This window comes from Ancylobacter pratisalsi (assembly GCF_010669125.1).
Taxonomy (GTDB): domain Bacteria; phylum Pseudomonadota; class Alphaproteobacteria; order Rhizobiales; family Xanthobacteraceae; genus Ancylobacter; species Ancylobacter pratisalsi.
Map to the genome: position 1 here is coordinate 4,416,758 of NZ_CP048630.1, position 112,104 is coordinate 4,528,861.

General features: G+C 65.5%; 106 protein-coding genes, 5 tRNA genes, 1 pseudogene and 1 riboswitch (2 of these 113 only partly in view). Of the genes and pseudogenes, 33 read left to right on the forward strand and 79 right to left on the reverse strand.

The window, feature by feature from the left end; translation table 11 throughout:
* Both G3A50_RS20585 and G3A50_RS20590 read left to right on the forward strand, forming a co-directional pair.
* On the forward strand, positions 1–1,624 hold the 3' portion of the coding sequence (locus G3A50_RS20585; protein WP_163077933.1) for an extracellular solute-binding protein. It extends 77 nt beyond the left edge of the window; only the last 1,624 of its 1,701 coding nucleotides appear in the window; the start codon falls outside the window, past its left edge; it ends in the stop codon at positions 1,622–1,624.
* A gap of 205 nt (positions 1,625–1,829) precedes the next feature.
* Positions 1,830–2,144, forward strand: a complete 315-nt coding sequence (locus G3A50_RS20590; RefSeq protein WP_163076978.1) for a hypothetical protein — start codon at positions 1,830–1,832, stop codon at positions 2,142–2,144.
* Positions 2,145–2,349: 205 nt separating this feature from the next.
* On the opposite strand, the gene mfd is transcribed toward G3A50_RS20590, so the two are convergent.
* Complete coding sequence (gene mfd, locus G3A50_RS20595) at positions 2,350–5,865, reverse strand: transcription-repair coupling factor (RefSeq protein WP_163076979.1); 3,516 nt, start codon at positions 5,863–5,865, stop codon at positions 2,350–2,352.
* On the reverse strand, positions 5,862–6,158 hold the full coding sequence (locus G3A50_RS20600; RefSeq protein WP_163076980.1) for an FAD assembly factor SdhE: 297 nt from the start codon (positions 6,156–6,158) through the stop codon (positions 5,862–5,864). The genes mfd and G3A50_RS20600 overlap by 4 nt, the downstream gene beginning before the upstream one ends.
* Before the next feature lie 193 nt (positions 6,159–6,351).
* On the opposite strand from G3A50_RS20600, the gene recG reads away from it, so the two are divergent.
* The 3 genes from recG to mobA all read left to right on the forward strand — a co-directional run bounded on the left by recG (position 6,352) and on the right by mobA (position 9,504).
* A complete protein-coding gene (gene recG, locus G3A50_RS20605; protein WP_163076981.1) occupies positions 6,352–8,433 on the forward strand; it encodes an ATP-dependent DNA helicase RecG in 2,082 nt (693 codons plus the stop codon).
* 106 nt (positions 8,434–8,539) lie between these two features.
* Positions 8,540–8,881: a YbaN family protein gene (locus tag G3A50_RS20610; protein WP_246251942.1), complete on the forward strand. Its 342-nt coding sequence runs from the start codon at positions 8,540–8,542 to the stop codon at positions 8,879–8,881.
* Positions 8,878–9,504 carry a molybdenum cofactor guanylyltransferase MobA gene (gene mobA, locus G3A50_RS20615; RefSeq protein WP_163076983.1) on the forward strand — a complete coding sequence of 209 codons (627 nt, stop codon included), beginning with the start codon at positions 8,878–8,880 and terminating at the stop codon, positions 9,502–9,504. The genes G3A50_RS20610 and mobA overlap by 4 nt, the downstream gene beginning before the upstream one ends.
* Here the strand turns inward: mobA and mobB are convergent.
* A complete protein-coding gene (gene mobB / locus G3A50_RS20620; RefSeq protein WP_163076984.1) occupies positions 9,489–10,046 on the reverse strand; it encodes a molybdopterin-guanine dinucleotide biosynthesis protein B in 558 nt (185 codons plus the stop codon). The two genes, mobA and mobB, sit on opposite strands and share 16 nt — an antisense overlap.
* Positions 10,047–10,180: 134 nt before the next feature.
* On the opposite strand from mobB, the gene G3A50_RS20625 reads away from it, so the two are divergent.
* Entirely contained in the window at positions 10,181–10,459 is a 279-nt protein-coding gene (locus tag G3A50_RS20625; RefSeq protein WP_163076985.1) for a sulfurtransferase TusA family protein, read from the forward strand.
* On the opposite strand, the gene G3A50_RS20630 is transcribed toward G3A50_RS20625, so the two are convergent.
* On the reverse strand, positions 10,456–10,749 hold the full coding sequence (locus tag G3A50_RS20630; RefSeq protein WP_163076986.1) for a DUF2218 domain-containing protein: 294 nt from the start codon (positions 10,747–10,749) through the stop codon (positions 10,456–10,458). The two genes, G3A50_RS20625 and G3A50_RS20630, sit on opposite strands and share 4 nt — an antisense overlap.
* Before the next feature lie 86 nt (positions 10,750–10,835).
* On the opposite strand from G3A50_RS20630, the gene G3A50_RS20635 reads away from it, so the two are divergent.
* Together G3A50_RS20635 and G3A50_RS20640 are read left to right on the forward strand one after the other, a co-directional pair.
* Positions 10,836–11,480, forward strand: coding sequence for an alpha/beta hydrolase (locus tag G3A50_RS20635; RefSeq protein ID WP_246251948.1), 645 nt, complete (start codon positions 10,836–10,838; stop codon positions 11,478–11,480).
* Positions 11,481–11,572: 92 nt separating this feature from the next.
* Positions 11,573–13,105 carry an MFS transporter gene (locus G3A50_RS20640; RefSeq protein ID WP_163076988.1) on the forward strand — a complete coding sequence of 511 codons (1,533 nt, stop codon included), beginning with the start codon at positions 11,573–11,575 and terminating at the stop codon, positions 13,103–13,105.
* Here G3A50_RS20640 and G3A50_RS20645 read toward each other — a convergent pair.
* The 3 genes from G3A50_RS20645 to G3A50_RS20655 all read right to left on the reverse strand — a co-directional run bounded on the left by G3A50_RS20645 (position 13,074) and on the right by G3A50_RS20655 (position 15,882).
* A complete protein-coding gene (locus G3A50_RS20645) occupies positions 13,074–13,646 on the reverse strand; it encodes a cytochrome b (RefSeq protein ID WP_163076989.1) in 573 nt (190 codons plus the stop codon). The genes G3A50_RS20640 and G3A50_RS20645 overlap by 32 nt on opposite strands.
* On the reverse strand, positions 13,643–14,755 hold the full coding sequence (locus tag G3A50_RS20650; RefSeq protein ID WP_210255185.1) for a catalase family peroxidase: 1,113 nt from the start codon (positions 14,753–14,755) through the stop codon (positions 13,643–13,645). The genes G3A50_RS20645 and G3A50_RS20650 overlap by 4 nt, the downstream gene beginning before the upstream one ends.
* Positions 14,756–14,961: 206 nt before the next feature.
* Complete coding sequence (locus tag G3A50_RS20655; RefSeq protein WP_163077939.1) at positions 14,962–15,882, reverse strand: LysR family transcriptional regulator; 921 nt, start codon at positions 15,880–15,882, stop codon at positions 14,962–14,964.
* Between the two features lie 150 nt (positions 15,883–16,032).
* Between G3A50_RS20655 and G3A50_RS20660 the strand changes: the two genes are divergently transcribed.
* From G3A50_RS20660 to G3A50_RS20670, 3 genes are all read left to right on the forward strand, one after another.
* Entirely contained in the window at positions 16,033–16,851 is an 819-nt protein-coding gene (locus G3A50_RS20660; protein ID WP_163076990.1) for an alpha/beta hydrolase, read from the forward strand.
* A gap of 87 nt (positions 16,852–16,938) precedes the next feature.
* The gene (locus G3A50_RS20665) at positions 16,939–18,177 is read left to right on the forward strand and encodes an efflux RND transporter periplasmic adaptor subunit (protein WP_163077942.1); all 1,239 of its coding nucleotides are present in this window, start codon (positions 16,939–16,941) and stop codon (positions 18,175–18,177) included.
* A gap of 34 nt (positions 18,178–18,211) precedes the next feature.
* Positions 18,212–21,391, forward strand: a complete 3,180-nt coding sequence (locus G3A50_RS20670) for an efflux RND transporter permease subunit (RefSeq protein WP_163076991.1) — start codon at positions 18,212–18,214, stop codon at positions 21,389–21,391.
* Between the two features lie 61 nt (positions 21,392–21,452).
* Here the strand turns inward: G3A50_RS20670 and thiC are convergent, their stop codons facing one another.
* A complete protein-coding gene (gene thiC, locus G3A50_RS20675) occupies positions 21,453–23,273 on the reverse strand; it encodes a phosphomethylpyrimidine synthase ThiC (protein ID WP_163076992.1) in 1,821 nt (606 codons plus the stop codon).
* Between the two features lie 57 nt (positions 23,274–23,330).
* Positions 23,331–23,432, reverse strand: a riboswitch (TPP riboswitch).
* Between the two features lie 556 nt (positions 23,433–23,988).
* Positions 23,989–24,064: transfer RNA gene (locus tag G3A50_RS20680), tRNA-Lys, on the reverse strand.
* Between the two features lie 238 nt (positions 24,065–24,302).
* Here G3A50_RS20680 and wrbA point away from each other — a divergent pair.
* Positions 24,303–24,902: an NAD(P)H:quinone oxidoreductase gene (wrbA, locus tag G3A50_RS20685; protein WP_163076993.1), complete on the forward strand. Its 600-nt coding sequence runs from the start codon at positions 24,303–24,305 to the stop codon at positions 24,900–24,902.
* 62 nt (positions 24,903–24,964) lie between these two features.
* Here the strand turns inward: wrbA and tgt are convergent, their stop codons facing one another.
* The 7 genes from tgt to gyrA all read right to left on the reverse strand — a co-directional run bounded on the left by tgt (position 24,965) and on the right by gyrA (position 32,416).
* Positions 24,965–26,101: a tRNA guanosine(34) transglycosylase Tgt gene (tgt, locus tag G3A50_RS20690; protein WP_163076994.1), complete on the reverse strand. Its 1,137-nt coding sequence runs from the start codon at positions 26,099–26,101 to the stop codon at positions 24,965–24,967.
* Positions 26,098–27,183 carry a tRNA preQ1(34) S-adenosylmethionine ribosyltransferase-isomerase QueA gene (gene queA, locus G3A50_RS20695; protein WP_163076995.1) on the reverse strand — a complete coding sequence of 362 codons (1,086 nt, stop codon included), beginning with the start codon at positions 27,181–27,183 and terminating at the stop codon, positions 26,098–26,100. The genes tgt and queA overlap by 4 nt, the downstream gene beginning before the upstream one ends.
* A gap of 122 nt (positions 27,184–27,305) precedes the next feature.
* The gene (locus tag G3A50_RS20700) at positions 27,306–27,767 is read right to left on the reverse strand and encodes a peptidylprolyl isomerase (RefSeq protein WP_163076996.1); all 462 of its coding nucleotides are present in this window, start codon (positions 27,765–27,767) and stop codon (positions 27,306–27,308) included.
* A 45-nt stretch (positions 27,768–27,812) separates the two neighbouring features.
* Positions 27,813–28,364 carry a peptidylprolyl isomerase gene (locus tag G3A50_RS20705; protein WP_163076997.1) on the reverse strand — a complete coding sequence of 184 codons (552 nt, stop codon included), beginning with the start codon at positions 28,362–28,364 and terminating at the stop codon, positions 27,813–27,815.
* A gap of 41 nt (positions 28,365–28,405) precedes the next feature.
* Positions 28,406–28,906 carry a pantetheine-phosphate adenylyltransferase gene (gene coaD / locus G3A50_RS20710; protein WP_425483487.1) on the reverse strand — a complete coding sequence of 167 codons (501 nt, stop codon included), beginning with the start codon at positions 28,904–28,906 and terminating at the stop codon, positions 28,406–28,408.
* Between the two features lie 109 nt (positions 28,907–29,015).
* A complete protein-coding gene (locus tag G3A50_RS20715; protein WP_163076999.1) occupies positions 29,016–29,597 on the reverse strand; it encodes an LOG family protein in 582 nt (193 codons plus the stop codon).
* A 53-nt stretch (positions 29,598–29,650) separates the two neighbouring features.
* Positions 29,651–32,416 (reverse strand): DNA gyrase subunit A, encoded by a 2,766-nt coding sequence (gene gyrA, locus G3A50_RS20720; RefSeq protein ID WP_163077000.1) that lies wholly within the window; start codon positions 32,414–32,416, stop codon positions 29,651–29,653.
* Positions 32,417–32,780: 364 nt separating this feature from the next.
* Here gyrA and G3A50_RS20725 point away from each other — a divergent pair, with 364 nt between their 5' ends.
* Positions 32,781–33,407 (forward strand): MarC family protein, encoded by a 627-nt coding sequence (locus G3A50_RS20725; RefSeq protein WP_163077001.1) that lies wholly within the window; start codon positions 32,781–32,783, stop codon positions 33,405–33,407.
* A 54-nt stretch (positions 33,408–33,461) separates the two neighbouring features.
* Here the strand turns inward: G3A50_RS20725 and G3A50_RS20730 are convergent, their stop codons facing one another.
* Together G3A50_RS20730 and ssb are read right to left on the reverse strand one after the other, a co-directional pair.
* A complete protein-coding gene (locus tag G3A50_RS20730; RefSeq protein WP_163077002.1) occupies positions 33,462–33,860 on the reverse strand; it encodes a DUF2306 domain-containing protein in 399 nt (132 codons plus the stop codon).
* A gap of 88 nt (positions 33,861–33,948) precedes the next feature.
* On the reverse strand, positions 33,949–34,491 hold the full coding sequence (gene ssb, locus G3A50_RS20735) for a single-stranded DNA-binding protein (RefSeq protein ID WP_163077945.1): 543 nt from the start codon (positions 34,489–34,491) through the stop codon (positions 33,949–33,951).
* 288 nt (positions 34,492–34,779) lie between these two features.
* Here ssb and G3A50_RS22430 point away from each other — a divergent pair, with 288 nt between their 5' ends.
* Both G3A50_RS22430 and uvrA read left to right on the forward strand, forming a co-directional pair.
* Positions 34,780–34,947: a hypothetical protein gene (locus G3A50_RS22430; protein ID WP_170308654.1), complete on the forward strand. Its 168-nt coding sequence runs from the start codon at positions 34,780–34,782 to the stop codon at positions 34,945–34,947.
* Between the two features lie 185 nt (positions 34,948–35,132).
* Positions 35,133–38,039, forward strand: a complete 2,907-nt coding sequence (uvrA, locus tag G3A50_RS20740; RefSeq protein WP_163077003.1) for an excinuclease ABC subunit UvrA — start codon at positions 35,133–35,135, stop codon at positions 38,037–38,039.
* 17 nt (positions 38,040–38,056) lie between these two features.
* On the opposite strand, the gene G3A50_RS20745 is transcribed toward uvrA, so the two are convergent.
* A complete protein-coding gene (locus G3A50_RS20745; protein WP_246252525.1) occupies positions 38,057–39,064 on the reverse strand; it encodes a COX15/CtaA family protein in 1,008 nt (335 codons plus the stop codon).
* A gap of 244 nt (positions 39,065–39,308) precedes the next feature.
* On the opposite strand from G3A50_RS20745, the gene G3A50_RS20750 reads away from it, so the two are divergent.
* A complete protein-coding gene (locus G3A50_RS20750) occupies positions 39,309–39,551 on the forward strand; it encodes a DUF2842 domain-containing protein (protein WP_163077005.1) in 243 nt (80 codons plus the stop codon).
* Between the two features lie 19 nt (positions 39,552–39,570).
* Here the strand turns inward: G3A50_RS20750 and G3A50_RS20755 are convergent, their stop codons facing one another.
* From G3A50_RS20755 to G3A50_RS20765, 3 genes are all read right to left on the reverse strand, one after another.
* On the reverse strand, positions 39,571–40,968 hold the full coding sequence (locus G3A50_RS20755; RefSeq protein ID WP_246251951.1) for a tyrosine-protein kinase family protein: 1,398 nt from the start codon (positions 40,966–40,968) through the stop codon (positions 39,571–39,573).
* A gap of 276 nt (positions 40,969–41,244) precedes the next feature.
* Positions 41,245–41,322 (reverse strand) — tRNA-Pro (locus tag G3A50_RS20760).
* Between the two features lie 21 nt (positions 41,323–41,343).
* Positions 41,344–41,874 carry a GNAT family acetyltransferase gene (locus G3A50_RS20765; RefSeq protein ID WP_163077006.1) on the reverse strand — a complete coding sequence of 177 codons (531 nt, stop codon included), beginning with the start codon at positions 41,872–41,874 and terminating at the stop codon, positions 41,344–41,346.
* 158 nt (positions 41,875–42,032) lie between these two features.
* On the opposite strand from G3A50_RS20765, the gene G3A50_RS20770 reads away from it, so the two are divergent.
* Entirely contained in the window at positions 42,033–42,713 is a 681-nt protein-coding gene (locus G3A50_RS20770) for a nitroreductase family protein (protein WP_163077007.1), read from the forward strand.
* Here the strand turns inward: G3A50_RS20770 and amaB are convergent.
* Positions 42,683–44,230, reverse strand: a complete 1,548-nt coding sequence (gene amaB / locus G3A50_RS20775) for an L-piperidine-6-carboxylate dehydrogenase (protein ID WP_163077008.1) — start codon at positions 44,228–44,230, stop codon at positions 42,683–42,685. The two genes, G3A50_RS20770 and amaB, sit on opposite strands and share 31 nt — an antisense overlap.
* Positions 44,231–44,641: 411 nt before the next feature.
* Between amaB and G3A50_RS20780 the strand changes: the two genes are divergently transcribed.
* Positions 44,642–45,010: a septal ring lytic transglycosylase RlpA family protein gene (locus G3A50_RS20780; protein WP_163077009.1), complete on the forward strand. Its 369-nt coding sequence runs from the start codon at positions 44,642–44,644 to the stop codon at positions 45,008–45,010.
* 85 nt (positions 45,011–45,095) lie between these two features.
* Here G3A50_RS20780 and G3A50_RS23025 read toward each other — a convergent pair whose 3' ends face one another.
* From G3A50_RS23025 to G3A50_RS20810, 6 genes are all read right to left on the reverse strand, one after another.
* Positions 45,096–46,013, reverse strand: coding sequence for a MerR family transcriptional regulator (locus tag G3A50_RS23025; RefSeq protein WP_425483426.1), 918 nt, complete (start codon positions 46,011–46,013; stop codon positions 45,096–45,098).
* A 23-nt stretch (positions 46,014–46,036) separates the two neighbouring features.
* Positions 46,037–46,342 (reverse strand): integration host factor subunit alpha, encoded by a 306-nt coding sequence (locus G3A50_RS20790; RefSeq protein ID WP_163077011.1) that lies wholly within the window; start codon positions 46,340–46,342, stop codon positions 46,037–46,039.
* A 99-nt stretch (positions 46,343–46,441) separates the two neighbouring features.
* Complete coding sequence (locus G3A50_RS20795) at positions 46,442–47,413, reverse strand: beta-ketoacyl-ACP synthase III (RefSeq protein ID WP_163077012.1); 972 nt, start codon at positions 47,411–47,413, stop codon at positions 46,442–46,444.
* Positions 47,410–48,489, reverse strand: a complete 1,080-nt coding sequence (gene plsX, locus G3A50_RS20800) for a phosphate acyltransferase PlsX (protein WP_163077013.1) — start codon at positions 48,487–48,489, stop codon at positions 47,410–47,412. Before plsX ends, G3A50_RS20795 begins: the two co-directional genes overlap by 4 nt.
* A gap of 121 nt (positions 48,490–48,610) precedes the next feature.
* Positions 48,611–49,150, reverse strand: coding sequence for a YceD family protein (locus tag G3A50_RS20805; protein WP_163077014.1), 540 nt, complete (start codon positions 49,148–49,150; stop codon positions 48,611–48,613).
* Positions 49,147–49,710 (reverse strand): ubiquinol-cytochrome C chaperone family protein, encoded by a 564-nt coding sequence (locus G3A50_RS20810; RefSeq protein WP_163077015.1) that lies wholly within the window; start codon positions 49,708–49,710, stop codon positions 49,147–49,149. Before G3A50_RS20810 ends, G3A50_RS20805 begins: the two co-directional genes overlap by 4 nt.
* Before the next feature lie 233 nt (positions 49,711–49,943).
* Here G3A50_RS20810 and G3A50_RS20815 point away from each other — a divergent pair, with 233 nt between their 5' ends.
* Positions 49,944–50,525 (forward strand): outer membrane protein assembly factor BamE, encoded by a 582-nt coding sequence (locus tag G3A50_RS20815; protein WP_246251953.1) that lies wholly within the window; start codon positions 49,944–49,946, stop codon positions 50,523–50,525.
* 28 nt (positions 50,526–50,553) lie between these two features.
* Here the strand turns inward: G3A50_RS20815 and G3A50_RS20820 are convergent, their stop codons facing one another.
* The 10 genes from G3A50_RS20820 to G3A50_RS20865 form a co-directional block, all read right to left on the reverse strand.
* Complete coding sequence (locus G3A50_RS20820; protein ID WP_163077016.1) at positions 50,554–51,792, reverse strand: NAD(P)/FAD-dependent oxidoreductase; 1,239 nt, start codon at positions 51,790–51,792, stop codon at positions 50,554–50,556.
* A gap of 88 nt (positions 51,793–51,880) precedes the next feature.
* Positions 51,881–52,645: an ABC transporter substrate-binding protein gene (locus tag G3A50_RS20825; RefSeq protein ID WP_163077017.1), complete on the reverse strand. Its 765-nt coding sequence runs from the start codon at positions 52,643–52,645 to the stop codon at positions 51,881–51,883.
* 129 nt (positions 52,646–52,774) lie between these two features.
* Complete coding sequence (gene thiL, locus G3A50_RS20830; RefSeq protein WP_163077018.1) at positions 52,775–53,788, reverse strand: thiamine-phosphate kinase; 1,014 nt, start codon at positions 53,786–53,788, stop codon at positions 52,775–52,777.
* 9 nt (positions 53,789–53,797) lie between these two features.
* A complete protein-coding gene (gene nusB, locus G3A50_RS20835) occupies positions 53,798–54,292 on the reverse strand; it encodes a transcription antitermination factor NusB (protein WP_163077019.1) in 495 nt (164 codons plus the stop codon).
* Positions 54,293–54,298: 6 nt separating this feature from the next.
* Entirely contained in the window at positions 54,299–54,790 is a 492-nt protein-coding gene (ribH, locus tag G3A50_RS20840; RefSeq protein ID WP_163077020.1) for a 6,7-dimethyl-8-ribityllumazine synthase, read from the reverse strand.
* A 43-nt stretch (positions 54,791–54,833) separates the two neighbouring features.
* Positions 54,834–55,424 carry a riboflavin synthase gene (locus G3A50_RS20845; RefSeq protein WP_163077021.1) on the reverse strand — a complete coding sequence of 197 codons (591 nt, stop codon included), beginning with the start codon at positions 55,422–55,424 and terminating at the stop codon, positions 54,834–54,836.
* A 1-nt stretch (position 55,425) separates the two neighbouring features.
* Complete coding sequence (gene ribD / locus G3A50_RS20850) at positions 55,426–56,538, reverse strand: bifunctional diaminohydroxyphosphoribosylaminopyrimidine deaminase/5-amino-6-(5-phosphoribosylamino)uracil reductase RibD (RefSeq protein ID WP_246251957.1); 1,113 nt, start codon at positions 56,536–56,538, stop codon at positions 55,426–55,428.
* Positions 56,539–56,564: 26 nt separating this feature from the next.
* Positions 56,565–57,095: a transcriptional regulator NrdR gene (gene nrdR, locus G3A50_RS20855; protein WP_163077022.1), complete on the reverse strand. Its 531-nt coding sequence runs from the start codon at positions 57,093–57,095 to the stop codon at positions 56,565–56,567.
* A gap of 9 nt (positions 57,096–57,104) precedes the next feature.
* Complete coding sequence (gene glyA / locus G3A50_RS20860) at positions 57,105–58,412, reverse strand: serine hydroxymethyltransferase (RefSeq protein WP_163077023.1); 1,308 nt, start codon at positions 58,410–58,412, stop codon at positions 57,105–57,107.
* A 284-nt stretch (positions 58,413–58,696) separates the two neighbouring features.
* Entirely contained in the window at positions 58,697–59,593 is an 897-nt protein-coding gene (locus G3A50_RS20865; RefSeq protein WP_163077024.1) for a glyoxalase, read from the reverse strand.
* A 223-nt stretch (positions 59,594–59,816) separates the two neighbouring features.
* Here G3A50_RS20865 and G3A50_RS20870 point away from each other — a divergent pair, with 223 nt between their 5' ends.
* The gene (locus G3A50_RS20870; RefSeq protein WP_163077025.1) at positions 59,817–60,845 is read left to right on the forward strand and encodes a histone deacetylase family protein; all 1,029 of its coding nucleotides are present in this window, start codon (positions 59,817–59,819) and stop codon (positions 60,843–60,845) included.
* Between the two features lie 4 nt (positions 60,846–60,849).
* Here G3A50_RS20870 and G3A50_RS20875 read toward each other — a convergent pair whose 3' ends face one another.
* The 4 genes from G3A50_RS20875 to G3A50_RS20890 all read right to left on the reverse strand — a co-directional run bounded on the left by G3A50_RS20875 (position 60,850) and on the right by G3A50_RS20890 (position 64,350).
* Positions 60,850–61,995 carry a GGDEF domain-containing protein gene (locus G3A50_RS20875; RefSeq protein WP_163077026.1) on the reverse strand — a complete coding sequence of 382 codons (1,146 nt, stop codon included), beginning with the start codon at positions 61,993–61,995 and terminating at the stop codon, positions 60,850–60,852.
* Between the two features lie 114 nt (positions 61,996–62,109).
* Positions 62,110–62,634: a transcriptional regulator LdtR gene (ldtR, locus tag G3A50_RS20880; RefSeq protein ID WP_163077027.1), complete on the reverse strand. Its 525-nt coding sequence runs from the start codon at positions 62,632–62,634 to the stop codon at positions 62,110–62,112.
* A 197-nt stretch (positions 62,635–62,831) separates the two neighbouring features.
* On the reverse strand, positions 62,832–63,263 hold the full coding sequence (locus tag G3A50_RS20885) for a DUF6163 family protein (protein WP_163077028.1): 432 nt from the start codon (positions 63,261–63,263) through the stop codon (positions 62,832–62,834).
* A 25-nt stretch (positions 63,264–63,288) separates the two neighbouring features.
* Positions 63,289–64,350, reverse strand: coding sequence for an enoyl-CoA hydratase/isomerase family protein (locus G3A50_RS20890; RefSeq protein ID WP_343037822.1), 1,062 nt, complete (start codon positions 64,348–64,350; stop codon positions 63,289–63,291).
* Positions 64,351–64,632: 282 nt separating this feature from the next.
* Here G3A50_RS20890 and hemB point away from each other — a divergent pair, with 282 nt between their 5' ends.
* From hemB to G3A50_RS20915, 5 genes are all read left to right on the forward strand, one after another.
* A complete protein-coding gene (gene hemB, locus G3A50_RS20895; protein ID WP_163077030.1) occupies positions 64,633–65,694 on the forward strand; it encodes a porphobilinogen synthase in 1,062 nt (353 codons plus the stop codon).
* 19 nt (positions 65,695–65,713) lie between these two features.
* On the forward strand, positions 65,714–67,054 hold the full coding sequence (locus G3A50_RS20900; protein ID WP_163077031.1) for a branched-chain amino acid ABC transporter permease: 1,341 nt from the start codon (positions 65,714–65,716) through the stop codon (positions 67,052–67,054).
* Between the two features lie 8 nt (positions 67,055–67,062).
* Positions 67,063–68,289 carry a threonine ammonia-lyase gene (locus G3A50_RS20905; protein WP_163077032.1) on the forward strand — a complete coding sequence of 409 codons (1,227 nt, stop codon included), beginning with the start codon at positions 67,063–67,065 and terminating at the stop codon, positions 68,287–68,289.
* Between the two features lie 67 nt (positions 68,290–68,356).
* Entirely contained in the window at positions 68,357–68,872 is a 516-nt protein-coding gene (locus G3A50_RS20910; protein ID WP_163077033.1) for an RDD family protein, read from the forward strand.
* Between the two features lie 85 nt (positions 68,873–68,957).
* The gene (locus G3A50_RS20915; protein WP_163077034.1) at positions 68,958–69,710 is read left to right on the forward strand and encodes an arginyltransferase; all 753 of its coding nucleotides are present in this window, start codon (positions 68,958–68,960) and stop codon (positions 69,708–69,710) included.
* 6 nt (positions 69,711–69,716) lie between these two features.
* Here G3A50_RS20915 and parC read toward each other — a convergent pair whose 3' ends face one another.
* On the reverse strand, positions 69,717–71,951 hold the full coding sequence (gene parC, locus G3A50_RS20920) for a DNA topoisomerase IV subunit A (protein WP_163077035.1): 2,235 nt from the start codon (positions 71,949–71,951) through the stop codon (positions 69,717–69,719).
* A 329-nt stretch (positions 71,952–72,280) separates the two neighbouring features.
* On the opposite strand from parC, the gene G3A50_RS20925 reads away from it, so the two are divergent.
* Positions 72,281–72,574, forward strand: coding sequence for a hypothetical protein (locus G3A50_RS20925; protein ID WP_163077036.1), 294 nt, complete (start codon positions 72,281–72,283; stop codon positions 72,572–72,574).
* Here G3A50_RS20925 and recO read toward each other — a convergent pair.
* From recO to rpoZ, 10 genes are all read right to left on the reverse strand, one after another.
* Entirely contained in the window at positions 72,568–73,299 is a 732-nt protein-coding gene (recO, locus tag G3A50_RS20930) for a DNA repair protein RecO (protein ID WP_163077037.1), read from the reverse strand. The genes G3A50_RS20925 and recO overlap by 7 nt on opposite strands.
* A gap of 16 nt (positions 73,300–73,315) precedes the next feature.
* A complete protein-coding gene (gene era, locus G3A50_RS20935; protein ID WP_163077038.1) occupies positions 73,316–74,248 on the reverse strand; it encodes a GTPase Era in 933 nt (310 codons plus the stop codon).
* The gene (gene rnc / locus G3A50_RS20940) at positions 74,245–74,964 is read right to left on the reverse strand and encodes a ribonuclease III (RefSeq protein ID WP_163077956.1); all 720 of its coding nucleotides are present in this window, start codon (positions 74,962–74,964) and stop codon (positions 74,245–74,247) included. Before rnc ends, era begins: the two co-directional genes overlap by 4 nt.
* On the reverse strand, positions 74,961–75,716 hold the full coding sequence (gene lepB, locus G3A50_RS20945; RefSeq protein ID WP_163077039.1) for a signal peptidase I: 756 nt from the start codon (positions 75,714–75,716) through the stop codon (positions 74,961–74,963). The genes rnc and lepB overlap by 4 nt, the downstream gene beginning before the upstream one ends.
* Before the next feature lie 125 nt (positions 75,717–75,841).
* The gene (gene acpS, locus G3A50_RS20950) at positions 75,842–76,252 is read right to left on the reverse strand and encodes a holo-ACP synthase (RefSeq protein ID WP_163077040.1); all 411 of its coding nucleotides are present in this window, start codon (positions 76,250–76,252) and stop codon (positions 75,842–75,844) included.
* A 7-nt stretch (positions 76,253–76,259) separates the two neighbouring features.
* Complete coding sequence (locus G3A50_RS20955) at positions 76,260–77,030, reverse strand: pyridoxine 5'-phosphate synthase (RefSeq protein ID WP_163077041.1); 771 nt, start codon at positions 77,028–77,030, stop codon at positions 76,260–76,262.
* Positions 77,031–77,035: 5 nt separating this feature from the next.
* Positions 77,036–77,629 (reverse strand): orotate phosphoribosyltransferase, encoded by a 594-nt coding sequence (gene pyrE / locus G3A50_RS20960; protein WP_163077042.1) that lies wholly within the window; start codon positions 77,627–77,629, stop codon positions 77,036–77,038.
* Between the two features lie 100 nt (positions 77,630–77,729).
* A complete protein-coding gene (locus G3A50_RS20965) occupies positions 77,730–78,566 on the reverse strand; it encodes a transglutaminase-like domain-containing protein (protein ID WP_163077043.1) in 837 nt (278 codons plus the stop codon).
* A gap of 283 nt (positions 78,567–78,849) precedes the next feature.
* A complete protein-coding gene (locus tag G3A50_RS20970) occupies positions 78,850–81,057 on the reverse strand; it encodes a RelA/SpoT family protein (RefSeq protein ID WP_163077044.1) in 2,208 nt (735 codons plus the stop codon).
* Positions 81,058–81,210: 153 nt separating this feature from the next.
* The gene (gene rpoZ, locus G3A50_RS20975; protein ID WP_163077045.1) at positions 81,211–81,600 is read right to left on the reverse strand and encodes a DNA-directed RNA polymerase subunit omega; all 390 of its coding nucleotides are present in this window, start codon (positions 81,598–81,600) and stop codon (positions 81,211–81,213) included.
* A 256-nt stretch (positions 81,601–81,856) separates the two neighbouring features.
* On the opposite strand from rpoZ, the gene G3A50_RS20980 reads away from it, so the two are divergent.
* Entirely contained in the window at positions 81,857–82,471 is a 615-nt protein-coding gene (locus G3A50_RS20980) for a LabA-like NYN domain-containing protein (protein WP_163077046.1), read from the forward strand.
* Positions 82,472–82,479: 8 nt separating this feature from the next.
* Complete coding sequence (locus tag G3A50_RS20985; protein WP_163077047.1) at positions 82,480–83,148, forward strand: uracil-DNA glycosylase; 669 nt, start codon at positions 82,480–82,482, stop codon at positions 83,146–83,148.
* Positions 83,149–83,164: 16 nt separating this feature from the next.
* Here the strand turns inward: G3A50_RS20985 and epmA are convergent, their stop codons facing one another.
* A complete protein-coding gene (gene epmA / locus G3A50_RS20990; protein WP_163077048.1) occupies positions 83,165–84,208 on the reverse strand; it encodes an EF-P lysine aminoacylase EpmA in 1,044 nt (347 codons plus the stop codon).
* A gap of 149 nt (positions 84,209–84,357) precedes the next feature.
* Here epmA and efp point away from each other — a divergent pair, with 149 nt between their 5' ends.
* Positions 84,358–84,927, forward strand: a complete 570-nt coding sequence (gene efp / locus G3A50_RS20995) for an elongation factor P (RefSeq protein WP_163077049.1) — start codon at positions 84,358–84,360, stop codon at positions 84,925–84,927.
* A 68-nt stretch (positions 84,928–84,995) separates the two neighbouring features.
* Here the strand turns inward: efp and smpB are convergent, their stop codons facing one another.
* Both smpB and dapA read right to left on the reverse strand, forming a co-directional pair.
* On the reverse strand, positions 84,996–85,469 hold the full coding sequence (smpB, locus tag G3A50_RS21000) for an SsrA-binding protein SmpB (protein ID WP_163077050.1): 474 nt from the start codon (positions 85,467–85,469) through the stop codon (positions 84,996–84,998).
* A gap of 40 nt (positions 85,470–85,509) precedes the next feature.
* Positions 85,510–86,400 carry a 4-hydroxy-tetrahydrodipicolinate synthase gene (gene dapA, locus G3A50_RS21005; protein ID WP_210255187.1) on the reverse strand — a complete coding sequence of 297 codons (891 nt, stop codon included), beginning with the start codon at positions 86,398–86,400 and terminating at the stop codon, positions 85,510–85,512.
* A 370-nt stretch (positions 86,401–86,770) separates the two neighbouring features.
* Between dapA and G3A50_RS21010 the strand changes: the two genes are divergently transcribed.
* Positions 86,771–88,969, forward strand: a complete 2,199-nt coding sequence (locus G3A50_RS21010) for a lytic transglycosylase domain-containing protein (protein ID WP_163077052.1) — start codon at positions 86,771–86,773, stop codon at positions 88,967–88,969.
* Between the two features lie 274 nt (positions 88,970–89,243).
* Here the strand turns inward: G3A50_RS21010 and G3A50_RS21015 are convergent, their stop codons facing one another.
* The 11 genes and pseudogenes from G3A50_RS21015 to G3A50_RS21065 form a co-directional block, all read right to left on the reverse strand.
* Entirely contained in the window at positions 89,244–91,346 is a 2,103-nt protein-coding gene (locus tag G3A50_RS21015; protein WP_246251959.1) for an OmpA family protein, read from the reverse strand.
* A 106-nt stretch (positions 91,347–91,452) separates the two neighbouring features.
* Positions 91,453–92,712, reverse strand: a complete 1,260-nt coding sequence (locus tag G3A50_RS21020; RefSeq protein WP_163077053.1) for an aminopeptidase — start codon at positions 92,710–92,712, stop codon at positions 91,453–91,455.
* A 139-nt stretch (positions 92,713–92,851) separates the two neighbouring features.
* Entirely contained in the window at positions 92,852–93,523 is a 672-nt protein-coding gene (locus G3A50_RS21025; RefSeq protein WP_343037823.1) for a nucleoside 2-deoxyribosyltransferase, read from the reverse strand.
* A gap of 94 nt (positions 93,524–93,617) precedes the next feature.
* Positions 93,618–94,289, reverse strand: coding sequence for an SOS response-associated peptidase (locus tag G3A50_RS21030; RefSeq protein ID WP_163077055.1), 672 nt, complete (start codon positions 94,287–94,289; stop codon positions 93,618–93,620).
* A 375-nt stretch (positions 94,290–94,664) separates the two neighbouring features.
* Positions 94,665–94,883, reverse strand: a complete 219-nt coding sequence (locus tag G3A50_RS21035) for a hypothetical protein (protein WP_163077056.1) — start codon at positions 94,881–94,883, stop codon at positions 94,665–94,667.
* A 50-nt stretch (positions 94,884–94,933) separates the two neighbouring features.
* Positions 94,934–95,269 (reverse strand): annotated as a pseudogene (locus tag G3A50_RS21040) (integrase core domain-containing protein); the annotation flags it as partial.
* 356 nt (positions 95,270–95,625) lie between these two features.
* Positions 95,626–95,702: transfer RNA gene (locus G3A50_RS21045), tRNA-Arg, on the reverse strand.
* A 28-nt stretch (positions 95,703–95,730) separates the two neighbouring features.
* Positions 95,731–96,036 (reverse strand): ETC complex I subunit, encoded by a 306-nt coding sequence (locus tag G3A50_RS21050; protein WP_163077058.1) that lies wholly within the window; start codon positions 96,034–96,036, stop codon positions 95,731–95,733.
* Between the two features lie 52 nt (positions 96,037–96,088).
* A tRNA-Pro gene (locus G3A50_RS21055) sits at positions 96,089–96,165 on the reverse strand.
* A gap of 318 nt (positions 96,166–96,483) precedes the next feature.
* Entirely contained in the window at positions 96,484–96,963 is a 480-nt protein-coding gene (locus G3A50_RS21060) for a DUF192 domain-containing protein (protein WP_163077059.1), read from the reverse strand.
* Between the two features lie 28 nt (positions 96,964–96,991).
* The gene (locus G3A50_RS21065; protein WP_163077060.1) at positions 96,992–97,594 is read right to left on the reverse strand and encodes a cold-shock protein; all 603 of its coding nucleotides are present in this window, start codon (positions 97,592–97,594) and stop codon (positions 96,992–96,994) included.
* Positions 97,595–98,282: 688 nt separating this feature from the next.
* Here G3A50_RS21065 and G3A50_RS21070 point away from each other — a divergent pair.
* Both G3A50_RS21070 and G3A50_RS21075 read left to right on the forward strand, forming a co-directional pair.
* Positions 98,283–98,705: a VOC family protein gene (locus tag G3A50_RS21070; RefSeq protein WP_163077061.1), complete on the forward strand. Its 423-nt coding sequence runs from the start codon at positions 98,283–98,285 to the stop codon at positions 98,703–98,705.
* 215 nt (positions 98,706–98,920) lie between these two features.
* Positions 98,921–98,995, forward strand: a tRNA-Glu gene (locus tag G3A50_RS21075).
* A 134-nt stretch (positions 98,996–99,129) separates the two neighbouring features.
* On the opposite strand, the gene G3A50_RS21080 is transcribed toward G3A50_RS21075, so the two are convergent.
* The 5 genes from G3A50_RS21080 to G3A50_RS21100 all read right to left on the reverse strand — a co-directional run bounded on the left by G3A50_RS21080 (position 99,130) and on the right by G3A50_RS21100 (position 104,653).
* Positions 99,130–100,176, reverse strand: a complete 1,047-nt coding sequence (locus G3A50_RS21080; RefSeq protein WP_163077062.1) for a mechanosensitive ion channel family protein — start codon at positions 100,174–100,176, stop codon at positions 99,130–99,132.
* A gap of 122 nt (positions 100,177–100,298) precedes the next feature.
* Entirely contained in the window at positions 100,299–101,216 is a 918-nt protein-coding gene (locus tag G3A50_RS21085; protein ID WP_163077063.1) for an MBL fold metallo-hydrolase, read from the reverse strand.
* 113 nt (positions 101,217–101,329) lie between these two features.
* The gene (locus G3A50_RS21090) at positions 101,330–102,535 is read right to left on the reverse strand and encodes an NAD(P)/FAD-dependent oxidoreductase (protein ID WP_163077064.1); all 1,206 of its coding nucleotides are present in this window, start codon (positions 102,533–102,535) and stop codon (positions 101,330–101,332) included.
* Positions 102,536–102,641: 106 nt separating this feature from the next.
* Complete coding sequence (locus G3A50_RS21095; RefSeq protein WP_163077962.1) at positions 102,642–103,472, reverse strand: alpha/beta fold hydrolase; 831 nt, start codon at positions 103,470–103,472, stop codon at positions 102,642–102,644.
* A gap of 230 nt (positions 103,473–103,702) precedes the next feature.
* A complete protein-coding gene (locus G3A50_RS21100) occupies positions 103,703–104,653 on the reverse strand; it encodes a helix-turn-helix transcriptional regulator (RefSeq protein ID WP_163077065.1) in 951 nt (316 codons plus the stop codon).
* Between the two features lie 218 nt (positions 104,654–104,871).
* On the opposite strand from G3A50_RS21100, the gene G3A50_RS21105 reads away from it, so the two are divergent.
* Complete coding sequence (locus G3A50_RS21105) at positions 104,872–106,446, forward strand: winged helix-turn-helix domain-containing tetratricopeptide repeat protein (RefSeq protein WP_163077066.1); 1,575 nt, start codon at positions 104,872–104,874, stop codon at positions 106,444–106,446.
* 428 nt (positions 106,447–106,874) lie between these two features.
* On the opposite strand, the gene G3A50_RS21110 is transcribed toward G3A50_RS21105, so the two are convergent.
* From G3A50_RS21110 to G3A50_RS21135, 6 genes are all read right to left on the reverse strand, one after another.
* Positions 106,875–108,206 (reverse strand): amidase family protein, encoded by a 1,332-nt coding sequence (locus tag G3A50_RS21110; protein ID WP_163077067.1) that lies wholly within the window; start codon positions 108,204–108,206, stop codon positions 106,875–106,877.
* A 72-nt stretch (positions 108,207–108,278) separates the two neighbouring features.
* Positions 108,279–108,980 (reverse strand): RraA family protein, encoded by a 702-nt coding sequence (locus tag G3A50_RS21115; protein ID WP_163077068.1) that lies wholly within the window; start codon positions 108,978–108,980, stop codon positions 108,279–108,281.
* 18 nt (positions 108,981–108,998) lie between these two features.
* Positions 108,999–109,784: an SDR family oxidoreductase gene (locus G3A50_RS21120; protein WP_163077069.1), complete on the reverse strand. Its 786-nt coding sequence runs from the start codon at positions 109,782–109,784 to the stop codon at positions 108,999–109,001.
* Positions 109,785–109,796: 12 nt separating this feature from the next.
* Positions 109,797–110,627, reverse strand: coding sequence for an aspartate dehydrogenase (locus G3A50_RS21125; RefSeq protein WP_163077965.1), 831 nt, complete (start codon positions 110,625–110,627; stop codon positions 109,797–109,799).
* A 26-nt stretch (positions 110,628–110,653) separates the two neighbouring features.
* Positions 110,654–111,562 (reverse strand): polysaccharide deacetylase family protein, encoded by a 909-nt coding sequence (locus tag G3A50_RS21130; protein WP_163077070.1) that lies wholly within the window; start codon positions 111,560–111,562, stop codon positions 110,654–110,656.
* A gap of 17 nt (positions 111,563–111,579) precedes the next feature.
* On the reverse strand, positions 111,580–112,104 hold the 3' portion of the coding sequence (locus G3A50_RS21135) for a substrate-binding domain-containing protein (protein WP_163077071.1). The gene runs 429 nt beyond the window's last position; the window shows 525 of its 954 coding nt (coding positions 430–954); the start codon falls outside the window, past its right edge; it ends in the stop codon at positions 111,580–111,582.

The following is a 112,104-nucleotide window of genomic DNA, read 5'->3' on the forward strand; positions in this document are numbered from 1 at the left end:
GATGATTCAGGCGGCGGTCGGCACCTTCGACAGCCTGAACCCCTTCATCATTCGCGGCACGGCGCCTCCCTTCGTGCGCTGGAACATCATCGAGAGCCTGATGGCGCGCAGTCCCGATGAGGCCTTCACCTGCTACGGGCTGCTGGCGCGGAGCGTCACCACCGACGATGCGCGCTCTTTCGTCGCCTTCGAGATCGACCCCGCCGCGCGCTTTTCCGACGGCACGGCGGTGACGGCGGATGATGTGCTGTTTTCCTTCGAGCTGCTGCGCGCGAAGGGCCAGCCGAACCATCGCAGCTATTACGGCAAGGTGGCGCAGGCCGTGGTCACGGGCCCGCTTGAGATCCGCTTCGAGTTCGCGACCGTGGATCGCGAGCTGCCGCTGATCCTGGCGCTGATGCCGGTGCTGGCCCGCCATTCCATCGACGAGGCGCGCTTCGAGGAGACCAGCTTCACCGCGCCCCTCGGCAGCGGGCCCTACACCGTCGGCGAGGTCAAGCCGGGCGACACCGTGGTGCTCAAACGCCGCCCGGACTATTGGGGCCGCGACCTGCCGGTCAATCGCGGCAATTTCAATTTCGATGTGCTGCGCTACGATTTCTACCGCGACGTGAACAGCCAGTTCGAAGCCTTCAAGCGGGGGCTGTACGACATTCGCTTCGAGACCGATCCGGGCCGTTGGAAGACCGGCTACAACATTCCCGCCGTGCGGGAAGGACGGATCATCCGCGAGGATGTGGCGAACGGCCGGCCCAAACCCTATTCGGCGCTGGTCTTCAACATGCGCCGCGACATCTTCGCCGATGTGCGGGTACGTCAGGCGATGACCGAGCTGTTCGATTTCCCATGGATCAACGAGAATCTCTATTTCGGGCTCTACCGCCGCAATGGCAGCTTCTACGATGGGTCGGAGCTGTCCGCCCGCGGACGGCCCGCCGAGGCGCCCGAGCGCGCGCTTCTCGCCCCCTTCCCCGACGCCGTGCTGCCCGAGGTGATGGACGGCACGTGGGAGCCGCCCACCGCCGACGGCTCGGCGCGCGACCGCGGCAAGCTGCGCCGCGCGCTGGACCTGTTCAGCGCCGCGGGCTGGGAGCTTCAGGGCGGGACTCTCGTGGCGAAGGGCACCGGCAAGCGCTTCGCACCGGAGCTGATCGTTGGCACCAAGGATCAGGAGCGCCTCGCCCTCGCCTACCAGAACATGCTGCGCCGCGCCGGTATCACGCTCTCGATCCGGCTGGTCGACAATGTCCAGTTCGAGGCCCGCAAGCAGACCTATGACTACGACATGGTGCCCTATATCTGGGACCAGTCGCTTTCGCCAGGCAACGAGCAGGCGTTCTATTTCGGCTCGGCCGCGGCCGACGTGCCGGGCACCCGCAATTTCATGGGGCTGAAGAGCGCGGCGGCGGATGCGATGATCGAGGCGCTGCTCGCCGCCCGCGAGCGCCCCGAGTTCATTTCCGCCGTGCGTGCGCTCGATCGCGTGCTGATCTCGGCGCGGTTCTCTCTGCCGCTGTTCTACACCCCCACCCAGTGGATCGCGCGCTGGCGCCGGATCGCCCGGCCGGAGAACGTCGCGCTGGCCGGCACACTGGCAGAAAGCTGGTGGCAGGCCGACTTGTGAGGCGCCGGGCCTGTGAACGCGGGCGCAAATGCCGTAGGGTTAGAGGCGCACGGTCCGGGACCCTGCCGCCACACTCCGGGGATTCGTTGACCTTGATGGCATGAAGCGCTGGACAGGTGGCCCGGAAAGGGTTCCTTAGGTCCCATTGACCGTGGCACCGCCAGCCTTTCAGGCTGGGCCACACCGATCGTTTCGGAGTTCGATCATGCGTTACGTCGCGTTTCCCGTCCTCGCCCTTCTTCTGGGCGCGAGCCTTCCCGCGAACGCGCAGTCGACGATCACGGTGCGGCCGGGTCCGCAGCCCCAGCCCGGCGGCGGGCTCGAGATCAACATCCCGCCGGTCAACAACCCGAATTTTCTGGATTACGGGCCGCTCCCCGACCCGCGCGGCTCCGGCAAATCCAACGACTATATGAACCAGGCCGGCGGCAACAGCCCGATCGGCGGCGGGCCCGGCTCGGACTTCGATGCCGACATCCTGCCGGACAGCGACGGCGCCTATAACGGCCCGATCGACTGATCGCGGCCAAGGCCCCGCTTCCCCGCCCCTTCGCTCGCCGACACTAGCCGCCCGGCCGCGCCGCCGTCAGGCTCGTCATGCGGCGTCGCCTCTCGCGCCGTGCAACACGTTGCGGTGCCGGCACGTGGCGGTGCCTGCAGGTTGCGCCGGAAGCGCGGGGCGTATGCTGCCCCTCTCTCCCGCCACCCGTCTCACGCCGCACGTCTCACGCGGCTCTCGCGCCCTGCTCGGCGATCTTCGCCAGTTCCTTGAGGATCGCGGAGGCCCCGCGCAGGCGCGCCGTCGCGTCCGGCCAGTCTTCCGAGAACACCACCTTGCCGTCCGGGCGCATCTTCGCGATCACATGCGGCTTGCCGACATACTGGATGAAGCCGGCCGGATTCGGGAACCGCCCGTCGCGGAAGGTCAGCACCATGCCGCGCGGGCCGGCGTCGACCTTCTCGACATTGGCCCGCCGGCACAGCGCCTTGATGGCGACCAGCTTGAGCAGAAGTTCCACTTCCTCGGGCAGCGGGCCGAAACGGTCGACCAGCTCGGCGCCGACGGATTCGATCTCGGCGTCGGTCTCCAGATCCGCCAGCCGCCGGTAGAGGCTGAGCCGGACGTGCAGGTCGGCGACGTATTCTTCCGGGATCAGCACCGGCATGCCGATCGAAATCTGCGGCGACCACTTGTCGGCCACCGGCGCGGTGATGCCGGCCTTGAGGTTGGCGATCGCCTCCTCCAGCATCTCCTGATAAAGTTCGTAGCCGACTTCCTTGATGTGCCCGGACTGCTCGTCACCGAGCAGATTTCCCGCGCCGCGAATGTCCAGGTCGTGGCTCGCGAGCTGGAAGCCGGCGCCCAGCGTATCCAGCGACTGCAACACTTTCAGCCGGCGCTCGGCCTGCGCGGTCAGCGTCTTGTTGGCGGGCAGCGTGAAGATCGCATAGGCGCGCGTCTTGGAGCGGCCGACCCGCCCGCGCAGCTGGTAGAGCTGGGCGAGGCCGAACATGTCGGCGCGGTGGATGATCAGCGTGTTCGCGGTGGGAATGTCTAGGCCTGATTCGACGATGGTGGTGGAGAGCAGCACGTCGAACTGTCCGTCATAGAAGGCGGACATGATCTCCTCGAGCTGCGTCGCCGCCATCTGGCCGTGGGCCACGGCGACCCGCACCTCCGGCACTTCCTTGTCGAGGAACACCTTCACCTCGGAAAGGTCCTCGATGCGCGGGCACACATAGAAGCTCTGCCCGCCGCGATAGCGCTCGCGCAGCAGCGCCTCGCGCACGATCAACGGATCGAACGGGGTCACGAAACTGCGCACCACGAGGCGGTCCACCGGGGGCGAGGCGATGATCGACAGTTCGCGCACGCCGGTCATGGCAAGTTGCAGCGTGCGCGGAATCGGCGTCGCGGTCAGGGTCAGCACATGCACCTCGGCGCGCATCTGCTTCAGGCGTTCCTTGTGGCCGACGCCGAAATGCTGCTCCTCGTCGACGATCACGAGGCCCAGATCCTTGAACGAGATCGCCTTGCCCAGCAGCGCGTGGGTGCCGACCACGATGTCGACGGTGCCGTCGGCCAGCCCCTTCTTGGTGTCGGACATCTCCTTGCCGGTCACCAGCCGCGAGGCCTGGCGCACCACCACGGGAAGGCCCTTGAAGCGCTCGGAGAAGGTCTTGAAGTGCTGGCGCGCCAGCAGCGTGGTCGGCACCACCACCGCCACCTGCTTGCCGTTCAGCGCCACTGCGAAGGCGGCGCGCAGGGCGACCTCGGTCTTCCCGAACCCGACATCGCCGCACACCAGCCGGTCCATCGGGTGGCCGGAGCCGAGATCGTCGAACACCGCTTCGATGGCGGCTTCCTGGTCCTCGGTTTCCTCATAGGGGAAGCGGGCGCGGAATTCGTCATAGATGCCAGCCGCGGGCACCAGACGCGGCGCGTCCTTCAGGTGCCGCTCGGCCGCGATCTTGATCAGCTCGGCCGCCATCTCGCGGATGCGGCTCTTCATCCGCGCCTTGCGCGTCTGCCAGCCACCGCCACCCAGCCGGTCGAGCTGGGCCTCGGTGTCCTCGGAGCCGTAGCGCGACAGCAGTTCGAGATTTTCCACCGGCAGGAAGAGCTTGGAGCCTTCGGCATAATGGATTTCGAGGCAGTCATGGGGCGCGCCCATGGCCTCGATGGTCTTCAGCCCGATGAAGCGGCCGATGCCGTGGTCCACATGCACCACGAGATCGCCCGCCGTGAGCGAGCCCAGTTCCGCGATCACGTCCTGCGGGCGGCGCGCCTTGCGCTTGGGCCGCACCAGCCGGTCGCCGAGAATGTCCTGCTCGCCGATCACGACGAGGGCGTCGGTCTCGAAGCCGCTCTCGATGCCGAGCACACCGAGCGCGATGGTGCCCTTGGGCAGTGCCTCGGCGGTGTCGCGCGTGCCGACCGTCTGCATGCCCTTCAGGCCGTGATCGGCCAGCACCGTCGCCAGCCGGTCGCGCGAGCCGTCGGACCACGCCGCGAGAATGGTGCGCTTCTTCTTGGCGAGATCGCGCAGATAGTCCGCCGCGCTCTGGAAGACATTGCCTTCCGGGTCGGCCCGCTCGGGCGCGAAGGAACGCGCGGCATGGCCGTTGAGATCGACCACGTCCTTGGAATCGGGCAGGGCGAAGCCGGTTACCGCGATGTTCGCCGCCTCGGCGCGCGCGCGCTGCCATTCATCGGCGGTCAGGTACAGCCTTTCGGGCGGCAGCGGCTTGTAGGGGTTGGCGGTGCCGCCCTGCTCCAGCCCGTGGCGGCGGGCGTCGTAATAGTCGGCGATCTGTTCCAGCCGCGAATTCGCCGCCTCGTCGTCCTGCGCTTCGGTGACGATCGGCGCGCCGGGAGCGTAGTCGAACAGCGTGTCGAGCCCGTCATGGAGCAGCGGCAGCCAGTGCTCCATGCCGGGATAGCGCCGTCCCTCGCTGATCGCCTCATAGAGCAGGTCGCCGCGCTGGGCGGCGCCGAACTGGGCGACATAGGCCATGCGGAAGCGCCGCATGGTCTCGGTGGTGAGCTGGAACTCGCTCATCGGCACCAGATCGAGCGCGCGCATCTGCATCGCGGTGCGCTGGGTCTCGGGATCGAAGGAGCGGATCGTTTCCAGCGTGTCGCCGAAGAAGTCCAGCCGCACCGGCTGTTCCATGCCCGGCGGATAGAGGTCGATCAGGCCGCCACGCACGGCATATTCGCCGGTATCGCGCACGGTGGAGGTGCGCACGAAACCGTTCATCTCCGCCCAGGCGACGACATCGTCGAGCAGCAGCGCGTTGCCCGGCGCGGCCGAGAACGCCTGCGTGGCGACCATGGCCCGCCTGGGCACCCGCTGGAGTGCGGCGTTCACGGTGGTGAGGACGATGGTTCCGCCCTCGCGACCCTTCACCCGTGCCAGCCGCGCCAGCGTCGTCATGCGGCGCGCGATGATGGCGGCGTTGGGCGAGGCGCGGTCATAGGGAAGGCAGTCCCAGGCCGGGAACGGCAGAACCTCGACGCCCGGGGCGAAGAAGCCAAGCCCGCGCTCCATCTCCGCCATGCGCTCGGCGTCGCGGCAGATCACCATGAGCGTCGGCCACGGCGCATCGACCTTCGCCGCCAGCGCCCGCGCGAGGTCCGCGACCACGAGACCTTCCATGCCGGTCGGCACGTTGCACAGGGTGAGCGTGCGCCCCGGCGCGAGGCGGGACGTCAGATTCGGCAAGGAGGTCTTCATAGTTCGGGAACGCCCTCACCCGACAGATGGAACTGGCGGAAGCGATGAAACACGGGGGTGTCGAAGTCGGCCGGCGGGGTGCCGCTGGCAAGCCAGCCGAACAGGTCCGGGTCCTCGACCTCGATCAGCAGTTCGAAATCGATCACGTCGGCGTCCGACAGTTCGCCGATCAGCGCATCGGTAAAGCGGCCCATGAGCAGGTCCATTTCGCGCGTGCCGCGATGCCAGGCACGAAAGAGAATGCGGCGGCGGCGGGCATCAAGCCCTGCACTGGAACGCGTGGTCCCGGACATATCTGAACCCCTGTCTGCACGGGTACGGCACGAAAGGCGCTGTGTTTAGCGCGCCGCGGCCGCTCTGTCAGGTTCGCATATGGGTGCACGGGCGCATCCCTGCCCTGCCGGCACCGCGCATGGGTCGCCATCCCCCGGTCTGTGGCGTCCATGCGTTGCGCCGCGCGCGGGCTTCGTCCACTTTCGCCCCATCATGCGGCCGGACATTCTCAACCCCTATTTCGCGTCGATCACCGACCTGCCCGGCATCGGGCCCAAGCTGGCGCGCCCATTCGACCGGCTGCTGGGCCATGAGGGCGGCGCGCGGGTGCTGGACCTCCTGCTCCATCTGCCTTCCTCCACCATCGACCGGCGGGCGCGCCCGACCCTGTCGCAGGTCGAGCCCGATACGGTGGTCACGCTCAAGGTCCATATCGACCGCCATGCCCCGACCCCGCACGGCTCGCGCGCGCCCTACCGGGTCTATGCCCATGACGAGACGGGTGATCTCGTCATCACCTATTTCAAGGGAGAGCGCAGCTGGATGGAGCGCCTGCTGCCGGTGGGCGAGGACCGCTGGGTGTCCGGCACGGTCACGCTCTATGACGGCATTCCGCAGATGTCGCATCCCAACTGGGTGGTGGACGAGGCCGGCCTCGCGAAGATGCCGCAGATCGAGCCGGCCTATCCGCTGGTCGAAGGTCTCGGCCACGGCCATATCCGCCGCGCGGTGGATGCGGCGCTGGCCCGCACCGGTGAACTGCCGGAATGGAGCCATGAAGCGCGTGGCATCGGCTTCCATGCCGCGCTGGCGCAGGTCCACCAGCCGCGCGAGCCGCTCGACGCCGATCCGCTGGGCCCGGCGTGGAAGCGTCTGGCCTATGACGAACTTCTGGCCGGCCAGCTCGCACTTGCGCTGGTGCGGGCACGCACGGTGAAGGCGGTCGGCCGGCCGAGCGTGGGCGATGGCCGTCTCGCCGGGCGCATTCTCGCCGCGCTAGCGTTCCAGCTCACCGGCTCGCAGGTCGCAGCCCTGGCGGCGATCCGGGCCGACATGGCCTCCGGCGACCGCATGCTGCGCCTGCTTCAGGGCGATGTCGGCTCCGGCAAGACCGTGGTGGCGTTGCTCTCCGCCGCGACGGCGATCGAGGCCGGGCGGCAGGCCGCGCTGATGGCGCCGACCGAAATCCTCGCCCGCCAGCACATGAAGACCATCGAGCCGCTGGCCAACACCGCCGGCCTTCGCACCGCCCTGCTCACGGGCCGTGAGAAGGGCCGCGCCCGCAGCGCGATCCTCGCGGCGCTGGAGGCCGGTGAGATCGATCTAGTCATCGGTACCCATGCCCTGTTCCAGGAAGGCGTCGCCTTTCGCGATCTCGCGCTCGCCATCGTCGACGAGCAGCATCGCTTTGGTGTCCACCAGCGCCTCGCCCTCACCTCCAAGGGCGTGGCGGTCGACGTGCTGGTGATGACGGCGACGCCGATCCCGCGCACGCTGGTGCTGACCTATTTCGGCGACATGGAATCCAGCGAGCTTCGCGAAAAACCCGCCGGCCGGAAGCCGATCGACACCCGCGCGGTTTCCACCGAGCGCCTCGACGAGGTGGTGGCGAGCATCGGCCGCGCCTTGAGCGAGGGCCGGCGCGCCTACTGGATCTGCCCGACGGTGGAGGAATCGGAAAAGTCCGATCTCGCCGCCGCCGAGGCCCGGTTCGAGGACCTGCGCCAGCATTTCGGCGACCGTGTCGGGCTGGTCCACGGCAAGATGAAGGGCGCGCAGAAGGACGCCGCCATGGCGGCCTTTGCGACGGGAGAGACCCGGCTTCTGGTGGCGACGACGGTGGTGGAGGTCGGCGTCGACGTGCCCGAGGCCAGTATCATCGTCATCGAGCATGCCGAGCGCTTCGGCCTCGCCCAGCTACACCAGCTGCGCGGGCGCGTGGGGCGCGGCGATATCGCCTCCACCTGCCTGCTGCTGTACCGCCGCCCGCTCGGCGAGATCGCGCGCCAGCGGATCGAGGCACTGCGCTCCTCCGAGGACGGCTTCTTCCTCGCCGAGGAGGATCTGCGCCTGCGCGGGGAAGGCGATGTGCTGGGCACCCGGCAGAGCGGCTTCCCCGGTTTCAAGGTGGCGCGGCTCGACATTCACGGCGATCTGCTGACCAGGGCCCGCACCGAGGCGGCAGACATTGTCCGGAATGATTCTGATCTCACCGGGGAACGTGGAGCTGCGCTCAGGGTTTTGCTACACATCTTCGAGCGTGACGTGGCCGTGAAGTTGCTCAGCGCCGGTTGATTACTACATGAGCAGCAATGAACGACTTGCCCAAGCGGCTTTGATGCAACCTGTGGACGACAGAAGACCGGAAACATATTCCGCAACGTCACCCTTGCGCTGGGCGATGTTCGCGGCAGGGTGGGTGTGCGTCGGCGTCGGTATTGTCGGCATCATCCTGCCGGGCCTGCCGGGGACGGTGTTCCTGATCCTGGCGGCCTGGCTGTTTTCGCGTTCCTCCCCGCGTTTCGAGAGCTGGCTGCTGAGCCATCCGCGCCTTGGCCCCTCTGTGGTGGCCTGGCGGCAGAATGGCGCGGTGCCGCGCTGGGCGCAGTTCGTCGCCACCGGCAGCATGGCGGCGAGCTTCGGCGGCATGGCGCTCATCGGCGTGGCGCTGCCGGTGCTGGGGCTGGTCGGCGTGATTTTCGTCGCCGTCTCCGCCTATCTCCTCACCCGTCCCACCGCATGAGCACGCCGGCCGGGCTGATTCTCGCCGGCGGGTTGTCGCGCCGCATGGGCGGGGGCGACAAGGCGCTGAAGCCTCTGGCCGGTTCCAGCGTGCTCGCGCGGGTGGTGCGGCGCCTCGCCCCGCAGGTCGCGCCGCTGCTGCTCAACGCAAATGGCCCGGCGGAACGGTTCTGGCCCGATATCGGCACGGATGCCCTGCCCGTGGTGCCCGACACCGTGGCCGACCATCCCGGCCCGCTGGCCGGCATCCTCGCCGGGCTGGATCATCTCGCCGCCCGGCTGCCGGGCGCCACTCATCTTCTGACGGTGCCGACCGACTGCCCCTTCCTGCCGCACGACCTCGCTGCCCGCCTCATGGCCGCCGCCCAGCTCACCGGGGCGGCCTGCGCGGTGTCGGGCGGGCGGGTGCATGGCGTGGTTGGCGTATGGAGCGTCGCCTCGCGAGCGAACCTGCGCCGGCTGCTGGTCGTCGACGGCATGCGGCGGGTGGATGGCTGGATCGGGCAGGCGCGCGCTGAACGGGTCGAGTGGCCCGCCCTTCCCTATGACCCGTTCTTCAATGTGAATACGCCGGAAGACCTCGCCGAGGCCGAGCGCCTTCTCGCCCTCTATCCCACGGCCTGAGGCGCGCCGGCCCGCCAGGTCACGCTCGCCACCTCGGCGGCGTAGCGCTCCACCGCATTGGCGATGGCCTCGACATCGTCGAGGTCGATCACCGGCGGCGCGGCGTCCGGCAGCGCGGCATCGGTGGCGATGGCCACGACATGGGGATCCTGAGGGTGCAGGAACGGCTTGCCCACCTCGGCGCGATGGATCTCGATCTTGGGGTGGTGGTCGCGCTTGTAGCCCTCCACCAGCACGAAGTCGCAGGGCGCGAGATGGGACAGCAGCTCCGGCAGCTCGGGCTCGGCCGCCCCACGCAGTTCGTGCATCAGCGCCCAGCGGTTGGCGGAGGAAACCAGCACCTCGCTGGCGCCCACGAGACGGTGGGTGTGCGAATCCTTGCCCGGCTTGTCGACGTCGAATTCATGATGGGCATGTTTGATGGTGGAGACGCGGTAGCCGCGCGCCACCAGCACCGGAATCAGCCGCGCCAGCAGCGTGGTCTTGCCGGCACCGCTCCAGCCCGCGAACCCGATGACACGCATCGTTCCCTCCATCCTCATCGTCCGCCACATCGTCCTCACGCGCCACCAAGTCAAGCCGACCCGGGCCATGGCCCTATCGCGCGGTTCGATCGTCCCGGATTTCCCTTGCCGGAACCCGCGCCCCGGTCTAGGGCCCGGTGTGGAGAGACGCGATGGACGACAGCGCAAACAGCCGGGAAGACGGTGCCGATAACAGCGCGAACGCGCCGGTGCGGCTCGACCTAAAGGGCCTGAAGTGCCCCCTGCCCGCCCTGCACACCCGCCGCGCCCTGGAGCGCGCCGCCCCGGGCACGCGCCTCGTCGTCGAATGCACCGACCCGATGGCGGCGATCGACATCCCCCATCTGGTCAATCAGACCGGCAACGAGCTGGAAGGGCAGGAAACCAACGCGGTGCCACTGGTGTTCCGAATCCGCAAACGATTGATCTAGCTGGCGTCTTTCCAGTCGAACGGCAGCGGCGCCTCACGGAAGGCGAAGCGGTCCAGATGGCGGGAAACCACGCCCTTCATGCGCTCCAGGGTCTCCGTGTCGGGCGCCTCGATGCGCACCTCAAGCGCCTCCGGCCCCGCCGTCATCGTGGTCAACGCCTCATCCGGCAGCTTCACCGTGCCCTGTTCGGGGGTGAAGTCCACCTCCAGCTTGTGCGCCCAGTGCTTGCAGAGCTGCTGCAGGTAGCGGCTGCCATGGCGGGTCGGGATAAGGGCGTGCGTCGAGGCCACGATTTTCTCCTCCGTCGGCGTCGGGCGGCATGGACAAAAAGGCGTCCCGGCGGCCCAATGGCATAGAGTCCAATTTGGGGTGTTTGATGAAACCGTCGCGTCTCTACCTCGCCCTGGTGATGCTGGCGAGCCTGCTGGGCCTCGCCGCCGCCTCCGCCCAGACCTCGCCCCGCCCGCCTTGGGCCGCGCCGCCGGTAACGGCACAGAACGGTCAGGCGCTGCCCACCCGCGAGCAGACCCATGTCTACCTGCTGCGCGGCCTGTTCGGCGTGTTCTCGGAGGGCATGGACAGCCTTGCCAAGGAATTGATTTCAAAAGGATATACCTGCGAGATCTATGGCTGGGACGAGGCCGAGAAAGTGGTGGCCCACATCACCGGTCGCGCCGCCGCCGGCCATACCGGGCCCGTGGTGCTCATCGGGCATTCGCTTGGCGCCAACGCGGTGATTCAGGTCGCGACGGACGTAAATCAGCAGAGCATACCCATCTCGCTCGGCGTGACCTTCGACGCCACCGAACCACCACCGGTGCCGGAGAACGTCGCCATCTTCATCAACTTCTGGGCCAAGGACGGGTTCGGCAGGCCGGTTTCGGCGGTGCCGGGCTTTACCGGACAGCTTGAGAACTATGATCTCTCAGGCATTCCCGGCATCGATCACACCAGCATCGATGCCCGTGACCAGTTCCACCAGTTCATCATTGCCTCGCTGGAGAGCATGACGGCGAAGTAGCTCTCAAAAGCGTTCCAACGCACGCGCCCCCTCGCCGCCGCCCCGCCTATCGGCTATTCAGCCCGCCCGCCTTCTCGCGGGAAGGAGCGGATATGGACGCGGCAACGGCACGGATCAACGAAGCGGGGGATGCATCCCGCGCGAGCCTGCGCGACTGGGCGGCGCTGGCCGTTCTCGCGCTGCCGTGCATGGTCTACGCCATGGATCTCACGGTGCTGAACCTCGCCGTGCCGCACCTCGCGCTTGACCTCAAGCCGTCACCCGCCCAGTTGCTCTGGATCATCGACATTTATGGCTTCATGGTCGCCGGCACCTTGATGCTGATGGGCACGCTCGGGGACCGCATCGGCCGCCGGCGCCTCCTGCTCATAGGCGCCGCCGCCTTCGGGGCCGCCTCGATCCTGGCCGCCTTCGCCCGCAGCGCGGAGGAGCTGATCGCGACCCGTGCGCTGCTCGGCATCGCCGGGGCGACGCTTGCGCCCTCAACGCTTTCCATGGTGCGCAACATCTTCCGGAACGAGCGTGAGCGCACCTTCGCGATTGGAATCTGGATCGCCTGCTTTTCCTCGGGCGCGGCGCTGGGCCCGCTTGTCGGCGGTGTGATCCTGAGCTTTTTCTGGTGGGGCGCCGTATTTCTGGCGGCCGTGCCGGTGATGATCGGGCTGCTGCTGATCGGACCGATCCTGCTCCCGGAATTCCGGGACGCCAAGGCCGGGCGGCTCGACATCATCAGCGCGCTTCAGTGCCTCGCGGCCTCGCTCTCCGTGATCTACGCCATGAAGCACATCGCCGAGAGCGGCCTCGACCTGACGGCATTGGCTGTACTGGCTTTCGGGCTCGTGGTCGGTGCCTTCTTCATCGCCCGGCAGAAGCGGCTGGACGACCCAATGATCGACCTTGAGCTGTTCCGCCATCCCGGCATCGGCGCCGCGCTGGCGCTGAACGTGACGGCACTGTTCGGGGCGATGGGCATCTTCATCTTCATCTCGCAGTACCTTCAGCTGGTGCTGGGAATGAGCGCGATGGAAACGGGCCTGTGGACCGCGCCGTCGGGCCTGTGCTTCGCCCTTGGTTCGCTGGCCACGCCTTATCTCGTGCGCCGGTTCCGCGTTGTCGATGTGCTCAGCCTGACGTTGGCTCTCGCCGTGCTCGGCTTCCTGCTGCTGACGCAGGTGACACCGCAATCCTCGATGATGGTGATGCTGGCGGCAATCGTACTGTTCAGCTTCGGCCTTGCCCCGGTGGGCACCCTCTCCACCGATCTCATGATGCGCGTCGCCCCGCCCGAGCGCGCCGGCGCGGCATCCGGCATTTCCGAGGCGAGCTTCGAGTTCGGCGGCGCGCTCGGCATTGCGGTGCTGGGAAGCCTCGTCGCCGCAAGCTATCGGCTGACGATGGCCGAGGCCGATCTGTCCGGCCTTTCCGCCGAGGCGGCGGACCGGGCCCGGCTCTCGCTGGATGGCGCGGTGACGGCGGCGGCCTCCCTGTCGCCGGAGACCGCCGCCCGCCTGCTTGGCCTCGCCCACCAGGCCTATTCGATCGCCTTCGACCGCGCGGCACTGGCCTGCGTGGTCACGACCCTTATCGGTATGGTCATTGTCCGCCTGAGGCTGGGTCGGGTCTGAGCCTCCGCACCGATGCCATGGACTGGAATACGCCGTCCCGGAAGCCGATGGCGTGCATCAGCGCCGCGCCGATATGGGCAAGGATGAGCGCGAACAGCGTGAACGCCAGCACGGTGTGAGTGCTTCTGAGCACGGCAAACACCATGTCGTTCTGCGGCAGGATCGGGGGAAGCACCAGCCCACCATAGAGCACCACCGGGTAGCGTGCCGCCGAGAGCATGGCCCAGCCGATGAGAGGCACGGCGAACATCAGCCCGTAGAGCCCGATATGCGAGGCGTGGGCGGCAAACCGGAGCCAGACCGGCATTCCCGACGGCAAAGGCGGTGGAGGATTAAACTGCCGATTGATCAGGCGCCCGGCAGCAAGGATGAGGATCGCGATGCCGAGCGGACGATGCACCGATAGCAGCCAGTTATAGTTCGACAGCGAGGCTTCCATGCCGATGCCGATGAACAGCATGGCCAGTATCATCACGGCCATCAGCCAGTGCAGGAGGCGCGACAGCGCGGGAAAGACGGGAAGGCGCGAGGGGCGGCTCATTGCGGATTGCCTTCCTTGGCCGGAAACTGCACCTCGCTCGGCGTTTTCGCTTCGCCGGCGCGGCGGGTGAACGATACGGAATAGGCCGCTGAGCGGGCGCTCAGCAGAGGGTCGTCGGAGGGCGCGATGCCTGACGGCAGCACCAGCGGATCGAAGTTCACATCGCGGCAGTTGCCGGACGCCTCGGCGTCGATGTGGTCGACAGTGAGCGTGCCGAGATCGACCGTCTCGCGCCCCTCCGGCCAGGGCTGCGTCGCGTCATCCGTGGGATCGCCGGGCTGCGCGATCGTCGCAACCAGACGCCACTGCACGGGACCGCGCCCAAGTCGCGCGGCGAAGTCGTCGAACAGGTAATCCGGGTCGGTCGGCTTGGAAGCACCGGCAGGGTCTGCGGGGCTTGAATCGAGCGCGACCAGGGACCACCGCACGGGCGTGATCGTTCCGTCGGCGGCAATGAAGCGGAAGGCGTTCAGACTGTTATAGCTGGCGTCCGCAAATCCTGCGGTGAAGGGGCGCTCCTTGATGCGCTTGAGCGCCCCCGCCGCCTTGGGATGGGCCGCCAGAAAAGCCGAGATACGGGCCGGATCCGGCTTCCCGGTCGCCGGGTCAGCCGCCGTCGCCACCAGAAGGCCGTTGAAGTCCTGCGCAGTGGGAACGGGAAACACCGGGATATCATTCATGCCGGTGCGCCATTCTTCGCCGTCTGGCAGCTCGAAACGCAGTGCCAGGCTGCGCACCAGCGTCTCGTTGTCGGGCACGAAGGGCTTGCCGACAGCAACGGCAAGGCGGCCGGTAACGGGTCGCGTTCCCGGAGCGAAGACAACGGCTTTCGAAAGCCGCGCGCCGGCGCCGGTGCTCTCGAAGGTGCCGGAAATGCAGGCGCCCTTGGTGTGGTTGCGGCGAAAGCCGGGATGCACGCCGTTCACATTCTGGAATGTATCGACAATGCCGGACGGCGTCAGCCGGTCGGGAGAGAACAGCCCGCCGGCATAGGCAAGTCCGCCCGCAAGTCCGGCAACGACAATCGCCGAAGTTGCCATGGCGGCAAGAATGGGCCTGCGCGGCGGCCAAAGGCGATAGCGTTCGGCGGGTTCGGGGTCAGCGTGCATCGGAAATTCCTCGCAAGACAGGGCGCAGCGTACCTTCATCGAACGCATCTGCATCGGCGGCTGTCGGGAGCCATCGAGCACCATGGACTCCTGCCGCCCGAGGTTTATTCCGCCAGACCGTTTATTTGCGCGAATGCACGCCGGCATGCCTTGCGAAGCCGGCCCGCTTCCCATTCCTCACGGCATTCGGCGTGGCAAAAGGAGGCCTACACCGACTCGCGCCGCACCACCCTCGACGTGGCGAGCCGTTCCGCGACCCAGTCCACAAACACGCGCAGGCGGCTGCTCAGGTGGCGGTTTGGAGCGTAGACCACATACAGAACGACGGGAGCGGAGCGCCATCCCGGCAGCACGCGCACCAGACGTCCGGTCTCCAGATGCGGCTCGATCAGCGAGTACAGGCTCTGTCCGATGCCAAGCCCCGAGAGGCAGGCGGCGAAGTAGGCCGTGGAATCGTTCACCGCGAGTACATAAGGCAGGTCGAACGCGTAGGTCTCCTTGCCTCGAACGACGTCGAAGGCCATGCGCCGTCCCGTGCGCGGGCTGAAATAGCCGATTGCGAGATGCCCGTTCTCAAGGTCCCTGGGGTGTTCAGGCATGCCGTGGCGGGCGATATATTCCGGGGTTGCGCACAGCACAAAATCCACCTCCCCGACGCGTCGGGCGATGAGGCCGGGATCGAGCACCTCGCCTCCCCGAATCGCGCAATCGATGTTCTCAGCCACCAGATCGGCTGGCCGGTCCGAAACGCCCAGATCGATCTGGATATCAGGATAGCGCTCATGAAACTCCGGCAAGGCCGGTATCAGCACGTCGAGCGCCAACGATGTCCCGACATCGACACGCAGCCGTCCGACCGGGCTCGCCTGCGAACGTGTCATTGACCCGTCTAGCTCTTCGAGATCCGAGAGCAGCGCCACAGCTCGCTCATAGTAGGCAGCGCCGTCCGGGGTAACGCCCACGCGGCGCGTGGTGCGGTTGAGCAGCTTGGTTCGCAGATGGGATTCAAGCTGTTGAATAAGCTTGGTTAGTGTCGGCTTCGGCATCTCAAGAAGGTCGGCCGCACGGGTAAAGGTGCCCGCTTCGACCACGCGAACGAAGGCGCGCATGGCAGCGATCTGATCCATATCCGACAACCACATGATTATTTCTGTCGGTGAATAATGTAATTCCTTTTTGCCCATTGTTGCAGTCCGGATGGGCGTCTAATTTCTGCCGCACTGCAGCAGAGGCGACATCGGATGGATGTTGGATGCTGCTTCCCCATAGGCAGCGTGATGTCGAATTCGTGGACCGAGGCAAGACTGGATCTGGACGGAACGATGCTTCCGGTCCGGGTCTATGGCACGGACAGTGCCCTGCGTCCGACGCCGCTTGTGCTTCACCTGCATGGGGGCTCGTTCACCAGTGGCGATCTGGACTGCAGTGCCACGATCTGCCGCACCATGTCCGCCGCCGGAGCGGTAGTGGTCTCGCTCGACTATCCGCTGGCGCCCCAGCATCCCTTTCCAGCGGCGCTTACCGTGAGTTTTGCGGCGCTGGAGCTGCTTCATCGTCAACGCGCCAAATGGGCGGGGCGCGGGGCGCGTCTGTTCGTCGCCGGCGAGGAGGCGGGAGCGAACATTGCCGCCGCGCTCACCATGATGGCGCGTGACCAGCATCACCCGCCCATTGCCGGCCAGATCCTTCTCTCTCCCATGCTCGACCCGTGCCTTGCCTCCAAATCGGTTCATGCCGCAGAGGCTGGCGCGGCGGGCTGCAAATGGGCGGATGGCTGGCACTTCTATCTTGGATCGGCCGACAAGGCCGCCCACCCCTACGCCGCCCCCCTCGCCTCGCGCCGCCTTGGCGGCGTGCCGCCGGCACTCATCATCACCTCGCGCGAATGCGCCATGCATGATGAAAGCCTCGAATATGCCAGCCGCCTGGGCGCCTTTGGCGTGCCGGTGGAAACCCATGTGATCGACGATCTGCCCGAGGAGCCATCGGTTCCGTCAGGAGCGGCGAGCGAGCCGCCTTGGGCTCAGCAGTTGCTGCCGTTGTTCACAACATTTCTGGCGGCGCCGCCCGCCGCCTTTCGTACCGTTCAGGCCTGAGGGCCGGGAGACCGTCGCATGAGCACCGAACACGCTCGTAATCACACCGCTGTTCCAGAGATCGTACGCGCTGAAATCGCCCGCGATATGGACGCAAAGCCGACCCGTCGCTGGCGCCGGGCCGGCTTTACCCTTGCCGCCGCCACCGTCGCCACCGCCGCGGCGGTTTGGCTCGCCTGGCCGATCGGCGCTGCCCTCGCAACCGATCCACCGGCCAGCGAGGCACCTGCTCCGCAGGGCACGCCCGTATCGGTTGCCGTTCTCAAGGCACGCGACACGATGAAGTGGGACGAGTTTTCGGGCCGTCTTCAGGCCGTTGAACGCGTCGAAATCCGTCCCCGCGTCGCGGGTGCGGTGAACGAGGTGCATTTCCGCGAGGGAGCTCTGGTGAAGCAGGGCGATCTTCTGGTCACGATCGATCCCGAGCCCTACGCGGCCGAGCTTAGCCGCGCGGAAGCGCTGCGCGATGCCGCCGAGGCGCAGCTCGAATTCTCCCGCAGCGAACTCGACCGCGGCAAGCAGTTGGTTGACAACAAGGTGGTCTCGACGCGCGAACTCGACCAGCGGACCAACACTTTCCGCGAGGCGGGGGCCAATCTGCGGGCCGCCGAGGCCGCGGTTCAGACCGCGAAGCTCGATCTCGATCACACGCAGGTCCGCGCCCCGGTGGATGGCCGCGTCGGCCGGCTCGACGTGACCGTGGGCAATCTCGTTTCCGCCGGCCCGACCTCGCCGGTACTGACGACGCTGGTGTCGGTCGACCCGATCTATGTCGTCTTCGATGCGGACGAGAACGCGGTCAGCGAGGCACTCGCCTCGATTGCCGGCGACGACGTGCTGACCAAGATCGACCGCATTCCGGTCGAAATCACCACAGCGACCTCCGGTAGCGAGCCCATGACCGGCCATCTCCAGCTTGTCGACAACAAGGTCGATGAATCGACGGGCACGTTCCGGCTGCGCGCGGTGTTTGACAATCCGCGCGGGCAGCTGGTTCCCGGCCAGTTCGCGCGGGTGAAGATGGGCCGCGCCCGGACCAGGCCGGCGTTGGTCATCAACGAGCGCGCGATCGGAACCGACCAGGACAAGAAGTTCGTCTTCGTGGTCGATGCCGACAGCAAGGCCGCCTATCGGGAGGTCAAGCTCGGGTCGCAGGTCGAGGGTCTGCGTGTCGTCACCAGCGGCCTGAAGGAAGGCGAGCGCGTGGTCGTCAATGGCCTGCAGCGTGTGCGCCCCGGAGCTCTGCTGACGCCGGAAATCGTTCCTATGGAAACCGCATCCGCCGCTTCGACGACGGACACTGCCACCATTGCCGCCACTCCGTGAGTCGGCCTGAGCCTCCTATTGGGGGGAGGACGCTATGAATCTGTCCAAGTTCTTCATCGACCGGCCCATTTTTGCCGGTGTCATCTCCGTTTTGATCTTTGTTGCGGGCCTGCTGGCTCTGCGGGTGATGCCGATCTCCGAATATCCGGAGGTGGTGCCGCCGCAGGTGATCGTGCGCGCGCAATATCCGGGCGCGAGCCCGAAGGTCATTGCCGCGACGGTCGCCACGCCCATTGAGGAACAGATCAATGGTGTCGAGGACATGCTCTACATGTCCAGCCAGGCGACGACGGACGGCGTGATGACGCTTACCGTCACGTTCAAGCTCGGCACCGACCCCGACAAGGCGACGCAGCTGGTGCAGAACCGCGTGGCGCAGGCCGAACCGCGGCTGCCCGAGGATGTGCGCAGCCTCGGCATCACCACGGCCAAGAGCTCGCCAAACTTCATCATGGTCGTGCATCTGGTCTCGCCGAACGACCGCTACGACATCACATACCTGCGCAATTACGGCGTGCTCAACGTGAAGGACCGGCTGGCCCGCATTCCCGGTGTCGGCCAGATCGATATCTTCGGCGCCGGCGACTACTCGATGCGCGTCTGGCTCGACCCGCAGAAGATCGCCGAGCATGGGTTGTCGGCGGGCGACGTGGTCAATGAGATCCGCGCGCAGAACATTCAGGCGGCAGCCGGCACGGTTGGTGCCTCGCCCTCCGTTCCCGGTGTCGAGCTTCAGCTCTCCGTCAACGCGCAGGGCCGCCTCGAAACCGAGGACGAGTTCGGCAACATCGTTGTGAAGTCCGGCGCCGACGGCCAGATCGTGAGGCTGCGCGATGTCGCACGCATCGAACTGGGCGCCGCCGACTACGCGCTCCGCTCGCTGCTCGACAACAAGCCGGCGGTCGGCATCGGCGTTTTCCAGGCGCCGGGCTCCAACGCACTGGAAATCGCCCGAAACGTTCGCGCGACCATGGAGGAGGTCAAGAAGACGATGCCGGAAGGCGTCGACTACGACATCGTCTATGACACGACGCGCTTCGTCGATGCCTCGATCGAGGCCGTGGTTCACACGCTGTTCGAGGCCGTGCTGCTCGTCGTCATCGTGGTGGTGGTGTTCCTGCAGACGTGGCGGGCCTCGATCATCCCGTTGCTGGCGGTGCCGGTGTCGATCGTGGGCACATTCGCGGTGATGTATGTCTTCGGCTTTTCGATCAACGCGTTGAGCCTGTTCGGGCTCGTGCTGGCGATCGGCATCGTGGTCGACGACGCCATCGTGGTGGTCGAGAATGTCGAGCGGAATATCGAGAATGGTCTGACCCCGCGCGCTGCCGCCTATCAGGCGATGAGCGAGGTGTCGGGGCCGATCATCGCCATCGCGCTGGTCCTTGTGGCCGTGTTCGTGCCGCTGGCCTTCATCACCGGCCTGTCGGGCCAGTTCTACCGTCAGTTCGCTCTCACGGTCGCGATCTCGACCGTGATCTCGGCGATCAATTCACTGACACTGTCCCCCGCCCTCGCCGCGCTGCTTCTGAAGGGACACCATGCCGAACCGGACCGGCTGCAGCGCATCATCAACGCCCTGTTCGGCTGGTTCTTCCGTGGCTTCAACTGGGCGTTCGCGCGCGGCTCGCACGGCTATGGACGCGGCGTGCGGGGTGTGCTGACGGTCAAGAGCGTCGTGATAGTGTTCTATGCCGTGATGCTCGGCGCCACCTGGTGGCTGTTTCAGGCCGTGCCCGCGGGGTTCGTGCCGGCGCAGGACAAGCAGTATCTGGTCGGCTTCGCCCAACTGCCCGATGGCGCCACTCTGGACCGCACCGAAGACGTCATCCGTCGCATGACAGAAATCACGCTCGCGGAGCCGGGCGTAGCCAGCGCCGTCGCCTTTCCGGGCCTGTCGATCGCCGGATTCTCCAATTCCTCGAACGCCGGCATCGTGTTCTCGGTGCTGAAACCCTTCGAGGAGCGCACCACGCCGGAACTTTCGGCTGGCGCCATCGCGATGTCGCTGAACCAGAAGTATGGGGCGATCAAGGACGCCTTCATCGCCATGTTCCCGCCCCCGCCGGTACAGGGCCTCGGCGTCGTCGGTGGCTTCAAGCTGCAGCTGGAGGATCGCGCGGGCCGTGGCTATGAGGCGCTGGCGGACGTCACCAACGCTTTCATGGCCAAGGCGATGCAGGCGCCCGAGCTGGTGGGTCAGTTCTCGACCTTCCAGATCAACGTCCCGCAGCTCTTCGCCAATGTCGACCGCACCAAGGCCCGCCAGCTCGGCGTGCCCATCAGCTCCGTGTTCGAGACGCTTCAGGTCTATCTCGGCTCGCTTTATGTGAACGATTTCAATAAATTCGGCCGCACCTACTCCGTGCGTGTGCAGGCGGACGCACCGTATCGTTCCAAGTCGGAGGATATCGGTCAGCTGAAGGTGCGCTCCGACAGTGGCGAGATGATTCCGCTCTCGGCGCTGCTGAAGGTGGAAACGACCGCCGGGCCGGAGCGGGCGATGCGCTATAACGGCTTCCTGACCGCAGACATCAACGCCTCGCCGGCGCCCGGCTACTCGTCGGGACAGGCGCAGGATGCGGCCAAGCGCATTGCGGCCGAAGTCCTTCCACCCGGCTTCGACTTCGAGTGGACGGATCTGACCTATCAGGAGATCCTGGCCGGCAGTTCGGCGACGCTCGTGTTCCCGCTCGCGCTGCTGCTCGTCTTTCTGGTGCTGGCCGCGCAGTATGAGAGCCTCACGCTGCCCATCGCGATCATCATGATCGTTCCGATGGGTCTGCTGGCGGCGCTGTTTGGTGTGTGGCTGGGCGGAGGTGACAACAACATCTTCACCCAGATCGGCCTGGTGGTGCTGGTTGGATTGTCGGCGAAGAACGCGATCCTGATCGTGGAATTCGCGCGTGAGCTCGAATTCGCCGGCCGCAATCCCGTTGAGGCGGCTGTCGAGGCAAGCCGGTTGCGGCTGCGGCCGATCCTGATGACGTCCTTCGCCTTCATCATGGGCGTGCTGCCTCTGGTGCTGTCCACCGGTGCAGGCGCCGAGATGCGCCACGCCATGGGTATCGCCGTCTTTGCGGGTATGCTCGGCGTGACCTTCTTCGGCCTGTTCCTGACGCCGGTGTTCTATGTGCTGCTGCGCCGGCTCACAGGCAACCGGCCGCTGCGCCAACATGGCGAGGTGCCCGCCCTCGCCCATCCGGCGGAATAGTCCGCAACACCAGACACGGCGCGGTCCTGGATGACCGCGCCGTGTCCGCCTGCCGCAATCGTCAGTCGCCGGCGGGAACGTAAATGGCGCCGCCCGAGGCGACGAATTCACGCGATTTCTCGGCCATTCCCTGCAAGGCCGCGGCATCGCGCCGAAGCTCGCGGGTGATCTGCATCGAGCAGAATTTGGGTCCGCACATCGAGCAGAAATGCGCGACCTTGTGAGCGTCCTTTGGCAGGGTGGCGTCGTGGTAGGCGCGGGCCGTGTCGGGATCCAGCGACAGATTGAACTGGTCTTCCCAGCGGAAATCGAACCGCGCCCGGCTCAGCGCGTCGTCGCGAAGGCGGGCAGCAGGGTGCCCCTTGGCCAGATCCGCCGCATGGGCGGCGATGCGATAGGTGATCACGCCCGTCTTGACGTCCTCACGATCGGGCAGACCCAGATGCTCCTTCGGCGTCACATAGCAGAGCATCGCCGTACCGAACCAGCCGATCATCGCCGCGCCGATGCCGGAGGTGATGTGGTCGTAACCCGGCGCGATATCCGTCGTGAGCGGACCGAGCGTATAGAACGGCGCTTCCCCGCATTCGCGCAGCTGCTTATCCATGTTGGCCTTGATCTTGTGCATGGGAACATGCCCCGGGCCTTCGATCATCACCTGGCAGCCCTTGTCCCAGGCCACCTTGGTCAGTTCGCCCAGCGTTTCCAGTTCGGCGAACTGCGCCACGTCATTGGCGTCGGCGATCGAACCCGGCCTCAGCCCGTCACCGAGCGAGAACGAGACATCGTAGCGGCGCATGATGTCGCAGATCTCGTCGAAGCGTTCGTACAAAAAGCTCTCACGATGCCCGGCGAGGCACCAGCGCGCCATGATCGAACCGCCGCGCGAGACGATGCCCGTCACACGATCGGCCGTGAGCGGCACATAGGCGAGCCGCACGCCGGCATGGATGGTGAAGTAGTCGACCCCCTGCTCGGCCTGCTCGATCAGCGTGTCCTTGAAGACCTCCCAATCGAGCTTCAGCGGATCGCCGCCGACCTTCTCCAACGCCTGATAGATCGGCACCGTGCCGATGGGCACCGGCGCGTTCCGCAGGATCCAGGACCGGATGTTGTGGATGTTGCGGCCGGTCGAAAGGTCCATGACGGTATCGGCGCCCCAGCGGATCGCCCAGACCAGCTTCTCCACCTCCTCCGCCACGCCGGAGCTGACGGCGGAATTGCCGATATTCGCGTTGACCTTGACCAGGAAATTCCGGCCGATCGCCATCGGCTCAAGCTCAAGATGGTTGATGTTCGCCGGAATGATGGCCCGACCGCACGCGATCTCGTCGCGAACGAATTCCGGGGTCACGAAGGCGGGGATCGCCGCGCCAAAGCTCTCCCCGTCGCCCAGCCGGTCCGCCGCATCGGCGACGGCTTCCTCGCGAGCGAGATTCTCCCGGTGCGCGACATAGACCATCTCCTCGGTGATGATCCCCGCACGGGCGAATTCCAGCTGCGTCACCCGTTGCCCAGGTGCGCCCGCGCGCAGCGTGCGCCGCGCCGGACAGGGCTCGACCAGCCGCTCGCCGGTCGCATGGCCATTGTCTTCCGGGCGGGTCGGACGGCCGGCAATGGCTGAATAGCTGCGCTTCCGGATCCATGCCTCGCGCGGCGTGTCGAGCCCGAGGCGCAGGTCGATCACCGGATCAGCCTCGCCATAAGGGCCGGACGTGTCGTAGACGCGAACCGGCGGCTCGGCCGGATCGCTCAGCGCGATCTCGCGAAAGGGAACCCGCAGTTCGGAATGCGAGCGGGGCGACGCATAGACTTTGCGCGAGCCTCCGATCGGCCCGGTGGACACCCCTGAGGGGCTCTTGATGAGTGATGTAGTCGACATTGGACCTCCGTTGCGTGGAGATCCGGGCGCGATGAGGCTAAGAATGGCGGCCGCGTTCTGCCGCGTTCATCCCGTCCCTTCGCCGGCATTACCCGGATCAGGTTCAAAGGGTCTGGCCTTCGCCATCTCAGCCCTGATCGGGCACCCCTCGGACGTCGGTGAGCAAAGGCGACTCGGTCGGTCCTGTCAACCGCACCTGGCCGTTCGCGGATGGCATGCATCGGAATGGGAAGAAATCGTGGGCTGGCCCGCCTCGAACGACGAGCTTTCAGCGCACGCGAAACGACGGGCCGGAAAACAAAAAAGGCCGGGGTTCCCCGGCCTTTCCGATCCCCTCAACGACCAACGCCAGTACATCCGTGGTCGTCATCGTCAGGTGATGCGAGTGCTCTTTTAGGGGCGTCACATGACAACGGCGCGACGGGCCGGTCCGGCCAAAAGGGAGTTGCGCGGACCCGAGAGCGGATCTTCCTCGATAGATGAGCAAAGTCCGTCGATCACGGAGACAGATTTTATCCAAAGGAAGTTCAGGATCCCGGGCCATAAGGCAACAGGTTGGCGCGACCACCGCCAAAGGTGCCGGCGCGCCAAAGGGCTCCTGTGGATCTCACGTGAGACCTGAGACGGCGCAAATCCGCCTCATGTTCCCGTCTCGTTCTACCTGTCGAAACGCGGAAAATAGGCGTTTTTATATTATTGATCAAGGGGTTACGCGTGGTGAGCCCGTTGGGATTCGAACCCAAGACCCCATGATTAAAAGTCACGTGCTCTACCAGCTGAGCTACGGGCTCTCCCACGCACTCGGGGCTTAAGGGTTTCGCCGGCCAATGGCAAGCCGCGCGCGAGGTTGTCCCGCCGCGTGTTGCCACGCCGCACGGTGTCAAAACCCGATGATATCCGTATTGCATTCCTGCAAGATCACTCTGTCACGCATTCGGCTTCTCAGGCGGCTCTACGCCCCCTAATTTCAGCCGCGACATACGGCGGATCGCCATTGCGGTTCGCGCAGCGATGCAAGGAGTTTATCCGATGGCTAAAGTTCTCGTTCTCTATTACTCCACCTATGGTCACCTCGAGATCATGGCCGACGCGGTCGCTGAAGGTGCGCGTGAGGCTGGTGCCGACGTTGTCGTGAAGCGCGTGCCCGAAACCGTTCCAGTTGAAGCCGCCGAGCAGAACCATTTCAAGCTGGACCAGCAGGCGCCGGTCGCCACTGTGGACGAGCTGAAGGATTACGACGCGATCATCTTCGGTGCCCCCACCCGCTTCGGCACCGTCGCCTCCCAGATGCGCAGCTTCATCGACCAGACCGGCGGCCTGTGGTTCACGGGCGGGCTGGTCGGCAAGGTCGGCTCGGTGTTCACCGCCTCCGCCACCCAGCATGGCGGACAGGAATCCACCATCCTCGGCTTCATTCCGACCCTGCTCCATCACGGCATGGTCGTGGTCGGCCTGCCTTACGCGTTCCAGGGCCAGATGGGTGTTGATGAGATCAAGGGCGGCTCGCCCTATGGCGCGTCGACGATCGCCGACGGTGATGGCAGCCGGATGCCCTCGAAGATCGAGCTCGATGGCGCTCGCTTCCAGGGCAAGCATGTCGCGACCATCGCGGGCAAGCTGCACGGCTGATCGCCGCCACACGGAATTTGAGGAACGGCCGGGCCCTGCCCGGCCGTTTCGATTCGCGCCGTTCAGGACCGGACGGGAACGTCGCCGCGAACCCAGCCGTCCTTCACCTGCGCGCGATAGTCATCGAACCGCCCCTCGCCGATAGCGATCCGGGCGCCCTTCATCAGGCTCTGGTAATAGGCCAGGTTCACCCAGGTCAGCAGCATCGAGCCCAGCATTTCGTCGCAACGGATGAGATGGTGGAGATAGGCCCGCGAATAATCACGCGCCGCCGGGCAGTCGCTCTCCTCGTCCAGAGGCCGCGGATCCTCGGCGTGGCGGGCGTTTTTCAGGTTGATCTTGCCGAAGCGGCTGAAGGCCAGCGCGTGACGCCCGGCGCGCGTGGGCATCACGCAGTCGAACATGTCGACCCCGCGCGCGACGCTCTCGAGGATGTCGTCCGGCGTGCCCACGCCCATAAGATAGCGCGGCTTGTCGGTGGGCAGGATCGGCGTCACCACGTCGAGCATGCTCAGCATCACATCCTGCGGCTCGCCGACCGCCAGGCCCCCGATCGAGTAGCCGGGAAAACCAATGTCCACGAGCCCGCGCGCCGACACCTCGCGAAGGTCCGGCGCGTCCCCGCCCTGCACAATGCCGAACAGCGCGCGGCCCGGAGGCTGCGCCTCGAACGCCCGTTTGGAACGCTCCGCCCAGCGCAGCGAAAGCTGGAGCGCGCGGGAGATCTCCTCCCGGCTCGCCGGCAGACGCACGCACTCGTCAAGCTGCATTTGGATGTCTGAACCCAGCAGTCCCTGGATTTCGACCGAGCGCTCCGGCGACAGCTCATGATAGCTGCCGTCGATATGGGAGCGGAAGGTCACGCCCTTCTCGCTCATCTTCCGGAGGGCCGCCAGCGACATGATCTGGAAGCCGCCGGAATCGGTGAGGATCGGGTGCGGCCAGCGCATGAAGGCGTGCAGCCCGCCAAGCTGTGCGACGCGCTCGGCGGTCGGGCGCAGCATCAGGTGATAGGTGTTTCCCAGCACGATGTCCGCGCCAAGCTCGCGCACCTGCGCGGGGTACATGCCCTTCACCGTGGCGGCCGTGCCGACCGGCATGAAGGCGGGCGTGTTGACGATGCCCCGCGCGGTGACAACCTCACCGAGGCGCGCCGCGCCATCCGTGGCTTTCAGGCGGTAATGGAAATCGAGTGTCATGTGCGGACTTCTGGCAGCAAAAGGCAGGCATCGCCATAGGAATAGAAGCGGTAGCCGGTCGCGATCGCGTGGGCATAGGCGTGCTTCTGCGTCTCATGGCCGGTGAAGGCGGCGACCAGCATCACCAGCGTCGAACGCGGCAGGTGGAAGTTCGTGAGCATGCCGTCGATATAGCGGAAGCGGTAGCCGGGCGTGATGAAGATGTCCGTCTCGCCGCGCCATGCCGCCAGCGCGCCTTCGGCCGAGGCGGCGCTCTCGATCAGCCGGGTGGCGGTGGTGCCGACGGTGACGACCTTGCCCCCGCGCGCCTTCACGTCATTGAGCGCGGCGGCGGTCTCCGGGGAGACCTCGCCCCACTCGGCATGCATGCGATGATCGGTGGTATCGTCCACCTTCACCGGCAGGAAGGTACCCGCTCCCACATGAAGCGTGACGCGGTGTGTGGCAATGCCGCGCTGTTCCAGCCGGTCGATCAGTTCCGGCGTGAAGTGCAGACCGGCCGTCGGCGCCGCGACCGAGCCTTCATGCCGCGCGAACATGGTCTGGTAGTCGCGGCGGTCCTGCGCATCGTCGTCACGCTTGGCGGCGATATAGGGCGGCAGGGGAATATGGCCGATGGCCGCGATGGCGGCATCGAGGGCAGCGCCCTTGAGCGCGAAACGCAGCGTGACCTCACCACCCTCGCCCTTGGCTTCCAGCGTCGCGGCGAGGATCTGCTGGCCATCTGGTGAGGTGAATTCAATGGCGTCGCCCGGCGAAAGCCGCTTGCCGGGACGCGCGAGGGCGAGCCAGGCGTCGGGGGCGATCTGCTTGTGCAGCATTGCCTCGACACGAACGCCCTCGCCCTGCGACGTAGCGCGGCGGCGCATACCGTCGAGGCGCGCGGGAACCACCCGCGTATCGTTCACCACCAGCGCGTCGCCGGGCGCCAGAAGCTCGGGCAGGTCGCGCACATGCGCATCGGTGAGCTCCGTGCCGGAGCCGGGCCGAACCACGAGCAGGCGTGCCGCATCGCGCGGCGACACCGGACGCAGCGCAATCCGCTCAGGTGGCAGTTCGAAATCGAAGAGGTCGACGTGCATGGGACCGGTCGGGATCCTGCGTGCGCTCGGGCGCGCTCAGGGTTCGGGGTGGCTCAGAAAAAACCATCCCGGATCGCGCTCGCGCGCGTCCGGGATGGCGGCTCTCAACAGTAACGGGCAGATCAGGCGGTAACGGACGCCTTGACGATCATGTCCGGATCCTTGACCGGCTCGCCGCGCTTGATCTTGTCGACATTCTCCATGCCCTCGACCACTTCGCCCCACACGGTGTACTGGCCGTCAAGGAACGAGGCGTCGGTGAAGCAGATGAAGAACTGGCTGTCACCGGAGTCCGGGTTCTGGGCGCGGGCCATGGAGGCGGTGCCGCGCACGTGCTTGCCCTTGTTGAACTCCGCCTTCAGCTTCTTGCCCGAACCGCCGGTGCCGTTGCCGTGCTGGCCATCGCCCGTCTGGGCCATGAAGCCCTCGATCACGCGATGGAACGGCACGTTGTTGTAGAACCCTTCGGTGGCGAGTTCCGAAATGCGCGCAACGTGGTTGGGCGCCAGGTCCGGGCGGAAGCGGATCTTGACCGGGCCCTGTGTGGTCTCCAGCAGCAGGAAGGTCTCGGCGGTGTCGGTCATGTCACTCTCCTTGAAATTGGGTGGTGCGGGTGCGCGCGGCACCCCTCACTTGTCGGCGGCGACCTTCATCGAAATGATCTTGTCCGGGTTCTGAACCGGCTCGCCGCGCTTGAGCTTGTCGACATTCTCCATTCCGGAAACGACCTGCCCGATCACGGTGTACTGGCCATTCAGGAAGGAGGCATCGCCGAAGGTGATGAAGAACTGCGAATTGGCGCTGTTCGGGCTCGACGCCCGCGCCATGCCGACCGTGCCGCGGGTATACGGCACCTTGGAAAATTCGGCCGGCAGATCCGGGTAGCGCGAGCCGCCGGTGCCGTTGCCATACTGGCCGTCGCCGGTCTGGGCCATGAAGCCCTCGATCACGCGATGGAACGGCACATTGTTGTAAAAGCCCTCGCGCGCCAGCGTCTTGATGCGCTCGGCATGCTTGGGGGCGATGTCGGGACGCAGAACGAAGATCACGGGTCCCTTGGTGGTTTCCATGATGATGGTGTTCTGCGGGTCGACATTCGGCGGCAGCTTCGGGGCCTGCGCCGCCGCCGGCAGAGCGAACGCGCAGGCGAGGACGACGGCAGCGAAAAGGCTTCGGATCATCGGGTGAACTCCGTGGGGACGCACGCGAGTGGCGTCCGCGTCTAGTCGGTCCGGCCGAACCGCGCCTTCAGGCGGTCCAGCACGGCGGGCGGAACGAAGGCGGAGACGTCTCCACCCATGGCGGCGATTTGCCTGACCAGAGTGGCGGTGATGGGGCGGGCGATCGGCGAGGCCGGCAGGAAAACGGTCTGCACCTGGGGGCACAGTGTTCCGTTCATGCCGGCCATCTGCATCTCGTAATCCAGATCGGTGCCATCGCGCAGCCCGCGAATGAGGATACTCGCCCCGTGGGAGCGGGCGGCGTCAACCACCAGCCCGTCGAAGGTGACGCATTCCAGCGTCGCCCCCTCCTGGGCGGCAACCGGCGCGAATACCTCGCGCAGCATGTCGAGCCGCTGCTCGGCGGCAAAGAGCGGTGTCTTGCCCGGATGGATGCCGACCGCCACCACCAGCCGGTCTGCCAGCCGCGCAGCCGCGCGGGCCACCTCGACGTGACCATTGGTCGGAGGGTCGAACGATCCGGGATAGAAGGCGGTACGCATCGCGCTCATCGGCAGTCTCTCGGTGCGCGGCAAGGGTTAGACGCCTCACGCGGCGGAAGCAAGACAGCCTCGCGCTCAAGCTGGTTGTCGGACCGGCGACAGGACAGGCTCAATGCTCGCCGCGGCTGATCCACTTCACCACATTCGGCGGCTGGTAATCCCTGAGCTTGGCCAGCAGTTCGGCAGGGTCGCTGGCAACGGTCAGCATGTCGCGATGCACACCCCGCATGAAGCCTTCCTCGACGACATGGTCGATGAACGCCAGCATGCCGTCATAATAGCCTTCGACATTGAGCACCGCGCACGGCTTGTCGTGGCTGCCGAGCTGGGCCCAGGTCCACACCTCGAACAGCTCCTCCAGCGTGCCCACCCCACCGGGCAATGCGACGAAACCATCGGAAAGCTCGGCCATCAGCGCCTTGCGTTCATGCATCGAGCCGACGACCCGCAGGTCCGACAGGCCCCTGTGGCCGATTTCCTTGTCGATCAGGCGCTGGGGGATGATGCCGATCACCTCGCCACCGGCTTCCAGGGTGGCATTGGCGAGTGCGCCCATGAGGCCGACCGAGGCCCCGCCATAGACCAGCCCGATCCCTTCGCGCGCCAGGGTCCTGCCCAGCGCGACCGCGGCCTCCTCATACGCGGGGCGGCGGCCGGGATTGGAGCCGAGGAAGACGCACAGACGACGCATGGAAAGACTCCCGAAATCAGCGGCGGGGCCGAGGCGGAGGGGCGCGGACGCCCCTACTCCTCCACGCCCCCATCGGCGATGTCGTCGCCTTCTTCGCCTTCTTCCTCGGTGACGCGCTCGACCGAGACGACCTTCTCATCCTCGGCCGTGTCGAACACGATCACGCCCTGGCTGCCACGTCCGACAATGCGTATACCGTTCACCGGGCAGCGGATCAGCTGGCCGCCATCCGTCACCAGCATGATCTGGTTGGAGTCCTCCACCGGGAAGGACGCGATCAACGGACCGTTGCGGTGATTGACCGCCATGGCCACGATGCCCTTACCGCCGCGCCGCGTGGTGCGGTATTCATAGGAAGACGTGCGCTTGCCGTAGCCGTTCTCGGAGAGGGTGAGGATGAACTGCTCCGCCGCGCTCATCGCGGCATAGCGGCTGACATCCATCTCGCTGCCTCCGGCGGTGACTTCCTCGACGTCGGCATCAACGACCTCGACATCCGCCTCGGCCACATCCTCGGTGCCGTTCTGGCTCCGGCGAACGGCATTGGCGCGCTTTATGTACTCGGCGCGCTCATCGGCGCTGGCCTCCACATGGCGAATGATCGCCATCGAAATCAGCTTGTCGCCCTCTTCCATCTGGATGCCGCGCACGCCCATGGAATCGCGGCCCTTGAACACGCGCACCTCGGTCACGGGGAAGCGGATGCACTGGCCGTTGGCGCTGGTGAGCAGGACATCGTCGTCCACCGAGCACAGCTCGACATCGGCGATCTGCTCTCCCTCTTCCAGCTTCATCGCGATTTTGCCGTTGCGGTTCACATTGGTGAAATCCGACAGCTCGTTGCGCCGCACCGAACCGGACGTGGTGGCGAACATGATCTGTAGCCGGCTCCACGTCTCTTCGTCCGGCAGCGCCATGATGGAGGTGATCCGCTCGCCCTCGGTGAGCGGCAGAATATTCACCAGCGCCTTGCCACGTGCCTGCGGCGCCGCGATCGGCAGGCGCCACACCTTCAGCTTGTAGACCTGCCCCTTGGAGGAGAAGAACAGCACCGGCGAATGGGTCGAGGCAACGAAGATGCGGGTGACGAAGTCCTCGTCGCGCGTTTGCATGCCCGCGCGGCCCTTGCCGCCGCGCCGCTGTGCCCGGTAGGTCGACAGCGGCACGCGTTTCACATAGCCCGCATGCGAGACGGTGACGACCATGTCCTCGCGAGCGATAAGGTCCTCGTCCTCGAAGTCGCCCTCGCCCTCGGTAATCTCGGTCTTTCGCGGCGTGCCGAATTGCCCTTTCACCTCAAGGAGTTCATCCTTGACGATGGTGCGGATCCGCTCGCGGCTCGCGAGAATTTCCAGATATTCCTTGATCTCGACGGCGATCTTGTCGAGTTCGTCGGCGATCTCGTCGCGACCCAGCGCGGTAAGGCGCTGCAGGCGAAGATCGAGGATCGCGCGCGCCTGCTCAGCGGAGAGACGATAGGTATTGTCTTCCGCCAGCTTGTGACGCGGGTCGTCGATCAGCGCGATCAGCGGCGCCACGTCGAGCGCGGGCCAGTGGCGGGTCATCAACGCCTCGCGCGCCGTCGCCGGATCGGGCGAGGTGCGGATGGTGTGGATCACCTCATCGATATTCGCCACCGCGATGGCGAGACCCACCAAGACATGAGCCCGATCGCGCGCCTTGCGGAGCAGGAATTTTGTGCGCCGGCTAACGACATCCTCGCGGAACGCGACGAAGGCGGTAACCAGGTCCAGCAGCGTCATCAGCGCCGGCTTGCCGCCATTCAGCGCCACCATGTTGGCGCCGAAGGAGGTCTGCAGCGCCGTCATGCGGAAGAGATTGTTGAGGACGATATCGGCCTGCGCATCGCGCTTGATCTCGAACACGACGCGCAGCCCCTCGCGGGAGCTCTCGTCGCGGATTTCCGCGATGCCTTCGAGGCGCTTGTCACGGACCAGTTCCGCGATGCGCTCGATCATCGCCGCCTTGTTCACCTGATACGGGATCTCGGTGACGATGATCGCTTCACGATCCTTGCGCAGCGTCTCGATGCTGGTGCGCGAGCGCATGACGATGGAGCCGCGCCCGGTCAGGTAGGCCTGCCGGATGCCGCTGCGCCCGAGAATCATGGCCCCGGTCGGAAAATCGGGACCGTGAACATATTCCAGCAGCGCCTCGCCATCGAGGCTGGGGTCGTTGATGAAGGCAACGCACGCGTCGATCACTTCGCCGAGGTTGTGCGGCGGAATGTTGGTCGCCATGCCGACGGCGATGCCGCCTGCGCCATTGGCCAGAAGGTTGGGAAAGCGCGCGGGGAGCACGGTGGGCTCCTGCTCGCGGCCGTCGTAATTGTCCTGGAAGTCGACGGTGTCCTTGTCGAGGTCGTCCAGCAGCGTCATCGCCGGCTTGGCGAGCCGCACCTCGGTGTAACGTTCGGCCGCCGGCGGGTCGCCATCGATCGAACCGAAGTTCCCCTGCCCGTCGATCAGCGGCAGGCGCATGGAGAAGTCCTGCGCCAGCCGGACCAGTGCGTCATAGATCGCCTGGTTGCCGTGCGGGTGGTACTTGCCCATCGTATCGCCGGTGACGCGGGCGGACTTATTGTAGGGGCGCTCGGGCGTGTAATTGTTCTCGCGCATCGAGAACAGGATGCGCCGATGCACCGGCTTCAGTCCGTCACGCACGTCGGGAAGCGCACGCGAGACAATGACGCTCATCGCATAGTCAAGGTAACTGCGCGAGAGCTCGTCCGTGATGGAGACGGGACGGATGTCCGAGGGCTCGCCTCCCTCAGGCTTGAACGTATCGGAATCGGACAAGGAAGCGACTTTTCTCAGGTTGCAAAAGGTGCGCCCTGTCTAGCCGATTCCGCCGCAAGGCGCCAGCCGGACGGCTTCCGCGACGAGCTAATTTTGCCTTGAAAATCAATATATTACAGACCACACTTTGCAAACGGTGGAGAACATGGCGGAACCAAGGCCGAAGGGTATCTGAAAACCGCCACTGATGACGCCTTCCGCGCCCTCACGGCGCCGTGCCCGTGGCGGTCTCGCGGCGGCGCCACGGAAGGGTTCGGGAACCGCACGGCACCCGTCTTGCCAGTTGTGACCGCGAGGTTGGTCGCCACGGCATCGGCAGGCACCGCGCGGGCGGGAATGAAGTGGGACGGAGGCAAGCGGATCCATGCTGGACTATGTGTTCTCGGCAGCCGTGACCATGCTGGTGGTGATCGACCCTGTCGGGTTGGTGCCGATCTTCATAGCCGTGACGTCCGATCTCTCCGCCAGCGAGCGCCGAACGGTCGCGATCCGGGCCTCGCTGATCGCCGTCGTCATCCTGGTGCTGTTCGGGCTGGTCGGGGCACCGCTGCTCCATGCGCTCGGCATCACGCTGCCCGCCTTCCGCATCGCGGGCGGGCTTCTGCTGTTCGCCATTTCATTCGAGATGGTGTTCGCCCGCCGCCACGAGCGAAAGTTCGAAGCCGCCGAGGTGGCGATACGCGAGCAGCATCTGCGGACGCTGGCGGTCTTCCCGCTGGCCATTCCGCTCATGGCCGGGCCCGGCGCCATTACCGCCATGCTGCTGCTGGCGGGCGAGGCGCATGGCGATCCGTCCCGCCTCGCGGCGCTGTTCGCGATCACGGTCGCGGTGCTGGCGAGCTGCCTGCTGGTGTTCCTTATCGCCGAACGGATGAACCGGCTGCTCGGCATCACCGGCAACGCGATTCTCTCGCGCCTGCTTGGCGTCGTGCTTGCCGCGCTCGCCGTTCAGTTCGTGATCGATGGAATCAAGGCGGCCTTTCCCGGCTGAACGTTCCTTCGGGGTCAATTGCGCCTTTGGCCGATACGCGGCGCGCGTCACGGGTCAGGAACCGAAAAGCACCTGATGCATGATGCGCCCCGGCCAGAACGTGAAAAGTCCGGCCAGCACTAGTGCGCCCATGAACAGGCCGCGCATTGCGTCCCGGTGACGTTGAACCGCATGCCGATGCGCACTCAGGAGCGCGATCGGCAACGCGCCGAGGACGTAGAGTGAAAGCAGATGAATGGGTCCGAATGGGCCGAACCAGCGCATCTCGTGGATCCAGAACGAGCTTATCGCCACTGTCGCCATGAGCGCGCCCCAGACCCAGCCAACGCCGCGATGGGGAAATGTGCCCTTGGGTGCCGCCATCTGCACGATGCCGACGCCAAGCGCAGCGAACGCCGCGAAGGCGTGCAGGCGAATCGCCGGAGAGGCATCAAGGAGCGGCGCCAGGTTCATCTCGGCCCTCCCCTGAGCCTTCCCCTCCGCGCACCCGCTAGGTCAGGTGCGCGGCGCCTTGCCGTGGAACGGCACCGGAAAGCGAGGCTCAGAACGGGATTTCATCGTCGAGATCGCCACCGCCGCCAAACTTACCGCCGCCGCCCACGGCAGCGGGCTTGCGCTCCCCGCCCGAGGACCGGCCGCCGGAGCTGCCGCCGCCATAACCGCCGGACGAGCCGAAGTCGCTGCCCCCGCCCGCGCTGTAGTCGTCGCCCCCTTCCGAGGAGCCGCCGCCGCTACGGCCGTCGAGAAGCGTCAGCTCGCCACGGAATGGGCGCAGCACGATCTCGGTGAAATAACGTTCCGCACCGGCCTGGTCCGTCGCCTTGCGGGTCTCGATCTGGCCCTCGATATAGACCTTAGAGCCCTTGCGCAGATACTGCTCGGCCACCTTCACGAGGTTCTCGTTGAAGATGACGACGCTGTGCCACTCCGTGCGCTCGCGACGCTCTCCCGACGCCTTGTCGCGCCAGGTTTCGGAGGTGGCCAGCCGCATATTGCACACGCGTCCGCCGTTCTGGAACGTGCGCACTTCCGGGTCGCGGCCGAGATTGCCGACCAGGATCACCTTGTTGACGCTGCCCGCCATCATATCCTCCGCATCCGAACGCACAGTGACCGTGCGCTCCGTCAAAGACGTCACCTTAAACCAACCACGTGCCGCCGGGCGCGGCATCTGGCGGTTTTGTCCACTACATTGGCGCGCGCGGGGCGGACCGGCACCCGCCTCTCACCTCGCGCCCGATGATTGTTCTTGTTATGTTCCTATCATTGTGGCTAGATCGATGCAAGAGCGCGAGTCGCTCATTTGCAGTGGGCGGAGGCGACACTATGTTAATGACAGCCCAACCGAGACGATCACCGAGCTTGTAATGTCATGAATGATCCGCGCACCCGCCGCCGCACCGCCCGCGCTATCGCTCTGCGCGCCGAAGATGCTCGCCAGATGATGATCCGGCGCGCGCTGCTCGCCGTAACCGGTGGGCTGCTCGCCGCTCTCGGCTGCGCAGCCATCGCCCTGCGGGGGGCCGGCGTCGCGTCCTGACGCCTCCGCTTCCGGGCGCGGCACGGGCGGGTTTGCCGCACGTATGGATATTGCCTGCCTTCCCTGAGTGGGCGTGGCTGATTGTTTGGCGCTGTCTCCGCAGCGTGGGCGATGTGCCCGCGTGGCGGACACGGGCCGGGAATTCGTGAAAATCGGCCCGGCCGGGGCCCGTGGAAGAGACGGTAATGAAGGATCGCGTGGAGCCTTTGCCGCGCCGTGATGCCCGTTCGATATCGATCCGGGGCGCGCGCGAGCACAATCTGAAGAATGTCGATCTCGAAATCCCGCGCGACAGCCTTGTCGTTTTCACCGGGCTTTCGGGCTCGGGTAAGTCCTCGCTCGCCTTCGACACCATCTATGCCGAGGGACAGCGGCGCTATGTGGAGAGCCTCTCCGCCTATGCGCGCCAGTTCCTGGAGATGATGCAGAAGCCGGATGTCGACCAGATCGACGGCCTGTCCCCGGCAATCTCGATCGAACAGAAGACCACCTCGAAGAACCCGCGCTCGACCGTCGGCACCGTTACCGAGATTTACGACTACATGCGCCTGCTCTGGGCGCGCGTCGGCGTACCCTATTCGCCGGCGACCGGCCTGCCGATCGAAAGCCAGACCGTCAGTCAGATGGTCGACCGTGTGCTGGCGCTGCCCGAGCGCACCCGGCTTTATCTGCTGGCTCCCGTGGTGCGCGGGCGCAAAGGCGAGTACCGCAAGGAGCTGGCTGATTTCCAGAAGAAGGGCTTCCAGCGGGTCAAGATCAACGGCGAGTTCCATGAGATCGCCGACGCGCCGGCGCTCGACAAGAAGTTCAAGCACGACATCGACGTGGTCGTGGACCGGCTCGTCGTGCATCCCGACATGGCGAGCCGGCTTGCCGACAGCTTCGAAACCGCACTGGGCCTTGCCGACGGCATCGCGGTGATCGAGTTCGCCGACGAGAAGGAAGCCAATGGCGAGGCGCGCCGCATCGTCTTCTCGGAAAAGTTCGCCTGCCCGGTTTCGGGCTTCACGATCTCCGAGATCGAGCCGCGGCTGTTTTCCTTCAACAATCCCTTCGGCGCCTGCCCGGTGTGCGACGGGCTCGGCCATGAGAGCAAGATCGACCCCGAGCTGGTGGTGCCGGACAAGGCCCGCTCCCTGAAGCAGGGGGCGCTGGCGCCGTGGGCGAAATCTTCCTCACCCTATTACGGCCAGACGCTGGATGCGCTCGCCCGCCATTACGGCTTCAAGCTCACCGTGTCGTGGAACGAGCTGCCCGCCAAGGCGCAGGAGGTCATCCTCTACGGCTCGGGCACCGAGGCGATCCGCTTCGTCTATGACGACGGCATGCGCGCCTACGAGACCTCGAAGACCTTCGAGGGCATCGTTACCAATCTGGAGCGGCGCTGGCGGGAAACCGAGAGTGACTGGGCGCGCGAGGAGATCGGCAAGTATTTCTCCGCGGTGCCCTGCGCCGCCTGCCATGGTTACCGGCTCAAGCCCGAGGCGCTGGCCGTGAAGATCGCGGGACAGCACATCGGCCAGGCGGCTCAGCTGTCGGTGCGCCATGCACTGGAATGGTTCGGCACCCTGCCCGCACAGCTCACCGACAAGCAGAACGAGATCGCCGTCCGCATCCTCAAGGAGATCCGCGAACGGCTGGCCTTCCTGCTCGATGTCGGCCTGGATTATCTCACCCTGGCCCGGGCCTCGGGTACGTTGTCGGGTGGCGAGAGCCAGCGCATCCGCCTCGCCTCGCAGATCGGCTCGGGGCTTACCGGCGTGCTCTACGTGCTGGACGAGCCGTCCATCGGCCTGCACCAGCGCGACAATGAGCGCCTGCTCGGCACTCTCAAGCGGCTGCGTGATCTCGGCAATACCGTGGTGGTGGTCGAACACGACGAGGACGCCATCCTGGCCGCCGACCATGTGGTCGATGTCGGCCCCGGCGCGGGCGTGCATGGCGGGCGGATCGTCGCGCAGGGCACCCCCGCCGAGATTCTCGCCAATCCGAATTCGCTGACCGGCCAGTACCTCACCGGCGCGATGTCCGTGCCGGTACCCAAGCGCCGCAAGCCGGACCGCAAGCGGATGCTGCGCGTGGTCAATGCCCGCGCCAACAACCTCAAGAACGTTACCGCGGAAATTCCGCTCGGCCTGTTCACCGCCGTCACCGGCGTGTCGGGCGGCGGCAAGTCGACCCTGCTCGTCGATACGCTCTACAAGGCGGTCGCGCGCCGGCTCAATGGCGCCTCGGAACCGCCCCTGCCCCATGACGGGCTGGAGGGGCTGGAACATCTCGACAAGGTGATCGACATCGACCAGTCGCCGATCGGGCGCACCCCGCGCTCGAACCCGGCCACCTATACCGGCGCCTTCACCCCGATCCGCGAATGGTTCTCCGGCCTGCCGGAGGCCAAGGCGCGCGGCTACGGGCCGGGGCGGTTCTCCTTCAACGTGAAGGGCGGACGCTGCGAGGCGTGCCAGGGCGATGGCGTCATCAAGATCGAGATGCACTTTCTCCCCGACGTCTACGTCACCTGCGATGTCTGCAAGGGCAAGCGCTACAACCGCGAGACTCTCGAGGTCACCTTCAAGAACAAGTCGATCGCCGACGTCCTCGACATGACGGTCGAGGAAGGCGCGAGTTTCTTCAAGGCGGTGCCGGCGGTGCGCGAGAAGCTGGAGACGCTGTCGCGTGTCGGGCTCGACTACATCAAGGTCGGCCAGCAGGCGAACACGCTCTCGGGCGGCGAGGCGCAGCGGGTGAAGCTCTCAAAGGAACTGTCGCGACGCGCCACCGGTCGCACGCTCTACATTCTGGACGAGCCGACCACGGGCCTGCATTTCCACGATGTCGCCAAGCTGCTCGAAGTGCTTCACGAGCTGGTCGAGCAGGGCAATACGGTGGTGGTGATCGAGCATAATCTCGAAGTCATCAAGACCGCTGACTGGGTGATCGATCTCGGCCCGGAAGGCGGCGACGGGGGCGGCGAGATCGTCGCGGCCGGACCGCCGGAGGTGATCGCCAAGAGCGAGCGCAGCCATACCGGGCGCTTCCTCGCCGATGTGCTGGCGCGCCGGCCCATGAAGCCGCGCAACGCGGCGGAATAGTTCCTCCGGAGCGACCGTCAGGTCGCTTCGTTGATCCGCACCAGATTCACCGTGGCCGCGATCAGCACGATCGTGGCCCCGAACTGGTGGGCAAGCGCGATATCCAGCGGCACCTGGTGGATCAGCGTCATGATGCCGAGAGAAGCCTGCGCGCACACCAGCACCAGCAGCACCAGGGCGCGCCTTGCCACCATGCCCCGCGCCCGCCGGGCGCTGAGCCAGTGCCCCAGCGCCAGCGCCAGGAGCAGGTAGGCCACGAGCCGATGGTTGAACTGCACGGTGAGAACGTTCTCGAAGAAATTCCGCCAAACGGGTTGCTGCACCAGCAGATTTTCGATTGGCGGCACCAGGTGCCCGTCCATCAGCGGCCAGGTGGTGTAGGTCAGCCCGGCGTCGAGGCCGGCGACCAGCCCGCCGAGGAAAATCTGCAAGACGACGACGGCGAACAGCAACCGGGAATAGCCGCGCAGCCAGTGCGGCGCCACCTCGGGCCGGCGCAGCGGCTTCAGCGACACCGCGACGGCGACCGTCGCCGCCAGGATCAGGCAGGCCAGCGTCAGATGGCTCGCGAGCCGGTACTGGCTGACATCCACCCGGTTCACCAGGCCCGAAGCGACCATCCACCAGCCGACTGCGCCCTGCAGGCCGCCCAGCACGAAAAGGCCGGCGAGCTTCCAGCCAAGCGCGCGGTCGATCAACCCGCGCCAGAGAAAGAACAGGAACGGGATCAGGAACACGAACCCGATAAGCCGCCCCAGCAGGCGGTGCCCCCATTCCCACCAGAAAATGTACTTAAACTCGTCGAGGCTCATGCCCCGGTTGACCTGCTGGTATTGCGGGATCTGCCGGTACTTGTCGAACTCGACCTGCCAGGCGCCCTCGCTGAGCGGCGGCAGGGCGCCGGTCACCGGCTTCCATTCCGTGATCGAGAGCCCCGATTCCGTGAGCCGCGTCGCACCACCGACCACGACCATCAGCACAATCAGCGCCGCCACGGCGTACAGCCACACCCGCACCGGCCTCATGCGGTCCGCTGCCGTCCGGCTGGCCGCGCGTGCGTCGTGGTGGGCCGTTGTCTGGTCGAGGGCCATACTGCGCTCCCTGATTGCGCCGCGTGCGTACACGCCGGGCCATGCCGACCGCGAGCCCCCTCGGTCGATGCGGGCCGTACGGCTTCCGCCCCGGCGCCGCGAGCGATATAGAGGCGGACGCGCGGGTGCAACGGGTCTTTTTGTCCCGTGCCCGCCTCACCCAGCGGGAGCCCCGTCCATGAGTGCCGCCTCTTCCGGCCTGTCGCCGCGCCTGCGCAAGTTCATCGGCACGGTACTGATGGTCCTGCTGGTTCTGGTCTGGGCCCTCGGCGCCATGGCTCTGGCACAGGGGCGCGTCACTGTCCTGCCCGGCTACCTGCAGTTCGTGGCCTATGTGATTCTCGGCATTGGCTGGATCCTGCCCGCCGGGGTCCTCGTGCGCTGGATGCAGAAACACGACCGGCGGCAGGAAACGCTTTAGGAGCCGCTCTGATCGCGCCTCACGCCGCTTCGCGCATTGGCGGGCCGTAGACCGGCACCGTGAACGTCACCATGGCGATGTCGCCGAAGCCGGCATCGGCAAGGCTGTCGAAGGCGCGCACGGCTTCCGTTGCCGGTCCGCCGGGCTGGGTGACGAGGATCAGCGTCGGCCCCAGCGCGGCGATATCGGCCGCTCCCTCGGTTATGCCGAGAGGCGGGGCGACCAGCACAACATGGTCGTAGGTCTGGATCAGGGCACCCAGAATCAGCGGCAGGCGGTCGGCCGCCACCAGCCCGTCCGCCTCGCGGGCGCCGCGTCCGGGCGGAATCACGTGGCAGCGCGAGGCATTTTCGCGATGGATCGCATCGGAGAAGCTGGCGACCCCGAACAGCAGGTCGGTCAGGCCGGGCGCGCGCGGGTCCTCGGTCAGCGAATCGAGCGGTGTCGCCGTCACATCAAGGCAGACGATCACCACACGGCGCCCGGCACTGGCCAGCGAGCGGCCAAGGGCGAGCGCGCAGCGGGCAATGCCCTCGTCCGGTGTCGGCCCTGTCACCACCACCAGGCGGGCCGCATCCCCGCGCAGTTCAATCAGCCGGGAAAGGTCCGCCAGTTCGCCATCGCGCGACAGCCGGCGGCGCGGCACCAGGTGCCCGTCATCGGGATAGTCGCCGGCCATCTCGCCGCCGATCCAGGGCAGATGCTGGGTTTCGCTCTGCGGCGCGGTCAGCGGCATATGGGTCGGCTCGGGCACCGGTGCCGTCCGCTCGCGCCGGCGCAGCAGCGTCTGCAGGCCGAAGCCGCCGACCAGTGCGGCAAGGCCAAGGCCCAGCGCCAGCACGAGAGGGCTCGGCGACATCGGCAGGGGGGCGGGCGCGGCGCTGGCGGCGATACGCGCGGCGGTCGAAATCGGCCCGTTAGGGTCCATGTTGAACGCGGCCTTTTCCTTCCTCAGCTTGAGGTAGGCGGTAGCGAAGGCGTTGGCGACGTCGGCGGAAAGGCGAGGGTCGGCCGAGGTGAAGCCGATCGCGGTCTTTCCATCGTCGAGCGGGCGAACGATCAGGCCCGCTTCGATCGCGCGAAGCGCCAGCGATTCCCGCGAGGCCGCGGGTTCGCCAAGACCAATGGCATCCACCAGACGCCGGCCGGCATCGTCCGGCACCAGCCGGTCCGCGAGCGTGCTCTCGCCGGGCGCGGCATCGGCCAGCACCTGCCGGGCGAATTCGCGCGAACCGATGATCTGCGCCCGGCTCGCGGCCGTGCCAGCGTGGCGCCCCTCGGCGGAGATCCGCGCCTCGGAGGTGAAGCGCGGCTCGATAAGCTGATGCGCGGCGCCGGCAACCAGGGCACCGGCCAGCACCGGGGCGAGAAGATGACGGCGGGCAAAGCCAATTCCGGGCCGGAGTCCTTGGAGCACTGAGGCCCGGCGCGCCCGCTGCGTGCACGGAGCCACGCCATCCGACAGCCGGCACGCCTCGTCGGGCGCTCCCGGAGGTACGGCGTTCTCGGCGTTGTGGCGCTCATCCAACATGGCCCCATTAGGCAGCCAATGTGGTTTCTAGGGCGTTAAACGCGCCGTGCGCCGCGTGCGATCCGACGTGTCACGCCAGCGCCATCACGGGAGGGCACGCCTTGCGGCGCGTCCGTCCCGCGGCAAATATCTCATTTCAGGAAAATGGCCACCAAGGCAGATTGGTCGGAGCGAGAGGATTTGAACCTCCGACCCCTAGTCCCCCAGACTAGTGCGCTAACCAGGCTGCGCTACGCTCCGACGCCGTTGGGCGAGGTCTGTCTAGCGATTTGCCGGACCGGACGCAAGCGGGCCGGGCTCATTACTGTCCATCAAAGGCGGCTCTGTACCGGACTCGGGTTCCGGACCGATGTCTTTCTCCACAGATGCGCTCAGCCGTTGAAACAGGCCGAGCGAGATCAGCGTCACGCAACCCGCCCCCATGAGCAGCGCCGGATAGACGATATCCGACACATTCTCGCGCGAGGTCTCGAAAACCAGCACCAGCGCCTCCAGGAACACCGCGATGATGATGGTGGAGATGAACTTGGTCAGGCCTCGCCGCGCATCGGCCGCGGTGCGACGTTCGCGCTGGGCCGGCACTTCCTCCTCGAAGAAGTATTTGGCGACATCGAACAGAGCGATGGCCACGATAAGGTAGCCGACCGCCGAGAAAAGCGTGTGTGAAACCGGCCGCCCGCCGCTCAGGCTCTCCTCGATCGCGCTGTAGGGGGCGTAAACCAGCAGCACGGCGGCCACGACCATGATCGCGCAGGCGGCGACGGCGAAAACGATTCGAATGAGAAAACTCATGGCATGTGCCATCGCGAACCCACCATCCCGCACCTGTCACTGCGCTACCGATGGCAGGTAACTAGATCGGCGCGCCGTTCCGGCAAGCCCCTCGCGAAACATGCCGTCGGCCCGGTCATGGGCGGGCACACGCGGTATAGTAAGCGAGGAGAGGTGCCATGAACCGACCGGAACACCATCACAGCCACCCTGCCCCGCCTTCCGGCGCGCCTCCGGCGGAGCCGCTGTGGATCGCGCCGCTTGAGACCATGCTGGCCCGGCTCGAATCGCGGCGCTCATCCCCGCTGCGCGGCCTTGCCGAGCCCGGCCCGACGCCGGCGGAGCTGGCGCGCCTGCTGGGTCTGGCCGCACGCGTGCCGGATCACGGCCGGCTCGCGCCCTGGCGCTTCATCGTGGTCGAGGGCGAGGCCCGGCGCGAACTGGGCCAACGGCTCGACGCCCTTTATGCGCGGCAGAACCCGGAGCTACCCCCTGCCAAGGCTGACATGTGGACGCTCTACATGCTGCGCGCGCCCGTCACGGTGGTGCTGGTGAGCCGGCCTGACCCGGCGGCGAAGGTGCCGGAGTGGAACCAGGTGCTCTCCGCGGGCGCCGCCGGCATGGCGCTCACCGTCGGCGCCACCGCGCTCGGCTTTGCCAGCCAGTGGCTGCTGAAATGGCCGGGACGCGATCATGAGGCGGCGGCCCTTCTCGGCGTGGCGCCGGGGGAAAGGGTCGCCGGTTTCATCCATATCGGACGCCCTTCGGGCGTGGGCGCGGACCGGCCGCGCCCGTCGCTCGAAGAGGTGGTGAGCGTCTGGCGGCCGGATCAGCCCTCGACGTCGAACGAAACACCCTGAGCGAGCGGCAGCTGGCGGGAGAAATTGATCGTGTTGGTGGCCCGTCGCATATAGGCCTTCCACGCATCCGAGCCGGACTCGCGTCCGCCCCCGGTCTCCTTCTCGCCGCCGAATGCGCCGCCGATCTCGGCGCCGGACGGGCCGATATTCACATTGGCGATGCCGCAGTCAGAGCCTTCCGCCGAGAGGAAGGCCTCGGCCTCACGCAGATCGTTGGTGAAGATGGAGGACGACAGCCCCTGCGGCACGCCGTTCTGCAGCTTGATCGATTCGGGAAGGCCGGCGCTGCGCAGCACGTAGAGAATCGGCGCGAATGTCTCGTGGGTGACGATCTCGACCTGCTCGTCGATCTCGACCAGCGCCGGGCGCACATAATAGGCGTCGGGCCAGACGTCGGCGAGAACGCGCTCGCCGCCATGGATCGTGGCTCCGGCGGCGCGGGCGGCTTCCAGCGCCTTCTGCATGCCCTCATAGGCGGCGGCATCGACCAGCGGGCCGATCAGCGTTCCGGCCTCGCGCGGGTCCCCGATGCTCACCGAGCCGTAGGCCTTGGCGAGGCGCGGCACGAAGCCGTCGCTCACCCCTTCCTGAACGATGAGACGGCGCAGCGAGGTGCAGCGCTGGCCTGCCGTGCCCATCGCCGCGAACGCGATGCCGCGCAGCGCGAGATCGAGATCCGCCGAGGGGCAGACGATCGCGGCGTTGTTGCCGCCCAGTTCCAGAATGGAACGCCCGAAACGCCGCGCCACGCGCTCGCTGACGATCCGGCCCATGCGCGTGGAGCCCGTGGCCGACACCACCGGCACGCGGCTATCGTCCACCAGCGCCGCACCGACATCGGCACCGCCGACCAGCAGCTGCGACAGCCCTTCCGGCGCGCCACCAAAGGCGTGCACCGCGCGCTCGAACAGCGCCTGCACGGCGAGCGCAGTGAGCGGGGTCTTCTCCGAGGGCTTCCACAGCACGCTGTTGCCGCAGACCAGCGCCAGCGCCGCGTTCCAGGACCACACCGCGACGGGGAAATTGAAGGCGGTGATGATGCCCACCGGCCCCACCGGATGCCAGCTCTCCATCATCCGGTGACCGGGACGTTCGGAGGCGATGGTGAGGCCGTAGAGCTGGCGCGAGAGACCGACCGCGAAGTCGCAGATATCGATCATCTCCTGAACCTCGCCGAGACCCTCGGAGACGATCTTGCCCGCCTCCAGCGTCACGAGGTGACCCAGTTCCGCCTTGTGGGCGCGCAGTTCCTCGCCGATCAGACGCACCAGCTCGCCGCGCCGGGGGGCGGGCACCGTGCGCCAGGCCTCGAAAGCGGCCACCGAGCGCGCGACCGCACCGGCAACATCGTCGCCGGATGCCTCCGCGACATGGGCGATGACCTCACCGGTGATGGGCGAGCGCGTCGCCCGCGTGCCATTGCGCCAGCTGGCATCGGGCACGCCGACCGCGCGCATCACCTCGGCGACCTCCGCGGCCACTGATTTCGCCCCAATGGCTGCGCTGCTCTTGGTCATGTCATCAACTCCTGGGCCGCTTCGATCGGGCCGCTTCCGTCGGCAAATTCCGCCCGTTGCATAGCACTGGGGACGCGCCGAAATCCATTGCGGCTTTCCGCCAAGAACCTGCCGAAGCGGCATCGACAACAATGTCCCGCGCCGCGCCGGCAGGTACTCACGTCCCGCACGCATGCGGCCCGCGCCGTTGCGTAGAGCGATGATATCCAAGCAAAATGCGAGGCTCTCATCTTGCGGTCGCGGCCAGAATAGATCAGGCTGTACTCACGGCGCGCGGCATCAATTGCCTGCCCCGTCCGGGAATGATTTCCCCTTCCAGCCACATTATCGTGATGCCGAGGCCATATTTCCTTTCCATTGCATTCCACGGGATGCAACTGGATAAGGACGAGGTTATTGAAGCTTTGGGGAATGAGACGGGTCGTCGTCGCGGCGTTCGCGACGGGGGCCGTTTTCGTCGCCTTCGGGGATGCGGCGCTGGCCGGTAAGAAGGCGGAAGTCGCGACGAGCGGAATGGCCTCCTACTATGGCTATAGCGGCCGCACCGCGAATGGCGAGCGCCACAGCGCCAAGGCGATGACGGCGGCGCATCGCTCGCTGCCCTTCGGCACCAAGGTGCGTGTCACCAATGTCTCGAACGGACGTTCTGTCGTGCTGCGGATCAATGATCGCGGCCCGTTCGTGCGCGGCCGCATCATCGATGTATCGACCTCGGCCGCCGAAATCCTCGGCTTCCGCAAGCGCGGTGTCGCCAAGGTGGAAATCGCGGTCGTCGACTGACCGGCCGCGAGAGGGGCTTGGACACTGTGAACGGCCGCCCCTCGGGGCGGCCTTTCGCGTTTTCAGGGCGCCTCGAGAGGTGGGATCAGTCGTTCCGCGAGCGCGCCGCGTCGAGCAGGCGCCGGCACTCCTGAAGCTCGTAAAGCGTCGCCTTCAGGCGCTGGACCTGGTCCGCCGACAGCCCCGACGCGGCCGATTCCAAGGGATCGTCGACCGGACGCAGCTGCATCGGGCGCGGCGCCGTCTCCGGACTGGCAACCTCGGCACGCACCGGTTCGGGCGTGTAGTCCTCGGTGTAGTCGTCGGCGAAATCCTCGTCCGCCTCCGGCGCGGTTTCCGGCGCGACGGCGCGGAACGGGAAGGCCGAACGCGGCTCCTGGCGTGCTTCCGGCGGCGGCACGTCGACCGGCGCGGGCGCGCGCTCCACCGCCGTGCGCTCGGGCATGTCACGCGGCGGCCGGTTCTGCGGGGCGAGGTCCGGCAACAGGGGCAGTTCGAGATAGTCCGGCTCGCTGTCGCCTCCGCGACGCTTGGAGCCACGACGTGCCGACAACTCCGGCTCGGCCTCGCGCGGACGCGAGGGCAGCAGGTTGAGCAGGCCTGTCAGCGCACCGCCGCGCGGCGGCTCATCGTCCCTTCCGCGTCCCGGATGGCCGGCGTCGACCGGGTCATGGGCGAGGCGCTCGGCGTCGTCCTCCTCGAACGCCACCTCCTCCATCGCCGCCGCTTCGACATCACGCCAGATCGCCTGGACGTAGCGCGGCCCTTCTTCCTTGAGGATGCGCTGTACGCCGCGGATCGTATAGCCTTCCGAATAGAGCAGGTGGCGGATGCCGCGCAGCAGCTCGATATCGTCGGGGCGGTAATAGCGCCGCCCGCCGCCGCGCTTCAGCGGACGGATCTGGGGAAAGCGGGTTTCCCAGAAACGCAGCACGTGCTGCGGCAGGTCGAGATCCTCGGCCACCTCGCTGATCGTGCGGAAGGCGTCAGGGCCTTTCTCCACGGTCGGCTGCTCCTGCCGGGCGCTCACGATTCGGTCGGGGCGCCGTTAATCTGCTGCTTCAGAATATTGGACGGTTTGAACACCATCACCCGGCGCGGTGCGATCGGCACCTCCTCGCCGGTCTTCGGGTTGCGGCCGACGCGCTCGCCCTTCTGGCGCACGACGAAGGAACCAAAGGAGGAGAGCTTCACGGTCTCCCCGCGCGCCACGCAATCGGCGATCTCCGACAGCACGGTTTCGACCAGCGACGCCGATTCCGTACGCGACAGACCCACACGCTGGTACACGGCCTCGCACAGATCCGCGCGCGTGATGGTACGACCCGCCATTGCTCGTCTCCGCTTCCTTGCAACCGTAACTCTAACCAAACCTCAAAGTAGGCGCGCCAACCTCACCCGGTCAACGCCGCATCGCGAGGAAGATGCGCATTACCAGCGGATTAGCGCCGAGCCCCAGGTGAATCCGCCGCCCATCGCCTCGATCAGCACGAGGTCGCCCGTCTTGATGCGCCCGTCCTCATGCGCGGCGGCCAGCGCCAGGGGAATCGAGGCCGCCGAGGTATTGCCGTGCTTGTCGACGGTGATGACCACTTTTTCAGGCGCGATGCCGAGCTTTACCGCGCTGGCGTCGATGATGCGCCGGTTGGCCTGGTGCGGCACGAACCAGTCGATCGAGCCCGCATTCTCGCCCGTCGCCTTGAACGCGTCGTCGATCACATCGGCGATCATGCCGACAGCGTGGCGGAACACCTCGCGGCCTTCCATGCGCAGATAACCGACCGTCTTGGTGGAGGAGACGCCGCCATCGACATAGAGCTTGTTCTTGTGGCGGCCGTCGGAACGCAGGTGCGTCGTCAGCACGCCGCGCTGCTCCCCCTCGCTCTCGGACGCTTCCAGCACCAGCGCGCCGGCGCCATCGCCGAACAGCACGCAGGTGGTGCGGTCGGACCAGTCGAGAATGCGCGAGAACGTCTCGGCGCCGATCACCAGCACCCGCTTATAGGCACCGGACTTGATGAAATTATCCGCCGTGGCGAGCGCGAACACGAAGCCCGAGCACACGGCCTGCAGATCGAACGCCGCGCCATGGGTGATGCCGAGCCCAGCCTGCACGCTCACCGCGGTCGCGGGAAAAGTGTTGTCGGGCGTCGAGGTCGCCAGGATGATGAGGTCGATCTCGCCCGGCTCCATGCCGGCATTCGCCAGCGCGGCGCGCGCCGCGGCAAGCGCGAGGTCGGACGTCAACTCGGTGTCGGCGGCGACGTGGCGTTCGCGAATCCCGGTCCGCTGGACGATCCACTCATCCGAGGTGTCGACCATCAGGGCGAGGTCGGCATTGGTCAGGGTGCGGGCTGGCAGATACGCGCCGACGCCGCGCACCACGGAACGGATAACACTCACGATGAAACCTGTAATTCGTCCGAAACCGGGACATCCGCTTCACGACTGGTGCTCAGTCGCGGACGTCCGTTAATTCCCGCGGCAATGCGGGACAGCAAGTCGTAGCGGACCATGTCGTAACCGATATCGACCGCCGAGGCGAAGCCTTCGGCATCGGTGCCGCCGTGGCTCTTGATCACCACGCCGTTCAGGCCGAGGAAAACCCCGCCATTCGACTTGCGCGGATCGAGCTTCTCCCTGAGGGAGCGGAACGCGCCGCGCGCCAGCAGATAGCCGATCTTGGCCATGAAGCTGCGGCTGATCGCGTCGCGCAGGAAATCCGACACCTGCTTGGCGGTGCCTTCGGCGGTCTTCAGCGCGATGTTGCCGGAGAAACCCTCGGTCACCACGACATCGACCGTGCCGCGCCCGATATCGTTGCCCTCGACAAAGCCCCGGTAGTCCAGAACAGGAAGCGCCATCTCGCGCAGCGCGGTGCCCGCTTCCTTCACTTCCTCGACGCCCTTCACTTCCTCGACGCCGATGTTCAGCAGACCCACGGTCGGCCGGTCGATATCCAGCACGATGTTGGCCATCGCCGCGCCCATCACCGCCATGTCGACCAGATGCTGCGTCGTGGCGCCGATGGTGGCGCCGACATCCAGCACCACGCTCTCCCCGCGCATGGTCGGCCACAGACAGGCAATGGCCGGGCGGGCGATGCCGGACATGGTCTTCAGGTTCACCTTGGCCATGGCCATCAGCGCGCCGGTATTGCCGGCGGAAATCGCGCAATCGGCTTCCCCGGTACGCACCGCGTCGATCGCGCGCCACATGGACGAAACCTTGCGGCCCTTGCGCAGCGCCTGGCTGGGCTTGTCATCCATTTCGACGGTGACGCTGGTGTGCACCACCGTGCTCGCGGCGGCGAGGCGGGGATACCGGGCCAGAATCGCCGCGATGCGCGTCTCGTCACCGAACAGCAGGTATCGGATGTCGGGATGGCGCGTCAGCGCGACCTCGGCGCCCGGAAGGACCACGTCGGGGCCATGGTCGCCGCCCATGACGTCGAGCGCTATGCGGACGGTCGATGACATAGGGCGGTGGTGTCTCGCGCAACGTGGGAAGGGCCGGGAGCGGCCCGTTCAGCGGTGAGGGCATGCCCCAGATGGGCCTGCATGACAATAGCGTCAACGGCCCGGGTCGCAAATGCGGCGTCTATTCCTGACCTTTCTTGCCGTCATCGCGCAGTTGCGCAAGGGCGGCGAAGGGCGACAATTCCTCGTCCGAGGGGACCGCGGGCGACTCGAATACCACGCCGGGCTTGCGCGGATAGGCATCAAGCCCGAGCGCGACGAATTCCGCCACCACCGCGCCAACATCGACCGTGCCGTCGATGAGGGGGTCGGGAAGTTCGAGTTCGCCGACATCGATCTCGGCGCCCGGGCGGATCTCGGGAATCCGCGCATCGGGCGCGAAATGCATGTCGATGTCCTCGGAGACCTTGGTGTCGAAATTCTCCAGCGTGACGACGCAGGTCTGCGTCACCACGGCGTCGACATGGCCACCGACCCGCACCTCGCCCTTGGGCAGCGGCAGCACCGTCACCCGCGCCTTCAGGGACACGATGCCGGGAATGCCGAAGTCCCGGGCCAGCGCCGCGCGAACCTCGGCGTCGGGCGTCAGGTTCAGGGTCAGCCCGTCATCGGGCAGGCCGGCGACGATCACCGGGTGGGAAAAGGGCAGCTCGCTCTTCATGATGCGGAACGCTCCTCGGGTCTGAAGTCGCCGGGCGCGGGAAGCGGAAGCTCCCCTTTCGCCAGCGTCGTGAAAGGTGTCGCGGCCAGAAGTTTCGCCGCGTCGGTTATATAGGCGGCCATTGCCGATGCTTCAGCCTGCCGGGCGGGGTCGGAACCGAACACGTTGCGCAGCACGCCTTCGGCAAGCGCTTGCATGTCCGCCTGCTCCAGCGCGCTGTCATACACCCCTACCCGACCGTAGAACGCCTCGGCCACCTTCTTCATTCTTTTTGGCACCGCTATGTCGCTGACACCCATCTCGCGCAGATTGGCGTCCATGTCGACGCAGAAGGCGTCGAACACGCGCTGCCCCAGCGCACGCGGCTCTTCGCCCTCGTTCCTGAGCCGGTGGAACAGCAGGAAGGCGTGGACGATGATCATCTCGAACCGGCCCTCGATGGTGTCCGGCACGCCATAGGCGGTGTAGAATGACGGATCGCGCGACTGCGCCACGATCGCGCCATAGAGCCGCTGAATGGTCTCCCGCCCGTCGTCCCGGCGGAGGAGGCGCAGAATCATGGGTCGGTCTCCTTCTCGCCGCCCGGTTGCGGCGTGCGTCTCTTCGGCGGGGTAGCGCGGGCGCCGTGCGCTGGCAAGCCCGGCGCGCGTCCGGTAGGGGTGTAAGACCCCTGCTGGAAAAGACCGGCGCGGGGCCGGCGAATGGAGACGGCAGCCGGTAAAGGTTGCCGTGCCACCGACCGTGTGCTTTCTGCACGGCCGATGTTGCGGAAGAGGAAGCTGGAGTGGAGTTGATGGCATCGACCTGCGCAACGCAAGCTGAGACCGGCGTGGGCGAGGACTGCGTTGGCACGGGCAGCGTCCGCTCGAACGGCAGCGCGAACGGCCTGCGCAGGAGCGGTCTGCTCGGCGTCTGCGTGCTGGCGGCGGCGGGCCTTACGGCCTGTTCCGGCGACGTGCCCGTCCCGACGGCGAATCTCGGCCTCACGCGCAGCCCGACGAATTTCGTCACCGAACAGCAGCGCGGCTATGTCGCCAATCCCGGCGCGCTGGAACAGATACCGGTCGGCTCCAGCCAGGAGCAGGTGCTGCTCGTGCTCGGCACGCCGTCCACCGTGGCGACGGTCGATGGCGAGGTGTTCTATTACATCTCGCAGAAGACCAAGAAGGTCATGTTCATGCGGCCGGAAGTGGTGAGCCAGCGCGTGATCGCGGTCTATTTCGATCCCAAGGACAAGCGCGTCACCCGCGTCGCCGACTATGGCCTGCAGGACGGCAAGATTTTCGACTTCATCAGCCGTACCACGCCCACCGGCGGCAACGAGATCTCGCTGCTGGGCCAGTTCTTCAACGCCACGCAGTTCAACCCGTTCTGATCGGGCCGAACCCGCCCGCGACGCGCGCTCAGAAGCGCGTCGCGGCGAAGGGCGCGGGGTCCGTGCACGGCACCTCCCCGCTCATCATCTCGGCGAGAATGCGCCCGGTGATGGGGCCCAGCGTGAAGCCCAGATGCTGGTGGCCGATGGCCAGCCACATCCCGTTCTGTCCGGGCGCGCGACCGATGACGGGCAGCATGTCGGGAAATGCCGGCCGGGAGCCCATCCACGGCTCGGCCTCGGCCCGCTCGCCCAGCGGAAACAGCCCGCGCGCCAGCTTCTCGGTCTTTGTGAGCTGGATCGGGGTCTTCGGCGCATCGCGGCGGGCGAATTCGACACCCGTGGTCAGGCGTATTCCACCCACCATCGGGGTGATGACGTAGCCGCCCTCCTCGTCGAGCACCGGCCGCGACAGGCCGGCATTGCCCTCCGCCCGGTAGTGCATGTGATAGCCACGCTTGACCGCGAGCGGCAGCCGAAGGCCCAGCGGCGCCAGCACGTCCATCGCCCACGGGCCGAGCGCCACCACCACCTCGTCGGCCTCCACCACGCCTTCCTCGCCCGTAACCCGCCAGCCGCTGGCGGTGCGGGCCAGCGTGCGGGCGTCGCCATTGACGAAGCGGCCGCCCAGGCTGGTGAAATGGGCGGCATAGGCCTGCGTCACGCCGCCGGGGCTGGAGACCGAATGGGGGTCCGACCAGATCACCGCGCCGGTGAACACGGGCCTCAGCGCCGGCTCCAGCTTCAGCGCCTCGTCGACGGAAATCTCGCGGGCGGTGAGGCCGTATGTCGCCGCCAGGGGAAACTCGGTGCGCTCATTGGCGAGCCCGGCCTCGGTGCGATAGAGCTTCAGCCAGCCGCCCTCGCGGAAGAAGTGCTGCGCCCCGCTCGGCCCGGCAAGCCGTTCGTGCTCCTCGATGCTGCGCGCCAGCAGCTTTTCCATGGTCCGGGCATAGTCGAGAATGCGCGCGGGCGCGGAGGCGCGCCAGTAGGCGTACATCCAGGGCATCAGCCCGGGCAGCGCGTTCCAGTGGTAGTTCGCCCCCGGATTGCGGCCCAGCGCCACCTCGGCGAGCACCCCGAGCTTTCGCGGGAACGCCACCGGGTAGATGGAGGCGCGCTCGATGAGGCCGGCATTGCCGTAGGAGGTTTCCTCGCCCGGCCCCCGGCGGTCCACCAGCGCCACCTGGCGCCCGCGAAGGGCGAGCTGGAGCGCGATGGACGTGCCGACAATGCCGGCACCGAGCACAATGATGTCGGTCTTCATCGTTTATTTCCGGCGTGAGCGACCCGGCGGGGCGGGTAATGTGGCCCGGAGGACGGCGCGGCGCAGGGTCAGGCGCAGCGCCGGTGTCTCAGTTGATCGGGAACGGGAAGTACTTGGCGTTGATCTTGGCGTAGGTGCCGTCCGCCTGGATCTCCTTGATCGCCTTGTTCAGCATCTCGCGCAGTTCGTTGTCGTCCTGCCGCACGGCGATGCCGGTGCCGTCCGGATTGACGCCGGGCAGATCGGGGCTGATGAACTTGCAGCACTTGCCGGCGTCGGTCTTCTCCAGCCACTCATAGAGCACGAACTTGTCGGCCAGCACCGCGTCCAGCCGGCCGGAGGCGAGGTCGGCATTGGCCTCGTCCTGCGTGGGATAGAGCTTGATGTCGGAGCCCTTGTACTTGTCTTCGAGATAGGTCGCGCCCGTGGTCGAGGACTGCGCGCCGATCAGCTTGCCCTTCAGCGCTTCCGGCGAAATGTCGGTGATCTTGGTGTCCTTCGGCGCGATGAAATTGCCCGGCGTCAGGTAGTAGGGAATGGTGAAAGCCACCTTCTCCTTGCGCTCGTCGGTGATCGACATGGAGGCGACGATGGCGTCGTACTTCTTGGCCAGCAGCGCGGGGATGATGCCGTCCCAGTCCTGCGCCACGAAGGTGCACTCGACCTTCATCTTCTCGCACAGCGCCTTGGCGATATCGATGTCGAAGCCGACAAGCTGCCCGCTGGTGTCGACCGAGTTGAAGGGCGGGTAGGCACCCTCGGTGCCGATGCGCACCTTCTTGATCTCGGCATGGGCAACACCGGCGCCGATGGCAAGGGCGGCGGCCGTGGCAAGTATCGTCACGATTTTCATTGGAAGGTCCCTGTTGCTGCCCAGGTTGCCACCCGGGTCTAGGGACCAAGGCTAGGCGCGTGCCGACGCGGAGGCAATCGGCACTTCCGCTACCCTTTCGTCGAGGCCCGCCCCATGGGCGCGGCGCGCTCAGAAGTGGCTGAAGCTGCCCTGCCCCACCGGCAGTGGTGCGCCGAGAGCGTCCCGCACCATCAGGCCCTCGCCCGCAAAAGTCCGCCCGATCACGGCGGTGCCGATGCCGCTGGCGGTCGCGGTGGCGGCGAAGGTGTCGAGCTGCTCGTCGGCCATCACCGCCAGAATCTCATAGTCGTCGCCACCCGTCAGCGCGGTCACCATGAGTTCAGGCTCGGCGGCTATCGCTGCGCGCGCGGCGACGCTCAGCGGCACACGCGCCGCCTCGATCTCGCCGCCGACGCCGGACGCTGCGAGCATCTTGGCCAGATCCCCCACCAGTCCGTCGGAGACATCCATCGCCGCGCTGGCGCAGCGGCGCAGCGCGCCGGCCAGTGCCAGGCGCGGGCGCGGGTGCAGGTAGCGATCGGCGAGAAAGGCGCGCTCGTCCGGGGCGAGCGCCTTGAAGCCGGGCCGGTCGGGCGCGAGACGCAGCGCAAGCCCCAGCGCCGCGTCGCCGATGGTGCCGGTGACCACGATCGCCTGCCCCGCCGGCGCGCTGGCGCGTTTCACCATGCTTCCCGTCGGCACCGCGCCCACGGCGGTGATGGAGATCGTCAACGGGCCATCGGTGCGCACCGTGTCGCCGCCCAGCAGCGGGGCGCCATAGTCGCTGGCGTCCTCGCCAAGGCCCGTGGCGAAGGCTTCCAGCGCCGCGCTCGACATATCGGCAGGAATGGCAATGGCCAGCAGAATACCCAGCGGCCTCGCCCCCTTGGCGGCGAGGTCCGACAGGTTGACCCGCAACGCCTTGCGCGCGACCGAGCCGGGCGCGTCGTCGGCGAAAAAATGGACGCCCGCGACCAGCGCGTCCTTCGTGAGCACCAGTTCATGGCCCGGCGGCACGGCGAGAAGTGCCGCGTCGTCCTTCAGGCCCAGCGCGCCGGGATGTCGGGCAATCGGCTCGAAAAGCCGGGCGATCAGCGCGTCCTCTCCGGACATTCTTGCCTCTCCGGAACCGCCCGTGCTCATCGCCTCTCCTCAGCCGGTGAATTCGCTGGGCCGGTGCTCACGCGCCAGCCCATCCAGAACGGCATTCACCATGCCGGTTTCCTCGCGATCAAGAAAGGCCGCGGCGACATTCACATACTCGGCCACCACGACGCGGGCCGGCACGTCGGGCCGGGAGGCCAGCTCATAGGCACCCGCGCGCAGCACGGCGCGCAGCACGGTTTCAATGCGCTTGAGCGGCCAACCGCGCACCAGCGCGGCATCGAGCACCGGGTCGATGGTGCGCTGCTCCTGCACCACCCCGCCGACGATGTCCCGGAACAGGGTGACGTCGGCGCTGGCGATCTCGTCGCCCTCGATCTCGCGCCCGATCCAGTGGCTCTCGAACTGGGCGAGGATTTCCGGCAGCGGGGTCGCCGCGACATCCATCTGGTAGAGCGCCTGCACGGCGTTGAGCCGCGCCGCGCTCTTGCGCAGCGGCTTGTGGTTGACCGGCTTGGTGCCGGTCGGTTTGGTGCTGGCCATGATGGGCTACCTTACCCGTCGCTTCAGGCGCACCAGCGTCAGCGCCGCCTGCACCGCGCCGCCGCCCTTGTCACCTTCGCTGACCCGGGCACGCGCCCAGGCCTGCTCGTCATTCTCGACGGTGAGGATGCCATTGCCGATCGGCAGCCCGCGCGCGACCGACAGGTCCATGATGGCGCGCGAGGATTCGCCGGCGACGATCTCGAAATGATAGGTCTCGCCGCGCACCACGCAGCCCAGCGCCACGACCGCGTCGTAAGGCCGGCCGGCGTTTGCGGCCGCGTCGGCGGCAATGACGATGGCGGCGGGAATTTCCAGCGCGCCGGGCACCGTCACCAGATCGGGCGCGATGCCTTCCGATTCCAGGGCCTTGCGGGCGCCGGCGAGCAGCTCGTCGGCAATGTCGTCATAGAACCGGGCCTCGACGATAAGCACACGCGCCCCGTCGAGCGGAGCGGGCGGAACATCGGACGCACGGGGCGGGCGGGGGCTCGCCATGGGTAAACCTCGCGAAACTGGTTGGGCCGACGACGTACAAGCCTCAGCGGAACTCCGCAAGCCGCGCGGCGTAGCGGGCCATCATGTCGACTTCGATATTGACACGCCCGCCGGGGTGCACGTCGCCCCAGCTTGTGTGCGCCAGCGTGTGGGGAATGAGCAGGCAGGTGAAGCGCGCGCCGTCCACCTCGTTCACCGTCAGCGAGGTGCCGTCCAGCGTCACCGAGCCCTTGGGCGCGATGAAGCGCGCCAGTTCGGCGGGGGCCTCGAAGGTGAAGCGCGTGGTCTCGCCAAGGTCCTCGCGCGCCACCACGGTGGCAACGCCGTCCACATGGCCCTGCACGATATGCCCACCCAGTTCGTCGCCGATCTTCAGCGCGCGCTCCAGGTTCACCCGGTGCCCCTCGCCCCATGAACCCGCCGTGGTGACGGCGAGCGTCTCGGGGGCGGCCTCGACATCGAAGCTGTCGGTGCCGGTGGACACCACCGTCAGGCACACCCCGGCGCAGGCGATGGAGGCGCCCAGCTCGATGGAGGACGGGTCATAGACGGAGGCGATGGTCAGCCGGCGCACGTCATTGCGCGGCACGACGGTTCGGATGGTGCCGATATCGGTAACGATCCCGGTAAACATGTCAGCGGCGCCTCATGATGGATAGCCGGTCCGGCCCGTGGCGTTCCGTCTCGGCGAGAAGAAAATAGTGATTGAGGGCCGCCAGCGGCAGCCCCTCCAGCGCGTCGATGGCGCCATCGCCCAATTGCACCGGTGCCTCGAACAGCGCGCAGGCATCGACCAGCCCGGCGCGCAGGAAGGCGCCCGCGACGCGCGGACCGGCTTCCACCATCACCCGCGTGAGGCCGCGCAGCGCCAGCAGGCGCGCCGTCTCGTCGAGGTCGAGCCCGCCCTGCCCGCCGCGCCCGACGCGCATGACCTCCACACCGCGCTCGTTCAGCGCCCGCTCTGCCTCGGCCGGCGCGTCCTCGCCCGCGATCACCCATAGCGGGGCGACATCAAGGCTCCCCAGCAGCGCGCTGTCCGGCGGCAGACGCAGCCCGCTGTCCAGCACCACGCGCAGCGGCGAGCGTTCTTCCATGCCCGGCAGGCGGCAGGTGAGAAGGGGATCGTCCGCCAGCACCGTCCCGATGCCGGTCAGCACCGCGTCATGGGTCGCCCGCATCAGGTGCACCCGCGCGCGGGTGGCGGAGCCTGTGATCACCACCGGACGGCGCCCGGCAAGGCCCACCTTGCCATCGGCCGACACCGCCATCTTCAGCAGGATGTGCGGGCGGCCCTGCGTGACCCGGCGGATATGGCCGGCATGGGCGATCAGCGCCTCCCCGGCCCCGGCCCCGACATCCACCCGGATTCCGGCGTCACGCAACAGGGCGAAGCCCCGGCCGGACACCCGCACATCCGGGTCCCCGATCGCGGCGACCACGCGGGCAATGCCCGATGCGCGGATGGCATCGACGCAGGGGGGCGTGCGGCCGTGATGCGAGCACGGCTCCAGCGTCACATAAAGCGTCGCGCCCCGTGCGCCCTCACCGGCACGCGCCAGCGCCTGCGGTTCGGCATGGGGGCGTCCGCCCTTCGCCGTCCAGCCGCGCGCCAGCACCACCGGCCCGGCCGCGTCCTCGCGCACCACCACCGCCCCGACCGCCGGATTGGGCCAGGTATGGCCGATCTCGCGGCGCCCCACGCAGAGCGCCGCGCCCATCAGCGCTTCATCGGTGGCCGTGTGGTCCATAGGTTCATTCCCCGCGCCGGGCGGGCTCAATCATCGTTTTCGGCCGGATCGGGCGCGCGCCGCAATGCCTTGGCGACGCGCATCTCTTCGATAATGGCCTCGCCCGGGCGCGCGTCCAGCTCGCCGAGCAGGGTCTCGAAATCCTTGGCCTCGCGGAAATTGCGGTAGACCGAGGCAAAACGCACATAGGCGACGTCGTCGAGCTGCTTCAGGCTCTCCATCACCCGCTCGCCGATGGTCTCGGACGTGATCTCGCTCTCGCCCATGCTCTCCAGCCGCCGCACTAGGCCGGAGACCAGCCGTTCGATACGCTCGGGTTCCACGGGGCGCTTGCGGAGCGCGACCTCGATCGAACGGGCCAGCTTGTCGCGGTCGAACGGCACCCGCCGCCCGGATCGCTTGAGCACGGTCAGTTCGCGCAGCTGCACGCGTTCGAAGGTGGTGAAGCGGCCGCCGCAATCGGGGCAGATGCGGCGGCGGCGTATGGCGGCGCTGTCCTCGGTGGGACGGGAGTCCTTCACCTGGGTGTCGAGACTCCCGCAATAGGGACAGCGCATGTCGTTACCTCAGCTGTAGATCGGGAATCGGTCCAGTAAGGTCTTCACCTTCTCACGCACAGCGGCTTCGACAAGGCTGTCCTCGTCGGTGCCCTTCTGCGACAGCACCTCCAGCACTTCGGCGATCATGTCGCCGACCTGCTGGAACTCCGCAACGCCGAAGCCGCGCGTGGTGCCGGCCGGGGTGCCAAGGCGCACGCCGGAGGTCACCATCGGCTTCTCTGGGTCGAAGGGAATGCCGTTCTTGTTGCAGGTGATGTGGGCCCGCCCGAGCGCGATTTCCGACACCTTGCCGGTCAGCTTCTTGGGCCGAAGGTCCACCAGCATCAGGTGCGTGTCCGTGCCGCCGGAGACGATCTCGAAACCGTGGCCCTTCAGGTTTTCCGCAAGCGCCTTAGCGTTTTCGACGACGTTCTTCGCGTAAATCTTGAACTCAGGCTGCAGCGCCTCGCCGAACGCGACCGCCTTGGCGGCGATCACATGCATCAGCGGGCCGCCCTGGGTGCCGGGGAAGATCGCGGAGTTGAACTTCTTGGCCAGGTCCTCGTCATTGGTGAGGATCATGCCACCGCGCGGGCCACGCAGGGTCTTGTGGGTCGTGGTGGTGGTCACATGCGCGTGCGGCACCGGGTTGGGGTGCACCCCGCCCGCCACCAGCCCGGCGAAATGGGCCATGTCGACCATCAGATAGGCGCCGACCGAATCGGCGATGGCGCGCATCTTCGCGAAGTCGATGTGGCGCGGATAGGCGGAGCCACCGGCGATGATCACCTTCGGCTTGTGCTGGTCGGCGAGCTGGGCGACCTCTTCATAGTCGATGCGCTGGTCGTCGCGGCGCACGCTGTAGGGCACCGGCTTGAACCACTTGCCCGAAAGGCTCACCGGCGCGCCGTGGGTCAGGTGACCGCCGGCGGCGAGGTTGAGGCCGAGGAAGGTATCGCCCGGCTGCATCAGCGCGAAGAACACGGCGGTGTTCGCCTGCGCGCCCGAATGGGGCTGCACATTGGCGAAATCCGCGCCGAACAGCTTCTTGGCGCGGTCGATCGCGAGCTGCTCGGCCACGTCCACGAACTGGCAGCCGCCATAATAGCGCCGGCCGGGATAGCCCTCGGCGTATTTGTTGGTGAGCACCGAACCCTGCGCTTCCAGCACCGCCCGGGAAACGATGTTCTCCGAGGCGATCAGCTCGATCTCGTCGCGCTGGCGGCCGAGTTCGGCGTCGATCGCGCCGGCGAGTTCCGGATCGGTCTCGGCGAGCGTGGCCGAGAAGAAGCGATTGCGGGTAGTACTGGAAGAAGCGTGGGCTTCGGACGACATTGACCGGCCTCCCTGGGCGGTGGCGACGCCTCGCGGCCAGCCTCATGCCAGCCGTGGGGATTCAAGGCCGGTCGCTTAGCACAGCACCCGCAGCCTTTCAAAGCATGCGGCCGCAGGGCAGTGTCCCGGTTTGAACATTCATCGCAGAACGTGTGCCGGCGCCGCGCCTTACCGCCGGCCGAAGCGGCCCCCTGTTGCCACACGACTCAGTCGGGCGACGTTGGCGTGGGGCCGCAAGGGATCCCCGGACGCGGCGCGCCCATCTACCGCAGGGGGCGTGACCGCTACGGCGTGAGGGCGTGAATTTCCGCGATGTAGCCGCCCGGAAAGCGGACCATCGCCGAAACCCGCCCCTGCGACTCGAACGGCTCGACCAGCACGCTCGCGCCCGAGGCGGTCGCCTTCGCCAGCGTCGCCGGCAGGTTCTCGACCTCGTAGCCGGTGGTCTCGTACCCGTAGGGAAAGGGCAGATGCCCGTTGGTGATCAGCAACGTCATCCGGCCGAACGGCGAGACAATCCGCATCCGGCGATAGCGGCTTCCGGCGTCTCCCACCTCGATGCCCGGCGCCGCCTTCTCGTCGGAAACCACCTCGCCCTTCGCGAAGGACAGGAAGTCCTTCACGAAAGCCTCCTGCGCATCCGCGGACAGATAGACGCGGTTCTCGGGAACGGCCCGGAAGGCGGGGTAGTCGGGCACCTTGTTGTGCACATAGAGCTGCATGTTGACGCCGCCTGGCCACTGGATCACCGCATCGCGGCCGATCGCGTCGGGGAACGCGTCGACCAGCACGCTGGCGCCGGCCTCGCGCGCAGAGGCCAGCGCGCCGTCGAGGTCCTTCACCAGATAGCCGGTGCGCTCGGCTCCGAACGGATAGGGAATCGGGGTCTTGAAACCGAACAGCGAGACCGTCCCCACCGGGGTCTGGATCAGCTGGCTGGTGGTGCGGCTGGGCGTCGGCGTGACAGTGGCGACGACCTGCCTGGTCGTGGTGCCGCCGAAAGTTGCCAGGAAGCTCGTCGTGAACGCATCGACATCCGCCGGATCAACATAGACATGGGTGGTGTCGTACTGCGGCGCCACGGCGGGGGAACCGTTCGCGGCAGAGGCCTTCGCCGGCAGGGCGCCCAGGCTCAGCAACGCAGCGAGGAAGGCAACGGAGAACAGCGACGTGGTGCGCATCGACGGGTCCTTTTCACGAAAGAGCCGCCGCGAGCGGCGTTGACGAGGACCGCTATCCGACGCTCCGCCCCCCGGCTTGAAGACACGCACGGTATTTTGTCGAAACAACCGGTCGCGCCTGCCAATGCCGACGCCAGTGGCCGGATGACACGGCGCCCGCCCCTCGCTTATGGTTCCGCGCCGCCCGATCGCCACTCCCCCACCCGCAACACCCGGACGCCCGATGCAGATCATCCATTCGCCGCGCCATCTCGGCCATTCCGGCCATGTCGAGCTCATGAACGGGCGCGTCGTCCCGGCCTTCGAGAAGCCGGAGCGGGTCGCGATGATCCTGCGGGCGGTGGGCGAGCGCCAGCTCGGGCCCTTCGTTGATCCGACCGCCCACGGCCTTGATCCTGTTCTCAAGGTCCACGACGAAGCCTTCATCCGCTTCCTCTCCACGGCCTGGCAGCAATGGACGGCGGACGGGCGCGACTTTCCCGCGCTGCCCAGCTTCTGGAAGGCGCCGGGCATGCGGGCCATCGAGCCGGACAACATCGACGGCAAGCTCGGCCATTTCTCCTTCGACGCCGGCTGCTGCATCGTCGCGGGCACCTGGGACGCGGTGCAGGCGGGTGCGGACATCGCGCTCACCGGCGTTGACCTGATCGCCGACGGCCAGCCCAACGCCTTCGCCCTGTGCCGCCCGCCCGGCCACCATGCCCATGCGGGCACGATGGGCGGCTATTGCTTCGTCAACAACGCCGCCGTCGCGGCGCAGTCCTTCCTCGACCGCGGCGCCGCGCGGGTGGCGGTGCTTGATGTCGACTACCACCACGGCAACGGCACGCAGTCGATCTTCTACGACCGCCCGGACGTGTTGGTGTGCAACATCCACGCTGATCCGATGCAGGAGTTCCCCTATTTCCTCGGCTACGCCGACGAAGCCGGCCAGGGCCCCGGCGAGGGCTTCAACGCCAATTTCCCGTTGCCCTGGGGCGCGGATTTCGAGGGCTGGGGCGCGGCGCTGGAGGCGGCGTGCGTGCTGGTGGCGGACTACGCGCCGGACGCGCTCATCGTTTCGCTCGGGGTCGACACCTACAAGGACGACCCGATCTCCCAGTTCCGGCTCGACAGCCCGGACTATCTGAAGATGGGCGCGCGCATCGCCAAGCTTGGCCTGCCCACGCTCGTCGTCATGGAAGGCGGCTACGCGGTGGAAGCGATCGGCATCAACGTCGCCAACACGCTGGAAGGGCTGCTTCAGGGCTGAGGCGTCACGCCGCGACCCGGTCGCGTCCGCCGCGCTTGGCGGCGTAGAGCTTGTCGTCGGCGCGGCTCATCACATCGTCGAGCGGCTCGTCGGGCCCGGCTTCGGCGACGCCGAAGCTCGCGGTGACGCGGGCCTGCCGCAGGGCCGCGAAGGAGGCCTCGGAAATCCGCTGGCGCAGTCGCTCGGCGAGGACGCGGCCCTCTTCGAGGCTGGCGCCCGGCAGCAGGATGACGAATTCCTCGCCGCCGATCCGGCCCCCCAGATCCGAGGGGCGGATCTCGTCCGCGATCAGAACGCCGACGGTGCGGATCACCTCGTCGCCGGCGGCGTGGCCATAGGTGTCGTTGACCGATTTGAAGTGGTCGATGTCACAGAACACCACGCTCGCGCGCCCGCCATGCAGCGCCACCAGCCGCCGCTGCCCTTCCGCCTCGAAACCGCGACGGTTGAGCAGCGGTGTGAGGCTGTCGCAATACTGCTCGCGCCGCACATCCTCCAGAATGTCGAGCGCGATCGCCAGCAGGAAGGTCAGGCACAGCAGCAGCGCCAGGATGATGAGCGCGAAATTCATCACCTGGAAGAAGATCGAGTGCCCGAACTGCGCCGTCGTGGTCGCCCCCGTCCCCGCGTCCGCCAGCAGCGTGAACACGGTGCGCGGCAGGAAGTGCAGCCCGATCAGCAGCACGATCCAGAACAGCGCCCGGTCGATCATCCTGACGCTACGCGCCCGGCGAAGGCGCCACGCCGCCCAGCACAACAACGCCCCGGCGCCGACATTGAGCACATAGATCCGGATGATCAGGCTGTCATGGACGAGGATGAAGAACGCCAGCAGCGCCAGGATGAGCGCGGCGAAGGCGAGGATGAACGGCACGTTTCCGCGCACGCCCACACGCATCAGTATCGCTTCGATGAACAGGCCGAGCGCGAGCAGGTAGAAAAACGCCGACCCCAGCGTGTTGACGCCCACTCCTGGAATCAGCGGCAGGAAAAGCTGGGCCGACACGGCAATCGCATAGGTTGCCGCCGCTCCCGCCATCAGCAGAATGTGCGGGCGTTCGCGATGGTTCCACCACAGCATCAGGAAGGCGGTGGCGAAGATCAGACCAATCGCGGGATTGAGCAGAGCAAACAGGCGGATCGGGCTCACAAGCCGGAACTCCGAAACCAGCGATGACTCGCCGTAGGGACCGGCGCGCCAGCTTGGTATCAGATTGCCCTGAAAAAGACGACTTTCCCGGCTTCCGGCGTTGATCCGCCGCGCCTAGAGCCGATACAGCACCTGGTCGGTCCAGAACCGTTCCAGCCGGTTCAGCGCCTTGTTCAGCGTCTCGAACTCCTGCGGACCAATGCCGCCGACCGGCTCGATGGTCGTGATGTGCTTGGCGTAGAGCCCCTCGATGATGGTGCGGATTTCCTCACCCTTGTCGGTGAGGCGGATACGCACCGCACGGCGGTCCACCCGCGAGCGCTGGTGGTCGAGATAGCCGGCCTCGGCGAGCTTCTTAAGGTTGTAGGAGACGTTGGCGCCCAGATAGTAGCCGCGCGTGCGCAGCTCGCCGGCGGTCAGCTCGGCGTCGCCGATATTGTAGAGCAGCAGCGCCTGCACCGCGTTGACGTCGTCGCGCTCGCGGCGGTCAAACTCGTCCTTCACCACGTCGAGCAGGCGCCGGTGCAGCCGCTCCACCAGTGTCAGGGTCTCGCGGTAGAGCGGCGAAATCTCGTCGCGTCTCTCTTCCGTTCGAGGCTCGGAAAACGGCGCGGTGGCCCTCTGTGCTGCTCTGTTCATATTCCACACCCGGTCGTGACGTGGGGATTTGCTCCCTCTGCGTCGCACGAGTGTCGGAGGCCGCTTCTAAGATGGACTTAAGCGGAAAGATGAATCGTTTCTAAACGCGGCAGGGTGGGCAAACCCGCCACACCTGGCCCGGCCGGGGCTGATCTAGGTCGCGGCAGACATCCCGCCTTCAGCCCTCGGCCGCCGGTTCAGTCGTCGCTCTCGCGGGCGGCCTTGAAGGTGAGGAAGGCGTAGATCGCCACCAGCACGGTCTCGATGATGGCGACGAACATCAGCCGTCCCACGCCCTCCGGGGCGGACGCGTTGATCAGTATCTGCACCATGGCGGTCACCAGCCACAGCACCACGCCCCAGGACACGCCGAGCCACAGCCCGACCGCAGCCACCGGATTCATGATCGCGGCCCAGATCACGGCGGACTGGGCCGCGAGAGACAGCATCTCGAAGCGGCTGGTCTCTCCGTCCCACACCCCGCAGATCAGGGTCCAGCTATACACCGTCTTCACCAGCAGGAAGCCGGCCAGCAGGCGCAGGTAAAGCACCACGCGGCGCTGCCAGGGCGGAAGCGCGGCGCCGGCGGGCCCAAGGGAGGCGTCAATCGGATCGTAGGGCGAGCTCATGCCACCTCCATAGCCGAATTCGCGCTCAGGTCAGCACCAATTCGTCGGCGAGCGGCTCGTCGAACAGCGCCGCGATGGCGCGCGCGTCCACCTCGTCCAGCCGCGCCGGCGTCCAGACCGGCTTCTGGTCCTTGTCCACCAGCACCGCGCGCACCCCTTCATAGAAATCGGGCTGCTCCAGCAGGCGCGTGACCACCCGGAATTCAAGCCTCAGACACCCGCCGAGGTCGTGGCCGAGCCCGCGCTGCATCTGCTGGAAGGCGATGTGCACGCTGGTCGGCGAGGCGCGTGCGATCGTGTCGCGCTGGACCCGCGCGAAGGCGGCGATCTCGTCCGTGCCAAACGCGGCCTGATCGAGCGCGGCCATCACCGCGTCCACGGTACCGCCGGCGAAGATGCGGTCGATAGCGGGATAGAACGCGGTCAGCGTCGGGGCGGGCGGGGCTGCGGCAAACCGCGCCAGCACGGTCTCCATCGCCTCGCCCCCGGCGAGGGCCTCGATCAGCGCCGGCCAGCGGCTCACCGGAACGTGATGGGTGTAGAGCCCCATGGCGAGGGCGTCGGCCATGCCGATCCGCGCGCCGGTCATGGCGAGCCACGTGCCGGTCCAGCCCGGCAGGCGTGGCAGCACGAAGGTGCCGCCGACATCGGGAAACAGGCCGATCGCCACTTCCGGCATGGCGAAGCCGAGCTTCTCCCCCGCCACCCGATAGCGGCCGTGGCCCGACAGCCCGAATCCCCCGCCGAAGCACAGCCCGTCGACCAGAGAGACGAAGGGCTTGGGACAGCGCGAGATCAGGTGGTCGAGCGCGTATTCATCGCGCCAGTAGTCCCGCGCGCCCTCGATGTCGCCGGCCCGGCCCAGCTCATACATCGCCCGAATGTCGCCGCCGACGCAGAAGGCACGCTCAAGGGCCGAGCGCAGCACGATATGGTGGATGTCGGGATCGCCGATCCAGTTCTCCAGCGCGGCCCGCAGTGCCCGGACCATGGCATGGTCGAGCGCGTTGAGCGCCCGCGGCCGGTCGAGGGTCGCGATGCCCACCCTGCCCCGTTTCTCGAACCGGATGCCGATTGCCTCAGTCACGCTGCCTCCGTGCATCTGGTCCTGCGTGGTGTGAGCTTGTCCGTGATCCCGCCCGCATAGGCGTTCGGACCGGTGATGAAAACCCGTCACATGAAAACGCGGCGCGATGTGGACCCAAGGTCATCGCCCTGCCGCGGCATCCTGCCCTGCGGCCGATTGACCGGCGAATACGCAATTGGACGGGTAACGAGGTCGCGCCGCGTGTCATATGAAGCTATAAGCATTCGAAACAAGGTCGTTCGATACGTCGAACGGACAGCCCCGGCCCTGCGAGCCTTGCACATGACGATTCCCTTCGCCCGTCCGCGTCCCGTTTCGCCCGAGCCCGTCACCCGGCCGGACGTGTCCTCCAGGCTGGATCTGGTGCAGCGCCCCCGTCGCAACCGCAAATCCGAATGGGCGCGTCAGCTGATGCGCGAGAACACGCTCACCGTGGCCGATCTGATCTGGCCGGTGTTCGTGATGGACGGCGCCGAGGCGCGCGCCCCGGTCGGCTCGATGCCGGGCGTCGAGCGGCTCTCGGTCGATCAGGCGGTGCGCGATGCCGAACGTGCGGCGAGCCTTGGCATCCCCGCCATCGCGCTGTTTCCCTACACCGATCCGAGCCTGCGCTCGGCGGATGGCGCGGAGGCGCTCAATAGCGACAATCTGGTGTGCCGCGCGCTGCGTGCCATCAAGGACGCGGTGCCGGAAATCGGGCTGATCACCGACGTCGCGCTCGATCCCTATACCAGCCACGGCCATGACGGGCTGCTGGACGGCGATGGCCGCATTCTGAACGACGAGACCGTCGCGGTGCTGGTCGAGCAGGCGCTGGTCCAGGCGGATGCGGGGGCGGACGTGATCGCCCCGTCGGATATGATGGACGGGCGCGTCGGCGCCATCCGTCGCGCCATCGACAGCGCCGGCTTCCTCGACGCGCAGATCCTCGCCTACAGCGCGAAATACGCCTCGGCCTTCTACGGCCCGTTCCGCGACGCGGTCGGGTCCTCGGGCTGCCTCACCGGCGACAAGCGCACCTATCAGATGGACCCCGCCAACGGCATGGAAGCGCTGCGCGAGGCGGCGCTCGACATCGAGGAAGGCGCGGACATGCTGATGGTGAAGCCCGGCATGCCCTATCTCGACATTCTCTGGCGTCTGAAAGAGAGCTTTGGCCTGCCGACCTTCGCCTATCAGGTCTCTGGCGAGTACGCGATGATCGAAGCCGCCGCCCGCAATGGCTGGCTCGACGGCGAGAAGGCGATGATGGAAAGCCTGATGGCGTTCAAGCGTGCCGGCGCCGACGGAATCCTCACCTATTTCGCGCCCCGCGTGGCTGAGAAGCTTGCTCGCGCCGTGTGATCGCCCGCAGGCACCCGACATGCTCGGACGCATCGTCCGCACTGGCCTGATCGTCCTCCCCATCGTCCTCATCGGCCTCTTGCTTTCGGGCTGCGGATCGGTGATCGACGCCGATCAGGCGCGCATCTGCCGGGCCATCCCCGAAGCGCTGAATCAGGACGGCGCGGCGATCACCGAAACCTCGCTCTCACCGGTGCCGGGCCAGCCCACGGCCCTGCGTCTGGCCTATCGGCTGCGCATCGGCGACATGATGCTGGCGCGCTGGATCGTCTGCGAATTCGCCGCGCAATCCGGCGTCGGGCGCTTCAACCTCGTCGGCGTCACCACCGATCGCGGGCCGTTGAGCGGCGTCAAGCTGTTGATCCTAAAGCGTTGGTGGCTCGAAGATATTCGCGTCGAACAGGGCTTCGCGCCGCTGTTCCATCTCGGCCCCCACGCAGCCTACTGGCTCCAGCAGGCCCTGAACGGCATGGTGCTGGCGGGCGTCTACGGACTGATCGCCACCGGCTTCGCGCTGATCTACGGGCTGGTCGGACGCATCAATTTCGCCTTCGGCGAGATCGCCGTCGCGGGCGGGGTGAACACGTTGATTCTCGTCGGCGTCAGCACGTTCTTCGGACGACTGAGCGGCCCGATCCTTGCCCTCGCCCTGTTCGCCGGTATAGCCGCCGCCGCCCTCCTCAGCTGGACCGCCGGCCGCACCATAGTCCTCCCCCTCGCCACCCGCTCCCGAGCCCCCCAGACGACATTGATCGGCACTTTGGCACTTGCAATCGTGCTCAGCGAGCTTATCCGGCTGACCGCACCGGATCGCCTTAACTGGTTGCCCGCGCTTCTGAATCGCCCGCTTTACCTCGCAGGTGCGGAGAGCTTCGTGGCCACGGTGACACCCGCCCAGCTTCTGGGTGCCGGGCTCGCCATGTCGGGGGCATCACTGCTTCTTGGCTTGATGACGTTCTCGAATTTTGGACGCTCCTGGCGCGCCCACGCCGAGGATCCACTGATGGCGGCGATGCTTGGCGTGCCGATTCCGCTTCTGCGCTCGCTGACATTCATCATCGCCGGAGCGTCGGCGGGGCTGGCAGGCGCCGTGGTTGTGGTAGCCTATGGCACGATCCAGGCCGGCGACGGCCTTTCCCTTACGCTCAAGGCCTTGATTTCGGCAATTATTGGCGGCATTGGCTCCGTGCCGGGTGCGTTTCTTGGCGCCGCCCTCGTTGCCGGCGTTGAAATCGTGTGGTCCTCGGCGTTCGACATCGCGTATCGCGACGTGGTGACCTATTCTCTCCTGGCGGCATTTCTCATGCTGAGACCTGGAGGGCTCCTCAATCGTGCGGCGCCGTCGCCGCGAGAATTCTGAGCATTTTGATGACCTTGCCCGTTTCCCCCGCCGATGTTGCCGCCGCCCGCGAAGTGATCGCCGGCGCCGTGCTGCGCACGCCCACGCTTCCGGCGCCGCGCCTTTCGGCGATTACGGGCGCGCATGTTTTCGTGAAATACGAGAACCTGCAGGTCACCGCCAGCTTCAAGGAGCGGGGCGCGCTGGTGAAGCTTGCCAGCTTATCGCCGCAGGAGCGGGCGTCAGGCGTCGTCGCAATGTCTGCTGGCAACCATGCACAGGCGGTGGCGTACCACGCCGCACGGCTGGGCATCCGCGCCACCATCGTGATGCCCAAGCATACCCCCATGGTCAAGGTGGCGGCCACCGAGGCGCACGGCGCACGTGTCGTGCTGCACGGCGAGTCGGTGGGAGACGCCAGCGAGGAAGCCGACCGCATCGCCCGGAATGAAGGCCTTGTCTGGGTGCACCCTTACGACGATCCTCATGTCATCGCCGGTCAGGGTTCCATCGCCTGCGAAATGCTTGAAGACGCTCCAGAACTCGACGCGCTCCTGGTGCCGGTCGGCGGCGGCGGGTTGATTTCGGGAATGGCGGTGGCTGCACGGGACATGCGTCCCGACATCGAGATCGTCGGCGTGGAAACCACGCTGTACCCCTCGATGTGGAACGCGCTCCACCAGCAAAACCGCCCCTGCGTCGGCGCCACACTCGCCGAAGGCATCGCCGTCAAGGAAGCCGGAGCCCTGACCCGAGAGATCGTGTCGGCACTGGTTTCAGACGTGGTTCTGGTCGATGAACCCACCTTCGAGCGGGCCGTAAATCTGTTCCTCACCCAGCAGAAGACGCTGGCCGAGGGCGCGGGCGCGGCAGGGCTGGCTGAACTTCTTGCCCAGCCCGATCGCTATCGTGGCCGCAACGTCGGCCTTGTCGTCTCGGGCGGCAATATCGATCCTCGCATGGTGGCCTCGATCATGATGCGCGAGCTGGAGCGTGAGGAACGCATTGTCAGCTTCCGCTTTTCCATGCTCGATCGCCCCGGCGAGCTCGGCATCATTGCTTCGCTTCTTGGCGGCCTTGGTGCCAACATTCTCGAGGTCGAGCACAAGCGGCACTTCCTCGACGTGCACGCGAAGGGGGCCCGGCTCGACGTCACGGTCGAGACCCGCGACCGCGCCCATGCCGATGAAGTGCAGCGCGTTCTGCTCGCCGAAGGCATGGATGTCGTTCGTATCGATTGGCGCACCGCCGGCTGAGGGAGGCAACGGCCCCTTGTGCTTGGGCGTTTTGCCTCCAATCTGAAAGGAAGCGCAGGAGCTGCCCATGTCCGACACCTTTTATGGCGAGCCCAAACCTTACGCGATCGACCCCTACGCAGAGCCCGAATATTTCGAGGGCGTGCTGTGGCGCCGTACTCTTGCCTTCCTGATTGATGCGGTCATCGTGATCGTGCCGATCATCGCCGCATCGATCGCGATTTTCGTGTTTGGCTTCCTTACCTTGGGACTTGGCTGGTATCTGTTCGGACTACTCAGCCCGGCCTATGTGATCTGGGCGTTGGCCTATACCGGCCTGACGCTTGGCGGATCGCAGTCCGCGACGATCGGTATGCGGGCGATGGGGCTCGAGATGCGGTTGTGGCATGGCGCGCCGATGTACCCCTTGCTTGCCGTGCTCAGCATCGTACTGTTCTGGGTATCGGTAAGCGTGCTCACGCCGCTCGTGGTGGTCGTGGGTCTGTTCAATGCCCGCAAGCGCCTTTTGCACGACTTGGTTCTGGGCACGGTGGTGACCAACACCGAAGAACGCGTCGCGGCAATACGCGGGTACCGTCCTTGAACTATTTCCACCCGAGGCCTGTGGCAGCATTTGACGCGGGCTGTGGCTCTGGCAATCTCTGAGTCTGGCTGACCACAAAGCGACCGTGACAGAGCACCCGCGCGATACACCGCAGTTCTACCTGACGGCCCCCTCCCCCTGCCCGTACCTCCCGGGCCGTGAGGAACGGAAGGTGTTCACCCATCTCGTCGGCGAGCGGGCGACGCAGCTCAACGACGTGCTTACCCATGGCGGATTTCGTCGCAGCCAGTCTATCGCCTATAGACCGGCCTGCGAGCATTGCCGGGCCTGTGTGTCCGTCAGAATCTGCGTCGATGAATTTCAAGACGCGCGCAGCTTCCGTCGCGTGCGCCAGATCAATGCCGATCTGATTGGAGATATGCGCGCCGCAGTCCCGACCGCGGAGCAATATTCGCTCTTCCGCGCCTATCTCGACAGCCGCCACAGCGATGGGGGCATGGCTGACATGACCGTGCTTGATTACGCCATGATGGTCGAGGACAGCCATGTACGTACCCGCCTGATCGAATATCGCCCGCGCGGTCCGGACACCGCAATCAACGGGCGGGGACAGGGCGGGCTGTACGCGGTCGCGTTGACCGACGTTCTCGCGGACGGGCTGTCGATGGTCTATTCGTTCTACGAGCCCGACGAGCCAGGACGGTCCATCGGCACCTACATGATCCTGGACCACGTCACCAAGGCGCGTCAGATGGGGTTGCCCTACGTCTATCTGGGCTACTGGGTCGATGGCTCCGACAAGATGGACTACAAGCGCCGGTTCCTGCCTCAGGAGCGCCTTATGCCCGCAGGCTGGGAGCGCGTGGAAGCGGGCTGAGGCACCTCACCCGAATCTGTTGTTCCTCGGGAAGCCCTTTGGCGGCAGCCGGCCGGCACTCGCACGATCCCCCTTCCATTCCGTCAGGTCGGCGACGGTCCAGTTTCGGCCGGAGGTGTCGGTCCAGGTGAGGCCATCCGCAAGGGTAAATACCTTGATGTCGCTAAGGCCACCATCCTTGTAGCGCTGCAGCCGCACACCGCGACCTCGCACCATCTCCGGCACCTGGTTCAGCGGGAAAATGAGCAGTTTGCGGTTTTCGCCGATCACCGCGACGGTGTCGCCATTGGCCGGAACAACCTTGGTGGCATCCTGCGCGTCGACGCCCAGCACCTGCTTACCCTTGCGGGTATTGGCGAGGCAGTCGTCCTCGTTGACAACAAAGCCACGCCCTTCCTTGGCCACCACCAGGAGCTTCCGTGCCCCCTGATAGGGCAGCACATCGACGATATCGGCTTCCTGCTCAAGATCGATAGACAGGCGCAGTGGCTCGCCATGGCCACGGCCGCCGGGCAGCTTGGAGGCATCAAGCGTGTAGAAGCGGCCGTTGCTGGCAAACACCAGCAGCTTGGAGGTGGTCTCCGCATGGAAGGAGAGCTTGAGCGCGTCGTCACCCTTGAAGACCAGCGTCGACAGGTCGGCCACGTGGCCCTTCAGCGCCCGCACCCAGCCCTTTTCAGACACCACCACCGTAATTGGCTCGCGCTCCACCAGCGCTTCGATCACGGCCCCGACATTGTGCACGCTGGCCTCGCCGAAAGTGGTGCGACGCCGGCCGAGAGCCGTGTCCGGTCCAAACATCTTGCGGGTATCGCCAAGCTGCCGGGCGACCGTCTTCCACTGCTTGTCCTCCGAGGAAAGCAGCTTCTCCAGACCGTCCTTCTCCTTCGAGAGCTTGTCGTGCTCCTTGCGGATCTCGAACTCCTCTAGCCGCCGCAAGCTGCGCAGCCGCATGTTCAGGATCGCCTCGGCCTGAACATCGCTCAGCTCGAATCGCGCCATCAGCACGGGCTTGGGCTCATCCTCCTCGCGGATGATCCGGATCACCTCGTCGAGATTGAGATAGGCAATGAGATAGCCGCCGAGGACCTCGAGCCGATGTTCAATCTCCGCCAGACGATGGCGAGAGCGGCGCAGAAGCACTTCGCGACGGTGGTCGACCCACTCGCGCAGGGCCTCGCCGAGGCTGACCACCTTAGGCACCAACCCGCCAACCAGCACGTTCATGTTGAGCGGGAACCGGACTTCGAGTTCCGTGAGCCGGAACAGACTCTCCATCAGCAGATCAGCGTCGACATTGCGCGCCCGCGGCTCCAGCACGACGCGTACATCCTCGGCGGACTCGTCTCGGACATCGGCGAGCAGCGGCAGCTTCTTCTCGTTGAGAAGATCCGCCATCTTCTCGATCAGGCGTGACTTGGCGACGCCGTACGGGATCTCCGTGACCACGACGACATAGGTGCCGCGGCCGGTGTCTTCCTTTTCCCAGCGCGCGCGCAGGCGGAAACCACCACGCCCCGTCGCATAGGCATCGGCCATCGAGGATGGTGATTCAATGATCACGCCGCCGGTGGGGAAATCCGGCCCTTTGACGAACTTCAGCAGGTCGTCCGTCGTCGCCTGAGGGTTCTCGATCAGGTGGAGACTGGCGTCGATCAGTTCGGCGGCATTATGCGGAGGGATGGACGTCGCCATTCCCACGGCGATGCCCGTCGATCCGTTCGCGAGCAGATTCGGGAACGCGCCGGGCATGACGACGGGCTCTTCCGTCGTGCCGTCATAGTTCGGACGGAAATCGACCGCGTCCTCGTCGATGCCGTCGAGGATCAGCCGCGCGACCTCCGTCAGCCGGGCTTCGGTGTAGCGCTCGGCGGCAGCGTTATCGCCATCGATATTGCCAAAATTGCCCTGCCCGTCGACCAACGGGTAGCGCTGCGCGAAGTCCTGTGCGAGGCGGACCATGGCATCGTAAATCGCCATGTTGCCGTGCGGATGGAACGAACCCATCACATCGCCGACAATCTTTGCGCTCTTGCGGAAGCCGCCGCCTGGATCCAGCCGCAGCAAGCGCATGCCATAAAGAATGCGCCGATGCACAGGCTTCAGTCCATCACGGGCATCCGGCAATGCGCGGTGCATGATGGTCGAGAGCGCATAGGCAAGGTAGCGCTCTTCAAGCGCCGCCTTCAGCCCGATCGGTTCGATCGCGCCATCATCCGTCGGAATCGGTCCCTCACCCATAGCTTCTGGCTACAGGGAAGAACGTCCGGGAACAAGTCGCGAACGCGAACGCCGACTCAGCATTCACCGCTATTCGCCCAAGAGCCATACAAGAGGAGATTGAAAAATCTCCCGATGCAATCGACGCTGTGATCCGACCGCTGTCGCGAGGAGACGATGCGTCCAAGATTCTCTTTTTAAATCAATACGATGAAGAGGCATTCGGCGATGGGAAGCCGCAATGACGCTAGGGTATTGTCCGTATTCCAATAATATGAATTTCAAACTAATATGATACCAACAAGATTGGGAATAAGCCATCTGTTCCAATAAACAGTTGGGAGGCTGTCATGAGTTTGAGGACTGCTCTGGTCCTAGTTCATTCGACCATGATTCTCGCAGGAATTGCCAACGCAGATGCGGCTTCCATTCGCACCGGCACCAGCCCGAAAGTCGCACTGGCCGAACAAAGCCATACCGGATGGCAGAACATCTGCCGGGAACGTATCATCATTCGCCGCGACAGGGACGGTCGACTTGTTACCTTCCAGGCGCCGTCCTGCAGCTTGGTGTGGATTAGCAAACGCTACTACGCCAATGGAACCTACTACGCTGATCAAACCTTACTCCAGCCGATCTACTGATCGCTCGCCCGCCTCAGTGCGATCACGAGAGACTCCCGGGAGTCTGGCAGGGCGAGCCCGCGCGGTTCGAAGACGCGGCGCGCCAGGAAATGACCCGTGAGCGCGAAGGCAGCTTCGACGTCGCCGGCAGGTGGCGGTTCCGCGACCTCCCCAATTAGGAAGAACGGCAGGTCGAACAACTGCTGGCGCCAAGGCTTGCCGGCATCGCGACTGACCGCGCGCCCAGACTTGGGCGAGACATAGAGCAATTCGTTACGTCCACCCGTCGCCGCGCATCGCGTCAGGTCGAGACCGAAGCCAAGTTCGGCAAGCATCATCAGTTCGAAACGCGCGACCATCATGCCGGTCAGGCGCACGTCGCCCAGATGCTCCGTCATGGTCTCCAGAAACGCGTGCAGATCGGGGTGCGGATCCCGCTCAGGCAGAAGCCGTAACAGCGCCGTGATGTGTCCCAGCGCGAAGGCTGAATGCGCCTGCGCCATCAGGGCGCCGGCACGAGCGTTCGTCAACTCCAGGGTGAAGCTGCCCAGATGTTCGTCGAGCCGAGCCCGCCAGACCGCGCGCACGCTGTTTCCCGGCTGAAGTGTCGCGGCCTGTCGACGTGAGCCGCCACCTCTCACAATGCCCAGATGACGACCGTGCTCAAGCGTCAACAGCTCAATGATGGCGTTGGCCTCGCCGTGGCGACGCACTCCGATGATAACGCCCTCGTCGGTCCATTCCATGGAGCGGGCGCCGGCCTCACTCGGTTGGGGGGAAATCGAGGCCCATCTCGCGATAGCGCTCGGGATCGTCGGCCCAGTTCTCTCGCACCTTCACGAACAGGAACAGGTGAACGGGCGCCTCGACGATTTCGGCCAGTTCCAGCCGGGCGGCCGTCGAAATCGCCTTGATCGTGTCCCCGCCCTTGCCAAGGACAATCTTGCGCTGGCTTTCCCGCTCGACAAAGATGGTCTGCTCGATCCGTACCGAGCCGTCCTTGCGCTCCTGCCAGCTGTCAGTCTCAACGGTAGACCGGTAGGGCAGTTCCTCGTGAAGCCGGTGGAACAGCTTCTCCCGGGTGATTTCCGCCGCAAGCATGCGCATTGGCGCATCGGAAATCTGGTCTTCGGGATACAGCCAGGGCCCCAGCGGCAGCATCTGCGCCAGCCATTCACGCAGTTCGCCGAGCCCGTCGCCGGTGAGGGCCGATACCATGAACAACCGATCAAAGCTGATGCGCTCGGCAATGGCGGCAGCAAGCTCCAGCAAACTGTCGCGCTTAACCAGATCGACCTTATTCAGCAGAATCGCGCGGGGACGCCGAACATTGGCCAGCCCCTTGATGATCGCCTCCACCTCATCGTTCAAACCCACGCGGGCATCGATCAGCAGCACAACCGCATCCGCGTCGCCTACGCCACTCCACGCAGAACGCACCATGGCCTTCTCGAGCCGCCGCTTCGGCGCGAAGATGCCCGGCGTGTCCACGAGCACGATCTGCGTCGCGCCCTCAATGGCGATGCCGCGCACCAGGCTGCGCGTTGTTTGCACTTTGTGCGAGACGATCGACACCTTGGTTCCGACCAATGCATTGGTCAGCGTCGATTTGCCTGCATTCGGCGCACCGATCAGCGCCACGAAACCGCAGCGTGTCGCTTCCGGCATTTCGTTCGTGTCCGGCGTTTCGCTCATGAGGTCACCCGTTGGAGGAAAGCCGCAGCGGCGAGCTTCTGCGCGCCCTGTTTCGAAGTGCCATTGCCTTCGGCCGGCTCATGGCCCGGCACGTCGACGGCGATCCGGAATTCCGGATTATGATCGGGACCGGAACGTTCGACCAGCCGGTACGTCGGCGGCGGAAGTCCCCTCGCCTGCGCCCATTCCTGGAGAGCCGTCTTGGGGTCCCGCACGGATCCGCCCGGCGACTTGACGCGCGGTCGCCAGAATCGTTCGACCATCGCCTCGGCAGCTGGAAATCCACCATCGAGGTAAGCCGCCGCGAGCACGGACTCTGCGATGTCTGCAAGAATGGCACTGCGCTCGCGCCCACCAGAGCGCTCTTCGCCGGAGCCGAGCCGGATGTGCGGGGCAACCCCCATTGTCCGCGCAACCTCGGCACAGGCTTCCTCGCACACCATATCCGCGAGACGGCGGGAAAGCTCGCCTTCTTCAGCGTTGGGGAAGGCGCGATAGAGCATGTCCGAGACCACCAGCCCGAGAACATGATCGCCGAGGAATTCCAGCCTCTGGTACGAACGTACGCGCGCGCGCGATCCCTGAATCCCATTGATTGAACTGATATGGGTCAAGGCGAGTACGAGATGAGCCCGATCAGCAAAGCGATGCCCGAGCGCAGCTTCAAGCGCCTCGAGTCCCCGATCCTGGTCGACGCGGGAGGAGCCGCGCGTCATCGCACGAAGGAGAACAGGCGGTCCCAGCGCACGGTCCAGGGCCACTTCCAGAACTGCCAGGCAGGCTCTCCCTCCCTCACGGAGAAGAAGATCATCTGCGCACGACCGATCAGGTTCTCGTAGGGAACGTAGCCAACCTGACTGAGCACGCGGCTATCCGTCGAGTTGTCACGGTTGTCGCCCATCATGAAATAGTGGCCAGGCGGCACCTTGTAGACCGGCGTGTTGTCGTAAAAACCGTTATCGACAAGGTCGAGCGTGTAATAACTGACGCCGTTCGGCAACGTCTCGGTCCAGCGCTTCACACGCTGCACACGCCCGCCACCCTCATCGTCCATCCAATAGCCCGCGTCTTCGCGTTTAACCGCCGTGCCATTGATGTGCAGGACGCCATCGATCATCTGGATCTCGTCGCCCGGCAGGCCGATCACCCGCTTGATGTAGTCTGTGGCCTCGTCGCGCGGCAGCTTGAAGACGACAACATCGCCACGGTTCGGCGTGGAGCCGAGCAGACGCCCATCAAAGATGGGAGGCGAGAACGGGAAGGAAAACCGACTATAGCCGTAGCTGAACTTCGAGACGAAAAGATAATCGCCGACGAGCAGCGTTTCCTTCATCGAGCCGGACGGAATGTTGAACGGCTGAAACAGGAAGGTTCGGATGACGATGGCGATAAGAAACGCCTGAATGATGACCTTGACGGTCTCGCCGAGTCCGCCTTCCGTCTTCTTGGGTTCGGTGGTCGAGGTCATGTCGCCTTCCGTTACGCCCACTGGCGGCGACACGCGCCGCCCTACCGGGACTTTCCGGCTCCTATAGACGCTCCCCGCGCCTGCGGCAACGCGCGCTGGTCACGTTCGTTAGAGGTGACTAAGCGTCATACCCCGCCTGTGATCGGTACGGCGCTAATAATGACGAAGGCCTGAGCCAGCGGACCATCATCGGTTATCGTTAGGTCAATCCTCGCCTCGCAGCCCGGCGGGATGAGAGAATCGAGCCTTTCCTGGGCCCCGCCGGTGAGCTGCATGGTCGGCCGGCCGGACGGAAGGTTGACCACGCCCATATCGCGCCAGAACACGCCCTGCGACAGTCCGGTGCCCAAGGCCTTGGCGCAGGCTTCCTTGGCGGCGAAACGCTTTGCATAGCTTTCGGCGCGCCGCTTGCGTCGGTCGGATTTGGCGCGCTCGACGGGGGTGAAAACCCGCTCCAGGAAGCGCTCGCCGTGGCGCTCCAGCACCTCGGCGACGCGGCGTGCATCCGTGATATCCGAGCCGATCCCGATGATCATTGCGTTCTCATGCGACCTTTGAACAAAGCGCGCGACCGCGCGCCATGGCTTTGCGCATCTCGCGGATCGCAGCTTCCAGCCCACCGAAGATCGCTTCGCCGATCAGAAAATGGCCGATGTTGAGCTCCCGCACCTCAGACAGCTCGGAAATCCGCGCAGCCGTGGCAAAATCCAGCCCGTGGCCGGCGTGAACTTCGAGGCCGAGTTCGGTTGCCAGTCGAGCACTCGCGACCAACCGATTGAATTCAGCCTCGGCGGCCTCATGCTCTCCGTGCGCGATGAACTCGCACCAGGCGCCGGTGTGAAGTTCCACCACGGCAGCACCAATATCGGCAGCACGCGCGATCTGGTCAGCGTCCGGCGCGATGAACAGCGAGACCCGGATGCCGTTATGGCTCAGTCTCTCCACCTTGCGGGCGAGATCAATGCCGCCGCCAATCACATCAAGACCACCCTCGGTTGTGCGCTCCTCCCGACGCTCCGGCACGAGGCACGAGGCATGAGGTTTGATCTCGATCGCAAGCGCCACCATCTCTTCGGTCGCCGCCATCTCGAAGTTCAGCGGGATCTGCAACACGTCGCGCAAGCGCTTCATGTCAGAGTCGCGGATATGCCGACGATCCTCTCGCAGATGCGCCGTAATCCCATCGGCGCCCGCAGCCGCCGCGAGTTGAGCCGCGCGCACCGGATCGGGCATCGTTCCTCCGCGCGCGTTCCGCACGGTGGCGACATGGTCCACGTTCACGCCAAGGCGCAGCGGGGGAAGAATTGGGGTCATAGCCGTCAGGCCTTTGCGCCCTGGATACTGCGGCTGCCCGGCTTAACGGCCGGCAGCGCGGCAAGCTCCGGCGGCAGGCTGTCTGCCGGATAGGCCGGGATGTCGAGCTGAGCAAGAGCGACCAGTTTGACGCCCAGATCCGCCTTCCCGCCCGAACGGTCGATCAGGCAAGCGGCTCCAACGATGTTCCGGGTGTGCTCTGCAAGGGAGGCAAGACATTCGCGCGAGGAAAGCCCCGTGGTGACGATATCCTCGACCATCAGCACGCGCGCGTCTTCCGGGATCGCAAAGCCGCGACGGAGCTGGAACACGCCGTTCTCACGCTCGACGAAAACCGCTTTCGCGCCGAGCTGGCGCGCCGTCTCATAGCCCGGAACAATTCCGCCGATCGCGGGCGAGACCACGTAGTCGATCTTGCCAAACGCGGCTTCTGCCTTTTCAGCCAGCGCCTTGCATAACCGTGCCGTGCGGACCGGATCCTGGAAGATGAACATCTTCTGCAGGAAGACCGGGCTGCGAAGCCCCGAGGACAGGATAAAATGCCCCTCGAGCAATGCGCCCGCGTCTCGGAATTCGGCCAGTACGTCGTCCTGTGTCATCTCAGCGCCTGCGGAAGGGGTACGGATCGTCGTCGTGATAGCCGATCCTGTGTCGGCCGTCACGACCTACACTGCACTCGGACACTCCCATTCCGGCCGTTTACGCAACCGCGCGCTGCTCCGCGACCTCGTCTGTCCAGACCTCAAAGCCGCCGAGCCTGTGCGCCCCGAATGTGTTGACGATCGGCACATCCGTGGCGTCGCGGCCGCGCGCCATGACGATGCGCCCGACCCGGGGCCTGTTGTGTCGTGCGTCGAAAGTGTACCAACGGCCATCGAGATAGGCTTCGAACCACGCGCTGAAATCCATCGGTGCGGGATCGGCAGGCACCCCGATGTCGCCAAGATAGCCAGTGCAATAGCGCGCCGGAATGTTCATCGCTCGGCAGAAGGTGATCGCAAGGTGAGCGAAGTCACGGCATACGCCGCGCCCATCGCGCAGAGTCGCGGCGGCCGAGCGCGTGCAGTCTGCATGGGCATAGCCGAACGCAACATGGTCGTGAACGAAGTCACAAATGGCCTGAACACGCGACCAGCCCTCGGGAGTGTGGCCGAAAAGGCTCCACGCGTCGTTGCTCAGAAGATCCGTCTCGCAATAGCGGCTGCCCAGAAGAAATGTCATCGCCTCTTCGGGCAGATCCTCGATCGGACTCTGGCCAGCAAAGCCTGCGACAGCATCGTGAGCGCCGCTGTCATCAATCATCCCGTCCATTTCCAGCAGCGTGCGGCCAACCGGAAGCACAGCGCGGCGTCGGATATTGCCGAACATATCGAGGGCCCGGCTGCTTGCCACCGGCTCCCGGTTTTCATCGTGGATCAGAAACGGCGAGCTGATGATGATGTCAGTTGTACGCGAGGAATGCACATCGACAGCGAAACTGGTCGGTGTCGGCTGGGCGCAATCGAGCGCGATACGAAAGCCATAGCGAATCCGCATCGCGGATCACCTCCCGATAACATGAGTGAATTCGGTCGCTTCTTGCCGTTCGGCGTGATTTCATGGAGTAAGAAGAAGGCCCTGCCCTCTCGTACTCCCTCAATCCGGCCATAGGCGCGCGAACGGAACTCGATTACGGAGCGCCCTGATGTCGTCGGGACGAAGCAGCTCCAGAACTGAGGAGCCCAATCACATTCCCGTTTGGCATCGGACGGCTTCGCAATGCAGGCTGGCGTTCGTGCGCATTCGCTAGACAACGCGAGTTCCGCGTTGCGGTTCCGGCTTAGCCGTTGACGCGTTCGACAGTCGACACGACAGAGCGGGCTCTCAGATCGGCGATGATGCCGTTGAGGTGGCGGAGGTCATACACACCGATGTCGATGACCATCCGGGTAAAATCCGCGGACCGGGACGACATGTGCAGATTGTCGATATTGCCGTCGCGTTCGCCAATAACCTGCGCAACCTGTGCCAACGAGCCAGGTTCGTTGGTCGCGACGACGACAATCTGCACCGGGAAACGCTGGGGGGCATCCTCGTCAACGTCCCAGCGCACATCCAGCCAGCGCTCCGGCTCTTCTTCAAAGTCCTGAAGCGCGGGGGACTGGATCGGATAGATCGTGATCCCTTCGCCGGGCGAGAGAATGCCGACGATCCGGTCGCCTGGCACGGCACCGCCATTCGGTGCGAAGCGAACGGGAAGTTCCCGGTTGATCCCACGAATCGGAATAGCCGTCTTCGGATCGGGATCGTGCTCGATACCAGGGATCTTGAATTTCAGGCTCTGTCCCTGCTCCAGTTCGAACCAGCCCTCACCCTTCAGCGCAGCCTTCTCTTCCGGGCGCGGGCCGGTCCATTCCGGGTGGAGCGCCTTGACCACATCATCCGCGCGCATCTCACCGCGTCCCACGGCGGCGTAGACATCCTCAAGCGAGGTACGCGCCAATCGGCCGAGAGCGGAGGACAGCTTCTCCTCCGAGAATTGCTTGCCCGCTCGCGCTACGGCGCGCTCGACGATCTTTTTTCCAAGTCCTGCATATTGCGCGCGCACGGCGGCCCGAGTCGCCCGGCGAATGGCCGCGCGTGCCTTGCCGGTGACCACGATGGATTCCCATGCGGCCGGCGGTGTCTGTCCTTCCGCCGTAATGATCTCGACCTCGTCGCCATTCTGCAATTCCGAGACGAGCGGCGACACCTTCCCATTCACCTTGGAGCCAACCACGCGGTCGCCGACGCCTGTGTGGACGGCATAGGCGAAATCGATGGGAGTGGCGCGGCGCGGCAGGATGATCAACCGCCCCTTGGGGGTGAAACAGAAGACCTGATCGTGGAACAGCTCGAGCTTCGTATGCTCAAGAAATTCCTCAGGACTCGATCCTTCGGCGAGCAGCTCGATTGTGCGCCTTAGCCATGCATATGCGCTGGAATCGCGCGCGAGCACATCGTCAGCCCGGCTTGAGGCGTCCTTGTAGATCGCGTGCGCGGCAATGCCGTACTCCGCGATTTCGTGCATCGCACGGGTGCGAATCTGCAGTTCGACGCGTTGCCTGCCCGGGCCCACGACGGTGGTGTGAATGGAGCGGTAGTCGTTCTGCTTAGGGGTCGAGATATAGTCCTTGAAGCGCCCCGGAACGAGGGGCCATTTGGTATGCACGACGCCGAGGGCCCCGTAGCAATCCTCGACCGTCTCAACCAGTATCCGGAAGCCATAGATGTCGGAAAGCTGTTCGAAGGCGACCGATTTCTGCTCCATCTTTCGCCAGATCGAATAGGGACGCTTTTCACGCCCCTTCACAGCGGCGGAGATCCCCTTCTGGGCAACGGCTTCCGATAGCTCGCGTTCAATGGCCGCGACGAGCTCTCCATTATTTTCCTTCAAGGTCTGCAGTCGAACGCGGATCGATTCATACGCCTCAGAGGAAAGCTGGCGGAACGACAGATCCTCCAGCTCCTCGCGCATGTCATGCATGCCCATGCGACCTGCCAGTGGGGCATAGATGTCCAGTGTTTCTTGGGCAACCCGGTTGCGCTTTTCCTCAGGCACCCATTTCAGGGTTCGCATGTTGTGCAAACGATCGGCGAGCTTGACCAGCAGCACGCGGACATCGTCGGCAATCGCGAGCAGGAGCTTGCGCAGGTTTTCCGCCTGCTTCGCTTGCTTGGACACAAGATCAAGTTTCTTGATCTTTGTCAGGCCCTCGACAAGCGCACCAATCTGAGCACCGAAAATACGGTCGATCTCGTCGCGCGTGGCGTCAGTATCTTCAATCGTGTCGTGAAGCAGGGCAGCGACGATGGTGGCATCGTCGAGCTTCAGGTCCGTCAAGATGGCCGCGACTTCGAGCGGATGGGAGAAATACGGGTCGCCGGAGGCGCGCTTCTGCGTGCCGTGCGCACGCATGGCATAGACATAGGCGCGATCGAGGAGCGCCTCGTCGGTATTGGGATTATACCGGCGCACGCGCTCGACGAGCTCGTACTGCCGCATCATGACAGGGACTCGCGAAACAAGACGACCGCTACGGCCGTTTCGCTAGATATCGTTCGCCACGCCCTTGAGGCAAGCCGCAAGGGCGGGTTTCTGTCCAGAAACACGAACGGCCCGACTTTCGCCGGGCCGTTTGACGTTCAATGGAAGAAAGGTTCAGCCTTCCTCGTCGTCGCTCGGCTCGGGCGGGACAAGGCCCTGAAGGCCAGCAAGCAGCTCTTCTTCGGTCATGCGGTCGAGCATGATCTCGGAATCGTCGACGCCCTGAGAGTTGCCAGACGCGATCATCGGCACCGTCTCCGGCTCCGGCTCGTCCACCTCAGTAAACTTCTGAAGCGAGTGGATCAGCTCCTCGCGCAGATCTTCCGGCGAGATCGTCTGGTCTGCGATCTCGCGCAGAGCGACGACCGGATTCTTGTCGTTGTCGCGATCAATGGTGATCGGCGAACCGGAAGCGATTGTGCGGGCACGATGGCCCGCGAGAAGAACGAGCTCGAAGCGATTGTCGACCTTGTCGATGCAATCCTCGACGGTGACGCGGGCCATGCCTCGGCACTCCTGTCGGTGTAATCGGGGAAGAGCGTGCATTTAAACCAATGCGTACAAGAGAGCAAGTCGCTCGCTTGCGTACCAGAATACCCCATCCGCCCCAACTGTGAATTTGTCGGCCTGCGTCGGCTTCCCCGCCTCACCGTAGCCAAAAATGCGCTATGTCTGTCAGCGGGGCGTTGATTTCTTCGTCAGGAGTGGCGGAGAGGATGGACTGTTTAGGAGTCACGTATTGCCCACTTCGGTTCAGGGTATGGAAAAGATCGCTCTTTTCATTGACGGCGCCAATCTTTATTCCGCGACCAAGTCGCTCGGATTTGATATCGACTACAAGCGCCTCCTCAAGGAGTTTCAATCTCGCGGATACGTTCTTCGTGCTTTTTACTATACTACATTAGTCGAAGACACTGAGTATTCATCCATCCGCCCTCTTCTGGACTGGCTGGACTATAATGGATACTCCGTTGTGACAAAGCCGGCGCGCGAATTCACAGACAATCTTGGTCGCCGCCGTGTGCGTGGCAACATGGATATCGAGTTGGCGGTCAACGCCATGGAACTCGCCTCCCATGTCGATCACATCGTGATCTTCTCGGGCGACGGCGACTTCCGCTCGCTGGTCGAAGCGATCCAGCGGAAGGGAGTGCGCGTCAGCGTCGTCTCCAGCGTCCACAGCCAGCCTCCGATGATTGCCGACGAATTGCGCAGGCAGGCGGATGTCTTCATCGATCTGGTGGACCTCCAGAGCCGAGTCGGACGCGACCCTGCCGAACGCTCCAACCGGCTTCAGGAGACACCACGTTTTCTGGAGCGCCGCACTGCGCCGGTTGCCAGCGATGATGATGACGACGACGAGACGGACTCCTGACACCGCTCATGGCACTCGCCTCTGCTACACCCTCGCCAACGGCTGCCGAACCGCCGCGGAACTGCCCGCTCTGCCCACGCCTCGTGTCCTTTCGGGAGACGTGGCGTGCGGCAGAGCCGAGCTGGAACAATGCTCCGGTGCCTTCCTTCGGGCCCCAGGACGGGCGGTTACTGATCGTTGGCCTCGCCCCGGGACTACGTGGCGCCAACCGCACCGGACGCCCCTTCACGGGGGACTACGCCGGGGAGCTTCTGTACGACACGCTGATCAGGTTCGGTTTCGCAACGGGGCGCTTCGAGGCGCGGCCTGATGACACTTTACGTCTCGTCGATGCCCGTCTCACCAACGCGGTGCGCTGCGTCCCGCCCGAGAACAAGCCGACAACGGAGGAAATGCGCACATGCCGTCCATTCCTCGCGGCGACCATCGGACTGCTGCCGCGCCTCAGCGCGATCGTCGCACTGGGCAAGATTGCCCATGACCAGGTTCTCGCTGCGCACGGAGAGAAGCTCAGTCATCACAAATTCGGGCATGGCGCGGTGCATCGGATCGGCGATCTTACGCTCTTCGACAGCTATCATTGCTCTCGATACAACACCAACACGGGCGTCCTGACGCCTGCAATGTTCCATGCCGTCTTCGCCAAAGTGCGCGCACACATCGACGCTCTGGCCTAGTTCACGCGCCGCCGTCTCAGGGGGCTACGGGCGCCCACAACACGTCTTCTATGCGCCGCGCTCCAGCCGCGAGCATCACCAAACGATCGAGACCAAGCGCGATTCCGGATGCCTCCGGCATCACGGCAAGCGCCGCCAGAAAGTCCTCGTCGATCGGGTAGCGCTCGCCATAAAGTCTCTCCTTCTCGTCCATCCACTGCACGAAGCGACGACGCTGTTCATGCGGGTCTGTCAGTTCACCAAATGCATTGGCCAACTCCACCCCGCACGCATACAGCTCGAAGCGCTCGGCCACACGTCCGTCCCCCGGCTTCGGCCGTGCCAGCGCCGCTTCAGAGATGGGATACTCATAGAGGATTGTCGCCCGCCCCTGCCCCAGATGCGGTTCGACTCTCTCCACCATCACCCGTGTGAAAACATCGGCCCAGCTGTCGTCAGGCGCGACCCTAATGCCGCTCGCGGCGGCGGCCTGCCATAACATGTCGCGCTCATTCCCGGCCTTATCAACGCTCGCCATGAGGTCGATACCCGCATGGCGGGTAAACGCGTCGGCAACGGTCAGGAGTTCAGGCGAAAGCTGAGGGTCGCAGCTCATGCCACCATAAGTGAACAGGGACGTGCCGGTCGCATTCGCCACCGCCCCTAGCAATGCGGCGCAGTCTTCCATCAACGAGTGGTAACGCTCGTCCGTCCGATACCATTCGAGCATGGTGAATTCGGGATGGTGGAGCGCCGTCCGCTCACCGTTTCGAAACACCCGAGCGAGGGTGAACAGGCGCGTTTCACCCGCCGCCAAGAGCTTCTTTGCCGTGAACTCCGGCGACGTGTGCAGGTAGCGTTTCGCCTGCGTGCCGTCCGGCGCTTCGAGCGTGGTGGCAAACGCTTTGAGGTGCGTCTCATTGCCTGGCGATATCTGAAGAAGGGGCGTCTCCACCTCCACAAAATCCCGGGCGGCGAAGAAGGCGCGAATCGCCCCGATTACCCGCTGGCGCGCCATCAGGAACGGCCGCCGGTCCGCATGGATCGACGGCGACCACCAAGGAGAAGCGGGAACGGACATGGAAAGCTCCGGCGAGTTGGCCAGGCGGGGTTGCCAGGCGGGGTTGGCGGACGGGGTTGGCGGACGGCGGACACGCTTGTATAGGAGGCGCCAAATAGAATCCCGGTCATGCCGCACGAGGCGGCGCACCCAACAGCCAGAGGACCGAAATGGTCAAGGTCATTGCCAGCACATTGCGCAAGGGCAACGTCGTCGACATCGACGGCAAGCTCTACGTCGTGCTCACCGCCGACAACATCCACCCCGGCAAGGGCACGCCGGTCACCCAGATCGATATGCGGCGCATCTCGGACGGCGTGAAGATTTCCGAGCGCTACCGCACGACCGAACAGGTCGAACGCGCCCACGTCGAGGATCGCCCCCACACCTTCCTCTATTCGGATGGTGAAGGGTTTCACTTCATGAACCCCGACAATTACGACCAGGTGGCGGTGCATACCGACGTGGTCGGCGATCAGGCGCCCTATCTCCAGGAAGGCATGCAGGTCATGCTGAAGATCCACGACGGTAACGGCATCGCCATCGAACTGCCTCAACGCGTGGTGCTGGAAGTGGTGGAGACCGAGCCGGCGATGAAGGGCCAGACGGCCTCGTCCTCCTACAAGCCGGCCGTGCTTTCCAACGGCGTGCGTTCCGCTGTGCCGCCGCATGTCAGCATCGGCACCCGCATTGTGGTGATGACCGCCGACGGGTCCTATGTCGAGCGCGCCAAGGACTGAACGGCGCTGATTTCCAAAGTGAAAAAGCCCGGGCAACGCCCGGGCTTTTCTATTAAATCCGATTTTCCTCAGCCCCTATCCCGCAACAATCTTTGCTTGTCGCGGGCCCAGTCCTTTTCCTTCAGCGCCTCACGTTTGTCATGGGCCTTTCGTCCGCGAGCGATCGCAAGCTCGACCTTGGCGCGCCCCTGCTCATTGAAATAGATGCGCAGCGGCACGACCGTCATGCCCTCACGCTCGACCGCCTGCCACAGCTTTGCGATCTCGCGCATGTGCAGCAGCAGTTTTCGCGGACGGCGCGGCTCATGGTTGAAACGGTTGGCCTGAAGGTATTCCGGGATGAAGGAATTATAGAGGATTGCCTCCCCGGACTTGGCCGAGACGTAGCTCTCTGCGACCGTCGCCTTCCCCTCGCGCAGGCTCTTCACCTCCGTCCCGGACAGCGCGATCCCCGCTTCGAATGTCTCGCCAATCTCATAATCAAACCGCGCCCGCCGGTTGTCGGCGACAACCTTGCGGGGCAGCTGTTTCTTTTCGGCCATGGCTCCAGCTCCGGACCGGAGCCTTCGCCCCGGACTAACGTCAGTTGATCAATCCTGCATGCCGCATGGCGGCCTGGACGATCTCCTTGGTCTTTGCACTTACCGGCACCATGGGAAGCCGGGCTTCGTCGGCGATCTTACCGAGAACGCTCAGTGCATATTTGGTGGGGCTTGGGTTGGTTTCAACGAACAACGCCTGAAACAGCGGGAACAGCCTGTCCTGGAGTTCAAGCGCGCCCTTGTAATCACCCGCTGCGCAGGCGTTGATCAGCTGTGCGCAGAGCTTTGGAGCCACATTCGAGGCCACGGAGATGCAGCCATCGCCGCCATGGGCCATGAATGCAAGCGCCGTAGCGTCCTCGCCGGAGAGCTGGTTGAATTCCGGCCCCATCGCCTGGCGCTGAAGGCTGACACGCACAAGGTTCGCGGTCGCATCCTTCACCCCAGCAATGTTCGGCAGCTCGTAAAGCCGTTGCATTGTCTCGACCGACATGTCGACGACCGACCGACCAGGAATGTTGTAGATGAAAATCGGGATGCCGATCGCGTCGTTAATGGCCCTGTAGTGCTGAAACAGCCCTTCCTGGCCCGGCTTGTTATAGTAGGGCGTCACCACGAGCACGGCGTCGGCCCCGGCCTGTTCCGCGTGACGCGCCAGGTCGATTGCTTCAAGCGTGTTGTTGGAACCTGCACCGGCGATCACCGGTACGCGGCCGGCCGCCTGTTCGACGGTCCACTCCACGACACGCTTGTGCTCATCATGGGTCACGGTCGGGCTCTCGCCGGTGGTCCCAACTGGCACGAGGCCGTGGATGCCTTCCGCGATCTGCCAATCGACAAGTCCGCGCAGTGCTTTCTCGTCGAGCGCGCCGTCGCGGAACGGCGTCACGAGCGCCGTAAAGGATCCACGGAAAGGCAGAGAATGCGGCATGGCGCGCTCCTGGAATTTTCTCTTCTTTGTCGCGGGCCAGGGATTGGGCTCTCGCGAAGGGTGCATGAGATATCGCGTCAGCGCGCCGGAAGAAAGGGCCTAGTTGCCTCATTGCCCAACGAGCAGGGCGCCCTGCCCCCATTTTGCCCGGTTGCCACGGCATAAATAGCCAGATGCACGGTGCCGGATTGACCACGCCACAGCGTGGTTAGCAATTCGTCAATCAGATCGCGTGACAATCGAGCAAGACGCAGTTCCGAACCGGCCGCTTCGGAGCAGCAAGGACCCAAAGGTGCGCACCCCTGGTTTCGGCGCATTATCGGTACCGTTCACAGCGTCCGTCAGTCGAAGCGTCGGGAGTGCGTAGTTCATGAGCGAATTCAGCAGCGGGCATCGGTGTAAGACCGGATCGGCGCTAACTTCGTCGCGCACGAGCCGTCGACTGGCCGTCCTGCCACTCGCGGCAATTCTCCTCGCTTCGTCCACCAGCATTTTCACGGTTTACGCGGCCAGCGCCACTCCGCGCCCCGTTCCCAAGCCCCACGCGAAGCCGGTAGCCGCGAGATCAGCATCGAACGTACCATCGCCTCCCAGCAAGCCCTCGGTGGAGGCCGCCGTTGAAGCGGAGGCGACTGGCAAGGCCTCGCTTCCGGTTCCCGTGTTGTCCGGCGCCATGGGCGACCTGAAGCAAGCAGTGTCCTTCGTCGAAAATGGACAGAGCGCCCAAGCCCTCGACATGGCGGACAGGATGCGGGACCCCGGCTCGCAGGCATTGGTGCGGTGGCTCGCGCTTCGGGTGACCGCGAGGGATGTTGGCTTCGATCGGGCGATCGCGATTCTCGACGCTCATCCCACGCTGCCGACTCCCGTCGTCCTGCGCCGGCGACTGGAGTACCTGCTCTATGTGGAAAACAAGGATCCGCGCACCATCCTTAAGTTCTTCGCCGAGCAGCGTCCTTATTCGGGTGAGGGCAAGATCGCCTTGGCGCGGGCCCTGTTTGCCGCAGGCGATCAGGCTGCCGGCACCGCGTGGCTGCGCGATGCCTGGCGGGAGGATGCGCTATCCAGCGACATCGAATCGACCGTAATGGTCGAATTCGGCGGTGTACTGACAGCTGCGGACCACAAATATCGCGCCGACAAGCAGCTTTATGCTGAAGACGCCGACCGAGGCATGCGCGCCGCCAAACGCGCCGGCGATAATGTGGTGGCTCTCGCCAAGGCCCGCATTGCGCTTTTCTCACGCGGAGCCGGCGATCCGGCCAAGCTGCTTGCGGCCGTTCCCTCGTCCATGCGATCAGACCCGGCCTATATCTACACGGCCGCGAAGATCCAGCGCCGCGCCGGCAATGACGAGGCCGCAGCCAAGCTGCTCGCTGCCGCGCCGAAGGACCCCGCGCTTCTCGTCGATCCTGACGAATGGTGGATTGAACGCCGCCTGGTGGCGCGGGAGCTGCTCGACAAGGGCGAACCGAGTGCGGCTTATCGCGTGGCGCGCGACACTGTTCCGCCGGAGAACGAGCACAAGAGGTCTGACGCGCATTTCACCGCCGGATGGATTGCGCTGCGGTTCCTCAATGACCCCAAGACAGCACTTCAGCATTTTGCCCGTGTTGCCGAAGGCCAGAGCCATCCCGCGACGATCTCTCGCGGCTACTATTGGCAGGGTCGCGCCTGGGAGGCGCTCGGCTCGACGGCTAATGCCCGCGGCCAGTACGAGGCGGCCGCCGCTTACAGCACCGCCTATTACGGCCAACTGGCACGCGCGCGCCTCGGTGTGTCTGACGTGCGGGTCCGGGCGGCCCCGCCGGCGAACGTCATCCAGCGCGCCGCGTTTAACGCGGATGAAGGCGTGATGATCTTCCGGCTGCTGCAGAAGCTCGACAAATCCAGCCTCTCACTTTCCCTCGCCTATGACTTGGCCGAGAGGCTGCCCGACTCGGGGCAGCTTGGTTTGCTTGCGGCGCTCGCAAAGGCCGATGGCGACGCTCGCACCATGACGACCATTGGCAAGATCGCTCTCGGTCGCGGCTTCGCACTGGAGGCTGAGGCTTATCCGACGATCGGTATCCCCAAGTACCAACCCATTACCGACAATGTCGATCTCGCGCTCGTTTATGCGATTGCCCGGCAGGAGAGCATGTTCAATGCCTCCGCTAGATCGCATGCCGGCGCCACAGGACTGATGCAGGTCATGCCGGCCACAGGCAAAACGATCGCACGGCGGAACGGCGTGAAGTTCACGCCCGCGCAGCTCAACAATCCGTCGGTGAATGTTCAGTTCGGTGCGGCCGAGCTGCGCAGCCTGCTGGACAACTACCAGAACAATTACGTTCTCACCTTCGCAGGCTACAATGCGGGTCGGGGCAACGTCGCCAAATGGATCGCCCAGTATGGCGACCCGCGCGACCCTTCCGTTGACCCCATCGATTGGGTCGAGCGCATTCCGTACTCGGAGACGCGCAACTATGTGCAACGGGTCATGGAGAATGCCCAGGTCTACAAGGCTCGCTTCGGTTCGCGCACGACGCTCCAAATCGAGGCTGATCTGCGTGGGGCCCGGCTGTAAGCACCGGCTGATCGCGCCGGCGCCGAAGTCACATCATCGAGCGGCGGGCAAGAGTACGGCGTAGCCAACAGCCGCCCGCACAGCCGACAATATAGGTCGCGACAATCAGGATCGACACGTCCACGGCGAATCCGATCATGAAGCGCCCTTCCCGCTCTCCGGCAGCGGCTTTTGGCGTCGCGGGGCGCAGCCGGCGAACCATCCGGTCGCCAGTCCAATCGCCAGCGTCCCGACGAGGTAGGGCCAAATCTCGAACGCCAAATACCACATTAAATTACCTCACAATCACTTGGAGGCCGGGCTCGACCGGTCCGACTTCGTCGTGATTCTGGATGGCCACGGCGCTCGGTGCGCCAGTGAACAGTCGCTCCGGCGATATGCCGGCATGGGCCAGATAGTCAGTTACAGCGCGAGCACGGGCGAGTGCGCCATCCGGCGTGGTCGCCTGCTGCACTGACACTTCAATCATTGCATCCGGGCAGCCGCTTGCTGCAAATGCCACGTGGTCCAGCAGACCGTAGCTAGCCGGAGCGATCGCAGCTTCATCCGGCGTGAACTGTATGGCGCCGCGCGCGAGCAGATCGTCAATCGCCTTCTGGCAGGCCGCCTTGTCCGACGACTCGCGCCGCACCGCCACGTTGAGACTGAGATCAAGCGCGAAGCCTTTGGGCAGTCCGGCAGTGAGACTCGACCGAACCTGTTCGATCGCCGCCTCATAAAGCACGGTGCCCGAGAAGCGCAGCTTGGTATCGTCGAACCGCGCCTCCCCTTCGCTCAGACGCGCCAGTTCGTGCAGAACAACGAGTGTCGCTTTCTCGAAGCCGTCCGGCGCGCCGAGAGCCAGAGCGGACACGTCGTTCAGCGGCATCCCGAGCAGTTCAGTCTTGGCAGCTTCGACCAAGGCGGCATGGCCCAAGGTCGAGGGATAGAATCCCGAAATGGTGAGGCCGTCCGAATCCTTGCGCATGCCGAAGACGTAAGGTGACACGATCGGCGGGCGTACGTCCGATTCAACCGTGAAGCCACGCGGCAACTGGCCAGACAGCGCTGCCTGTACGGCGCCGAACGCGGCCGAGTCCTGTGCCTCACCCGAAATTGCCAGGACATCACCGTTGCCCCTCACCGCGCCGCTCCGCAACTTGGCAAGTTGACCAACGCCAAACACCGTTGCGTTCACCCATGCCTCGGCGCCGGGACCACCGGACGCGATCCTCATCTCGTCACTGGTGGGCACGCCCGGGAAGCCCGCACGCACAGCGTCGATAACGAGCCGCTTCGCATCCTCGGAAGGCGCGAATCCCGTTAGGCGCAGACCGGCGCTCCCGCGAATGACCGACCAATTGAAAGGGCTGACCGTTGGCGGCGTGACAGCGAAACGCGTCAGCGTATAGCCTTCGGGAACAGACCGGCGCGCCCCTGCGATCGCGTCATAGGCCGCGAAGTCCGGAGCCGCCCCCTCGATCGAAATGGTGGTGTCGGAAAGGCCCACCTTTCCATTCGGCAGACGGCCGAGCTGCTGGAGCGCGAAGTCGACCGCCTTAAGCCATCCCGCGGAGGGAGGCGAACCATCGGCAAGGCGCAACTGATCCGAGATCGCAGCGCCCGGCACAGCCGCACGCACCATGTCGAGCAGGGAGCGGCGCGCATCGCCGAGCGGGATATACCCTGAAAGTCGCACGCCATCCGGCTCACGCGAAGCCTGCCATACGAAGGGAGACACCGCCGGGGGCAATACGGCGAAACGTGCCAGCTTGAAATCGGCGGGTAGCTCACTTCGAACAGTGACCTCCAGCTCATCATAGGTCGTGAAATCCGGTGCTCGCCCTTCGATCGAAAAGGCGTCGTCGGAAATGGTGATCCGACCTGCAGGCATCCGCGCAAGCTGCTGGATGCCGAACACGACCACACCAACGAAGTCGCCTGCCGGAACACCGCGTGCCCGTACCAGCTCCTTCACGCCAGCGACGACCACACCGGGCGCCATCTTCTCCGCGGCATCGGCTATCCGCCGACGTGCCCACGCCGACGGTACATATCCCTCGAGCCGAAGCTGTGCGCCATCGCGTATCGCCGTGAAGGTGAAGGGCCGACGTTCAGGAAGCAGCGTCGTGCTGTCGCTGACAGAGCGGACACCCGCGAGGCGCCCCAGCTCGCTACGCACCTTCACGCGCGCTTCCTCGGAGAGCGCCTCCCCTTCCAGCAATGCGTCGCGCCCGTCGAAGCTGGCGTGCGCCCACGACTCACCGATCTGAACCAGGAGCACACCCGAGCGTGTCGCCAGATCATGTTCGACCGGCGCTCGTGAGAAATGAATGGCCGCTGCCAGCAACAGCAGCAGGGCCGGCAGGCCTTTCCACCAGGCACGCCAGCGACACATCAGGCCCGTCCCCCGTCCTGTGGCCCGCGAGAACCGGGCGCGACGCAACACGACCTCACCGCAGTTTCCCTTTGCGGGGAAACTAGCATTGCACGCCTGCGTCGTTTCAAGCCCATTCGCCCTTGCGCATTACCGGCTCGGCCTCGCCTTGCGCCGTAATGCCGTCCACGTCGACTTCCCCGGAACCGATCATCCAGTCGATATGTATAAGACTGGAGTTCGCACCACGAACGGAAAGCTCTTCCGGCGACAAGTCCGAACCGTCGATGAAGCACTTGCTGTAGGACTGGCCCAACGCAATGTGGCTCGCCGCGTTCTCGTCGTACAGCGTGTTGTAGAACAGAAGGCCGCTCTTCGAGATTGGCGAAGAATGGGGAACCAGCGCGACCTCGCCAAGCCGGCGGGAACCCTCGTCCGTCTCCAGCACCTTGGACAACACGTCGAGCCCGGTGCGCGCCTTGGCGTCAATGATGCGACCACCCTCGAACCTTACCGAAATGTCCTGGATGAGGGTGCCCTGATAGGAGAGCGGCTTGGTGCTCGAGACGTAGCCCTCCACCCGGCTCTTGTGAGGCGTCGTGAAAACTTCCTCGGTGGGAATGTTGGCGTTGCAGATCACGCCGTTCTTCGCCGTGGAGGCGCCGCCCGCCCACTCATGCTCATCCGCCAGACCGACGGTCAGATCGGTACCCGGGCCACGGAAACGCAAGGCGGAATAACGGCGAGCATTGAGCTGGGCCGTACGGGCATGGAGAGCATCGTTATGTGCCTTCCAGGCTGCCACGGGATCCGGCGTGTCAACGCGCGAGGCAGCAAAGATCGCATGCCAGAGTTTGGCTACGGCAATATCCTCCGGGTCATCCGGAAACATGGCCTTGGCCCAGGCCGGCGCCGCGAAGGACACGATGGTCCAGTTGATGTCGAAACCGGCGATGAGCGATAGCGCTGGCATGTAGGCTTTCGAACGTGCCCGATTTGCACGCGAGACCTTCTCGGGATCCTCATTGGCCAGCAGCGAGGGGTTTTCACCGGAGATGGCGAGGCGGGCCGCACCGTTCTTGAAAGCCTGCGCCATCCCCTCATAGAGCCAGTTGCTGGCCGTATCGAAGCTCGCATCGGACGCGCTGTGGAAGCGCATCAGGGTCGCCTCCTCGTCACTGAACAATGTGGTGACCAGGCTGGCTCCGGCTTTGTAAGCGTGGTCGGTTATGCGCCGTACCAGCGGCAGGGCATCGATCGACGCCGTCATGACCAGTTCCTGCCCCGCCTTCAGGCCTAGACCAACATGAACGGCGACCTCAGCGAGGCGATCCAATCGCTCGTCGTGGGAAAGCACTTCCGGAGTAAGGCCGGCGAGCTTCGTCATCTGCGTCTCCACATCAAGCGGCCAGGCCGCGACTCGGTCGCATTGAAGGTAGCGGGGCGGGTAACCGTCAAGCGTGTCCTTCATGCCGATGAAAGTAGGCAGCGCTGAGGCCCGGCAGCGAAGCCCCCCAAGGTGGCGATTACCAACCAACCAGCCGATCGACGAGAGCGCCGGCGCCCAATGCCACCAACAGGCTTATCAAAGCCGCCAAGAGCACAGCGCGCCGAGTGCTTCGCTGAAGCAGGCGATTCTTCCGGACATGACCAAGGCGTGCCATGGCTTCCGCGATCGCTCGTTCCGGAGACGGCCACACCGTCGCGCCATCCGGGACGATCATCAGGTTCTCGGGCTTGTCGAGGTCCTCCACCAGCATACCCTCGCCATCACGACCATCAGAACCGACGCGGATGCGCTTGATCAGAACGCGGGCATCATTCGACCAGAGAAAGACCGGCGTTCCGCGGGCCTCTGCGTAACCGATCTCGAAAGCCGTGCCCGGATCCATATGATGGCCCCGGAATGGGGAAATGTTCGCGACGATCGCGTCGGCTTCGTCGATCATTGCGATACAGCTTCGACGGATGTCTTCGCCGCGCGTGTCGAGCGGGTAGAGACCCTCACCCCCGGCAGCCCGGCACAAAGCAACAAGCCGACGGCCCTCTTCTGCCGCGTCGTGACGAAAGACTTCGGGACCAGCGAGATACAAGCGCAAGCGTGACATGACGGGCTTTACAGCGGAACGGAACCCCAGCTTTAGCCGCCTCGACACACCCGGCGCAATGACATCGGCCCGATTGTACGGCTTAGACATCGCCCGAACGAGCCTACTCAATGTTTGGATACCGGCGTTCCGGGCTCCGTGCTCCCAATCCAACGCAACCCATCGGTGCGGCACCCATCGTCGCCTAGAGAAGCCGTGGCTCCTGCGCCGCCGGCGGATCTTCCTTGGCGCCGCGTGCGACAATCATCAACGCATTGTCGGGCAACGGGCGCTGCAGCCCCTGCGCCTCCTGCCATGGAGCGCGCAACCACACGTCGCGTTCTTCCGCAGTGGTCAGAATGACCGGCATGGCTTTCTGATGAATGGGCGCAACAACGGCATTTGGTTCGGTTGTCAGGATACCGAAGACATCGGACGTGACTTCACCCTCCCTCACTTTTCGGACGCTGGTCCAGTTTGACCAGAGTCCAGCGAAGAAGGAGAGCGGACGGTCTTCGGCGAAGGCGAACCACGTCACCTCATGGGTCACTGGCGCATTTTCCGAGAAGCTGGTGAAAGGCACGAGGCACCGATGTGCCGGACCGAGCCAGCGGCGCCAGTGTGGCGAGGCAACGTTGCGGATATTCGTGACGCCCGGATCCCGATTTTTGCCCTTCAGCAGAAACGCGGGCGACGGCATTCCCCATCGGGCCATAGCAAGGCTCAGTGCGTCACCAACGCCCGGCCGCACGATAGGGGCCAGATAGTCGGGAAATATCCCGGGCTGCGGTGGCAGATTTCCGGCAAAGTTATCCAGCGCGCCGACCAGATCAGCGATCGCACGGACATTCGAATTTTGGCTGTAGAGATTACACATTTCTCACGGCCCTGTTCGGCGGCGATTCCGGCCGAGGGTGAGGACACGGACGAAGCTTCCCTTTCATCCTCAGCGGCGGAGGCGCCGATATTCTTGCTGCCGCGCGGCCATATCGGGCGGGATGACAAGCTGGCCCGATTCAACGACACCACCGCACATCTCATAGGCGGCGACAGGCCAAAGTCGTTCCACAACGGCAGGGATCAGCGCCGCGGGAATTGAAGCCGCACCCGCGTCCAGGGCACACAGTGATCGGGCGCGAACTTCCAACTCGTTTGTCATGTTCGACACGCTAAATCCAATCCGCGCTGGTACCTAGAGCAATTATGAGCAGTTCCGGCTTTTGACGCCGCATCTCCGAATGCGGTTCAGACCTCATCTTGGATCGATGATACGCCGATACTCTTCGCTAAGTCGCTCGATCTCAGTGACGGTAAACGGCCACTCGCCGACGGTCTCGTGCATCGGGTAGATCTCGGCCGCGAGCACGGGCCAGAACTGATCAACCCTGGCCGCCAGCTCGGCGCCGAAAATCCCTCTCCGCTGAAGGTCAATCGCGCACAGAGCGCGGGCACGTTCTTCGAGTGTTTTCATGCCCCGGATGGTACGTTAGTCCGCCGGGAACTTCTGCTCACTTGTGCACATTAGTGGCCACCAAAAAATTCTCGAACTGCAAGTAAAGTTGGCCCGCCCCTATTGGGTGGTCCGGTTTCAATCGGCTTCACTATCGGCCTTTCGGCCTGATCTGACGCGGCGGGCAGCAACGGCACGGCGAACGCTGGAGCTGGAGGCCTGTCGCCAAGTGATGAGCGCGGCCGTTCAGGGTTGTAAGGGTGGCGCCAAATCCCAATGATGATCTTTGCCTCAGCCAAACCGTAGAAGAGTTCGCCGTTCAGCTGTTCGTCTCTGAGCCTGTAGTTGACGCTCTCGCAATAACCGCTCTCCAATGGCAAGCACGGTTCGATGAAGGCGGTCCTAGCCCACCCGGCGGCGTGCAGTTGCGCTGTGAGCCGCCGAGAGCCAGAGCGCCTATAGCGGGTGGCGAGTTCGACGGTGTCAGCGGACAGGGGCGCTTCGTCGGCACGGCCCCCGCCGGCACGCAAAGCGCTCCGACACCCCGATCGCCGCGGCAACCCGACGTCATCGGGATACCAGCACGTCGACCTGGCCTGCTTCCGGAACTGCGCGACGATCTCTTCCGCCTTGGGCTTCTTCTACGCAATAGCGCCGTCCCGCAGAGGCTCGAAAGCCTAGCCTAAGGAGGACCACTCTTCAGGGCGCAGACGGGATCGGCCCGCTTGGCACAGATCTTTTGAGAATTTATCACTGACTTAAATGGCGACCGCGGATGGGCTCGAACCATCGACCTGCCGCTTAGAAGGCGGCTGCTCTATCCAGCTGAGCTACGCGGCCCCTTCGGGATTGCACCGGAATCAATCCGTCAGTGCGTCCATTGCCCGACACGGCGGAAGCTGAAATTGTCGGAATAGGCCATGCGTCGACGCGCGGGTTTGTTAGGTTCCTGAAGCTGGAAGGCGATCCCGTGCCGCTCGGCATAGGCAATCGCTTCTTCTTTGGTGTCGAAGCGCAGGCGGAGCTGGCTCTTCATGTCGCCGGAACTTGTGTAGCCCATAAGCGGCTCAACCTGCCGGGGCTGCTCGGGTTCATAATCCAGAACCCAAAGTTTGGTCTTTGCCGTGCCGGACTGCATGGCATTCCGGGCAGGCATATAGATGCGCGCTACCATTCAACTCGCTCCCTGCCAGTCGCTTCATCAAAGCGAACATTGCACGTCCGGATGGTCGGGGCAGCAGGATTCGAACCTGCGACCTGAAGTTCCCAAAACTCCCGCGCTACCGGGCTGCGCTATGCCCCGACTACTTCAAACCGTTGTAACCAAACGATCTTCGAACGCCAAGTCATGACGCCCGCGACATGCAATGGCACAGAGAGCAGCGCTAAGGCAAGACCCAGCAGCAAATGGAGTCGGCCGGAGTGCCTAAGCCGCTCATCGCGGCACCCCTCCCGGGGCCGGCAGCCTCACGGCAGCGCCTCCAGAACGCCATCACAATTGAACGGAACCTGCGCGATGGAGTGACGAAAACAGCGCGCACCTGTAGGTGTTGGGAAAGTTCTCCCTCCCTAAAATTCCCGGCGAGGCCTTGTGGCCTGCCCCGACGTACACCGAATCACGTTACGGGCTGCTGAACAGCCGGTGGCTGACACGGTCACCCACGGCAATGCCGCGCGCCTTTGCCGTACCCGCCTTCAATTCCAGTACGGCACTGACCGGTACTTCGGAGGAGATGGTCTGCGTCGACAAGGGAACAGTGTCGGCAGCAATGCTGGCCACGCGCCCGTCCGAGCGAATAAAGACCATGTCGAGCGGGATGTAGGTGTTCTTCATCCACATATAGACAGGTTGCTCGACTCCGAAGTCGAATAGCATGCCGACGTCAGGAGCGAGCTCGGTACGGTACATAAGCCCTTTGGCGCGCTCGGCCGCGGTCTCTGCCATCTCGACCCTGAACGTCACCGGACCAGACCTTGTCTGGATACTCAGCGTGTCAAAGGTCGCAGCCCTGGCGTGACCAGAGGAAACTACCAGCAGCAACGTAAGCGCGCAGAAAATTCCACACGCCCACCCGGTCGTTGCACGAAATACGAACCTCATGCGGATCTGATGCGCCGTGGCGCCTTCCCTAATGCGACGAGGGTGTCGATGCCCCGTCCGGACGCACTTCGGCGGCCATCAGCCCTTTTGGGCCTGGCCCGAAGCGCACCAGAACCATCTGCCCAGGGCGCAATTCGGTCAAGCCATGGCGGCGTAGGGTTTCCATGTGGACAAATATGTCTTCCGTTCCCTCACCGCGCGAGAGAAAACCAAATCCACGCAGCCTGTTGAACCACTTGACCCATGCGCGCTCAAACCCGCCGACCGGCTGGACGCTGACATGCGTACGAGCCTGAGGAAGCTGCGAATGGTGCAGTGCCGTGGACGAGTCCATCGACAGAACACGCAGCGCCTGGAAGCCTCGCTCCCGCACCACAGCCTCGCACACGACCCGCGCGCCCTCCTGCGCCGTGGTGAAACCACCGCGCCGCAGGCAGGTGACATGCAGCAACACATCGCTGCCGCCGCCATCCGGGATCACGAAGCCATAACCTTTTGAAACGTCGAACCATTTAATGGTACCGGCGATCTGGACGAGCCCAGTCTCAGCCCTGCTCGCCTCGCCGACATCATCGTCCACAGGCTCGTGATTGATCAGGCCAAAGCGTGGTGCAGAACTGTCGGCTACCATCGGCCACCCACCTCCGGGAACGCCTCACCCCGCCGAACGGCGAGCCGGGGATGATTCTAACTCTCGAAGCATAGCATCCGAAGCCGCCACGAAAACACCCAAATTGAATCGCAGCGCCAGTTTGGAATAGCTTTAGCGCAGCGTCGCGAAGGCTCTCAGCCGAGCGCCGGTCTCGTCGTGAAGCACGATGTGGGCAGTTTCATCCCATGCGGTCGGCACGCGGTTTACTATTACCGTGTCGTTTCGCCTGGACGGGGAACACAGAGGCTGGATGAATGGGGCCAGCACGGTGTGTGCAATCCGGTGCGCACGCGCCATTCGCTTAGAATCGTTCGCGCACCCAGTCCGACCGATAGCATCTCTGGCAGTCGAGACAGTTCGCATAGGTGGCGCCGCGACGTTCGATCACTTGATCGGCCGAGACGCCCGACATCTGGTGAAGGCCGTCGGTGTTCTACGTTCGAATTGCCGCCTGCCCGCCTCCAGCGACAAGTCGCGCAGACGGTCGATTCTTTATGCCTCGCCGCGCCTACGCGACCGACTCATCGAAGCTTCTTGGCGCATCTCGTGGCTCCCAAGGAGAGCCGCATCAAAGCTCCACTCACGGGCTTGATGTCACCATTCAGCGTCATATGTTCGAGCCACCCGTTTTGTCAGGCCAATCGCCCGACCCTTGCACGAGGACAGCATGAAATTTCTTCATACCATGGTACGCGTGAGCGATGTCGACGCGGCACTCGACTTCTACTGCAACAAGCTGGGCCTGGAAGAAGTGCGCCGGAAGGACGTTCCTCAGGGGCGCTTCACACTGATCTTCCTCGCCGCACCTGGCCAGGAGGGGCTCGCCGAAGTGGAACTGACCCATAATTGGGATTCGGAAGCCTATGGCGAAGGTCGCAATTTCGGCCATTTGGCCTTCGAGGTCGACGATATCTATGCGACCTGCAAGAAGCTCCATGATGCCGGAGTGACCATCAATCGTCCGCCACGTGATGGCTACATGGCGTTCGTCCGCTCGCCGGACAACATTTCGATCGAGCTGCTTCAGAAGGGCGACGCTCTCCCGCCGCAGGAGCCTTGGGCTTCGATGGCAAACACCGGGAAGTGGTGATCGACCGCTGAACCGCGCCGCGAACGATGCGCCCGTCGCAACCACAGCAGCGAACAACGTTCTTTGAACACGAGGATCGCCATCCCTTCGCGACGCAAACCGCCTGCAGGCCTGCAGGCATTGCCGCTCGGAACGCGCTGCGTGCGTGCCTGTGTATCGTGTCGATCAGGTGCTTGTGCAAAGCGCATCCCGCCCCTATAAGGTGCCCCGCCTGCGCGCCCTTCGTCTATCGGTTAGGACGCCACCCTTTCACGGTGGAGAGAGGGGTTCGACTCCCCTAGGGCGCGCCAGCACCGCCGAATGTACTCCGTGATGCGACGTGGCTGCCAAGAGTCGTCCGGAGCAAGGGCAGCAAATAACCGCGCCAAACAATTCTTGTCGCCCGTAGATTTGCTGCGACGGCAGTACGACGCTGTCGCCCCTATCATAGGGGAAGCCCAGGAAGGGGCGCCCCGGGTGAGCGCGATTCGACATTAGCGGCGGAAGCCTCGCCGCAAGGTGTTGCCGGTACGAAGACAAGACTTTGTGCGGGCAAGGCCAGGGCAAGCCCGTCTGCTTTGCAGTGGCCGTGGATGAGCTCGATGATCTCGTTCTTGGCGAGCTTTCCCACGGCGAGGCTGGCAACGTGGAACTGCAGCTCCACCTCGATCGCGACGGCGTCGATGGCTGTCAGGGCAACGGCCGGCGAGGGATCCTTCACGATGCGGATGCTGGATTGCAGCACGCTGCGCATCGCCTCCTCGATCAGTCGCGGGCTCTGCACGGCGGCGAAGCGCACGCCCAATTTGATCTGATGAGTCTCATCGGTGCGGCTGAGACTGGTCAGGACCTGTCTCGCCAGCGTGCTGTTGGGCAGCACGACGACATTGTTCGCCACAGTCAGCAGGTTGGTGGAGCGCCAGTTGGTCTCGGTGACACGGCCGGCGGTGCCGTCGCTCAGCTGCACCCAGTCGCCTATTGCATAGGCCTTGCCGAGCGTCAGCGCGATGCCTGAAAAGACATCGCCGAGCGTGTTCTGTAGCGCCAGACCCAATGTGAGGGCGACCACGCCCGAGGTCGTCACCAGCGAGGCAACGGGCATGCCGAAGACGAAACCCATCACCGACAGCGCCACGCCGAGATAGATGACGGCAACGGCCATGTCCAAGATGAGATGGGCTTCCCGGGGCTTGCGGTTGAGCCGGACATAAATGTGGATGAGACCGATGATCGTCCAAGCGAGATGGGTCCACCAAAGAACTCTGGCCGACTTCGACAGCAGGGCAGCGAAACCCTCCGTATGGACGTCATCGGGCTGATGCGGCGCGATGCCTCCGGTATAGACGACGAGGCACATGCCGGCGAAGACCAGGATCTGGCCGATCAGGCGACCTGTCGGGCGGCTGCGGCCCTGAAGGTGCCAGATGACGATGCCGGCAATGCCCAGGATGTTGATCAGGGCAAGCGGCAGGTAGTGGTCATCGCCAGACATGGGGGAGATTCGCCGGGATTGCTTGCGGTAGACCGCACCGGCCGAGCCGGGTTGATGCGGGATTGGGTGTACCGGAGCATCTCTACGTTCGGCGCGGAGATGCTCCGGTCGGCGCCAGGGACTCAGTAGTCCCAGAAGACCGGCACCCAGCGGAAGTGGTCGCCCTCGACCGCCACATGACCGACCGACGGGAACGGCAGGTGAGTGGCTACCAGCGATGATCCCGTCGTCGCCAGCTCCTTCAAAAGACGGATCCGGACGCGGGCCGCCTCTTCGGGGTCATGTTCGAAGCCGTTGTACCATTCGGGGTGTTCGAACCCGACCGCGAACACGGCATCGCCGGCGAACATGAGCCGGTCGTCGCCGGACGCTACGCGGACCACGCTGTGGCCGGGGGTGTGGCCGCCGGTGCGAGAGACAACCACGCCCGGCGCCACCTCGGCTTCCTGGTCGAACAGCCGCAGATGGCTCTCATACTCTTTCGCGAAGCGCTTCGCGGTTACGCGAAGCGCGTCCGGGAACCCCGCCGGCATATTGACGTGCGAGAAATCGGGCGCCTTCCAGAACTCGACCTCGGCGGCGGCCACATGGATCCGCAGATCCGGACGCAGCCGATCCTTGACTCCGTCGATGAGGAGTCCGCCGACATGATCCATGTGCATGTGGGTCAGGATCACGTCGGTCACCGTCGCCAGGTCGATGCCCACGGCCGCGAGCCGCTTGATCAGTTGGCCGGCCCGCGGCAGATTCAGGTCCGGGTCAAGGCCGAGCCCGGCATCGACGAGGATGGTCTGCTCGCCACTGCGGACCACGACCACGTTCAGCGCCCAGTCGAAAGCCTCAGTTGGCAGGAACATGTCATTCAGCCACGTCGCTCGTGCCGCCGGCTCGACATTGTGTCCCAACATCTTGGTCGGAAGCGGCAGCACGCCGTCGCTGATGATCAGCACGTCGATCTCGCTGACCCGCACCGCGTAGCGCGACGGCACCAGTTCTTCGTGTCCCGTTCGACGGGGGGCGGAGGTATTTTGCACGTTCATGTTCGTCTCCTGCTGAGGGGATGGAGCCGACCCGGTCGGTTCCGATGACGGTCTGGGGCTGTGGAGAGGTGATCTGGGCGCGAACAGCGATGCGCGCGCGGCATTGGTCGCGCCTAGAGGTCGGTGACGCGCTCGGGATCCGCCGAGGCGAGGGCTACGTCGCGCTGGGCACGAGGCGGGTAGATCCACACCGTGTTGATCTCCTGCTTCATCTTCTTGGCCTCGGCACCGACGAACTCGACGTGGCGGTCCCAGCCGCGCGTGAACAGCGCGCCGGCGTCGCCGAGGTCGAGGCAGGTCACATAGGCTTCCTGGTGATAGGGGATGGTCGGCACGCCCAGCAGCTCGGCGGCGGCGTTGTGGCCGGCGAAGGCACCCATGCGGGTGGCGTGCTGGCAGGACATCAGCGCGTAGTTGCCGATGTCGTCGCACGCCGCCTTTGCGGCATCGCCGGTGGCGAAGACGCCGCCGACGCCTGGAACGCGCAGGGCGCGGTCGACGAGGAGCCGGCCGGAATTGTCGCGCTCGGCCGGAATCTGCTGGGTCAGCGGCGCGGCGCGCATGCCGGCGGCCCAGACCACCGTCGCGCTCTCGATGCGCTCGCCGCTGGCGAGCGTCACGCCGCCCGCATCCACCGAAGCGACGCCGGCGCCGAGGCGCGTCTCCACGCCCACCTTGCGCAGGGCGTTCTCGATGACCGGGCGCGGACCGGCGCCCATGTCGGGCGCGATGGCGTCGTTGCGGTCGACGATGACGACGCGGATGGCGGCGTTGTCGCCGAAGATAGTCCGCAGGCGCGCCGGCATTTCCGTCGCCGCCTCGATGCCGGTGAAGCCGCCTCCGGCGACGACGACGGTGTCGCGTGCGGCCGACGCCGGCTGGCGCGCCAGTGCGTGCAGGTGGCGGTCGAGTGTAACCGCGTCGTCGAGTTGGTCGACGGCGAATACATAATCGGTGATCCCCGGAATGTCCGGGCGGAACAGCCGGCTACCGGTGGCGAGCACCAGCCGGTCATACGTCAGCGTCCTGCGTTCGCCGCCACCGGTGACGATCCCCACCGAATTGGACCGGGTGTCGACCGTCTCGGCGGTGCCCTGCACATAGCGGACGTCGATCTCCTCCAGCACCGGCAGCAACGGCGCCGTCAGCGTCTCGGGCTTGGGCTCATAGAGGCGCGGACGAACCACCAGCGTCGGCTGCGGCGCCACCAGTTCGATCTCGAGCTCCTCGGGCGAGATGCCCTGGAGATCGCGCAGGCGCGCGGCGGAAAGAGCGGCATACATGCCGGCGAAGCCGGAGCCGATGATGACCAGTCGCATGAGAACTACTCCTGTGAGGGATTCGGAAGGGCGCACGTCGCCGCCGCCGCCGCCCGTCGGGGCGGGGGGGCGTTCGGCTGCGATGCGTGGATGCGAGGAGGAAGCGTCAGCCCGCTATGAAGGCGAGCAGCTCGGTGGCGACGAGATCGGCATGGGTGGTGCAGATACCGTGCGGCAGCTTCTCAAAGGTCTTGAGCGTGCCGTTTTTCACGAGTTTCGCCGAGAGCGGGGCGGAGTCGGCGATCGGCACGATCTGGTCGTCGGTGCCGTGCATCACCAGCGTCGGCACGGTGATGCGGGTGAGATCGTCGGTGAAGTCGGTCTCGGAGAAGGCGCGGATGCCGTCATACTGTGCCTTGGCGCCGCCCATCATGGCCTGGCGCCACCAGTTCCAGATGACCGCCTGTGACGGCTCGGCACCGGACCGGTTGTAGCCGAAGAACGGGCCGCTGGCGAAATCGAGATAGAACTGCGAGCGGTTGGCGGCGAGCTTCGCGCGCAAGTCGTCGAACACCTCGGCCGGTAGTCCGCCGGGATTGGCAGTCGTCTTCACCATCAGTGGCGGCACGGCGCTGATCAGCACCAGCTTGGCGACGCGGTCCTTGCCGTGGCGCGCAACGTAACGGGTAGCCTCGCCGCCGCCGGTGGAGTGGCCGACATGGACGACGTTGCGGAGATCGAGATGCTCGACCACCGCCGCAACGTCCGCTGCGTAGTGGTCCATGTCATGGCCGTCGCTCACTTGGGTCGAGCGCCCGTGCCCGCGCCGGTCATGGGCGATGACGCGATAGCCTCTGCCGACGAAATGGAGCATCTGCGCGTCCCAATCGTCGGAGGAGAGCGGCCAGCCATGATGGAAGAAGATCGGCTGTCCGGTCTTCGGGCCCCAGTCCTTGTAGAAGATCTCAACGCCGTCCTTGGTGGTGACGGTACGCATGGTCCTGCTCCTTTCAGCGAGGGGGTCATTGCCAGCGCCCTCGGCCGACGAGATGCGGACCGTCGCGGACATCGCGCCGGCGATGGCCGTCACGAGGACGTTGCGGCGCGACAGGTGGGGGAGATTTCCGGTCATCGTCTGTCTCCTTTGGCCGGTGGCACGAGATTGGTTTAGCGCGGCGTGTACGGCGCTGACCGAGAGCGATTGCCGTGGTTCGAGAGCGATTGCCGCTAACGTGCGCGGCGCCGCCATTCGCTCGGCGTCTCGCCGGTCAGGCGTCTGAAGGCGGCGGCGAAAGCGGATTGCGAGCCGTAGCCGAGCGCCACCGCGATCGACACGACCGGCTCGTCGGTATCGCGTAGCAGCGTCATCGCCTGCGCCAGCCGGTGCTGCCGCAGCCACGCATGCGGCGAAAGCCCGGTGCTCTGCTTGAAGGCGCGGCAGAAATGAAAGCGCGACAAGCGCGCGTCGGCGGCGAGCGCGGCGAGTGACAGGTCGGCGTCGCTGTCCGAGCGCAGGCGCTCGATAGCGCGGCGCAGCGCCGTCGGCGACAGCCCGCCCAATGCCGGCTGGTGGCTGGCGGGAGCGCCGGTGTGCACGGATAGAATCCGCGTCGCCAGAAGCTCGGTGAGCTGCTGCCGGAACAGTGCGTCGAGGGCCTCGCTGCCGTCGAGGACCTCCGCCGCGCTCATCAAGAGGCGGGAGGTCGTCGGGTCGAGATGGCCGGTGCGCTCCAGCAGGGGCGCGGGCCGGGACGTATCGGCCTCGGCGGCCACACGCTCCAGGATCGCGTGCGGGAGATAGAGCTGGAGCACGTTAACCTCGCCGCCGATGTCCCAGCGCGAGCTCGTGCCGGAGGGGATGATCGTCACCACGCCGGGGCGCGCCATCCCGGATACGAGCGATCTGCCCGTCCGGCGCTCCAGGCGCTGCATCGTGCCGATATAGGTCATGATGACGTGGTCCTTCATCGGCTCGACCACGTCGTGCAGTTCGCCGTGCTTCCAATGGGCGAAGGAGCTGCCGGACAATTCGGTGACGATGCGGCGCGGCGTGGTACCGAGGACGCGCGCCATCTCGTCCGCCGAGGGCCGGGCGCCGGCCCAAGGCTGTTCCTCGGTGGGCTCTGAAGTGCGGAACAGATCCTCTATCGAGGGTACGCGCAGGATGGCCTTGTCCATCGGTCCACGCTCACGGCTCGGTTGCTTGGTAAGTGCAGAGTGCGTCCGGGCCCGCACGAAGTCCTTGCGGCGGGGTTGGATTGGTCTTGCTTTTGCGTCCAAAAGGGCGGCACGCGCCGGCCTAATGGAAAAAGCTGCGTCCACACCATGATATGAAGACCGGCTGGAGAACCGCGGAGAATTGCTCAGCTCTGCGGATCGGCCGATGGAGCGGTGGATTGAAGTATCATTTCGCAGACTGCGTGCTCGACCTCGATCGACGGGAGCTGACTCGCGGGTCGCAGTCGGTCGCCGTCGGACCGCAGGTCTTCGATCTTCTGGTGCATCTCGTCGAGAACCACGAACGAGTTGTGAGCAAGGACGGCCTGCTCGATGCGATCTGGAACGGGCGCATCGTCTCCGAATCCACGCTGACCAGCCACATCAACGCGGTGCGCAAGGCGATCGGCGACAGCGGCGCCGAGCAGCGCCTTGTGCGCACCGTCGCCCGCAAGGGATTCCGCTTCGTCGGCGAAATCCGGCAGGTGGGGGTGCCAGAGGCCTTGCGAGAAGCCCCGGTCATGCCACAAAGCGCCATCCTGGCGACAGCCGTGACGGCGCACAAGCCTTCCATCGCCGTGATGCCGTTCCAGAATCTCAGTGGCGACCCCGAGCAGGACTATTTTGCCGATGGCATGGCGGAAGAGATCATCACCGCCCTGTCGCGCGTGCGCTGGCTGTTCGTGATCGCGCGCAATTCGAGCTTCGCCTATCGCGGCCGCCCGGTCGACGTGAAGCAGATCAGCCGGGAGCTGGGCGTCACCTATGTTCTCGAAGGCAGCGTGCGCAAGGCCGCCGACCGCATCCGCATCACCGGCCAGCTCGTCAATGCCAGCACCAACGGCTATCTCTGGGCCGACCGCTTCGAGGGCGCCCTCGACGACATCTTCACGCTGCAGGATCGCATCTCCGGAAATGTCGTCGGCGCCATCGCCCCCCAGATGGAACTGGCGGAGATCGAGCGCGCCCGGCGCAAGCCCACCGAAAATCTCAGCGCCTATGACTGCTATCTGCGCGGCCTCGCGCATCTCCACCGCGGCGGCAATGAATCCGTCGAGGCGGCATTGCCGCTGTTCCGCAAGGCGATTGAGCTCGATGCGGAATTTGCGCCGCCTTACGCAATGGCCGCCTGGGGCTATTTCTGGCGCAAGGTCAATGGCTGGACGACCGATCCGGTGCAGGAGACGGCCGACGGCATAGTCCTCGCCCGCCGCGCCGTGGAACTCGGCCGGGACGACGCGGTGGTGCTGGCGAGGGCCGGCCACGCGCTTGCCCATCTCGCGGGCGAGTTCGACAGCGGCATCAGTCTTCTGGACCGGGCGCTGTTCCTCAATCCCAACCTAGCGCCGGCCTGGTTCCTCGGCGGGTTCCTGCAGGTCTGGCACGGCAAGCCGGAAGGGGCGATCGAGTATTTCGAGCACGCTATGCGCCTCAGCCCCGTCGATCCCGAGCTCTACCGGATGCAGGCCGGGATCGCGATGGCGCATCTCTTCGCCGGCCGTTTCGAGACCGCGTCCCTTTGGGCGGACCAGGCCCAGCGGAACCTGCCGAGCTTCCTCATGGCCGTGGCCACCGGAGCGGCGAGCCTGGCGCTGTCGGGCCGCACGGAGGAGGCCCGCCGGACCATGGACCAGTTGCGCGAGCTGGGCCCCGCGCTGCGCCTCTCCAGCCTGAAGGGCTGGCTGCCGATCCGGCGGCAGGAGGACTTCGCCCTGTTCGCTGACGGCCTGCACAAAGCCGGCCTTCCCGACTAGTGAGCCGCAACGATCGAAGGCTTCAGCATTCGTTTCATAACAGCGTACGGACCATGTGATCGACGTGAACCGCGTCACCGAGCCAAGCCCATTATTCGGACATTCCTAAGTCGTAGAGATTTCAATAATATAGGTGTTCGCAGTTTCACCTTGGTCGGCGCGCCAAACACCGTCGATAGACTGCGGCATCACGACATTGCCGCTGAATGCCGGCATACAGCGCTTGACTGGCCAGCAGACCGCACGCCTTCAGGGCTTCGTTCTAAAACCCCTGTCTGAAGTCACTCCTTCGCCCTACGGCGGCGCTGGAGCGCCTTGGCGCAACATCGAGACAGATCGTCGCTCGCCTGAATCTGCGCTCCAACATCCGAATTCATAACCTCCTTAGCCTCGTAGCCGGCTTGAGCGCGCAGATATGGGCACTGCCTTCAGCGTAGCAGAATCTGCTCGAGCCAGTTCGCCTGAGCGAGCACTTGATCATCCTGCCCCGAGACGGTGCAAAGCTGGGTCGAGAGCGGCAAACTCTCCGCCGTCCATCCGCTCTGCAAGGCCACGCTCGGCATGTCGAGAAAACTGGCAATCATCGTCAGGGCCAGCGTAGCGACATTGACCTCGGCAAAGCGCGCGGGATCCGCCTCCAGCGGAGCCAGCAACGGCGGGACATGCTTGACGGTTGGCAGGATGAGCGTCGCGTCACCGAGTTCGGCGCGCAGGCGTTGCATCTCCTGTGCGCGGATCGAGACGAGTTCCGCCGCCGCCTCGACGGAGATGCGGGCGGCACCATCGAGCCGGCTCAGCACGCGGGCATCGACAAGGGCGCGCTTCGGACTAGTCAGCGTGTCGAGATGCAGCTGGCGCGCCTCATAGGCGCCGAGCCAACCGAGCGTCGCTATGGCTTCGCGTGCGCGGTGCCAGGCCTCAACGCGCTGGCGACGGACCGTCGCGTGCCGGGACAGTCGTGCCAGGATCTCCTCGAAGTGGGCGCGAACCGGCGCCGTGATCGCAGGGTCATCCAGGATGGAATCGTCGACCACGAAATGAAGCGCCGGCGCCGGCAGCGGTCGCGGTGCGAGACCGCGCATCGCCGCGTCCATCGTCACGCAGTCGGCGATACAACCAGCCAGCGGGCCGAGGCTGTCGAGGCTCCTCGCCAGCGGAAACACGCCCGCCATGTCGTAGCGCCCCTGCGAGGCCTTGTAGCCGGCGCAGCCGGTGAAGGCGGCGGGCACCCGCACCGAACCGGCGGTGTCGGTACCGATCGCTGCCGGCACGATCCCGCGCTGCACGGCGACCGCCGAGCCACAGGAGGAGCCGCCCGGCATGCGTGGCTCGCTCCCCGGCAGGTCGGCGGTCGGCGTGCCGAAATGCGGGTTAGCGCCAAGGCCGGAAAAGGCGAACTCGCTGAGATTGGTCTTGCCGATCGGGATGAAGCCGAGGCGCCGCGTCGCCGCGACCACGGGCGCATCCACCGTGGCCGGGGGCGCCTCGTCGCGGGTGCGCGAACCCGCGCTAGTACGCGTGCCGGCGATGTCGAACAGGTCCTTCCACGCGATCGGCATGCCGTCATGGCGACCGAGCGGCCGCCCGTCCGTCCAGCGCCGGCGTGAGGCATGAGCTTCCGCAAGCGCTGCCTCTTCTATCAGCGTGATGAACACGGCGTCGGACGCCCGCGCCCGCTCCAGCGCGCGCTCGACCAACTGGACCGGATCGGTTCGACCCGTGGCGAGGTCGGCGGCAAGATCGTCGAGGTTCTCGGACATGATCGGCTCCGGCGTCGAGGGAAGCTCCCGACCGGCAATGGAGTGGCGCTGCCGGGAGCGGTCTCCTGTTTGTCAGACGTGACCGTACTTCGCCAGCGCGTCGGCAAGCGAGAGGCCGCTGGCCAGTTCGGCGCGGATGGCGACCTCGGTGCGGGTGAGGCGCTCGGCCTCGAGGAGCACGGTCTCGACCACACGGGCGGGGATGACGATCACTCCGTCCTCGTCACCGAGCAGAAAGTCGCCCGGCGAAACCTCGACGGTGCGGCTGGTGGCGCCGCGCATGACCACCGGCACCTGCCAGGCATTGACCTTCCAGCGGCCGATCGACTGGGTCGGCGTGCGGTAGCGCGCGAAGACCGGAAAACCGTGCTCGCCGATCCAGCGTATGTCGCGGATGCCGCCATCGATCACCGCGCCGACGCTGCCGCGCTCCTTCATTCCGAGGGCGATCAGCTCGCCGAAATAACACACGCCCTCGCCGTCGCCGCTCCACACGGTGATCTCGTCCGGGCCGACGCCGTGGCAGGCCTTCATCTTCTCGGCGTCGCCGCCGAGCGGGTAAGGCGTCTTCTGGCCACGGATCGTGTAGGCCCAGCCGGCGATGCGGTTATTGTGCGCGGGATAGGGCGCAAAGTCGGCGGCGAGGCTCTGGTCCATGAAGCCGAGCGTGTCGAGGACGTCGGCGACGTTCGAGGTGTCGACGGCGAGATAGCGGCGACGGATATCGGCCTTCTGCTCCGGGGTAAGGGCCGGCGCGTTGTCCGTGGTGGTCATCGGGGTGTCTCCCTAAGGTCAGATGTTCGGCAGATAGCCGCCGTCGACGCGGATCACCGAGCCGGTGATGTAGGCGGCGCGGGCGCTGGCGAGAAAGGCGACGGCATCGGCATATTCCTCCGGCGTGCCGTAGCGCCCCATGGGGATGGAGCCCGTGCTCTCGGCGATGACATCGTCGACCGGCCGGCCCTCGCGCTTGGCCTTTTGCTCATCGAGAAACCGGATGCGGGCGGTGGCGATGCGGCCCGGCAGGATGACGTTGGCGGTGATGCCGAACGGCGCCACTTCCCGCGCCAGCGTCTTCGACCAGCCGACGAGGGTGGAGCGCAGCGAATTGGAGACGCCGAGATTGGGGATCGGCGCTACCACGCCCGACGATGTGGAGGTGACGATGCGGCCCCATTTGCGCGCCCGCATGTTCGGCAGCACGCGATCGGTGAGATGGATGACCGACAGCGCCATGGCGCGGAACTGCGCCTCCCAGCTCGCCGGCGCGACGCCATGGGCCGGGCTCGGCGGCGGTCCGCCAGTGTTGTTGACGAGGATGTCGACCGGCCCGAGCGCCGCCTCGATCGCCGCGACATGGCCGTCGCAGGCGTCGAGGTCGGCGATGTTCCACAGCAGCGGCAGCGTTGCCGCCCCCCGCGCGTCAAGTTCGGCCTGCGTGGCCTTCAGCGCCTCGGCATCGATGTCGGCGAGGGCCACCCTCGCCCCTTCCCCCGCCAATGTCCTCGCGATGGCACGGCCGAGCCCGCCTCCGGCGCCGAGAACCAGCGCCGTGCGTCCGTTCAGTTCCAAATTCATGGGAGCGACTTTCTACGATCCGATCCGAAGCGGGGCGTTCAGCTTGCGCAGGTAGGAAATGACCGAGAGGGCGGTGATGCGCCCGGTCTTGGGGTTGTCGGTCGGCACATTGGCGATCGACATGGTGAAGCTTGCCGAATCCGCGTCGACCTCGATCGTGTGGGTGTTGCGGGTGAGCGCGGGATCGGCCCAGATCTCCAGCCTTGTGCGGTCCGGCCCAATGCCGGCCAGTGCCAGCGCCACGGCGACGTTTAGATTGGCGGGAAAGCCGATCGCCGCCTCGCGCGGCGTCCCGTCGAAGATGCGCAGCGGCTCGGTGATGTCGGCGATGGCGATGTCGTGCTCGACCAGATAGGGCGCCCCGACTAGCCCCTTTACGGGCTTGCGGGTGATCATGCGCACCGAGCGAATGTCGCCTTCCGCCGCCGCCGTCACGGCATCCAGCCCCAGCAGGGCGCCGGTCGGCACCACGATCTGCCCGCCATGGGCGCGGGCGAGTTGCACGAGTTCCTGGTGCGACAGGATTGCTCCGGAAGAGAGCACGATCACCGTCTTGCCGGCCCGGAGGAAGGGCCCGGCGATGGCCGGCAACAGCGCCGCCGGCGCGCATTCGACGACGATGTCGGCGAGCGCCTCCAGATCCTCGACCGGCACGACGGGAACCGGGCACCGCAGATGTGCCAGTCGCTCGGCCGCGCGGACACGGTCATTTGCGGAGACCGCGACTAGCGCGCAGCCGGGTAGCCCCTCGTCGAGGGCTTCAGCGACGCGCAGGCCGACGGCGCCGAGGCCGGCGATGGCAACGCGACGCACGCCTCGGCTGTGCTCGGTGGTGGCCGGCATGCGTGCCGGCTCGGTGTCGGGAGAACTCATAACTGCCTGCCTTGCGTGGAAAGATCGCCCGGTGCGGGGAACAGCGCCGCGTAATGCTGCGCGCAGGCGCCCGCTGTGGTGAACCAGATGCGGTCGCGATGGCGGGCCAGGGCCTTCATCACCCGGCGGAACTGCCGGAGGCGGAAGGGCTGGCCGACGATGAAGCTGTGGATGGTGATGCCGTAGACGAGCGGCTGGCGCTCGGATTGCGCCAGCATCTCCTCCAGATTGTCGATCGCCATGTCGGCAAAGGCACTCGCGGTGCCGTCATGCAGCACCACCATGGGCACGTCGTTAACCTCGTGCGGATAGGGCATGGCGAGCAGCGGGCCGCCAGCGGTCTTCATCCACACCGGCTGGTCGTCGATCGGCCAGTCCAGCGTGTAGCCGTAGCCGGCCTGCGCCAGCAGATCCTCGGTGCGCGCGCTGGGATGCGCACCGGGGCTCATCCAGCCGGCGGGGGGGGCGCCCTCCGCTGCACGGATCTTGGCCGTTACCTCGGCGATGAGCGCGCGCTCGCTCGCCTCATCCATGCCGTTCTGGTGTTCGGAATTGGTGCGGCCATGGGCGACGATCTCGTCGCCGCGCTGGCGATGCGCGGCGACGAGTTCCGGGCAATGATCGTAGCAGGCGCTGTTGAGCAGGACTGTCAGCGGCAGGCCGTATTCCTCGAACAGTTCGATCAGCCGCCAGCCGCCGACGCGGTTGCCATATTCGCGCCAGCCCCAATTGTAGGAATTGGGGTGGGTGAGCCCCGGCGAATAAGCGAGCCCGAGCCCGGAGCCGTAGGAGAAGTGCTCCACGCACAGCGCGACATAGACAGCGAGGCGCTTGCCGTCCGGCCAGGAGAAGTCCGGACGGCCCGTTATGGGCGAATAGGCGAAACGGTCATGGGACGGCAGCATGGCAAGGCTCCGGGCGATCAGGGCCGATAATCGGCGGGGGCAACGACGAGGCTGAGGTCGATGCTGCCAACATTGTCCGGTGTGACAAGCACGGCGGGCGTCACCACCTTCGCGTCGACCTTGCCCTTGGTCGCGGCAGCGATCGCCTGATCGAGCGCCGCCTTGCCCTGCGCGACGATCTGCTGGATCGAGGTGCAGGCGAGATCGCCGTCCTTGAGCATCTGCTGGGCGGTGGGCGAAAGGTTGGAGGCCGATACCTTCACGGAACCCTTTCCGGCACTCTTGAGTGCGGAAACCACGCCAGCCGCCATGTCGTCGGTGGCACTGTAGACGCCGGAAAGGTCCGGAAAGCGCTGAATCCAGTCATCGGCCGTGGTCAGAGCGGCGTTGCGGTTGTCGGCGAGGCGCGACTCCGCGACGATCTTCACGTTCGGCGCCACCTTGGCGAGCGTATCCCGGAAGCCTTGCGCCCGCAGGTCCGACCAGGCCTGGCCGGTCGGGCCAGCCATCATCGCCACCTCGCCCTTGCCGCCGATGGCTTT

Excerpts from the sequence above, each read along its gene's own strand:
- G3A50_RS20650 (WP_210255185.1), bottom strand. The coding sequence starts at position 14,755 with ATGCACGCTGACCCCGAACCCGCCGAACGCTATCGCCTTTGGCCGCCG.
- pyrE (WP_163077042.1), bottom strand. The coding sequence starts at position 77,629 with ATGACACAGGACGACGTACTGGCCGAATTCCGAGACGCGGGCGCATTG.
- mfd (WP_163076979.1), bottom strand. The coding sequence starts at position 5,865 with ATGAAGACCTCCTTGCCGAATCTGACGTCCCGCCTCGCGCCGGGGCGC.
- G3A50_RS20725 (WP_163077001.1), top strand. The coding sequence starts at position 32,781 with ATGCTGGACTATGTGTTCTCGGCAGCCGTGACCATGCTGGTGGTGATC.
- G3A50_RS21070 (WP_163077061.1), top strand. The coding sequence starts at position 98,283 with ATGAAATTTCTTCATACCATGGTACGCGTGAGCGATGTCGACGCGGCA.
- plsX (WP_163077013.1), bottom strand. The coding sequence starts at position 48,489 with ATGTCATCGACCGTCCGCATAGCGCTCGACGTCATGGGCGGCGACCAT.
- G3A50_RS20845 (WP_163077021.1), bottom strand. The coding sequence starts at position 55,424 with ATGTTTACCGGGATCGTTACCGATATCGGCACCATCCGAACCGTCGTG.
- G3A50_RS20865 (WP_163077024.1), bottom strand. The coding sequence starts at position 59,593 with ATGCGCACCACGTCGCTGTTCTCCGTTGCCTTCCTCGCTGCGTTGCTG.
- G3A50_RS20820 (WP_163077016.1), bottom strand. The coding sequence starts at position 51,792 with ATGAAGACCGACATCATTGTGCTCGGTGCCGGCATTGTCGGCACGTCC.
- efp (WP_163077049.1), top strand. The coding sequence starts at position 84,358 with ATGGTCAAGGTCATTGCCAGCACATTGCGCAAGGGCAACGTCGTCGAC.
- G3A50_RS20900 (WP_163077031.1), top strand. The coding sequence starts at position 65,714 with ATGCTCGGACGCATCGTCCGCACTGGCCTGATCGTCCTCCCCATCGTC.
- G3A50_RS20925 (WP_163077036.1), top strand. The coding sequence starts at position 72,281 with ATGAGTTTGAGGACTGCTCTGGTCCTAGTTCATTCGACCATGATTCTC.
- G3A50_RS20815 (WP_246251953.1), top strand. The coding sequence starts at position 49,944 with ATGGCATCGACCTGCGCAACGCAAGCTGAGACCGGCGTGGGCGAGGAC.
- G3A50_RS20790 (WP_163077011.1), bottom strand. The coding sequence starts at position 46,342 with ATGGCGGGTCGTACCATCACGCGCGCGGATCTGTGCGAGGCCGTGTAC.
- G3A50_RS20600 (WP_163076980.1), bottom strand. The coding sequence starts at position 6,158 with ATGTCCGGGACCACGCGTTCCAGTGCAGGGCTTGATGCCCGCCGCCGC.
- G3A50_RS20765 (WP_163077006.1), bottom strand. The coding sequence starts at position 41,874 with ATGAGTTTTCTCATTCGAATCGTTTTCGCCGTCGCCGCCTGCGCGATC.
- G3A50_RS20705 (WP_163076997.1), bottom strand. The coding sequence starts at position 28,364 with ATGATCCGAAGCCTTTTCGCTGCCGTCGTCCTCGCCTGCGCGTTCGCT.
- G3A50_RS20780 (WP_163077009.1), top strand. The coding sequence starts at position 44,642 with ATGAGACGGGTCGTCGTCGCGGCGTTCGCGACGGGGGCCGTTTTCGTC.
- G3A50_RS20660 (WP_163076990.1), top strand. The coding sequence starts at position 16,033 with ATGTCGAATTCGTGGACCGAGGCAAGACTGGATCTGGACGGAACGATG.
- G3A50_RS20745 (WP_246252525.1), bottom strand. The coding sequence starts at position 39,064 with ATGAGGCCGGTGCGGGTGTGGCTGTACGCCGTGGCGGCGCTGATTGTG.
- G3A50_RS21110 (WP_163077067.1), bottom strand. The coding sequence starts at position 108,206 with ATGTCCGAGAACCTCGACGATCTTGCCGCCGACCTCGCCACGGGTCGA.
- lepB (WP_163077039.1), bottom strand. The coding sequence starts at position 75,716 with ATGACCTCGACCACCGAACCCAAGAAGACGGAAGGCGGACTCGGCGAG.
- G3A50_RS21130 (WP_163077070.1), bottom strand. The coding sequence starts at position 111,562 with ATGCTGCCGTCCCATGACCGTTTCGCCTATTCGCCCATAACGGGCCGT.
- era (WP_163077038.1), bottom strand. The coding sequence starts at position 74,248 with ATGAGCGAAACGCCGGACACGAACGAAATGCCGGAAGCGACACGCTGC.
- G3A50_RS21085 (WP_163077063.1), bottom strand. The coding sequence starts at position 101,216 with ATGAACGTGCAAAATACCTCCGCCCCCCGTCGAACGGGACACGAAGAA.
- G3A50_RS21080 (WP_163077062.1), bottom strand. The coding sequence starts at position 100,176 with ATGTCTGGCGATGACCACTACCTGCCGCTTGCCCTGATCAACATCCTG.
- G3A50_RS21050 (WP_163077058.1), bottom strand. The coding sequence starts at position 96,036 with ATGGTAGCGCGCATCTATATGCCTGCCCGGAATGCCATGCAGTCCGGC.
- mobA (WP_163076983.1), top strand. The coding sequence starts at position 8,878 with ATGAGCACGCCGGCCGGGCTGATTCTCGCCGGCGGGTTGTCGCGCCGC.
- smpB (WP_163077050.1), bottom strand. The coding sequence starts at position 85,469 with ATGGCCGAAAAGAAACAGCTGCCCCGCAAGGTTGTCGCCGACAACCGG.
- G3A50_RS20645 (WP_163076989.1), bottom strand. The coding sequence starts at position 13,646 with ATGAGCCGCCCCTCGCGCCTTCCCGTCTTTCCCGCGCTGTCGCGCCTC.
- G3A50_RS21095 (WP_163077962.1), bottom strand. The coding sequence starts at position 103,472 with ATGCGTACCGTCACCACCAAGGACGGCGTTGAGATCTTCTACAAGGAC.
- G3A50_RS21115 (WP_163077068.1), bottom strand. The coding sequence starts at position 108,980 with ATGACCACCACGGACAACGCGCCGGCCCTTACCCCGGAGCAGAAGGCC.
- G3A50_RS20955 (WP_163077041.1), bottom strand. The coding sequence starts at position 77,030 with ATGACCCCAATTCTTCCCCCGCTGCGCCTTGGCGTGAACGTGGACCAT.
- G3A50_RS21010 (WP_163077052.1), top strand. The coding sequence starts at position 86,771 with ATGAGCGAATTCAGCAGCGGGCATCGGTGTAAGACCGGATCGGCGCTA.
- G3A50_RS20770 (WP_163077007.1), top strand. The coding sequence starts at position 42,033 with ATGAACCGACCGGAACACCATCACAGCCACCCTGCCCCGCCTTCCGGC.
- G3A50_RS20655 (WP_163077939.1), bottom strand. The coding sequence starts at position 15,882 with ATGGATCAGATCGCTGCCATGCGCGCCTTCGTTCGCGTGGTCGAAGCG.
- G3A50_RS20640 (WP_163076988.1), top strand. The coding sequence starts at position 11,573 with ATGGACGCGGCAACGGCACGGATCAACGAAGCGGGGGATGCATCCCGC.
- G3A50_RS20635 (WP_246251948.1), top strand. The coding sequence starts at position 10,836 with ATGAAACCGTCGCGTCTCTACCTCGCCCTGGTGATGCTGGCGAGCCTG.
- recO (WP_163077037.1), bottom strand. The coding sequence starts at position 73,299 with ATGGAATGGACCGACGAGGGCGTTATCATCGGAGTGCGTCGCCACGGC.
- ssb (WP_163077945.1), bottom strand. The coding sequence starts at position 34,491 with ATGGCGGGCAGCGTCAACAAGGTGATCCTGGTCGGCAATCTCGGCCGC.
- acpS (WP_163077040.1), bottom strand. The coding sequence starts at position 76,252 with ATGATCATCGGGATCGGCTCGGATATCACGGATGCACGCCGCGTCGCC.
- queA (WP_163076995.1), bottom strand. The coding sequence starts at position 27,183 with ATGCACGTCGACCTCTTCGATTTCGAACTGCCACCTGAGCGGATTGCG.
- nusB (WP_163077019.1), bottom strand. The coding sequence starts at position 54,292 with ATGGCCAGCACCAAACCGACCGGCACCAAGCCGGTCAACCACAAGCCG.
- thiC (WP_163076992.1), bottom strand. The coding sequence starts at position 23,273 with ATGTCGACTACATCACTCATCAAGAGCCCCTCAGGGGTGTCCACCGGG.
- G3A50_RS20665 (WP_163077942.1), top strand. The coding sequence starts at position 16,939 with ATGGACGCAAAGCCGACCCGTCGCTGGCGCCGGGCCGGCTTTACCCTT.
- G3A50_RS21125 (WP_163077965.1), bottom strand. The coding sequence starts at position 110,627 with ATGCCGGCCACCACCGAGCACAGCCGAGGCGTGCGTCGCGTTGCCATC.
- G3A50_RS20825 (WP_163077017.1), bottom strand. The coding sequence starts at position 52,645 with ATGAAAATCGTGACGATACTTGCCACGGCCGCCGCCCTTGCCATCGGC.
- G3A50_RS20750 (WP_163077005.1), top strand. The coding sequence starts at position 39,309 with ATGAGTGCCGCCTCTTCCGGCCTGTCGCCGCGCCTGCGCAAGTTCATC.
- mobB (WP_163076984.1), bottom strand. The coding sequence starts at position 10,046 with ATGAGGATGGAGGGAACGATGCGTGTCATCGGGTTCGCGGGCTGGAGC.
- G3A50_RS21030 (WP_163077055.1), bottom strand. The coding sequence starts at position 94,289 with ATGTGTAATCTCTACAGCCAAAATTCGAATGTCCGTGCGATCGCTGAT.
- G3A50_RS20885 (WP_163077028.1), bottom strand. The coding sequence starts at position 63,263 with ATGAGCTCGCCCTACGATCCGATTGACGCCTCCCTTGGGCCCGCCGGC.
- G3A50_RS21065 (WP_163077060.1), bottom strand. The coding sequence starts at position 97,594 with ATGGTAGCCGACAGTTCTGCACCACGCTTTGGCCTGATCAATCACGAG.
- parC (WP_163077035.1), bottom strand. The coding sequence starts at position 71,951 with ATGGGTGAGGGACCGATTCCGACGGATGATGGCGCGATCGAACCGATC.
- G3A50_RS20965 (WP_163077043.1), bottom strand. The coding sequence starts at position 78,566 with ATGCGGATTCGCTATGGCTTTCGTATCGCGCTCGATTGCGCCCAGCCG.
- G3A50_RS21100 (WP_163077065.1), bottom strand. The coding sequence starts at position 104,653 with ATGGACAAGGCCATCCTGCGCGTACCCTCGATAGAGGATCTGTTCCGC.
- G3A50_RS20910 (WP_163077033.1), top strand. The coding sequence starts at position 68,357 with ATGTCCGACACCTTTTATGGCGAGCCCAAACCTTACGCGATCGACCCC.
- ribH (WP_163077020.1), bottom strand. The coding sequence starts at position 54,790 with ATGGCGAGCCCCCGCCCGCCCCGTGCGTCCGATGTTCCGCCCGCTCCG.
- G3A50_RS20625 (WP_163076985.1), top strand. The coding sequence starts at position 10,181 with ATGGACGACAGCGCAAACAGCCGGGAAGACGGTGCCGATAACAGCGCG.
- rpoZ (WP_163077045.1), bottom strand. The coding sequence starts at position 81,600 with ATGGCCCGCGTCACCGTCGAGGATTGCATCGACAAGGTCGACAATCGC.
- dapA (WP_210255187.1), bottom strand. The coding sequence starts at position 86,400 with ATGCCGCATTCTCTGCCTTTCCGTGGATCCTTTACGGCGCTCGTGACG.
- coaD (WP_425483487.1), bottom strand. The coding sequence starts at position 28,906 with ATGCGTACCGCCTTCTATCCCGGATCGTTCGACCCTCCGACCAATGGT.
- G3A50_RS20590 (WP_163076978.1), top strand. The coding sequence starts at position 1,830 with ATGCGTTACGTCGCGTTTCCCGTCCTCGCCCTTCTTCTGGGCGCGAGC.
- amaB (WP_163077008.1), bottom strand. The coding sequence starts at position 44,230 with ATGACCAAGAGCAGCGCAGCCATTGGGGCGAAATCAGTGGCCGCGGAG.
- thiL (WP_163077018.1), bottom strand. The coding sequence starts at position 53,788 with ATGAGCACGGGCGGTTCCGGAGAGGCAAGAATGTCCGGAGAGGACGCG.
- G3A50_RS22430 (WP_170308654.1), top strand. The coding sequence starts at position 34,780 with ATGAATGATCCGCGCACCCGCCGCCGCACCGCCCGCGCTATCGCTCTG.
- G3A50_RS21025 (WP_343037823.1), bottom strand. The coding sequence starts at position 93,523 with ATGTCTAAGCCGTACAATCGGGCCGATGTCATTGCGCCGGGTGTGTCG.
- ldtR (WP_163077027.1), bottom strand. The coding sequence starts at position 62,634 with ATGAACAGAGCAGCACAGAGGGCCACCGCGCCGTTTTCCGAGCCTCGA.
- G3A50_RS20980 (WP_163077046.1), top strand. The coding sequence starts at position 81,857 with ATGGAAAAGATCGCTCTTTTCATTGACGGCGCCAATCTTTATTCCGCG.
- G3A50_RS20670 (WP_163076991.1), top strand. The coding sequence starts at position 18,212 with ATGAATCTGTCCAAGTTCTTCATCGACCGGCCCATTTTTGCCGGTGTC.
- G3A50_RS21060 (WP_163077059.1), bottom strand. The coding sequence starts at position 96,963 with ATGAGGTTCGTATTTCGTGCAACGACCGGGTGGGCGTGTGGAATTTTC.
- G3A50_RS21020 (WP_163077053.1), bottom strand. The coding sequence starts at position 92,712 with ATGACGAAGCTCGCCGGCCTTACTCCGGAAGTGCTTTCCCACGACGAG.
- uvrA (WP_163077003.1), top strand. The coding sequence starts at position 35,133 with ATGAAGGATCGCGTGGAGCCTTTGCCGCGCCGTGATGCCCGTTCGATA.
- G3A50_RS20970 (WP_163077044.1), bottom strand. The coding sequence starts at position 81,057 with ATGATGCGGCAGTACGAGCTCGTCGAGCGCGTGCGCCGGTATAATCCC.
- G3A50_RS20700 (WP_163076996.1), bottom strand. The coding sequence starts at position 27,767 with ATGACCGACACCGCCGAGACCTTCCTGCTGCTGGAGACCACACAGGGC.
- epmA (WP_163077048.1), bottom strand. The coding sequence starts at position 84,208 with ATGTCCGTTCCCGCTTCTCCTTGGTGGTCGCCGTCGATCCATGCGGAC.
- G3A50_RS20730 (WP_163077002.1), bottom strand. The coding sequence starts at position 33,860 with ATGAACCTGGCGCCGCTCCTTGATGCCTCTCCGGCGATTCGCCTGCAC.
- G3A50_RS20905 (WP_163077032.1), top strand. The coding sequence starts at position 67,063 with ATGACCTTGCCCGTTTCCCCCGCCGATGTTGCCGCCGCCCGCGAAGTG.
- ribD (WP_246251957.1), bottom strand. The coding sequence starts at position 56,538 with ATGGACCACACGGCCACCGATGAAGCGCTGATGGGCGCGGCGCTCTGC.
- nrdR (WP_163077022.1), bottom strand. The coding sequence starts at position 57,095 with ATGCGCTGTCCCTATTGCGGGAGTCTCGACACCCAGGTGAAGGACTCC.
- G3A50_RS20610 (WP_246251942.1), top strand. The coding sequence starts at position 8,540 with ATGTTCGCGGCAGGGTGGGTGTGCGTCGGCGTCGGTATTGTCGGCATC.
- recG (WP_163076981.1), top strand. The coding sequence starts at position 6,352 with ATGCGGCCGGACATTCTCAACCCCTATTTCGCGTCGATCACCGACCTG.
- wrbA (WP_163076993.1), top strand. The coding sequence starts at position 24,303 with ATGGCTAAAGTTCTCGTTCTCTATTACTCCACCTATGGTCACCTCGAG.
- rnc (WP_163077956.1), bottom strand. The coding sequence starts at position 74,964 with ATGACGCGCGGCTCCTCCCGCGTCGACCAGGATCGGGGACTCGAGGCG.
- glyA (WP_163077023.1), bottom strand. The coding sequence starts at position 58,412 with ATGTCGTCCGAAGCCCACGCTTCTTCCAGTACTACCCGCAATCGCTTC.
- tgt (WP_163076994.1), bottom strand. The coding sequence starts at position 26,101 with ATGACACTCGATTTCCATTACCGCCTGAAAGCCACGGATGGCGCGGCG.
- G3A50_RS20870 (WP_163077025.1), top strand. The coding sequence starts at position 59,817 with ATGCAGATCATCCATTCGCCGCGCCATCTCGGCCATTCCGGCCATGTC.
- G3A50_RS20715 (WP_163076999.1), bottom strand. The coding sequence starts at position 29,597 with ATGCGTCGTCTGTGCGTCTTCCTCGGCTCCAATCCCGGCCGCCGCCCC.
- G3A50_RS21015 (WP_246251959.1), bottom strand. The coding sequence starts at position 91,346 with ATGTGTCGCTGGCGTGCCTGGTGGAAAGGCCTGCCGGCCCTGCTGCTG.
- G3A50_RS21035 (WP_163077056.1), bottom strand. The coding sequence starts at position 94,883 with ATGAAAACACTCGAAGAACGTGCCCGCGCTCTGTGCGCGATTGACCTT.
- G3A50_RS20985 (WP_163077047.1), top strand. The coding sequence starts at position 82,480 with ATGGCACTCGCCTCTGCTACACCCTCGCCAACGGCTGCCGAACCGCCG.
- G3A50_RS21090 (WP_163077064.1), bottom strand. The coding sequence starts at position 102,535 with ATGCGACTGGTCATCATCGGCTCCGGCTTCGCCGGCATGTATGCCGCT.
- G3A50_RS20810 (WP_163077015.1), bottom strand. The coding sequence starts at position 49,710 with ATGATTCTGCGCCTCCTCCGCCGGGACGACGGGCGGGAGACCATTCAG.
- hemB (WP_163077030.1), top strand. The coding sequence starts at position 64,633 with ATGACGATTCCCTTCGCCCGTCCGCGTCCCGTTTCGCCCGAGCCCGTC.
- G3A50_RS20805 (WP_163077014.1), bottom strand. The coding sequence starts at position 49,150 with ATGAAGAGCGAGCTGCCCTTTTCCCACCCGGTGATCGTCGCCGGCCTG.
- G3A50_RS21120 (WP_163077069.1), bottom strand. The coding sequence starts at position 109,784 with ATGAATTTGGAACTGAACGGACGCACGGCGCTGGTTCTCGGCGCCGGA.